The sequence below is a fragment of the Ursidibacter sp. B-7004-1 genome (assembly GCF_053654055.1).
In genome coordinates this window covers 1-98,549 of record NZ_JBSIUP010000005.1, presented here as the reverse complement: position 1 = coordinate 98,549, position 98,549 = coordinate 1, and the positions used below count along the sequence as shown (strand labels likewise).

Annotated in this window: 89 protein-coding genes, 8 tRNA genes and 2 pseudogenes; 44 read left to right on the top strand and 55 right to left on the bottom strand. The window is 38.7% G+C overall.

The window, feature by feature from the left end:
* Positions 1 to 774, bottom strand: a 774-nt coding sequence (locus ACWIW0_RS02995; RefSeq protein WP_454452146.1) for a hypothetical protein, incomplete at its 3' end; no start/stop codon positions are given.
* Positions 775 to 1,176: 402 nt separating this feature from the next.
* Between ACWIW0_RS02995 and ACWIW0_RS02990 the strand changes: the two are divergent.
* From ACWIW0_RS02990 to prmA, 5 genes and pseudogenes are all read left to right on the top strand, one after another.
* Positions 1,177 to 2,313, top strand: a pseudogene (locus ACWIW0_RS02990) (RNA-guided endonuclease InsQ/TnpB family protein).
* Between the two features lie 509 nt (positions 2,314 to 2,822).
* Positions 2,823 to 3,122: a transcriptional regulator gene (locus ACWIW0_RS02985; protein ID WP_454452145.1), complete on the top strand. Its 300-nt coding sequence runs from the start codon at positions 2,823 to 2,825 to the stop codon at positions 3,120 to 3,122.
* Positions 3,107 to 3,421, top strand: a complete 315-nt coding sequence (locus tag ACWIW0_RS02980) for a HipA N-terminal domain-containing protein (protein WP_454452144.1) — start codon at positions 3,107 to 3,109, stop codon at positions 3,419 to 3,421. The genes ACWIW0_RS02985 and ACWIW0_RS02980 overlap by 16 nt, the downstream gene beginning before the upstream one ends.
* Positions 3,418 to 4,446, top strand: coding sequence for a HipA domain-containing protein (locus ACWIW0_RS02975; protein ID WP_454452143.1), 1,029 nt, complete (start codon positions 3,418 to 3,420; stop codon positions 4,444 to 4,446). Before ACWIW0_RS02980 ends, ACWIW0_RS02975 begins: the two co-directional genes overlap by 4 nt.
* Before the next feature lie 17 nt (positions 4,447 to 4,463).
* Entirely contained in the window at positions 4,464 to 5,345 is an 882-nt protein-coding gene (prmA, locus tag ACWIW0_RS02970; protein WP_454452142.1) for a 50S ribosomal protein L11 methyltransferase, read from the top strand.
* 34 nt (positions 5,346 to 5,379) lie between these two features.
* Here the strand turns inward: prmA and ACWIW0_RS02965 are convergent, their stop codons facing one another.
* The 4 genes from ACWIW0_RS02965 to oxyR all read right to left on the bottom strand — a co-directional run bounded on the left by ACWIW0_RS02965 (position 5,380) and on the right by oxyR (position 8,101).
* The gene (locus ACWIW0_RS02965; RefSeq protein ID WP_454452141.1) at positions 5,380 to 5,928 is read right to left on the bottom strand and encodes an RBBP9/YdeN family alpha/beta hydrolase; all 549 of its coding nucleotides are present in this window, start codon (positions 5,926 to 5,928) and stop codon (positions 5,380 to 5,382) included.
* 134 nt (positions 5,929 to 6,062) lie between these two features.
* The gene (locus tag ACWIW0_RS02960) at positions 6,063 to 6,578 is read right to left on the bottom strand and encodes a protein disulfide oxidoreductase (protein WP_454452140.1); all 516 of its coding nucleotides are present in this window, start codon (positions 6,576 to 6,578) and stop codon (positions 6,063 to 6,065) included.
* A gap of 9 nt (positions 6,579 to 6,587) precedes the next feature.
* Positions 6,588 to 7,214: an HTH-type transcriptional repressor FabR gene (fabR, locus tag ACWIW0_RS02955; protein WP_454452139.1), complete on the bottom strand. Its 627-nt coding sequence runs from the start codon at positions 7,212 to 7,214 to the stop codon at positions 6,588 to 6,590.
* On the bottom strand, positions 7,211 to 8,101 hold the full coding sequence (gene oxyR, locus ACWIW0_RS02950) for a DNA-binding transcriptional regulator OxyR (RefSeq protein ID WP_454452138.1): 891 nt from the start codon (positions 8,099 to 8,101) through the stop codon (positions 7,211 to 7,213). The genes fabR and oxyR overlap by 4 nt, the downstream gene beginning before the upstream one ends.
* Positions 8,102 to 8,247: 146 nt before the next feature.
* Between oxyR and murB the strand changes: the two genes are divergently transcribed.
* The 5 genes from murB to rpoC all read left to right on the top strand — a co-directional run bounded on the left by murB (position 8,248) and on the right by rpoC (position 23,306).
* Positions 8,248 to 9,276, top strand: coding sequence for a UDP-N-acetylmuramate dehydrogenase (murB, locus tag ACWIW0_RS02945; RefSeq protein ID WP_454452137.1), 1,029 nt, complete (start codon positions 8,248 to 8,250; stop codon positions 9,274 to 9,276).
* Complete coding sequence (locus ACWIW0_RS02940; protein ID WP_454452136.1) at positions 9,273 to 10,037, top strand: biotin--[acetyl-CoA-carboxylase] ligase; 765 nt, start codon at positions 9,273 to 9,275, stop codon at positions 10,035 to 10,037. The genes murB and ACWIW0_RS02940 overlap by 4 nt, the downstream gene beginning before the upstream one ends.
* Before the next feature lie 316 nt (positions 10,038 to 10,353).
* Entirely contained in the window at positions 10,354 to 14,388 is a 4,035-nt protein-coding gene (locus tag ACWIW0_RS02935; protein WP_454452135.1) for an Ig-like domain-containing protein, read from the top strand.
* Between the two features lie 361 nt (positions 14,389 to 14,749).
* Positions 14,750 to 18,778, top strand: coding sequence for a DNA-directed RNA polymerase subunit beta (gene rpoB / locus ACWIW0_RS02930; RefSeq protein ID WP_454452134.1), 4,029 nt, complete (start codon positions 14,750 to 14,752; stop codon positions 18,776 to 18,778).
* Positions 18,779 to 19,028: 250 nt separating this feature from the next.
* Positions 19,029 to 23,306, top strand: a complete 4,278-nt coding sequence (gene rpoC, locus ACWIW0_RS02925; protein WP_454452133.1) for a DNA-directed RNA polymerase subunit beta' — start codon at positions 19,029 to 19,031, stop codon at positions 23,304 to 23,306.
* Between the two features lie 47 nt (positions 23,307 to 23,353).
* Here rpoC and ACWIW0_RS02920 read toward each other — a convergent pair whose 3' ends face one another.
* The gene (locus tag ACWIW0_RS02920; RefSeq protein ID WP_454452132.1) at positions 23,354 to 23,743 is read right to left on the bottom strand and encodes a helix-turn-helix domain-containing protein; all 390 of its coding nucleotides are present in this window, start codon (positions 23,741 to 23,743) and stop codon (positions 23,354 to 23,356) included.
* Positions 23,744 to 23,867: 124 nt separating this feature from the next.
* On the opposite strand from ACWIW0_RS02920, the gene ACWIW0_RS02915 reads away from it, so the two are divergent.
* The 4 genes and pseudogenes from ACWIW0_RS02915 to ACWIW0_RS02900 all read left to right on the top strand — a co-directional run.
* Positions 23,868 to 24,212 (top strand): hypothetical protein, encoded by a 345-nt coding sequence (locus ACWIW0_RS02915; protein ID WP_454452131.1) that lies wholly within the window; start codon positions 23,868 to 23,870, stop codon positions 24,210 to 24,212.
* 47 nt (positions 24,213 to 24,259) lie between these two features.
* Positions 24,260 to 25,012: an endonuclease/exonuclease/phosphatase family protein gene (locus tag ACWIW0_RS02910; RefSeq protein ID WP_454452130.1), complete on the top strand. Its 753-nt coding sequence runs from the start codon at positions 24,260 to 24,262 to the stop codon at positions 25,010 to 25,012.
* 1 nt (position 25,013) lies between these two features.
* Positions 25,014 to 25,595, top strand: coding sequence for a CDP-alcohol phosphatidyltransferase family protein (locus ACWIW0_RS02905; RefSeq protein ID WP_454452129.1), 582 nt, complete (start codon positions 25,014 to 25,016; stop codon positions 25,593 to 25,595).
* Positions 25,596 to 25,744: 149 nt separating this feature from the next.
* Positions 25,745 to 26,356, top strand: a pseudogene (locus tag ACWIW0_RS02900) (DNA-directed RNA polymerase subunit beta'); the annotation flags it as partial.
* 54 nt (positions 26,357 to 26,410) lie between these two features.
* On the opposite strand, the gene mutS reads toward ACWIW0_RS02900, so the two are convergent.
* Complete coding sequence (mutS, locus tag ACWIW0_RS02895; RefSeq protein WP_454452128.1) at positions 26,411 to 29,005, bottom strand: DNA mismatch repair protein MutS; 2,595 nt, start codon at positions 29,003 to 29,005, stop codon at positions 26,411 to 26,413.
* A 229-nt stretch (positions 29,006 to 29,234) separates the two neighbouring features.
* Between mutS and secE the strand changes: the two genes are divergently transcribed.
* Both secE and nusG read left to right on the top strand, forming a co-directional pair.
* A complete protein-coding gene (secE, locus tag ACWIW0_RS02890) occupies positions 29,235 to 29,648 on the top strand; it encodes a preprotein translocase subunit SecE (RefSeq protein ID WP_454446132.1) in 414 nt (137 codons plus the stop codon).
* A gap of 1 nt (position 29,649) precedes the next feature.
* A complete protein-coding gene (gene nusG, locus ACWIW0_RS02885; protein WP_157403071.1) occupies positions 29,650 to 30,222 on the top strand; it encodes a transcription termination/antitermination protein NusG in 573 nt (190 codons plus the stop codon).
* Positions 30,223 to 30,354: 132 nt separating this feature from the next.
* On the opposite strand, the gene aroQ is transcribed toward nusG, so the two are convergent.
* From aroQ to ACWIW0_RS02870, 3 genes are read right to left on the bottom strand one after another with little or no spacing between them, the layout of a single operon-like run.
* Positions 30,355 to 30,795 carry a type II 3-dehydroquinate dehydratase gene (aroQ, locus tag ACWIW0_RS02880; protein WP_454447145.1) on the bottom strand — a complete coding sequence of 147 codons (441 nt, stop codon included), beginning with the start codon at positions 30,793 to 30,795 and terminating at the stop codon, positions 30,355 to 30,357.
* 57 nt (positions 30,796 to 30,852) lie between these two features.
* Positions 30,853 to 31,197, bottom strand: a complete 345-nt coding sequence (arsC, locus tag ACWIW0_RS02875; protein ID WP_454452127.1) for an arsenate reductase (glutaredoxin) — start codon at positions 31,195 to 31,197, stop codon at positions 30,853 to 30,855.
* A complete protein-coding gene (locus tag ACWIW0_RS02870; RefSeq protein WP_454447143.1) occupies positions 31,197 to 32,498 on the bottom strand; it encodes a hemolysin family protein in 1,302 nt (433 codons plus the stop codon). The genes arsC and ACWIW0_RS02870 overlap by 1 nt, the downstream gene beginning before the upstream one ends.
* Before the next feature lie 201 nt (positions 32,499 to 32,699).
* Between ACWIW0_RS02870 and ACWIW0_RS02865 the strand changes: the two genes are divergently transcribed.
* Positions 32,700 to 33,893, top strand: coding sequence for a transferrin-binding protein-like solute binding protein (locus ACWIW0_RS02865; protein WP_454452126.1), 1,194 nt, complete (start codon positions 32,700 to 32,702; stop codon positions 33,891 to 33,893).
* Positions 33,894 to 33,962: 69 nt separating this feature from the next.
* Here the strand turns inward: ACWIW0_RS02865 and ACWIW0_RS02860 are convergent, their stop codons facing one another.
* Entirely contained in the window at positions 33,963 to 35,042 is a 1,080-nt protein-coding gene (locus ACWIW0_RS02860) for a calcium:proton antiporter (RefSeq protein WP_454446968.1), read from the bottom strand.
* Between the two features lie 22 nt (positions 35,043 to 35,064).
* Positions 35,065 to 36,363: an L-cysteine desulfidase family protein gene (locus ACWIW0_RS02855; RefSeq protein ID WP_454452125.1), complete on the bottom strand. Its 1,299-nt coding sequence runs from the start codon at positions 36,361 to 36,363 to the stop codon at positions 35,065 to 35,067.
* 267 nt (positions 36,364 to 36,630) lie between these two features.
* Between ACWIW0_RS02855 and carA the strand changes: the two genes are divergently transcribed.
* From carA to carB, 3 genes are all read left to right on the top strand, one after another.
* The gene (gene carA / locus ACWIW0_RS02850) at positions 36,631 to 37,773 is read left to right on the top strand and encodes a glutamine-hydrolyzing carbamoyl-phosphate synthase small subunit (RefSeq protein WP_454452124.1); all 1,143 of its coding nucleotides are present in this window, start codon (positions 36,631 to 36,633) and stop codon (positions 37,771 to 37,773) included.
* 30 nt (positions 37,774 to 37,803) lie between these two features.
* Positions 37,804 to 38,643, top strand: coding sequence for a PhzF family phenazine biosynthesis protein (locus ACWIW0_RS02845; RefSeq protein WP_454452123.1), 840 nt, complete (start codon positions 37,804 to 37,806; stop codon positions 38,641 to 38,643).
* 450 nt (positions 38,644 to 39,093) lie between these two features.
* Positions 39,094 to 42,303 (top strand): carbamoyl-phosphate synthase large subunit, encoded by a 3,210-nt coding sequence (gene carB / locus ACWIW0_RS02840; protein ID WP_454452122.1) that lies wholly within the window; start codon positions 39,094 to 39,096, stop codon positions 42,301 to 42,303.
* Positions 42,304 to 42,357: 54 nt separating this feature from the next.
* Here carB and ACWIW0_RS02835 read toward each other — a convergent pair whose 3' ends face one another.
* The 14 genes from ACWIW0_RS02835 to ACWIW0_RS02770 form a co-directional block, all read right to left on the bottom strand.
* Entirely contained in the window at positions 42,358 to 43,272 is a 915-nt protein-coding gene (locus ACWIW0_RS02835; RefSeq protein WP_454452121.1) for an arginase, read from the bottom strand.
* A gap of 85 nt (positions 43,273 to 43,357) precedes the next feature.
* The gene (mutM, locus tag ACWIW0_RS02830) at positions 43,358 to 44,182 is read right to left on the bottom strand and encodes a bifunctional DNA-formamidopyrimidine glycosylase/DNA-(apurinic or apyrimidinic site) lyase (RefSeq protein ID WP_454452120.1); all 825 of its coding nucleotides are present in this window, start codon (positions 44,180 to 44,182) and stop codon (positions 43,358 to 43,360) included.
* A 61-nt stretch (positions 44,183 to 44,243) separates the two neighbouring features.
* Positions 44,244 to 45,713: a 4-hydroxy-3-polyprenylbenzoate decarboxylase gene (gene ubiD / locus ACWIW0_RS02825; protein WP_454452119.1), complete on the bottom strand. Its 1,470-nt coding sequence runs from the start codon at positions 45,711 to 45,713 to the stop codon at positions 44,244 to 44,246.
* A gap of 23 nt (positions 45,714 to 45,736) precedes the next feature.
* Positions 45,737 to 47,113, bottom strand: a complete 1,377-nt coding sequence (gene trkA, locus ACWIW0_RS02820; RefSeq protein ID WP_454452118.1) for a Trk system potassium transporter TrkA — start codon at positions 47,111 to 47,113, stop codon at positions 45,737 to 45,739.
* Between the two features lies 1 nt (position 47,114).
* A complete protein-coding gene (rsmB, locus tag ACWIW0_RS02815) occupies positions 47,115 to 48,422 on the bottom strand; it encodes a 16S rRNA (cytosine(967)-C(5))-methyltransferase RsmB (RefSeq protein ID WP_454452117.1) in 1,308 nt (435 codons plus the stop codon).
* Between the two features lie 175 nt (positions 48,423 to 48,597).
* Positions 48,598 to 49,194: a cytochrome c3 family protein gene (locus ACWIW0_RS02810; protein ID WP_157394941.1), complete on the bottom strand. Its 597-nt coding sequence runs from the start codon at positions 49,192 to 49,194 to the stop codon at positions 48,598 to 48,600.
* 8 nt (positions 49,195 to 49,202) lie between these two features.
* Entirely contained in the window at positions 49,203 to 49,634 is a 432-nt protein-coding gene (locus ACWIW0_RS02805) for a nitrate reductase cytochrome c-type subunit (protein WP_157394932.1), read from the bottom strand.
* 90 nt (positions 49,635 to 49,724) lie between these two features.
* Complete coding sequence (napH, locus tag ACWIW0_RS02800) at positions 49,725 to 50,615, bottom strand: quinol dehydrogenase ferredoxin subunit NapH (protein ID WP_454452116.1); 891 nt, start codon at positions 50,613 to 50,615, stop codon at positions 49,725 to 49,727.
* Positions 50,615 to 51,373, bottom strand: a complete 759-nt coding sequence (napG, locus tag ACWIW0_RS02795) for a ferredoxin-type protein NapG (RefSeq protein ID WP_157394934.1) — start codon at positions 51,371 to 51,373, stop codon at positions 50,615 to 50,617. The genes napH and napG overlap by 1 nt, the downstream gene beginning before the upstream one ends.
* Positions 51,374 to 51,452: 79 nt before the next feature.
* Entirely contained in the window at positions 51,453 to 53,936 is a 2,484-nt protein-coding gene (napA, locus tag ACWIW0_RS02790) for a nitrate reductase catalytic subunit NapA (protein ID WP_454452115.1), read from the bottom strand.
* A gap of 33 nt (positions 53,937 to 53,969) precedes the next feature.
* Positions 53,970 to 54,257, bottom strand: coding sequence for a chaperone NapD (locus tag ACWIW0_RS02785; RefSeq protein ID WP_454446973.1), 288 nt, complete (start codon positions 54,255 to 54,257; stop codon positions 53,970 to 53,972).
* Complete coding sequence (gene napF / locus ACWIW0_RS02780) at positions 54,254 to 54,784, bottom strand: ferredoxin-type protein NapF (protein ID WP_454452114.1); 531 nt, start codon at positions 54,782 to 54,784, stop codon at positions 54,254 to 54,256. Before napF ends, ACWIW0_RS02785 begins: the two co-directional genes overlap by 4 nt.
* 178 nt (positions 54,785 to 54,962) lie before the next feature.
* Positions 54,963 to 55,088 (bottom strand): type B 50S ribosomal protein L36, encoded by a 126-nt coding sequence (gene ykgO / locus ACWIW0_RS02775; protein WP_157394938.1) that lies wholly within the window; start codon positions 55,086 to 55,088, stop codon positions 54,963 to 54,965.
* A gap of 9 nt (positions 55,089 to 55,097) precedes the next feature.
* Complete coding sequence (locus tag ACWIW0_RS02770) at positions 55,098 to 55,367, bottom strand: type B 50S ribosomal protein L31 (protein WP_157402298.1); 270 nt, start codon at positions 55,365 to 55,367, stop codon at positions 55,098 to 55,100.
* Between the two features lie 265 nt (positions 55,368 to 55,632).
* Here ACWIW0_RS02770 and rpe point away from each other — a divergent pair, with 265 nt between their 5' ends.
* Positions 55,633 to 56,307, top strand: a complete 675-nt coding sequence (rpe, locus tag ACWIW0_RS02765; RefSeq protein ID WP_454452113.1) for a ribulose-phosphate 3-epimerase — start codon at positions 55,633 to 55,635, stop codon at positions 56,305 to 56,307.
* A 42-nt stretch (positions 56,308 to 56,349) separates the two neighbouring features.
* On the opposite strand, the gene ACWIW0_RS02760 is transcribed toward rpe, so the two are convergent.
* Positions 56,350 to 56,685 (bottom strand): MazG nucleotide pyrophosphohydrolase domain-containing protein, encoded by a 336-nt coding sequence (locus ACWIW0_RS02760; RefSeq protein WP_454446970.1) that lies wholly within the window; start codon positions 56,683 to 56,685, stop codon positions 56,350 to 56,352.
* 64 nt (positions 56,686 to 56,749) lie between these two features.
* Here ACWIW0_RS02760 and ACWIW0_RS02755 point away from each other — a divergent pair, with 64 nt between their 5' ends.
* Positions 56,750 to 57,310, top strand: coding sequence for an LOG family protein (locus ACWIW0_RS02755; protein ID WP_454452112.1), 561 nt, complete (start codon positions 56,750 to 56,752; stop codon positions 57,308 to 57,310).
* A 78-nt stretch (positions 57,311 to 57,388) separates the two neighbouring features.
* Positions 57,389 to 58,747, top strand: coding sequence for a tRNA uridine-5-carboxymethylaminomethyl(34) synthesis GTPase MnmE (gene mnmE / locus ACWIW0_RS02750; protein ID WP_454452111.1), 1,359 nt, complete (start codon positions 57,389 to 57,391; stop codon positions 58,745 to 58,747).
* Between the two features lie 89 nt (positions 58,748 to 58,836).
* Here mnmE and ACWIW0_RS02745 read toward each other — a convergent pair whose 3' ends face one another.
* On the bottom strand, positions 58,837 to 59,736 hold the full coding sequence (locus tag ACWIW0_RS02745) for a LysR family transcriptional regulator (protein ID WP_454452110.1): 900 nt from the start codon (positions 59,734 to 59,736) through the stop codon (positions 58,837 to 58,839).
* 112 nt (positions 59,737 to 59,848) lie between these two features.
* Between ACWIW0_RS02745 and ACWIW0_RS02740 the strand changes: the two genes are divergently transcribed.
* The 3 genes from ACWIW0_RS02740 to ACWIW0_RS02730 all read left to right on the top strand — a co-directional run bounded on the left by ACWIW0_RS02740 (position 59,849) and on the right by ACWIW0_RS02730 (position 63,933).
* Positions 59,849 to 61,318, top strand: coding sequence for an SLC13 family permease (locus ACWIW0_RS02740; protein WP_454452109.1), 1,470 nt, complete (start codon positions 59,849 to 59,851; stop codon positions 61,316 to 61,318).
* A gap of 14 nt (positions 61,319 to 61,332) precedes the next feature.
* Positions 61,333 to 61,932 (top strand): histidine phosphatase family protein, encoded by a 600-nt coding sequence (locus ACWIW0_RS02735; protein ID WP_454452108.1) that lies wholly within the window; start codon positions 61,333 to 61,335, stop codon positions 61,930 to 61,932.
* A 123-nt stretch (positions 61,933 to 62,055) separates the two neighbouring features.
* On the top strand, positions 62,056 to 63,933 hold the full coding sequence (locus ACWIW0_RS02730) for an LTA synthase family protein (protein WP_454452107.1): 1,878 nt from the start codon (positions 62,056 to 62,058) through the stop codon (positions 63,931 to 63,933).
* 278 nt (positions 63,934 to 64,211) lie between these two features.
* Here the strand turns inward: ACWIW0_RS02730 and ACWIW0_RS02725 are convergent, their stop codons facing one another.
* Complete coding sequence (locus ACWIW0_RS02725; protein ID WP_454452106.1) at positions 64,212 to 66,077, bottom strand: SLC13 family permease; 1,866 nt, start codon at positions 66,075 to 66,077, stop codon at positions 64,212 to 64,214.
* 160 nt (positions 66,078 to 66,237) lie between these two features.
* On the opposite strand from ACWIW0_RS02725, the gene ACWIW0_RS02720 reads away from it, so the two are divergent.
* Positions 66,238 to 67,056 carry a shikimate 5-dehydrogenase gene (locus ACWIW0_RS02720; RefSeq protein ID WP_454452105.1) on the top strand — a complete coding sequence of 273 codons (819 nt, stop codon included), beginning with the start codon at positions 66,238 to 66,240 and terminating at the stop codon, positions 67,054 to 67,056.
* 135 nt (positions 67,057 to 67,191) lie between these two features.
* Here the strand turns inward: ACWIW0_RS02720 and ACWIW0_RS02715 are convergent, their stop codons facing one another.
* The 14 genes from ACWIW0_RS02715 to epmA form a co-directional block, all read right to left on the bottom strand.
* Positions 67,192 to 68,610, bottom strand: a complete 1,419-nt coding sequence (locus ACWIW0_RS02715) for a DHA2 family efflux MFS transporter permease subunit (RefSeq protein WP_454452104.1) — start codon at positions 68,608 to 68,610, stop codon at positions 67,192 to 67,194.
* A gap of 87 nt (positions 68,611 to 68,697) precedes the next feature.
* Positions 68,698 to 68,937: an FAD assembly factor SdhE gene (locus tag ACWIW0_RS02710; protein ID WP_454452103.1), complete on the bottom strand. Its 240-nt coding sequence runs from the start codon at positions 68,935 to 68,937 to the stop codon at positions 68,698 to 68,700.
* Positions 68,938 to 69,882, bottom strand: coding sequence for a 4-hydroxy-3-methylbut-2-enyl diphosphate reductase (gene ispH, locus ACWIW0_RS02705; RefSeq protein ID WP_454452102.1), 945 nt, complete (start codon positions 69,880 to 69,882; stop codon positions 68,938 to 68,940).
* Complete coding sequence (gene lspA, locus ACWIW0_RS02700) at positions 69,883 to 70,371, bottom strand: signal peptidase II (RefSeq protein WP_454452101.1); 489 nt, start codon at positions 70,369 to 70,371, stop codon at positions 69,883 to 69,885.
* 37 nt (positions 70,372 to 70,408) lie between these two features.
* Positions 70,409 to 70,990, bottom strand: a complete 582-nt coding sequence (locus ACWIW0_RS02695; RefSeq protein ID WP_454452100.1) for a flavin reductase family protein — start codon at positions 70,988 to 70,990, stop codon at positions 70,409 to 70,411.
* Between the two features lie 63 nt (positions 70,991 to 71,053).
* Positions 71,054 to 71,392: a nitrogen regulatory protein P-II gene (glnB, locus tag ACWIW0_RS02690; protein WP_454445146.1), complete on the bottom strand. Its 339-nt coding sequence runs from the start codon at positions 71,390 to 71,392 to the stop codon at positions 71,054 to 71,056.
* On the bottom strand, positions 71,389 to 72,297 hold the full coding sequence (locus tag ACWIW0_RS02685; protein WP_454452099.1) for an FkbM family methyltransferase: 909 nt from the start codon (positions 72,295 to 72,297) through the stop codon (positions 71,389 to 71,391). Before ACWIW0_RS02685 ends, glnB begins: the two co-directional genes overlap by 4 nt.
* Positions 72,298 to 72,307: 10 nt before the next feature.
* Positions 72,308 to 72,901 carry a molybdopterin adenylyltransferase gene (gene mog / locus ACWIW0_RS02680; RefSeq protein WP_454452098.1) on the bottom strand — a complete coding sequence of 198 codons (594 nt, stop codon included), beginning with the start codon at positions 72,899 to 72,901 and terminating at the stop codon, positions 72,308 to 72,310.
* Positions 72,902 to 72,954: 53 nt separating this feature from the next.
* Positions 72,955 to 73,317 (bottom strand): YbaN family protein, encoded by a 363-nt coding sequence (locus ACWIW0_RS02675; RefSeq protein WP_454452097.1) that lies wholly within the window; start codon positions 73,315 to 73,317, stop codon positions 72,955 to 72,957.
* A 78-nt stretch (positions 73,318 to 73,395) separates the two neighbouring features.
* The gene (locus tag ACWIW0_RS02670; RefSeq protein ID WP_454452096.1) at positions 73,396 to 74,187 is read right to left on the bottom strand and encodes a glycosyltransferase family A protein; all 792 of its coding nucleotides are present in this window, start codon (positions 74,185 to 74,187) and stop codon (positions 73,396 to 73,398) included.
* Positions 74,184 to 74,915 carry a UDP-2,3-diacylglucosamine diphosphatase gene (gene lpxH / locus ACWIW0_RS02665; protein WP_454452095.1) on the bottom strand — a complete coding sequence of 244 codons (732 nt, stop codon included), beginning with the start codon at positions 74,913 to 74,915 and terminating at the stop codon, positions 74,184 to 74,186. The genes ACWIW0_RS02670 and lpxH overlap by 4 nt, the downstream gene beginning before the upstream one ends.
* A gap of 38 nt (positions 74,916 to 74,953) precedes the next feature.
* Positions 74,954 to 75,481 carry a DUF1523 family protein gene (locus ACWIW0_RS02660; protein ID WP_454452094.1) on the bottom strand — a complete coding sequence of 176 codons (528 nt, stop codon included), beginning with the start codon at positions 75,479 to 75,481 and terminating at the stop codon, positions 74,954 to 74,956.
* A gap of 8 nt (positions 75,482 to 75,489) precedes the next feature.
* A complete protein-coding gene (locus tag ACWIW0_RS02655; RefSeq protein ID WP_454452093.1) occupies positions 75,490 to 76,281 on the bottom strand; it encodes a TatD family hydrolase in 792 nt (263 codons plus the stop codon).
* 55 nt (positions 76,282 to 76,336) lie between these two features.
* Positions 76,337 to 77,320 carry an elongation factor P--(R)-beta-lysine ligase gene (epmA, locus tag ACWIW0_RS02650; RefSeq protein WP_454452092.1) on the bottom strand — a complete coding sequence of 328 codons (984 nt, stop codon included), beginning with the start codon at positions 77,318 to 77,320 and terminating at the stop codon, positions 76,337 to 76,339.
* A gap of 124 nt (positions 77,321 to 77,444) precedes the next feature.
* Between epmA and ACWIW0_RS02645 the strand changes: the two genes are divergently transcribed.
* Positions 77,445 to 78,929, top strand: coding sequence for a TrkH family potassium uptake protein (locus ACWIW0_RS02645; protein ID WP_454452091.1), 1,485 nt, complete (start codon positions 77,445 to 77,447; stop codon positions 78,927 to 78,929).
* A 17-nt stretch (positions 78,930 to 78,946) separates the two neighbouring features.
* On the opposite strand, the gene ACWIW0_RS02640 is transcribed toward ACWIW0_RS02645, so the two are convergent.
* From ACWIW0_RS02640 to tpiA, 10 genes are all read right to left on the bottom strand, one after another.
* Positions 78,947 to 79,022: transfer RNA gene (locus tag ACWIW0_RS02640), tRNA-Thr, on the bottom strand.
* A 97-nt stretch (positions 79,023 to 79,119) separates the two neighbouring features.
* The gene (locus ACWIW0_RS02635; RefSeq protein ID WP_454452090.1) at positions 79,120 to 80,106 is read right to left on the bottom strand and encodes a DNA polymerase III subunit delta'; all 987 of its coding nucleotides are present in this window, start codon (positions 80,104 to 80,106) and stop codon (positions 79,120 to 79,122) included.
* 8 nt (positions 80,107 to 80,114) lie between these two features.
* The gene (locus tag ACWIW0_RS02630; protein WP_454447284.1) at positions 80,115 to 80,330 is read right to left on the bottom strand and encodes a BrnA antitoxin family protein; all 216 of its coding nucleotides are present in this window, start codon (positions 80,328 to 80,330) and stop codon (positions 80,115 to 80,117) included.
* Entirely contained in the window at positions 80,327 to 80,611 is a 285-nt protein-coding gene (locus tag ACWIW0_RS02625) for a BrnT family toxin (RefSeq protein ID WP_454447285.1), read from the bottom strand. The genes ACWIW0_RS02630 and ACWIW0_RS02625 overlap by 4 nt, the downstream gene beginning before the upstream one ends.
* A gap of 54 nt (positions 80,612 to 80,665) precedes the next feature.
* Entirely contained in the window at positions 80,666 to 81,292 is a 627-nt protein-coding gene (tmk, locus tag ACWIW0_RS02620; RefSeq protein ID WP_454452089.1) for a dTMP kinase, read from the bottom strand.
* Positions 81,292 to 82,326 carry an endolytic transglycosylase MltG gene (mltG, locus tag ACWIW0_RS02615; RefSeq protein WP_454452088.1) on the bottom strand — a complete coding sequence of 345 codons (1,035 nt, stop codon included), beginning with the start codon at positions 82,324 to 82,326 and terminating at the stop codon, positions 81,292 to 81,294. The genes tmk and mltG overlap by 1 nt, the downstream gene beginning before the upstream one ends.
* 125 nt (positions 82,327 to 82,451) lie before the next feature.
* Positions 82,452 to 82,527, bottom strand: a tRNA-Lys gene (locus tag ACWIW0_RS02610).
* A gap of 20 nt (positions 82,528 to 82,547) precedes the next feature.
* Positions 82,548 to 82,623 (bottom strand) — tRNA-Lys (locus tag ACWIW0_RS02605).
* 32 nt (positions 82,624 to 82,655) lie between these two features.
* Positions 82,656 to 82,731: transfer RNA gene (locus tag ACWIW0_RS02600), tRNA-Lys, on the bottom strand.
* Positions 82,732 to 82,914: 183 nt separating this feature from the next.
* Positions 82,915 to 83,706, bottom strand: coding sequence for a triose-phosphate isomerase (gene tpiA / locus ACWIW0_RS02595; protein ID WP_454443636.1), 792 nt, complete (start codon positions 83,704 to 83,706; stop codon positions 82,915 to 82,917).
* A gap of 363 nt (positions 83,707 to 84,069) precedes the next feature.
* On the opposite strand from tpiA, the gene ACWIW0_RS02590 reads away from it, so the two are divergent.
* The 11 genes from ACWIW0_RS02590 (at position 84,070) to ACWIW0_RS02540 (ending at position 95,728) form a co-directional block, all read left to right on the top strand.
* Complete coding sequence (locus ACWIW0_RS02590) at positions 84,070 to 88,224, top strand: S6 family peptidase (protein ID WP_454452087.1); 4,155 nt, start codon at positions 84,070 to 84,072, stop codon at positions 88,222 to 88,224.
* 62 nt (positions 88,225 to 88,286) lie between these two features.
* Positions 88,287 to 89,306, top strand: coding sequence for a tRNA pseudouridine(13) synthase TruD (truD, locus tag ACWIW0_RS02585; protein ID WP_454452086.1), 1,020 nt, complete (start codon positions 88,287 to 88,289; stop codon positions 89,304 to 89,306).
* Positions 89,307 to 89,353: 47 nt separating this feature from the next.
* Positions 89,354 to 90,118 carry a 5'/3'-nucleotidase SurE gene (surE, locus tag ACWIW0_RS02580; protein WP_454452085.1) on the top strand — a complete coding sequence of 255 codons (765 nt, stop codon included), beginning with the start codon at positions 89,354 to 89,356 and terminating at the stop codon, positions 90,116 to 90,118.
* Complete coding sequence (locus ACWIW0_RS02575) at positions 90,118 to 90,702, top strand: YqaA family protein (RefSeq protein WP_454452084.1); 585 nt, start codon at positions 90,118 to 90,120, stop codon at positions 90,700 to 90,702. The genes surE and ACWIW0_RS02575 overlap by 1 nt, the downstream gene beginning before the upstream one ends.
* Before the next feature lie 13 nt (positions 90,703 to 90,715).
* Positions 90,716 to 91,222 (top strand): LysM peptidoglycan-binding domain-containing protein, encoded by a 507-nt coding sequence (locus tag ACWIW0_RS02570; protein WP_454452083.1) that lies wholly within the window; start codon positions 90,716 to 90,718, stop codon positions 91,220 to 91,222.
* A gap of 73 nt (positions 91,223 to 91,295) precedes the next feature.
* Positions 91,296 to 92,543, top strand: coding sequence for a murein hydrolase activator NlpD (gene nlpD, locus ACWIW0_RS02565; protein ID WP_454452082.1), 1,248 nt, complete (start codon positions 91,296 to 91,298; stop codon positions 92,541 to 92,543).
* A 63-nt stretch (positions 92,544 to 92,606) separates the two neighbouring features.
* Entirely contained in the window at positions 92,607 to 93,164 is a 558-nt protein-coding gene (locus ACWIW0_RS02560) for a DNA-3-methyladenine glycosylase I (protein ID WP_454452081.1), read from the top strand.
* Between the two features lie 4 nt (positions 93,165 to 93,168).
* Positions 93,169 to 93,927, top strand: a complete 759-nt coding sequence (locus tag ACWIW0_RS02555) for a 4'-phosphopantetheinyl transferase family protein (RefSeq protein WP_454452080.1) — start codon at positions 93,169 to 93,171, stop codon at positions 93,925 to 93,927.
* Entirely contained in the window at positions 93,915 to 94,334 is a 420-nt protein-coding gene (psiE, locus tag ACWIW0_RS02550; RefSeq protein WP_454452079.1) for a phosphate-starvation-inducible protein PsiE, read from the top strand. The genes ACWIW0_RS02555 and psiE overlap by 13 nt, the downstream gene beginning before the upstream one ends.
* 8 nt (positions 94,335 to 94,342) lie before the next feature.
* Entirely contained in the window at positions 94,343 to 94,966 is a 624-nt protein-coding gene (gene nudF, locus ACWIW0_RS02545) for an ADP-ribose diphosphatase (protein ID WP_454452078.1), read from the top strand.
* Between the two features lie 174 nt (positions 94,967 to 95,140).
* The gene (locus ACWIW0_RS02540; protein WP_454452077.1) at positions 95,141 to 95,728 is read left to right on the top strand and encodes an FMN-dependent NADH-azoreductase; all 588 of its coding nucleotides are present in this window, start codon (positions 95,141 to 95,143) and stop codon (positions 95,726 to 95,728) included.
* Between the two features lie 268 nt (positions 95,729 to 95,996).
* Here ACWIW0_RS02540 and ACWIW0_RS02535 read toward each other — a convergent pair whose 3' ends face one another.
* Positions 95,997 to 96,710, bottom strand: a complete 714-nt coding sequence (locus ACWIW0_RS02535; protein ID WP_454452076.1) for a tRNA1(Val) (adenine(37)-N6)-methyltransferase — start codon at positions 96,708 to 96,710, stop codon at positions 95,997 to 95,999.
* The gene (gene coaA / locus ACWIW0_RS02530; RefSeq protein ID WP_454452075.1) at positions 96,711 to 97,661 is read right to left on the bottom strand and encodes a type I pantothenate kinase; all 951 of its coding nucleotides are present in this window, start codon (positions 97,659 to 97,661) and stop codon (positions 96,711 to 96,713) included.
* Positions 97,662 to 97,897: 236 nt separating this feature from the next.
* Here coaA and ACWIW0_RS02525 point away from each other — a divergent pair.
* From ACWIW0_RS02525 to ACWIW0_RS02505, 5 genes are all read left to right on the top strand, one after another.
* A tRNA-Thr gene (locus tag ACWIW0_RS02525) sits at positions 97,898 to 97,973 on the top strand.
* Between the two features lie 35 nt (positions 97,974 to 98,008).
* A tRNA-Tyr gene (locus tag ACWIW0_RS02520) sits at positions 98,009 to 98,093 on the top strand.
* A gap of 40 nt (positions 98,094 to 98,133) precedes the next feature.
* A tRNA-Gly gene (locus ACWIW0_RS02515) sits at positions 98,134 to 98,208 on the top strand.
* 3 nt (positions 98,209 to 98,211) lie between these two features.
* Positions 98,212 to 98,287, top strand: a tRNA-Thr gene (locus ACWIW0_RS02510).
* Between the two features lie 112 nt (positions 98,288 to 98,399).
* Positions 98,400 to 98,549, top strand: a 150-nt coding sequence (locus ACWIW0_RS02505; RefSeq protein ID WP_454452147.1) for a GTP-binding protein, incomplete at its 3' end; no start/stop codon positions are given.

The window sequence follows — 98,549 nt, the reverse complement described above, 5'->3', positions numbered from 1 at the left end:
ATCATCCACGATCGATGTGCCAATAAGATCAAATGCTCCCCCCGCCACATCACCGGTATTATTTAATGCAAAAATTTGAGAATGATTATTATCTATTACCTGAGCATCAGACCAATCTGTTCCATTATGACGCCAAATTGAAGCTCTGTTTTGATTATAACCGGCGACAATATCACCTTTATTATTAATTGCGTTAGCAGTTGATTCCTCTAGTGATAATCTTATACCAGCCCAATTATCCTCCTCTTCTGTCCAGACTGTAGCTAGATTAGTATTCCTATTTGAAGCAATGAACTCATAACCAACAGCTCGGTTGCCCAAACCATTTAGCCCTTGAACATTACCCAAAAAATTCTGATCTTCAGTTGTATGAGTTACTGATGTTGGAAGCTCAATTGGCTCAGACCATTTGCCGTTTTGCCATTTCCAAATAGTAGGCACTAGGTACTTAGTTGTCTTATTTGCATTTCCTCCAGCTACATTTCCTTGATCATTAAGGGCGTAAACAAAGGAGAATATTGATTCATCTAATTGAACTGGTTTAACAAAGTAAGGAAGATCATATTTGTCATCCTCACTTTGCCATTTTTTCCATTGCCAAGTGGAATCAATATGATAGTTAGAATTATATGTCGCAAAAATGGAACCTGTGGCATTAATTGCACGTACACCGCTATCTTGTTGATTAATAATAGGTTTAGCCGTAGCAGGTTGATAATTGTTAGAAGTGGCTTCTTGAGCAGAACTCAATTGAGAAAAAGAAAAAATTGCCAACGCAATTAAAGAATAGTTAAATTTTGCTTGCTTGCTTGCTTGCAGAATTATAAAACATAGTGTTTTCCTTATTTATATTAATAATGGGTTAAAAAGGGAACCTATTATATAAAAATAATATCAGTATCTCCACGTAAAATTATTCGGAAATGGCTATTGCTGTTATATCTATTTACCTGAATTGTGCCGAAAAGCTCCGTCCTTCAGGGCGGAGATGTAAGGCACAAACGGCATAGCCGTTTCAAATCCAACTAATCGGGTGTTTGCTGTTGCTCAATGTATTGGCGAATAATTGAATGGTGTGTCTAATTAAAAACACAATGTCTGCCGTGTCTAATTTCAGTTTCTTTTTTCATAGACCAAGTGTAGAATTTGGTAAAAATCACGTTCTAAACCTTGTCAATGCAACTACGCAAAGCTTTTAAGTTCGAGATAATGCCAAACGGCGAGCAAATCCGCAGAATTAAACAGTTCTGTGGCTGTTCTCGTTTTGTGTTCAATCGAGCATTGGCTTGGCAGAGTGAGCAGTACGAACAAGATAAAACATTTAAATTTAGCTATTCGAAACTCACTGCATTGCTTCCACAATGGAAAAAAGAACTTGTTTGGCTTAAAGAATGCCATTCTCAAGTACTTCAACAGTCGTTAAAAGATCTTGAAAGTGCGTTCAAAAACTTCTTCCAACAGCGTGCAGATTTCCCGAGATTCAAGAAAAAAGGCTTAAAAGAGAGCTTTCGCTTTCCGCAAGGTTGTAAACTTGAACAACAAAATAACCGCTTGTATATCCCGAAAATCGGCTGGGTTCGTTATCGAAATAGCCGTGATGTGGTAGGTGAGATTAAAAATGTTACCGTTAGCCAAAAGTGCGGTCGTTTTTTTGCCAGTATTCAAACCGAATTTGAATACGAAATCCCTACTCACAAAGGGGGAGAAATTGGTATTGATATGGGTGTTGCACGTTTTGCGACACTTTCAAACGGTGAGTTTTTTAAACCGTTAAACGCTTTTAAAACCGACAAAGGCAAATTAGCAAAACTGCAACGCCAACTTAAAAACAAGGTTAAATTTAGCCAAAACTGGCAGAAATTAAAGGCGAAAATCGCCAAATTGCACCATAAGATCGCCAACTGTCGCAAAGACTTCCTGCACCAAACTTCAAGCAAAATTAGCAAAAACCACGCAATGATCTACGTTGAAGATTTGCAGGTGTCGAATCTGTCAAAATCAGCCAAAGGTACGGCGGAAGCACACGGCAAAAATGTGGCTGCAAAATCAGGCTTAAACCGAGCGATATTAGATCAATCTTGGTTCGAGTTCCGCCGTCAGTTAGACTACAAAACGCAATGGTAAGGCGGTTTTTTAGTCGCTGTTCCGCCGCAAAATACCAGTCGAATTTGCCCTTGTTGCGGTATGACCTCAAAGGAAAATCGCCAAACACAAGCCGATTTTGAGTGCGTAGAATGTGGCTACAGGGAAAACGCCGATGTAGTCGGTGCGTTAAACGTATTGGTGCGTGGACGATTACTCGTCCACGTATAATAATATCAGGGCGGGACACGCCCGTAGAGCTTGTGAAGTGAACCGCACTAGCGGTCAGCAACAAGAACCCACCGAGAGTAGCCCACGTAAAGCGTGGGAGCTAGTAGGAATCTCTGCCTTTTAGAGCGGGGAGGACGTCAAATTTTCGATATTAAAGCTCCCCCTCAAAGAGTAAGGCGTAATGGAAAAATGGTGAGCTAAAGCAACCCTACTCTAAATAGCTTATTTATTGATGATGTTGTTTTTATTCGCAAATGTCATCTTTTTTTGCAAAAATCCGCTACAATCCCACCGCTTGTTAATGGATCATTTTGAGTCTTTTTATTTTAGGAGTGTCAATATTAAACCAAGTTCCACAAAGCCTGCTACTGCTTAATTAAGAAAAAGGTTTATTTATAATCTTTTGTTGAATTTTTTTTGACAAAAGGTTTTTTTATGATATTTTTACTTGAGTAAGGTTCTTTTTTGAACTTTTATGTACTTTAACTCAGTTTAAAAGGTTATATTTGATGCGTGAAAATATTATCGAGCTAATGGCTAAGCTGAAAAATCAGTTAGAAATAGAAATCTCATCGGATTCGGATAAAGAAGTGTTTGAGCCTTTGCAAGCCAATGAGATGGCTTCATTTGGCAAAATGCTGAATGAAAAACGCAAGGCATTGCAACTGGATATTCAGAGTTTAGAGTGGCAAACGGGAATTTCTAGCTCAACACTAAAACGGCTGTTTAAAGATCCGAGCCAAGTCAAATTTAGTAGTGTAGTCCTTGTAGCCCAAACTTTAGGGGTTAAATTATGTTTCGCCAAGTAACCGTCTTTTTATATGACAAGAAAATCGGTTATCTCCGTCAAGATAAACAAGGCTTTACTTTTGAATATATTGAGGGTTATCAAGGTTTGCCACTCTCTTTAAGTTTGCCTGTGGTTCAAAAATTTTTCCACTCAAAAACGTTATTTCCCTATTTTGCCTCCCTTGCACCAGAAGGTTGGCTAAAACATCGTTTTGGTGAATTACAAAAAATTGATGAACAAGATTTATTCGGCATTTTGATTCAAAATGGGGAGAATTTACTTGGCGCGGTAAAATTAGTGGCAGGAGAAGAAAAATGAGATGCCCGATTTTGCTAAAATCTTTATCTAGGTCAGAAGAAAAAATCGGTTACAGCAAAAAAGGATTGAAAGCCTTAACAGGTAGCTCAAACTTCAATCCAATGTTAAATTTTGACCGTCAAGAGTTTGAAATTTCTCGCCCTAAAAAGCAGAAAGGAATGAGTATTTCAGGCTACCAACCGAAATTACAGCTGATTATTCACAATGCTCAGTTTGATATTATTGATGCAAGTGGTGACTATATTTTAAAGCCGTCTCCCGACAATTTCCCATTTCTAGCTGAAAATGAACACGCTACAATGCAGGTAATGAAAGCGTTGAAATTTGATGTGCCTGAAAATGGCTTAGTTTATTTCAACACCGAGAATCCAGTTGAAAAAAATTTTGCGTTTGTTATCAAGCGGTATGATCGGGCTGAAAATTTGCAAATTCATCAAGAACAACTTGATGGTGCAATGGGAATTACCGAAAAATATGGCAAAATTAAGGACGATGGCGAGCAATATGTAAGCTATGAGCGAGTGGTAAAATTTATTTTAAACAATGTCACTCAAGCGAATTTAGCCTTACAGAAAACGCTGTTTTTGAGAGTAGTGTATGCCTATTTACTCGGTAATAACGATCTTCATTTACGCAACTTTTCGTTAATGATTGCCCGAAACGGTAATATTTCGCTTGCCCCTGTTTATGACTTTGTTTCCGTCAAACCTTATGCGGAAGTGTTTAATGACAGCTTGTTAGCCTTGCCACTGTTAGAAAAAGAAGAGGGTGGAAATCAGTTGGCAGATGGTTTTGAAACTCAATATGGTTGCTATTTAGGAATGGATTTTATCGAATTTGGTAAAAATATCGGTCTGAGTGAAAAATTTTGCCAAAAATTGTTAGTGGATTTGCCTAAAACAAGCGACAAAATTCACGAAATCTATCAAAATTCATTTATGCCGTTAGAGCATCAACAACAAGTGTTACAATGTTATCAACATCGGTTAGGATATTTACAGATTTTTAATGAACCAAAATTATAAAAGGAAATAAAAAAACAATGGCGTGGGTACAAATTCGTTTAAATAGTACAGATAAACAAGCTGAGCAGATCAGCGACTTTTTAGAAGAAATCGGGGCAGTATCGGTTACCTTTATGGATAGCCAAGATACCCCTATTTTTGAGCCACTCCCTGGCGAAACTCGTTTGTGGGGAAACACCGATGTGGTGGCATTATTTGATGCTGAAACGGATATGCAACTTATCGTAGAGGCGTTGATCACTAGCCAACTTGTATCAGCAGATTTTGCACATAAAATTGAGCAAATTGAAGATAAAGATTGGGAACGTGAGTGGATGGATAACTTCCACCCAATGCAATTTGGCAAACGCTTATGGATCTGCCCAAGTTGGCGTGAAATTCCTGATCCAACTGCAGTCAATGTAATGCTCGACCCAGGGCTTGCTTTTGGAACAGGTACGCACCCAACAACAGCTCTCTGTCTAGCTTGGTTAGATAGCCTTGATTTACAAGGAAAAACAGTCATTGATTTTGGTTGTGGTTCTGGAATTTTAGCGATTGCAGCACTTAAATTAGGTGCAAAACAAGCAATTGGTATTGATATTGACCCACAAGCTATTTTAGCTAGCCGTAACAATGCAGAGGCGAATGGGGTAGCGGATAAATTACAACTCTTTCTTGCAAAAGATCAGCCAAAAGATTTGCTTGCTGATGTGGTTGTGGCAAACATTCTCGCAGGCCCACTCAAAGAACTCGCCCCACAGATTATTACCTTAGTGAAATCGCAAGGCGACTTAGGCTTATCAGGTATTTTAGCGACACAAGCAGAATCAGTGTGTGAAGCCTATCAACACGCCTTTAATCTTGACCCTGTTGAAGAAAAAGAAGAGTGGTGTAGAATTACAGGGGAAAGAAAATAAAATACTTTGGCGGAAAATATATTCCGCCTTTGTTTTAATTACCGTCTAATAATTTTTGTATCAACTCTAAAACTAGCGGGAGTTCGGTTATACCCTCTCTATCAAGAAAATGTCCACCTGTAGGTAAACGTATATAATCTGCTTTTAGATGTTTTGCTAATTCGTCACTATAAGTATGTGGCACAATGCTATCGTCTAATGAAGCGATAACGTAGGACTTAAACGGCATACAAGGTGGTAAAATAGCATAAAGATTAGAAAATGGTGTAAGTTCTGGTAAAGTATTAATTGGTTGATAAAAGCCGGAAACAAAAATTGCACCTAATGGCTTCTCATAATTTTTTGCTAAGAAATTAAGTAGAGCAATACAACCTAAACTATGCCCAACAACAATCGTATTGTCATCAATTTTTATGTTGCTTTCTAAATATGTCAGCCATTTGTCACAATGGGGGTTATCTGAGTCTGGCATATTTAATCGAATACTATCTATTCCTATTTTTGTTAATTCTTTTTCTAGCCAAGGAAACCAATGTTTTTCAGATGATGCGGTATAGCCGTGTACAATATAAACTTTATTCATAAATATTCCCGATGAAATAACAAAAAGTATTAGAATTTTGGCATTTTTTACATCAAAGATGAAGAGTATTGCAGTTATATTCTATATATTTTCATTATACAAAATAGATATGGAAACTCGGCACTTATAACTACTTATTGTGCAAAATCTGCTAGCCACAGACGAACTTTCAGTCCCCAATAGCTTGTTAGCCCTGTGGTATGGTTAATAATTTTACCATCTTTAATCATCAAAATGGTTGGGGTTGCTTGAATATCCCAACTCTTTGAGAATTCACCAGTTGGATCATTTAATGTTGCAAAACGATACTTTTCTTGGGAGAGATATTGTTTAACATCATTATCTGATCCCGATTTAAGTGCCACACCTAAAACTTCATAACCCTGTTCCGCAAATTGTTGAATGGCGGGCGATGTATAATCGCAGAATTGACACCAACTTCCCCAAAAATAGAGCAACATCGGTTTGTTATGACTTAACTGTGCAATAACTTTAGGCTGTTGTTCTATATCATAAAGTACTTGTTCGGCAAACTGAGCGGGTGGGCTAGGTTTGCGATACCAGTCCATTACGATACTGAGAATAATAAATAGACTTCCAAAAAGCAGAATATTTTTAATTAAACGGCTGACGATGGTAGCTTTTTGCATTTTTTGTCCTTATTTATCATCTTTTTTTATTTGTGCGTAAAGTGCAGCACCAGAAGCAAGCATTTTTAACTGCATAATTAGGCGTCTTTTTAGTTTAGCTCGTTCTTCCGTATTCATATCCAATGCGTGAGAACCTGCTGTAAATACAAGCGTAACCAATCCTTCTGATTCTACATAGGCTAAGTCACGATGAATGTTTGGGTTTCGTGTCTGAATATATTCTGCTAATTCAGCAACAAAATGCTGAATTTCACGAGAAGCAGCGGTTCGGAATGCCTGCGAAGTACCAGAACTCTCACGCAATAATAGGCGGAACATATTGGGGCGTGCTTCTATAAACTCGAAGAATGTTTCAACAGAGGTCGCTACAACCCCACCACCATTTTCTAAACGCTTTCTTGCTCTTCGCATTAACTGACGTAGGATAAGTCCTGATTCATCTACCATTGCTAATCCTAATTCGTCCATATCCTTAAAATGGCGGTAAAATGAAGTCGGGGCAATGCCAGCTTCTCGGGAAACTTCTCGTAAACTTAAATTTGAGAAACTTTTTTCCGCAGTTAATTGATTAAATGCCGCATCAACTAAAGCTCGGCGAGTTTTCTCTTTTTGAACTGCTCGAATGCCAATACTCATTCATAACCTGCTATAATTTGTTGGATTTCTTTGGCTAAACGTTCATAACGTAAGCGTAATGGTGAACCAGGGCGGTAAACTAAACCAATACTTCTAAATGGTTCAGGATCTGCAAAGGGAATATACGTTAATGACGGAATAGATAAATTACGGGTTGCTAATTCAGGCATCAACGCAATACCAATATTAGCAGCCACCATATTACGTAAGGTTTCCAAACTATTTGCTCTAAAATGGCGGTTTTCTTTCGCTCCAATAGATAGGCAGTAATCCATTGTTTGTGTTCTTAAACAATGCCCATTGTCTAACATCAACATTTCTTTATCACGCAAGTGAGCTAAATCTAGTTTCTCTTCTTTTGCCCAGCTGTGTTGAGTTGATACAGCAAGCAACATTTTTTCGTTAAAAATTGGGACTTCAATAAAGGGTTCGGTTTCTTTTGATAAAGACAAAATACCACAATCTAGTTGCCCTGATTCAAGTTGTTCTAGTAACTCATTGGTTGGTAATTCATAAATGTAGATTTCCAATTCAGGAAATAGGGATTGTAGATTAGGTAAAATAATTGGCGATATATAAGGCCCTAAAGTTGGGATAACACCAATTAAGATTGGACCAGACATATCTTTGCCTTGATTGCTTGCCATTTCTCTGAGAATTTTTACTTCACGAAGTACTGCTTTTGCTTGTTCAACAAGGGTTAATCCTGCTTGGGTGAAGAGTACCTTACGGCTTGTACGCTCAAGTAAGACTGCACCTAATTCGTCTTCTAGTTTACGAATCTGACCGCTTAGTGTCGGCTGGCTCACATTACAGGCATCGGCTGCTTTACGGAAATGTTTAAATTCAGCTAATGCAATGAGATATTCTAAGTCTCTTATATTCATCAATTCCTCCTATCAATGTGAGAGCAAATTATGGCATATTTAAGCAGTAAAGTTGCAAAATAGTGTGAAAATAATTGTACTTTTACACAAGTAGAGAGAGAAGATGGTAAACTAAAGCGGTTTTATTTTTATAACGAGATGTTTTTATGAGCCACAGCTTAAACTCTTTTCATACCTTTCATTTAGCGGCTAAAGCAACAGCTATTATTTCTGTAACCAATAAATCAGAGCTGATTGCTGAATGGCAAAAAGCTGACCAAGCTAACCAACCTGTGCTATTACTCGGGCAAGGAAGTAATGTTCTATTTTTAGAGGATTTTGCAGGGGCAGTATTGATCAATCAATTAAAAGGTATTGAGCATCGAGAAGATGCGGATTTTCACTATTTGCATATTCAAGGTGGGGAAAATTGGCACGAGCTAGTTAAGTGGACATTAACGAAACAGATTGGAGGGTTAGAAAATTTAGCTCTTATTCCTGGTTGTGTTGGATCTGCACCAATCCAAAATATTGGGGCTTATGGAGTGGAATTTGAAAAAGTGTGTGATTTTGTAGAAGTTGTTGAATTGCGTACGGGAAAAACCTTTACCTTAACAGCTCAACAGTGTGAATTTGGTTATCGTGAAAGTGTATTTAAGCATCAATATAAAGATGACTATGCGATTGTGTCAGTAGGCTTAAAACTGGCAAAAAATTGGCAACCTGTATTAAGTTATGGCTCTTTAACTTCGTTTGAGACTAATTCGGTTACGCCACAACAAATTTTTGATGAAGTTTGTGCGGTGCGTTCAGCAAAATTACCTAACCCTGATGAATTTGGTAATGCGGGTAGTTTCTTCAAAAACCCAATTATATCATTTGCAAAATTTTCACAACTTCAGACCGCTTACCCACAGATGCCACACTATCCACAAGCGGACGGTTCCGTAAAAATTCCTGCTGGTTGGCTAATTGACCAATGCCAATTAAAAGGTTTTCAAATTGGCGGAGCTTCAGTACATACCCAGCAGGCTTTAGTGCTTATCAATAAACAAAATGCCACTGGTGCAGATGTTGTCTTGTTGGCAAAAACAGTACGCCAAAAAGTGCGTGAAAAATTTGGGGTGGAAATTCACCCAGAAGTCCGTTTTATAGGGCGTACAGGGGAAGTGGATAGTGAGGAAATTACACGATGATCCGTCTAAATCAAGCTGAAATTCAACAAGGTCTGCTTTGTGGACAAGCTCTCGTATTTGATGAAATTGACTCAACGAATGAATTTCTCTTGAAACAGATTCACACTTTACCATCTGGCTCAATTTGCCTTGCTGAAAGCCAAACAGCAGGACGTGGGCGACGTGGGCGACAGTGGTACTCACCCATAGGACAAAATTTGTACTTCTCAATGTTATGGCATTATCCGCAACAGAATGACAATCTCTCATCTTTAAGTCTTGTTGTTGCTTTGGTGATTGCTGAAACATTTCAGCAGATTGGCGTTGAGCAGATACAGATTAAATGGCCCAACGACATCTATTATCAAGGGAAAAAGATGGGGGGTATTTTAATTGAAAGTAAAATAGATCGCTCTGGTGTTTATTTAGTGATTGGTATCGGGCTAAATCTTGCGATGAATACGATTGATCCGAACATTGTTACTCAAGCGTGGGCAGATCTTTCTACTTACCATTTAGATCGTAATCAACTTGCTACACAACTCGCCTATTCACTACAAAAAACTTTAAACGAATATCCACAACATTCTTTTAGTAATTATTTAGCTCGTTGGCATCGGTTTGATTGTTTCTACCAAAAGAGTGTCAAACTAATTACCCCAACCCAAGAAATCATTGGTGTTTCTCAGGGAGTAAATGAAAAAGGCGAATTATTACTCCAACAAGGTGATAAAACTCAACCTTTTGCTATTGGTGAGATTTCGTTGAGATTTAATAAGTAATTTTTTGTAAATTAATTGTTTTATTTCTTTAAAAACCGTTAAAACTTTGAAGTTTTTTTATGTATCCCACTATTTTGCAAAGGAAAAATAAAATTGACACTATTTACTTTATTTTTAGGTTAAATGACCAAGGATTGAACAGCGTTAGACTTTAGCATAACATAACAATGCCCCATAAGGTGATTTGCCTTATGGGGCTTTTATATGGCTAGAAATGCAAGAAGAGCAATAGTTAAAAATTACAATTTATCAAGCATATCTAACCGCTTTCTGTTGGTTAATAATTTAACCATAGCTTATTTAATTATAGAAATTTATGTCAATTTATCGTTTAAAAGTTATTACTCAAACTACTGAGAAAGTAGTACAAATTCCAGCTAATCAAACAATTAAAATTCAGGCATCGGATAATACCAAATATCAACTGTTTAATGAGCAAGGTGAACTTGTTGAATTTAATGCAACTAAATTAAACCAACAAGATCTTGCTATTTCTATTGATGGAGCGAGTGAACCTAATCTTATTTTAGAAAATTACTACACTCATTATCCGATTGAAAACCCACAGTATCTATCAGATATATCTTCAAGTTTAGCGACAGCAAGTAAGGAAAGTTCACTGGTATTAGCTAGTGAAGTTACTACAATTGGTTTATCTCAAGCTGCCATTTATGGTTTAGCAACTACTGCGGTATTGGGTTCTGCTTTTACTGTTGCTCATCGTAGTCATACAGGCAAAAATCAATATACAGAAAGTGAGAAGTCCACATTACCTGAACTGGAATCCAATAAGAAGAGTATTCCTGATACTGTTGTGGATTTACAAGAAAAAGGTAGTAATGTAATTAATGTTATTCCTCAAGCTGAAAAAGATAATATACCTAGTCTTGCAAAACCTTTGATTGAAATTGATGCGATTGCAACAGATGATGTAATCAATGCAGTGGAAGCTAAAACTGAAACAATCACAGTCACTGGTAGTGTGACCAATATAGAAAATTCAGTGGCTAAAGCGGGTGATGTTATTCGTTTAGAAGTGGGTGGCTCCGTTGTTGAAGCGGTATTAACAGAACAACTGACATTTAGTGTGCCTGTCAGTACTGTCGCTTTAGTGAATCACAAAAATATTACAGCTAGCTTGCTGACAAAAGATAGTGCAAATAATAGCGTAACGGCAGAAGCCACTAGAGCTGTTACGGTTGATATCGAACTTAATCTAAGTGTAAGCATTGATAAGATTACCGATGACAACGTAATTAACCAAGCAGAATCTTCCAAGGATATTACGTTATCAGGTCGCTACACAGCTGATGCAGATTTAAAAGATGGCACTGTGGTGATCAAAGTATTGGTAAATGGCGAAGCCAAAGTTGCTGAAGTGAATGAAGCAGATAAAAGCTGGCGTTTAACCCTTCCAACGCAATCTTTGGCGAACCAACAAGGCGAAAATCAATTAACGGTACAGATTTCAGCTGAAGATAAGGTTGGTAATCAAGCAGAAATCCAACAAGAACACCTTTATCAAGTAGATACTGTGATTGGAAAACCTGTGGTAACAATTACAAGCATTGCTGATGATAATGTGATTGATGCCGAAGAAGCACAAGGATCTGTGACGATTAAAGGTCTTGTAGAGAATAGTGAGGGTAATCGCCCTGTTATTCTAAAATGTCCTTGTAGTGCTTGTGCAAGTGGTTGGAAAGAAGTTGAAGCGCCTGTTGTTGATGGTAAATTTGAGCTTACTGTTACAGTGAGTGATACCAGTTTGGCTGATGCGAGATTGAAATCTCTCGAACGCAAAATCAAAGCGAATTATACCGCAGAAGATCAAGTAGGTAATACCGCAGATGCCGATGAAGCAAGTTTAAATTATGAACTTGAGCTTTATTCTGAAATTAATATTACCAAAATTGGAGAGAATTTTACTTTTAACCCCAACCAAATGACGCGTATTTCTGGTTCTATTACGGAATTTGATAGTTGGAAAACAGCAAATAACCAAGTACGAGATTGGTATAACGAAGGGCAGAATGCTCAGAATATTCGTACTGTGAATATGGTGATTGGCGATAAAACCTATAAAGTAGGTTTTAACGGTAAAACTAAAACTTTCCAAGTGGATATTCCTAACGAAGAGTTAAAAACCTTAGCAGGTAAAGCGATCTCAATTAACTTTGAAGATGATATTATTTATAAATATGCTCGTATTTATGGCAAAACTTATAATGAAGCAACTAAGTCTTGGAGTATTGATAGCACTACAAATATAACCCCAACAGCTAAGAACTTTACACTTGAAAGTGATGCTTTGGTAAAAACAGCAGATAATCGCTATCAAGTTAAAGAACTGCCAGCAACGACAGAAATTAGCGGAGTGGTAAAAGGCAGTTTAGCAAAAGCAGGGGCAGAGATTGAGATTAAAATTGGCAATCAAACCTTTACTACGCAGGTAAAAGAAGATAAAACTTTTAGCCACGATGTTCCAACCGAGCTATTAAGAGCAAATTCCCAAAAAACAGTGACAGCAACCTTAAAAAATACAGGAAGCCAGATTGTAACGGATACGGAAGGGTATATTGTTGAAAATGGAACAGATAGTAAGTTTGTTTCTCAGCATAAAGAGATTTTACTCAATGATAGAAAAACTGATCACACGAGTAAAGACTATAATTTCTTTTACCCTATTGCGGCAACGTCACTTAAAGATAACTGGAAATATGGTTTTCTCAATGGTCGTAGTATAGGTGGTGAAGAGACACCAATGACAATAAAATACCATTTTGCGAAAGGAAGTGAATTATCGAGTTTACTTGCGACAAACTTTGAAGGAAAAGAGCTGAGTGCTAACCCTTTAAGTTTAGATGGACACGACGAGTTAAAACAGATTATGCGTGAAGCATATAATACTATAGCTCGTTATACTAATTTAAAATTTGAGGAAGTAGATAGTTATCAAGATGTTAGTGGACGTAAAGGCACATTAATAATGGTTGGGGAGCTACAAAGCTATGCGAAGGTAGCAGCTGCTATTGCATTTAGTGGAAGCAACTTGATCTGGAATATTGCTAAAGATTACCATTATAAAAATGGTGGGCTAAATTATCTTTCTTACCTAGCATTACACGAGATAACACATACTCTTAATATGGATCACGTTGATGATCATTTGGGTACCACTTATAAACCTGAGATGAGCAGTGAATTTTTTAATATGTCTTATCATACTAATCCAATGTTTGTAGAGATGCGTGATTTACGCCTATACGATTTAGCTTATTTACATTATCACTTTGGTGTAAATCGTGAACATCGTGCAGGTAATGATGTTTATACCTTTAAAAAGTATAACGCTCGTTCAGCTGATGGTGATGTATATATTTGGGATGGTAACGGTGTTGATACCTTTGATGCCTCTAATGAAAAAGAAGGGGTAACCGTTAATTTAACCCCAGGTTCGTGGAACTATGTTGGTACAGAAAAGAAAAAGCAATTCCTAGGTATAGACCCAACAACCTATTCTAAGAATGAATACTTTGATTTAGCGAGCAATGCTAATTTTGGCTCATCGTCTTTTAATGGGAAACAACAAGTTACATTTAGCAACTACCAAGAAGGTCAATCATTTATTGGTTATGGTACACAAATTGAGAACTTAATTGGCTCTGCATTTGACGATACCTTAACGGGTAATAATGCCAATAACCAAATCTTTGGGGGAACAGGAGATGATACCATCAAAGGTGGACTAGGTAATGACTTTATCAACGGCGGAGAAGGTATAGATCTGATGTTCGGTGAACAAGGTGATGATATTTATGTGGTTGATCATATCGCTGATGTTGTGACCGAAAACGTGGACGAAGGTAGCGATCATATTTATAGCTTGATTAGTTATAGCCGTAACTTAGAAGATAACGTTGAAAACCTAACCCTAATTGGCACTAAAGCGAAAGAAGGTAAAGGAAACACTTTAAATAATGTTATTCGAGGTAATGATGTCGGTAATACTTTAAGCGGTTTAGATGGCGACGATACGTTAATCGGTGGATTAGGCATTGATACGCTAACAGGTGGAGCAGGAAAAGATACTTTTGTATTTGAGAGTACTTTAAATGGTAAAGCCGATATTATTACCGATTTTGTTTCGGGTGAAGATAAAATTCAATTATCTAAAGTAATTTTCACCGCACTAAATACTGAACTGAGTAATTTAAACGAGCATTTATTCTATGACCAAGCGAGTGGTGAATTACGTTATAACGGTGAAAATACGGGAGTAGATAATGCGATCCACTTTGCAACTATTGCTGGCTTACAGCAGTTGGAAGCAACGCAGTTTACCTTAGTGTAATAGTTGAGAGAATAACGGTCTAGGATTGACAAAAAATCATCTATCGACTATAATTTTCTCCCTTAATTTTGTACGATTTTTGGCTGATGGGTTTCCATCAGCCATTTTGTGCTTTAAAAATCAAACAGATTTGTGTCGTTTTTTCTGTTTGATATAAATTTTAAGCGGTATGTTTTTTGCAAAAATTTGCAATTATCTAACCGCTTTCCGCCTAATCAAACGCCAGAGCGGTAGTGATTTTTGACCCCTGTTCCCTGATTAGAAAACGGCATCTCGTATCCTTTTTTAATGCCACTTCCTGCCTTTGTTAAGGCGGTTTGTGAACTCAATAACCAAAATAAAAATCAGAGGCTATCTAACAATGGCATACTCATATTCCGAGAAAAAGCGTATCCGTAAGAGCTTTGGTAAACGTCCACAAGTTCTGAACGTACCTTATCTATTAACTATTCAGCTTGATTCTTTTGATAAATTTATCCAAAGAGATCCTGAAGGACAGCAAGGTTTAGAAGCGGCATTCCGTTCAGTCTTTCCTATTGTAAGTAACAATGGTGCGACTGAATTACAATACGTTTCTTATGAACTTGGCGAGCCAGTATTTGATGTGCGTGAATGTCAAATTCGTGGTACAACCTATGCTGCACCATTACGCGTAAAACTTCGTCTTGTTACCTTTGATCGTGAAGCTGCGGCAGGTACGGTAAAAGATATTAAAGAACAAAGCGTGTATATGGGCGAAATCCCTTTAATGACCGATAACGGAACCTTTGTTATCAATGGTACTGAACGTGTTATCGTTTCACAATTACACCGTAGCCCAGGCGTTTTCTTTGATTCTGACAAAGGTAAAACCCACGCATCAGGTAAAGTGCTATATAACGCACGCATCATTCCTTATCGTGGTTCTTGGTTAGATTTTGAATTTGACCCGAAAGACAATTTATATGCACGTATTGACCGTCGCCGTAAATTACCAGCAACAATTATTCTGCGTGCATTAGGTTACACAACCGAAGAAATCTTAGATTTATTCTTCGATAAAATCGTCTTTGATATTGTCGATAACAAATTATTGATGACCCTTGTGCCAGAGCGTCTGCGTGGTGAAACAGCGGCATTTGATATTGAAGCTAATGGCAAAGTTTATGTAGAAAGTGGTCGTCGTATCACTGCTCGTCATATCAAAGCATTAGAAAAAGATAATATTACTCAAATCGAAGTACCAACTGAGTACATCGTAGGTCGTGTGACATCAAAAGATTATATTGATCTTTCAACAGGTGAAGTGATTTGCCCAGCAAATAGCGAAATTAGCCTTGAGATATTAGCCAAATTAGCACAAGCAGGTTATAGCCAAATTGAAGTGCTATTTACTAACGATCTTGATCACGGTGCTTATATTTCTGAAACATTACGAGTAGATCCAACTTGCGATCGTTTAAGTGCGTTAGTTGAAATCTATCGTATGATGCGTCCAGGTGAGCCACCAACGAAAGAAGCTGCTGAAGGCTTATTTGACAATATGTTCTTCTCAACTGACCGCTATGATCTTTCAGCAGTTGGTCGTATGAAGTTCAACCGCTCTTTAGATATTCCTGAAGGTGTAGGTAGTGGTATTTTAAGCAACGATGACATCATCGGTGTGATGAAAAAACTGATCGATATTCGTAATGGTCGTGGTGAAGTTGATGATATTGACCACTTAGGTAACCGTCGTATTCGTTCAGTCGGTGAAATGGCCGAAAACCAATTCCGTATCGGTTTAGTGCGTGTAGAACGTGCGGTGCGTGAGCGTCTTTCATTAGGCGATTTAGATGGCGTAACACCACAAGATTTAATTAACGCTAAACCAATTTCTGCGGCAGTGAAAGAGTTCTTCGGTTCTTCACAGCTTTCGCAATTTATGGACCAAAACAACCCGCTTTCAGAAGTTACACATAAACGCCGTATTTCTGCGTTAGGTCCAGGCGGTTTAACTCGTGAACGAGCAGGCTTTGAAGTGCGTGACGTACACGCAACTCACTATGGTCGTGTGTGTCCGATTGAAACCCCTGAAGGTCCAAACATCGGTTTGATCAACTCACTCTCTGTTTATGCTCGTACCAACGACTACGGTTTCTTAGAAACGCCATATCGTAAAGTGGTTGATGGACAAGTAACCGAAGAGATCGAATACCTTTCTGCAATTGAAGAAGGTAACTATGTTATCGCACAGGCAAACTCTAACTTAGACGAAGATTTCCGCTTTACAGATACCTATGTAACTTGTCGTGGTGAACACGGTGAGTCGGGTTTATACCGTCCAGAAGAAATTCATTATATGGACGTTTCGACACAGCAGGTGGTATCGGTTGCGGCAGCGTTAATTCCATTCCTTGAGCACGATGATGCGAACCGTGCGTTAATGGGTGCGAACATGCAACGTCAAGCAGTTCCAACATTGCGTGCGGATAAACCATTAGTCGGTACTGGTATTGAGAAAGCCGTAGCTCTTGACTCTGGTGTTGCAGTTGTCGCAAAACGTGGTGGTACAATCCAATACGTTGATGCATCACGTATCGTTGTTAAAGTTAATGAAGATGAAACTGTTGCAGGTGAAGCAGGTATTGATATTTATAACTTAATTAAATATACCCGCTCAAACCAAAATACCTGTATCAACCAAATCCCTTGTGTGAAATTAGGTGAGCCAGTTGAACGTGGTGAAATTTTAGCAGATGGTCCATCAACAGATTTAGGTGAGCTTGCATTAGGTCAAAACATTCGAGTGGCATTTATGCCTTGGAATGGTTATAACTTCGAAGACTCAATGTTAGTTTCTGAACGTGTGGTTCAAGAAGATCGTTTCACAACAATTCACATTCAAGAACTTTCTTGTGTAGCTCGTGATACCAAACTGGGTGCAGAAGAGATCACCGCAGATATTCCGAACGTAGGTGAGTCAGCACTAAGCAAACTAGATGAATCTGGTATCGTCTATATCGGTGCAGAAGTGAAAGGCGGCGACATTTTAGTGGGTAAAGTAACCCCTAAAGGTGAAACGCAATTAACACCAGAAGAAAAATTACTGCGTGCAATCTTTGGTGAAAAAGCATCAGATGTAAAAGACTCATCATTGCGTGTGCCAAATGGTACATCAGGTACAGTTATTGATGTTCAAGTCTTCACTCGTGATGGCGTAGAGAAAGATAAACGTGCCAAAGATATTGAAGAAATTCAATTACGTGAAGCGAAAAAAGATTTAACCGAAGAGTTAGAAATTTTAGAAGCGGGTTTATTCACTCGTGTGCGTAATTTACTCATCGAGGGTGGTGTTTCTGAAGCAACATTAGATAAAGTTGCTCGTGAAAAATGGTTAGAGCAAACCTTAGATGATGAAGCAAAACAAAATCAGCTTGAACAGTTAGCAGAGCAACACGAAGAATTACGCAAAGAGTTTGAACGTAAACTTGAGATCAAACGTAATAAGATCATTCAAGGGGACGATTTAGCACCTGGCGTATTAAAAGTAGTGAAAGTATATCTTGCAGTAAAACGCCAAATCCAACCAGGAGATAAAATGGCGGGTCGTCACGGTAACAAAGGGGTTATCTCAAAAATTAACCCAGTTGAAGATATGCCGTACGATGAAAATGGTCAGCCAGTTGAGATCGTATTAAACCCATTAGGTGTTCCATCTCGTATGAACATCGGTCAGATCTTAGAAACTCACTTAGGTTTAGCGGCTCGTGGTATCGGTGATCAAATCAATGCAATGATTAAACAGCAACAATCTGTGGCGAAATTGCGTGAATATATGCAAAAAGCATACGATTTAGGTCACGGTTCACAAGTGGTTGATTTAAGTAAGTTTACTGATGAAGAAGTAATGACACTTGCTCAAAACTTACGTAAAGGTTTACCGCTTGCAACACCAGTATTTGACGGTGCTCACGAAAGCGAAATCAAAGGGTTATTAGAGCTTGGTGGTTTACCTACATCAGGTCAAATTACACTTTATGATGGTCGTACAGGTGAGAAATTCGAGCGTCCAGTAACCGTAGGTTATATGTATATGCTCAAATTGAACCACTTAGTTGATGACAAAATGCACGCTCGTTCAACAGGTTCTTATAGTCTTGTTACCCAACAACCACTTGGTGGTAAAGCACAGTTCGGTGGTCAGCGTTTCGGTGAGATGGAGGTTTGGGCATTAGAAGCGTATGGTGCAGCTTACACCTTACAAGAAATGCTCACAGTTAAATCCGATGACGTGAACGGTCGTACGAAGATGTATAAAAACATCGTGGACGGTACACACTATATGGAACCAGGAATGCCAGAATCTTTCAACGTAATTACGAAAGAGATTCGTGCATTAGCGATCGATATGGAGTTGGACGAAGCGTAGATTAAAATTCTGCCCCCGTTTACGGGGGAAGTACCCTTGCGAAGCAAGGGGGTAGGGGGAAAGCCCCCCTCCCCGCCTGTGGCGGTACTCCCCCCGTAAGCGAGGGGAGAATTTGATCACAACAAGCGGTCAGATTTCGCAAAAAATTTGCAAGAAATGACCGCTTACAACCAAAGATTTTCAGTTGAAATGGCTCTCCATTTTAAGTTAGCCATATCAAGAACAAAAACCTCAAATCAGGGGCAAAAACGTGAAAGACTTAGTTAAGTTTTTAAAAGCACAATCAAAATCAAGTGATGATTTTGATGTAATTAAAATTGGTTTAGCATCACCAGATAAGATCCGTTCTTGGTCTTTCGGTGAAGTAAAAAAACCTGAAACCATCAACTACCGTACCTTTAAGCCAGAGCGTGATGGTCTTTTCTGTGCACGTATTTTCGGGCCGGTAAAAGATTACGAATGTCTTTGTGGTAAATATAAACGTTTAAAACACCGTGGTGTAATTTGTGAAAAATGTGGCGTAGAAGTTACACAAACTAAAGTTCGTCGTGACCGTATGGGACATATCGAATTAGCTTGTCCTGTTGCACACATTTGGTTCTTAAAATCATTACCGTCCCGTATCGGTTTGATTTTAGATATGCCACTGCGTGATATTGAACGTGTGCTTTATTTTGAAAGCTATGTAGTTATCGAACCGGGTATGACTGATTTAGAAAAAAATCAGTTATTAACCGAAGAACAATTCTTAGATGCTGAAGAGCGTTGGGGCGATGAATTTGATGCAAAAATGGGTGCGGAAGGTATTCAAGCCCTATTAAAAGATTTAGATTTAGAGCATCAATGTGAGTTATTACGTGAAGAATTACAAGAAACTAACTCTGAAACTAAACGCAAGAAAATCACTAAACGTTTAAAACTGTTAGAAGCATTTATTCAATCAGGCAATAAACCTGAATGGATGGTAATGACTGTATTACCTGTTCTTCCACCAGATTTACGTCCATTAGTTCCACTTGATGGTGGCCGTTTTGCAACATCAGACTTAAACGATTTATATCGTCGTGTTATTAACCGTAATAACCGTTTAAAACGTTTATTAGATTTAGTTGCACCAGATATTATCGTGCGTAACGAAAAACGTATGTTACAAGAGTCTGTTGATGCGTTATTAGATAATGGTCGTCGTGGTCGTGCAATCACTGGTTCTAACAAACGTCCATTAAAATCGCTTGCCGATATGATCAAAGGTAAACAAGGTCGTTTCCGTCAAAACTTATTAGGTAAACGTGTAGATTATTCTGGTCGTTCTGTAATTACCGTAGGTCCGTACTTACGTTTACACCAATGTGGTTTACCGAAGAAAATGGCGTTGGAATTATTCCGTCCATTTATTTATTCAAAATTAGAAAGTCGTGGTATCGCATCAACCATTAAAGCAGCGAAGAAAATGGTAGAGCGTGAAGATCCGATCGTATGGGATATTTTGGCTGAAGTTATTCGTGAACACCCAATCCTTCTTAACCGTGCACCAACGCTTCACCGTTTAGGTATTCAAGCGTTTGAGCCGTTATTGATTGAAGGTAAAGCGATCCAGTTACACCCACTCGTTTGTGCGGCGTTCAACGCGGACTTCGACGGTGACCAAATGGCGGTTCACGTACCATTAACATTAGAAGCTCAACTTGAAGCTCGTGCGTTAATGATGTCAACCAATAACGTGCTTTCACCAGCAAACGGTGATCCAATTATCGTACCATCTCAAGACGTTGTATTAGGCTTGTACTATATGACCCGTGAGAAAGTAAATGGTAAAGGTGAAGGAATGTATTTCTTAGACCCACGTGAAGCAGAAAAAGCTTATCGTACAGGGCAAGCAGAATTACATTCTCGAGTAAAAGTTCGTGTAACAGAATATGAGAAAAATGAAGCAGGAGAGTTTGTTGCTTCAACCAATTTAGTGGAAACCACCATCGGCCGTTCAATTTTATGGATGATTGCACCAAAAGGTATGCCATTCAAATTGTTCAACCAAACCTTAGGTAAAAAAGCGATTTCTAAATTGATTAACGAAAGCTACCGCCGTTTAGGTTTGAAAGAGTCGGTTATCTTTGCTGACCAAATTATGTACACAGGTTTTGCCTACGCTGCTCGTTCAGGTTCTTCTGTTGGTATTGATGATATGGTTATTCCAGAGCAAAAATACAGCATTATTTCAGCAGCAGAAGCAGAAGTTGCAGAGATCCAAGAACAATTTAACTCAGGTCTTGTAACCGCAGGTGAGCGTTATAACAAAGTAATCGATATTTGGGCAGCAGCAAACGAACGTGTTGCGAAAGCGATGATGGAAAACTTATCAACGGAAGAAGTACTTAACCGTGAAGGTAATCCAGAAAAACAAGCATCATTCAACAGCATCTTTATGATGGCGGACTCAGGAGCTCGTGGTTCTGCGGCTCAGATTCGTCAGTTAGCGGGTATGCGTGGTTTGATGGCTCGTCCAGATGGCTCAATCATCGAAACACCAATTACGGCAAACTTCCGTGAAGGTCTGAACGTTCTTCAGTACTTTATTTCAACCCACGGTGCGCGTAAAGGTTTGGCGGATACTGCGTTAAAAACAGCAAACTCTGGTTACTTAACTCGCCGTTTAGTTGATGTGGCACAAGATTTAGTTATCATTGAAGATGATTGTGGCACCCACGAAGGTATCGTAATGACCCCACTCATCGAAGGTGGTGATGTTAAAGAACCATTGCGTGAGCGTGTGTTAGGACGTGTGGCAGCAGAAGATGTGTTAAAACCAGGTACAGATGAAGTATTAATCCCACGCAACACCTTAATTGATGAAAAATGGTGTGATGTGATCGATGCAGAATCCGTTGATGTGATTAAAGTTCGCTCAGTAGTAACCTGTAACACAGACTTCGGCGTTTGTGCGAAATGTTACGGACGTGACTTAGCTCGCGGTCACTTGATTAACCAAGGTGAAGCAGTCGGTGTTATTGCAGCACAATCAATCGGTGAACCAGGTACACAGCTAACGATGCGTACGTTCCATATCGGTGGTGCGGCATCTGCGGCAGCGAAAGAGTCAAGTATTCAAGTTAAAAATGCAGGTACTTTAAAATTAACTAACGCTAAATTTGTAACCAACAAAGAAGGTAAAATTGTTTTAACTTCTCGTAATACCGAATTAACCGTTGTTGATGCCTTTGGTCGTACTAAAGAGAACTATAAAGTTCCTTATGGTGCGGTGCTTTCAAAAGGTGATGGTGCAGAAGTGAATGTTGGCGAAGTCGTTGCGAACTGGGATCCACATACGATGCCGATCATTTCTGAAGTAAGTGGTTTCATTAAATTTAGCGATGTGGTTGATGGTTTAACCGTAACACGCCAAACCGATGAATTAACTGGCTTATCATCAGTGGTAGTACAAGACGTGGGTGAACGTGCAACTGCAGGTAAAGATCTACGTCCAGCATTAAAACTGGTTGATGCACAAGGTAATGATATCTTTATCGCAGGAACAGATACGGCAGTACAGTATTTCTTACCAGGTAAAGCTATTGTAACCTTAAATGACGGTGCGGAAATTTCAGTGGGTGAAGCATTAGCTCGTATTCCACAAGAATCTACGGCAACTAAGGATATTACGGGTGGTCTTCCACGCGTTGCGGATTTATTTGAAGCTCGTAAACCAAAAGAACCAGCTATTCTTGCGGAGATCTCAGGTATCGTTTCATTTGGTAAAGAAACCAAAGGAAAACGCCGCTTAGTGATCACACCAGCAGAAGGCGAAGCATACGAAGAAATGATTCCAAAATGGCGTCAGCTCAACGTATTTGAAGGCGAAATGGTACAACGTGGTGATGTGATCTCAGATGGTCCAGAAATGCCACACGACATTTTACGTTTACGTGGTGTACACGCAGTAACCGATTATATCGTGAATGAAGTACAAGAAGTTTACCGCTTACAAGGGGTAAAAATTAACGATAAACATATCGAAGTTATTGTTCGTCAAATGTTGCGTAAGGCAGTGATTACCAATGCTTACGATTCAGAATTCTTAGAAGGTGAACAAGTTGAAGTTTCACGCATTAAGATTGTGAACCGTAAACGTGCTGAAGAAGGTAAGCCGCTTGTTGAATTTGAACGCGAATTGCTTGGTATTACCAAAGCATCTCTTGCTACAGAATCTTTCATTTCTGCAGCATCGTTCCAAGAAACAACTCGCGTATTAACCGAAGCAGCGGTTGCAGGTAAACGTGATGAATTACGTGGTTTAAAAGAGAACGTAATCGTAGGTCGTTTAATCCCTGCGGGTACAGGTTTTGCGTATCACCAAAACCGCTCGAAAAAACGTGTAAATAATGATGAAATCGTGGCACTAGAAACGGCAGCATCATCTTTTGCAACAGCAGAAGATATTGAAGCTGAAACACAAAGTTTTATTGCTGATGAAGCAACTCAAAACTTAGCCGCGTTATTAAATGCAGGTTTTGATAGCGATAACGAAGAGTAGTTATTAGATAATGAAGAGAAGCCCCGAACGAAAGTTCGGGGCTCTGTTTAAGATGCGTTTTCTAGTAGTGATATAACTTTTCTTAAAGCTAAGATTTCGTTTTCTTTTTGTTGTAATAATTGGTTTTTATACTCTAATTCTAACTTTTGGCGTTGGTTTTCTGCTACTAATGCTTCATTCATACCAAAGTAGTTTGTGTAATTTGAATGATTATCTCCAATAGAGCACAATACAGGGGTTGCATTATCATCTAAGAGTTGTGCAACATTTATATTAAATACCATTGCAATCTGTTTTAGTTTTTCCAAACTTACATTAGTTTGGCCTCTTTCTATTTTTGCATAGCCTGTCACAGACATATTCAACTTCTCAGCCATATCTTCTTGAGTCCATTGATTCATTTCTCTCATTAGTTTTACTTTTTTGTGGGATTTCATAAATTACTCCAAAAGTGCCGTTTTAGTTCTCAAAGAGTTTTAATTGGTTCTGTGAGTTAGTGGTTAGGAAATAGCTTAAAGTATAACATAAATAAAAAGGTTAACTTATATATGAGGGTATTTTATGAGTAAGAAGGCACTATTTATCGCATTCTCTTTAATGGGTATTTCATCTTTAACATTAGCTGAAAATTTCTGTAGTAAATACGATTGTGAAAGATTTGCTGATCAGATTATTGAAGATGATTCAAGAAGTTGGTTTTTTAACCGTTATGATAGAGGAAGTGCAGAGCTAGTTAGGAACTCTGTATGGGAATCTCCAAGTGGTTTAAAAACTAAATATCGAGTGAATTATACCTATAATGGTGGGATAAGAGGTTGGGCTGAATTAGAGCTTCGAGATGGTGAGTTTTATTGCATTCGCTATCACGATTTTCCAAACGATTGCCGTACTGGACCTAAACGTTAATGGTTGAGATTGGATAGCCTATTTTTATGTAGATTATTAGGAATTCTATGCAAAATACTCAGTTACGAATTATTACTTGGAATGCCAATCGTAATAATCTATTTGATAAATCTATTCTCGAACATTTATTAGATAGGAGATTTGATATTCTTTTTCTTCAAGAAATAAATGATTTGAATTTAGAGCTTATCAAAGATAAGTTTGATGGTTATCATTTTTATATAGCAAAAGAAGTTCTCTATTCATTTACAAAGAGGAAAGAGTATTATTTAGTTACATTAGTCAAAAAAGATATTATCAGTAGTCTCCTATTTCAAGAAAGTAGAAAATTAAAATCTGTTATTTCTCCATTGTATAAGATGGTTAGTCGATCTATCGACATAGAATATAGCAAGATTATTATCTTACTTCATGAAAAGCCAGTTACATTGATAAATTGTCATTTGCAGTATGCTACTTCTCCAAAGATAAGAGAACGGCAGCTGCTAGGTATTTTATCTAATATTGATACTGAGTATTTTATTTTGTCTGGGGATTTGAATACTTTCTCTAAATTCCCAATTTCAATTCTCTTTGGTGGGCTGTTTGGATATGATCATCAGGAATATAAAGTAAATGAATCAAAGCTGTTATTGAATAACTCCCATTTTAATTCTGGTAGAAATATTAATACTACTATTTATTTTACTGGAAAGTTAGATTGGGTTTTGTTTTCAAAATCAATTGAGATTCGAGAGGAATATACCCTATCTAGGTTAGGGTCTGACCACTATCCATTGGTTGTAACTTGTGAGTTTTAATATGGATTACTTTAATCAAGAAGAAAGACTTAAACAAAGAAATTTTGCTGATTTTCGAGATAGAATCTTAAGAAATATAATTGTTTTTTGTGTAAATAACCAGATTTCTAAAAACAAGGCTTCATTTATTGGAGTTATATTCCTAGTTATCGCTTGTGTAATCAATCCATTTAAATATTATTGGCTGGTTGCAATTTTTTTATTCTTTTATCTGTTTTTTGATGCGGTTGATGGTGGGATTGCTAGATATACTAATACAGCAAGTGAAAATGGGAGTGTAATAGATATTATTTGTGACCAACTTGGTGTGGTTTTATTAACAGCATCAGCTATGTATTTCTATAATGTAGATAATATAGCATCGTTATTATATGCTAGCAGCTATATTGCTTTCATTATATTGGTGGTTTATTTGAATCAACAGAATATTAGAACTTTACCATTTATTAGAGTTAAGTATATTTTCTATGCACTATATATAATATCTCCTTTTATTGGTGTGGAAACTATATATTACTTTGTTTGTTTTTTTTCAATATATTATTCAGGAATGTTTTTGTTCTTTATAAGATACTTAATTTGAATTGTGAAAATAAATTTTTGTGAATAGATTTAGTGCATTGCTATCGGATTAGATAGACTATATTTTTTTATAATTAGAAATCCGATATATTCTATATCACGATACAACAGCATATAAAGGTATAGATTTAATAGGAACTTGGATACTGTTTACGTGGTGTTCACGCCGTTACTGACTACATCGTTAATGAAGTACAAGAAGTTTACCGCTTACAAGGGGTAAAAATTAACGATAAACATATCGAAGTTATTGTTCGTCAAATGTTGCGTAAGGCAGTGATTACCAATGCTTACGATTCAGAATTCTTAGAAGGTGAACAAGTTGAAGTTTCACGCATTAAGATTGTGAACCGCAAACGTGCTGAAGAAGGTAAGCCGCTTGTTGAATTTGAACGTGAATTGCTTGGTATTACCAAAGCATCTCTTGCAACGGAGTCATTCATTTCAGCAGCATCGTTCCAAGAAACAACCCGCGTATTAACCGAAGCAGCGGTTGCAGGTAAACGTGATGAATTACGTGGCTTAAAAGAGAACGTAATCGTAGGTCGTTTAATCCCTGCGGGTACAGGTTTTGCGTATCACCAAAACCGCTCGAAAAAACGTGTAAATAATGATGAAATCGTGGCATTAGAAACGGCAGCATCATCTTTTGCAACAGCAGAAGATATTGAAGCTGAAACACAAAGTTTTATTGCTGATGAAGCAACTCAAAACTTAGCCGCGTTATTAAATGCAGGTTTTGATAGCGATAACGAAGAGTAGTTTTATGTTTACAAAGCCCTGGTTTCTGAAGAAACTAGGGCTTTTTTATGTCTGTTAAATTAACTCTTTTAACTTATACAGTACTTCCAACGCTTGTTTAGGCGTAAGCTCATTTGGGTCAATCTCTTTCAAAGCCAATTCAACTTTTGAAGGTGCTACAAGCGGTGAGATTTCCGCTGAATTTTGCAAATGAGTACCAAACAACAAATCTTGTTGGGGGGGCTCGTTGAGTTGAGCTGTTTGTTGTGATAATTGCTCAAGTTGAGCTAATTTTTGTTTCGCTAATTGAATCACCTGTTTTGGCACGCCTGCTAAAGCGGCCACAGCCAAGCCGTAACTTTTACTCGCTGCACCCTCTTGCACACTGTGCATAAAAGCAATGGTGTCATTATGCTCCAACGCATCTAAGTGGACGTTTGCAACACCTTTCAGCTGATTAGGTAAACTGGTTAATTCAAAATAGTGAGTAGCAAACAGTGTTAGTGATTGGGTTTTCTTCGCCAACCATTCCGCACAAGACCAAGCAAGCGATAAGCCATCGTAGGTTGATGTACCACGCCCAATTTCATCAACTAAGACAAGGCTATTTTCCGTTGATTGATGAAGAATGTTTGCCATTTCCGTCATTTCAACCATAAAAGTCGAACGCCCAGAAGCAAGATCATCTGATGCCCCAATTCGAGTAAAGATGCGATCAATCGGTCCAATTTCCGCACTCTCTGCGGGTACAAAACTGCCGATATACGCCATTAAAGTAATTAAGGCTATTTGACGCATATAAGTGCTTTTCCCGCCCATATTCGGCCCTGTTACAATCAATAAATGGCGTTGAGCATTAAGATAAACAGGGTTAGCAATAAACGGGGTTTTCAACACTTGCTCAACTACGGGGTGGCGACCGCCTTTAATATTGATCGTTCTCTGTGATGTAAAGGTCGGCATTACATAGTTGAGATTTTCCGCTCTTTCCGCAAGATTTGTCAGCAAATCAAGTTCAGCTAGTACTAAACTCGCAAGCTGTAATTGAGCAAGATGTGGCAAGAGCAGATCAAACAGTTCATCATAAAGTTGTTTCTCAAGTGCCAGTGATGCCCCTTTCGCTTTTAGCACCTTATCTTCATAGGTTTTTAACTCAGGGATAATATAGCGTTCCGCATTTTTGAGTGTTTGACGGCGAACATAGTGCATCGGGGCTCGATGTGCTTGCCCTTGACTAATTTGAATATAGTAACCATGTACCGCATTAAAACCGATTTTTAGCGTATCAATGCCTGTTTTTTCTCTCTCACGAGTTTCTAAATCTTCAAGATATTGGGTTGCACCTTCTGCAAGCGAACGCCATTCATCTAGCTCTGCATTATAACCTGTGGCAATCACCCCCCCATCTCGAATAAGCTGTGGTGGATTTTCAACTAAGGCTTTTTCAAGGCATTGTTGGAGAGATGTGAAATCACCTATTTGCTGTAAAGTTTGATCTAAACAAGCGGTAAGATTTTGTGAAAATTTTGCAATTTCTGGAATTTGAACCAAGGCAGTTTTCAAACGAGTTAAATCTCGTGGGCGAGCAGTACGCAACGCCACGCGAGCTAAAATCCGCTCCATATCTCCCACTTGTTGTAACAACGGTTGAAGCGGTTCGATTCGCTCGTTTTTTTGCAAAGCAAGAATAATTTGCTGACGATTAGTTAGCTTAACCACATCTCGAATAGGTTGGTGAATCCAACGTTTGAGTAAGCGACTACCCATTGGGGTAACACATTTATCAAGGACTGAAGCAAGGGTATTTTCTACACCACCTGCAAGGTTGGTCGTTAGCTCCAAATTACGTCGAGTTGCTGCATCAAGCAAAACAGTATCGCTATTTTGAGCAAGATGAATGGCATTGATATGCGGAAGTGCTGTTCGTTGTGTTTCTTGTGCGTAATGAAGTAAACAACCAGCAGCACATAAAGCAACAACCGCTTTTTCAACACCAAAGCCCGTTAGGTTTTGTGTGCCAAATTGACGATTGAGCAGTTGAATAGCCGTAACAAGTTCAAACTCCCATATAGGACGGCGGCGTAAGCCTTTGTAATGCTCAAGAATCGACATTTCAGCAAAATCTTCAGGATAAAGAATTTCTGCTGGTTGTGTTCGTTGTAATTCGGCAGATAATGTTTCTTTATTAGCTAATTCACTAATTAAAAAACGCCCTGATGTCATATCTAGGGTTGCGAGAGCAAAGGTTGTTTTTTCTTGATAAACACAGGCAACTAAGTTGTCTTGACGCTCTGGAAGTAACGCTTCATCACTGACAGTGCCAGGTGTAACAATGCGAACAACTTTACGTTCCACAGGGCCTTTACTGGTATTCGGATCCCCCACTTGTTCACAAATTGCAACGGATTCCCCTAAAGCAACTAATTTAGCCAAGTAACCTTCTACTGCGTGATAAGGCACCCCCGCCATTGGGATTGGCTCACCTGCGGATTGTCCTCTCTTGGTTAAGGATATATCCAACAATGCGGCCGCTTTTTTGGCATCATCATAAAAAAGCTCGTAAAAGTCTCCCATACGATAAAACAACAAAATATCTGGATTTTGTGCTTTGAGTTGGAGATATTGCGCCATCATTGGCGTATGTTGTTGAGAATTTTCTATATTTTTCATTGGGTTATAGTTATATAAAGCGTGTTTTTTGATAGATAAAGATATTATTTTTAGGTCATTATACTTTAACTCTATTTAGAGCAAGTACTCTTTTTCCAAACCATAGGAGCATTCAAAAGAGTAAATACAACAAATTTTATAAAAGATCGTGGCAAGTGAGCAATAAAATGCTAGAATTGCACGCTTTAAAATTTGAACGTTCTATTTTATTAACAAATCTAGGTTGTCTATGTCTAAAGAAAATCAACAAAATAACCCTAAACAGATTGAAAACAAGGGTGTGAAAAGTAAAGGCGTAAACAGTGCTTTATGGGTTTTATCTATTGCGTGTATTGCCGTAGCTGCAATCGGCAATGTCTATTTCGCAAGCCATTTTTCATTGATTGTACGCGTATTGTTATTAGTTGCTTTATTGGTTGTCGGTGTTGGATTAGCTGCAATTACTAACCAAGGTCAAAAAGCAATTGGTTTTATCAAAGATTCTCGTCAAGAATTGCGTAAAATCGTGTGGCCAACTCGCCCTGAAACAACACAAACAACATTGATTGTCGGTGCTATCTGTTTAGTTGTTGCATTAGCTTTATGGGGCATTGATTCTTTGATTGTTTCAATCATTACATTCTTAACAAATTTGAGGTTCTAAAATGAGCGAAATCGAACTAGAAACCAAAGAAGCAAAGAGAATGCGCTGGTATGTATTACAAGCCTTTTCAGGTTTTGAAGCACGAGTAGCAATGACTTTGCGTGAGTATATTAAACTTCATAATATGCAAGATCAGTTCGGCGAAGTGCTTGTCCCAACCGAAGAAGTGGTTGAAAATGTGGCTGGTCGTCGCCGTAAAACGGAACGTAAATTCTTTCCTGGTTATGTATTAGTTCAAATGGAAATGAATGATGACACTTGGCACTTAGTAAAAAGTGTTCCGCGTGTAATGGGTTTTATCGGTGGTACAGCAGATAAACCAGCACCAATCAGCCAAAAAGAAGCTGAACGTATTCTTAATCGAGTACAAGAAACAGCGGACAAGCCACGCCATAGAAAAGAATTTCAACCAGGTGAAGAAGTTCGTGTTACTGAAGGCCCATTTGCAGACTTTAATGGTACTGTGGAAGAAGTGGATTATGAAAAAGGTCGCTTGAAAGTGTCTGTGTCAATCTTCGGACGTGCAACCCCTGTTGAGCTTGAATTTAACCAAGTAGAAAAACAGAACGGTTAGTTCCTAATATTTATCTACAAATTAAAAATTGCTAGCCTAATTAAATTAGGCTAGCAATTTTTTTGGGTGAAATGGACAAAATGGTTGCTGGTTTATCCATTGCACCTATCTTTTAAATAGGAAATATGAGTACTATGCTTTATTCAGGGATTGAATTGCATAATCCAATGCATATTCATAGCCTTTTGCACCTAGTCCACAAATGACTCCTTTGGCAATATCACTTAGATAAGAGTGGTGGCGGAATGGTTCGCGAGCGTGAACATTGGAGAGATGTACTTCAACAAATGGAATTGCCACTGCTAATAAAGCATCACGCAAAGCCACACTAGTATGCGTAAATGCGGCAGGGTTAATAATAATGAAATCAACCTTTCCAAATGCTTGATGAATACGATTTATGAGCGGTTCTTCGCCGTTAGCTTGAAAATAATCAAGCTGAAAACCTTGTTGTTTAGCCAGTTGTTGTAAATGTTGTTCAATATCAGACAATGTTTGAGAACCATAAATTTGTGGCTCTCTTTTACCTAACATATTCAAGTTTGGTCCATTAAGTAGCAGAATGTTTTTCATTATTTCCCTTAGCTTGTTGCATTCAAGCGGTCTGTTTCGTTAAATATTTTGTAAATGTTAAAGCAACGATTTTACCAACTCTGGTGGTCTGCAAAATTTTGTACCTTTCTCTCCGCTTACAAAAGGGCGATTCAATAATCTTGGATATTGTGCCATTAACTGAATAATGGCATCGTCTGAAAGGTTTTTTCCAACAATATGTTGAGTATATTCATCAACATCTGTGCGTAATGCGTCTTGTAATAAAATGCCACTTTCTTGAATTAGCCTTTGAATTGTTTCTTGTGAAAGGGGCGTTTTAAGATACTCAACAATAATCGGCTCAATACCTGCTTGTTGTATAAGTGCCAAAGTTTCACGCGATTTGCTACATTTAGGATTATGATATAAAGTAATTGCCATTATTCCTCCGCTTTAATGTCTTTGCGTAGAGACACCATCAGTTGATCGATTTTAAAATTCTCGGTGTCAATAATCTCAAATTTATACTGTTCAAATAGCACAAAATCAGTCTTTTTCGGGATTTTTCGTAACATATACATCATAAATCCACTGATTGTTTCGTAATTTTCTTGATTTGGGAATGCTTCAATATTCAATGCACGCATTACATCTTCTAATGGTGTTGAGCCATCAATTAGCCACGAATCTTCATCTCGGCGAACAATCTGCTCTTCTTCATTAGAAACCAGCTCCCCCATTACAATACTCATTACGTCATTTAGAGTTACAATACCCACCACAAGTGCATATTCATTGATGATAACCGCAAAATCTTCCCCTGACGATTTGAATAACTCAAGCACTTCATAAAGCGAAAGCGTGTCTGGAATATAAAGTGCCTTGCGTAGTACTCGATTATCCGTCAGCGAAACAATATCTTGTTGCAAATAGAGCGTTAATAGCGTGTGTGATTCAACATAGCCGATAATTTTGTCAAGGCTGCCATCGGTAATCAATAATTTAGAATGCGAATTTTGCTGTAAGGTTTCTAAGGTTTGCTGACGGGTAAAGGATTTATCTAAATAGACAATATGCTCACGGGTTGTCATTGTTGATGTTACCGTTCGTTGCTGCATATCAAAAATATTTTCAATTAAATAATGTTCCTGTGTTTTTAACACCCCAGCTTCAGCTCCTGCATCGACAATCGCAATAATATCCTCTGGGGTCATACTCTCTTGGCGAATCGTTGAAATACGCAAAATACGGAATAACCCATTGGCTAAGCTGTCGAATAACAAAACTAATGGCTTGAATAAGAAAATGCTGAAAGTCATAATTCTCACCATTTTTACTGCCACTTTTTCAGGGTTTGCCATTGCCATTCGTTTTGGCATTAAATCAGCAAATACAATAAAAGACATCGTAACCAAAGCAAAGGATAGCCAAGAAGAGACACTTTCTAGCCATTCCGCTTGGCTATACTTAGACAAAAATGTATAGACATAGGGCGTAATTTGTCCCTCACCAATCATACCACCTAAAATAGCAACCATATTTAGCCCAATTTGTACAACGGTAATAAATTGTCCTGGCTGTTCTTGAAGTTCTAAGACTTTCTTAGCGCGTAAATCGCCCTCATTTGCCATCTGCTGTAACTTCAACTTTCTCGCTCCAGCGAGTGAAATCTCGCCCGATGAAATAATCGCACTGATAATAATCAGCAAAATAATGCTTAAAATTGACTCAAATAATCCCATAATTTTTATTCTGTTTAAAAAATACCAAGCGATTATAGCAAAGCCCCTAAAGGACGCAAAATTCTCATAGTAGAAAGAATATTTGGCATATTGGTTTTAAATGAAAATAAATATCATTTTTGTTGGTGTTTTGTAACATAGGTGATACAATGGTTGACATTACTTTAATTATATTTACAAAAATATCATTCTGGAGAAATTATGAAAAAATTACGTTTAAGTCTTCTTGCAACTACTTGTGTAGTTGCAATTACTGCTTGTGTATCAGATAAACCTAATAATCAAACATCTCATACCACAGCAACGTCTAATCCGGTGAATAATGCAGCCAAAGAAGCAACAAAAGCTGAAGAAACCCCTAAAGCTGAAGAAACCCCTAAAGCTGAAGAAACCCCTAAAGCTGAAGAAACCCCTAAAGCTGAAGAAACTCCTAAAGCTGAAGATACTCCACAATCTGAAGAATCTCGTATTGGAAAAAATACAATCGAAATTACTAAAGGATTTGAATCTTCTGGAACATTCCTAAGAGAGGGTACTATTAATAAAGATAATACTAATACAATAGGTGATTCAACAAGACAAGATTTCAAGAAGAACTTCAGCTATGTTAGTGGAAAATTATTTTCATATGAAAATGGTATGTTAGTTAATTATGATCTGCCAAAGGATAATATTGAACTCAATGAGATAACGATAGATGGTCATAAATTTGTATTGTATTCTCCAAATGAAATTGTCGAATATAAGAAAACATATCCAACAAACTTTGAAGTTAAAACACTTACGGGAGAAAATGATCAAAAAGTTGGAATGGTAGGAAGTTTACCTAAAGGAGGAGCATTTAGAACTGAATTTGCTCAATTACGGTATGGCTATATAACTAAAGATGGTAAAAGTTCATTGTTTGTACAAGGTCATTTAACTCCGGAAAAAGAAACCATTCAGTCTCCTTATATTCATTTGTATTATGGTCAAAATGGTGATAGACATTTACAAGGTCAAGAGCTAAAACCAATGCCAGATTCAGGTGTGTTTGAGTATTCAGGGTTTGCATTCTATGGTAAAGACAATGAGTATAACCAACTTGACTCAAAAGCTATCGCAGATTTCAGTAATAAAGAAGTTCATATTAAACTTTCAGAAGGCGAAAATACCAAATTTAGATTATTTGGACAGATTAAAGGCAACTCGTTTGATGGAAATAAAGATGACACACTAGTAAAAGGAGCGTTTTTCGGTTCTGCTGCACAAGATATTGGCGGAACATTCTATACAACTAGTGGTGAAATGAAAGATTATCATGGCGTTTTTGGATCCACAAAACTAGGGTGTAACAGAGCAGGTACTCGTTGTACACCAGCTACGGAAGAGGCAATTAAGTCAATTAAAGAATAATTATTAGATATGTAAATTATATGTAGAAGATCAGATTTTCTCTGATCTTCTACACTTCAAGTTGGCACCCTAAGGCACAATCACTGTAAAAACATATGCGGCTAGGTTTACCAATAACACGATACCGTAGAGCATATTAGAACGTCCGTGGTTGAGCGAGACCATTACCACAAAGGTAGATAATGCAAGTAGTACCATTGATTTCCAGTCTAAACCTAATACCATATTGATGTCGTACATTAGACATACAATAACAACAGACGGAATAGTTAAACCGATACTGGCTAATGCTGAACCTAAGGCTAAGTTTACGCTTGTTTGTAATCTGTTACGGCTTGCCGCAGTTAAAGCAGCTAACCCTTCTGGCATTAATACTACCGCAGCGATGATAACCCCGACTAATGCAAGTGGTGCACCTGCACTCACCACCATACTTTCAATTGTTGGCGATAATGCTTTTGCAAGTAAAACAACAATTCCTAAACAAACCACTAACAGCAACAAACTGATTAACGCTACTTTGGTTGAAGGTGGCTCGGCGTGATGCTCTGGATTATCATCATCGGCTAAGAAATAATCACGATGGCGAACTGTTTGTACCATAATAAATGCCCCGTAAAGGACTAACGATGCGATTGCAACAAAGACTAGCTGTGATGGGCTATATGTTGGGCCCTCAGTTGTTGTGGTGAAATTCGGCAAAATTAGGGTAAACGCTAAAATTGAAATGAGCGTAACTAATGCGGTACTGACAGATTTTTTACTAAAAAATTGTTCGTGGTGTTTAAGTCCACCTATCAATAAACAGCCACCTAAAATACCATTTAAGATCAGCATAATTGCTGCAAATACAGTATCTCGTGCAAGATATGCGGCATTATCACCACCTGCAATCATTAGTGATACGATAAGTGCCACTTCAATGACGGTAATCGCCAACGCTAAAATAATTGTACCGAAGGGTTCTCCAACTTTGTGAGCGACAACTTCAGCGTGGTGAACAGCAGAAAGGACACTACCAATCAATAATGCTCCGCCACCAATTTGTAGCCATAAACTATCTTTTACCCCAACAAAATAAATAACCCACGCCAAAATAGGTAAAATAACCGACCATAACGGTAAAGGAGAATGTGTGTTGTTTGCCATAAAACCTCTCTGTTATTAAAAATTAGCAATCTTGCTCTTTTGTACTCATTATTTCAATAATCTGTCTATCCATATACACCATACTTTTCGTAGCAATGGCACAAAGATTATTGATTGATTTATCTACACTATGTTCCACAATGCCTTCATTGCCTGTTACTCGGCTATTATCTAATGCCATTAGTACGGCTTTATAAGCAGATGAAACGCCCGTAGAAACTTTCATTGCACAGCTATTTGCTGCACCATCACATAACACACCGCTAATATCGCCAATCATACTGCAAATAGCCATACTAATGGCATTAAAACGCCCGCCCAGTAAGTATGCCATTCCTGCGGCACTTCCCATTGCAGCGGTTGTTACCGCACATAATGCGGAAAGTTTTGGTAATTTGCTATGGATATAAATTGCAATGGTATGTGATAAAAATAATGCTCTGATGAGTTGTTCATCATTTGCATTCACAAAGCGAGCAACAATTACCGATGGCATTGTTGCTGCAATTCCTTGATTGCCTGAACCTGAATTACTCATTGCAGGTAGTAACGCCCCTCCCATTCGGGCATCTGATGCGGCTGTCGTTTCAATTACAATCCGATTAAGTAAGTCATTTGAAAGTAACCCAAGTTCAATTTGTTTGCGTAATGTCCTACCAATATGTAAACCGTACTCTTTCTCTAAACCTTCTTTAGATAAGGCACTATTGAGCTTAGCAGCCTCAGCAATAAAAGCAATTTGTTCAAGGGGAGCTTGCATTGCAAAATCATAAATATCCTGAGCAGTAAGCTGATTGAAAAAGTGATAATCATCGACCACCTCAATAACTTCCGCTTGTTTTTGGAATAAAATCTCGCCATTTTTCTCAATCAGTACTACATTCGTGTGAGAATCTTGAATACAGACTTTAACCCACCCTTGTTCACCTAACACAAGAGACTCGGAATAAAGGGGAAAATCAACATTAGCAATATCAACACTAACTTGGTTTGCATCAAGCATTGCTTTTGCTTGTTCAACATCTTTTGGTTGAATATTTTTCAATACTTCCAGTCCCGCATCAGCATCACCTGCAATTGCCCCTACTGCGGCAGCAATTGGTAATCCCACCATACCAGTTCCAGGCACTGTTACCCCCATTCCATTCTTCATTAGGTTTGGTGAAACTTTTGCTTGAATCTGCAATAAATCTGAGCCTAAATAGGAAACCGCAATAGCCGAAGCCAAAGCGAGTGAGATTGGCTCAGTACAACCTAATGCTGGGGCTACATCACGTTTTACAATTGCGATCAACTGATCGCCAAATTCTATATTTTTCATCCAACTCTCAACTTTTGTAAAAAAACGTAACATTCTAACCGCTTGTATCTCTTGATAAAAACAAAATTTCAGATCAGTTATTTACTTGTGAATAAAAATGCAATATAAGTGAATTTAATTTCGTGTTTGTGCTTATGTTGTGACTTTTCGCAAGTTTAACTTGAATGCAATCGTTTGCTCTATTAAACTTAGTCGCCTACTTCTAGCAAAGGTTAATGGCGACTCGAAAGTACCAACCAACAGAGTTTATTATTAGGAGTAAAAATAATGTCGAAACCAGCAATTCTTGTTCTTGCAGATGGTTCAGTTTTTCACGGGAAATCCATTGGTTATGATGGCTTTACTATTGGTGAAGTGGTCTTTAATACTGCAATGACGGGTTATCAAGAAATTCTTACCGATCCTTCTTATCATCATCAAATTGTTACTTTAACTTATCCCCATATTGGTAACACAGGGGCAAATGACGAAGATACCGAATCCCGTTCCGTTTACGCCGCAGGTTTAATTATTCGTGATCTTCCACTTTTACACAGCAACTTCCGTTCTAATATTTCCCTTCAAGATTACCTTGTAAAAAATAAAACTGTTGCCATTGCTGATATTGATACTCGCCGTTTAACACGTATTTTGCGTGATAAAGGTGCTCAAGCAGGCTGTATTTATGTCGGAACAGATGAAGTGAAAGCATTGGAATTAGCAAAAAGCTTTGGTTCAATGGCAGGACAGGATCTCGCACAACGTGTAACGTGCAACGAGCTTTATCAATGGACAGAAGGTGAGTGGCATTTACCTGTTTCAAATGATGGTAAAGCTTATGAAACGCAAACTAAACCAGAATTTCACGTTGTCGCCTACGATTTTGGCGTCAAACACAATATTTTAAGAATGCTAGCCGAACGTGGTTGTCGCTTAACCGTAGTACCAGCAAAAACATCAGCAGAGGCGGTATTAGCGCTAAATCCAGATGGTATTTTCTTATCTAACGGACCTGGCGACCCAGAGCCTTGTGATTATGCAATCACCGCTATTCAAAAATTATTAGCCACGAAGAAACCGATTTTTGGTATCTGCTTAGGACATCAGTTACTTGGTTTAGCCGCTGGCGGTAAAACGAAGAAGATGGCATTTGGACATCACGGAGCCAACCACCCAGTACAAGATCTCGATAGCCAAAAAGTATTAATCACTAGCCAAAACCACGGTTTTGAAGTTGATGAAACGAGCTTACCTGCAAACGTGCGAGTAACTCATCGTTCTTTATTTGACGGCACAGTACAAGGAATTGAATTAACCGATCAATCAGCGTTTTCATTCCAAGGACACCCAGAAGCTAGCCCAGGCCCAAATGATGTTGCTTACTTATTTGACCGTTTTATCACTGAATTGAGAAAGGCGAAAACAGCTTAATAGTTGATAGACATTTGGAGCAGAACACTAATGCGAACTTACCCATTCAAATTGGTAAACGTCTTTGCCGAAAGCCATTTTGGTGGTAATCCATTGGCGGTGTTTCCCCAAGCGGACGGCTTGAGCGATGAAGAAATGCAGCAGATCGCAACACAGTTTAATTTAAGTGAAACGGTATTTGCTTTTCGTTCACAAAATGCAGTGGCAGATCTACGCATTTTTACTCCTGCTTATGAACTACCGCTTGCAGGGCATCCGACTTTAGGTTGTGCTTATGTGTTACAGCAACAGCAAAATTTACCTGAACAATTTGTGCTAAATACCCCTGCGAAAGCGGTTAGATTATGCGGAAAAAATGCAAAAATGGAGATGGCGATTACAGGCTACACCATTCAGGCAAGTAAAGCGAAAGCAATCGAACTCGCGAATGCACTGAGGTTAAGTGAAAGTGATATATCCCCAACAGCTTATTGGCTAAATAGTGGCTCACCACAACTCCTGTTACAGCTCAAAAACCATATAAGTCTTGAACGAATTAAGGTAGATTTTGCTCAGTTAGCACACATTTGCCAACAAGATAATGGACGAACAGCGATTTATGTTTGGTATGAGCAAGATGACACTATCTTTAGCCGTTTTTTCTATGGGGATAATGGCGTTATTCTTGAAGATAGTGGCACAGGATCTGCCTGTGCAAATTTAGGGGCTTATTTTCTCTCACAAAGCAAATTTCCGCTTACTCGCAAAATTCATCAAGGCGACCAAATGGGCAGACCAAACCGCCTTTCTTTAAGGCTTGATGAACAACAGACAATTTATGTTGGTGGGAATGTGATTGAAGTTGGTGAAGGGAATTTTAAGCTACCGTAACAAGCGGTGAGATGTTGAGAGAAATTTGCAAAATCTTATGAAGAAATGACCGCTTGTAGAGATGGGCAATGTATAAACTTCGTTTTTACGACTGCCAAATCTCCCCTAACCCCTCTTTGCTAAAGAGGGGAACAGATTGAAGAAACTTATTCATTCATCTGAAAATTAAAAACCGTATTGAAGAACATCGATTTTAGATTGAACTAATTCTTCTGCTAAAAGGGAACAGATTGAGGAAATTTATCATTCATCTGAAAATTAAAGAATCGTATTGAAGAACATCGATATTGAATTTTCGAACGAGCAAATTCCCCTCTTTAGCAAAGAGGGGATAGGGGAGATTTGGCAGATTATGAATACGATGAAGATGCCAAAACAAGAAAAATTACCTTTATTCAAGGTTTGATTAGTAACAGATAATTTATCAGATTAACCAAAGAGAACCACAAAATGCCAAAACGTACAGACATACAAACAATTTTAATTATTGGGGCAGGTCCGATTGTCATCGGGCAAGCGTGTGAATTTGACTATTCGGGAGCGCAGGCGTGTAAAGCATTGCGTGAAGAAGGTTATAAAGTGGTGTTAGTCAATTCTAACCCAGCCACAATTATGACCGATCCGAATATGGCGGACGTAACTTATATTGAGCCGATTGAGTGGCGAACTGTTGCGAAAATCATCGAAAAAGAGCGTCCAGATGCCATTTTGCCAACAATGGGCGGACAAACCGCATTAAACTGTGCATTAGATTTATCTCGTAATGGCGTATTGAAAAAATACAATGTAGAGCTAATCGGTGCAACAGAAGATGCGATTGATAAAGCGGAAGATCGTGGTCGCTTTAAAGATGCGATGACCAAAATCGGTTTAAATACCCCGAAATCCTTCGTTTGTCATAGCTTTGAAGAAGCACTAGCTGCACAAGAGCAAGTAGGCTATCCAACCTTAATCCGTCCTTCTTTCACAATGGGTGGTTCAGGTGGCGGTATTGCTTATAACCGCGATGAATTTATGGCAATTTGTGAACGTGGTTTTGAAGCCTCACCAACTCACGAATTACTAATTGAGCAATCTGTATTAGGTTGGAAAGAGTATGAAATGGAAGTGGTGCGTGATAAAACCGACAACTGCATTATCATCTGCTCTATTGAAAACTTTGACCCAATGGGCGTACATACAGGCGATTCTATTACCGTTGCTCCAGCTCAAACCTTAACAGATAAAGAGTACCAAATTATGCGTAATGCCAGCCTTGCGGTATTGCGTGAGATTGGGGTAGATACAGGCGGTTCTAACGTTCAATTTGCGATTAACCCTGCAAATGGTGAGATGATCGTCATTGAGATGAACCCTCGTGTAAGCCGTTCTTCAGCTCTTGCATCGAAAGCAACAGGTTTCCCGATTGCAAAAGTCGCGGCTAAATTAGCGGTAGGTTATACCTTAAATGAGTTGCGTAATGATATTACTGGTGGTTTAATTCCTGCCTCTTTCGAACCAACACTTGACTATGTTGTAACAAAAATTCCACGCTTTGCCTTTGAAAAATTTGCAAATGCCGATGATCGCTTGACTACGCAAATGAAATCGGTTGGCGAAGTAATGGCAATGGGGCGTACATTCCAAGAGAGCTTGCAAAAAGCCTTGCGTGGCTTAGAAACAGGTATCTGTGGTTTCAATTTACTTTCAGAAGAACCTGAAAGAATCCGTCGTGAATTAGCTAACCCAGGCCCAAATCGTATCCTTTATGTTGCTGATGCTTTCGGTGCTGGTTTCTCATTAGACGAAGTTCACCACTATTCTAAAATCGACCCTTGGTTCTTAATTCAAATTAAAGATCTTGTTGATGAAGAACTTGCTTTAGAGAAAAAACAGTTCAGCGATTTAGATTATGATGAATTACGTCGCTTAAAACGCAAAGGCTTCTCAGATAAACGCATCTCTCAATTAACCAAAGTGAGTGAGAAAACAGTGCGTGATTACCGCCGTAGCTTAAATATTCTACCTGTATATAAACGTGTCGATACTTGTGCCGCAGAGTTTGCCTCAGATACCGCATATCTCTACTCAACTTATGAAGAAGAGTGCGAATCTAACCCATCAGATCGCAAGAAAGTAATGATTTTAGGTGGCGGCCCGAACCGTATTGGACAGGGGATTGAGTTCGACTACTGCTGTGTTCACGCATCATTAGCATTGCGTGATGCAGGTTTTGAAACCATTATGGTGAACTGTAACCCTGAAACGGTTTCAACGGATTTCGATACATCAGACCGCTTATATTTTGAGCCATTAACCCTTGAAGATGTGCTTGAAATTGTGCGAGTAGAAAACCCTTGGGGTGTCATCGTACATTATGGTGGTCAAACACCATTAAAATTAGCGAATGCGTTACACGAAGCAGGTGTGAATATTATTGGAACATCAGCAGATAGTATTGATGCCGCAGAAGATCGTGAACGTTTCCAACGTATTTTAAATGACCTGAATTTAAAACAACCAGCAAACCGTACAGCTCGTAACGCATCAGAAGCAGTAGCATTAGCAAATGAAGTGGGTTATCCGCTTGTCGTTCGCCCTTCTTATGTATTGGGTGGACGAGCAATGCAGATCGTGTATAACGATGATGAACTCAACAAATATATGCGTGAAGCTGTATCTGTTTCAAATGATAGCCCGATCTTACTCGACCACTTCTTAAATAATGCAATTGAAGTTGATGTGGACTGTATTTGCGATGGCGAAAATGTTGTTATCGGTGGCATTATGCAACACGTTGAGCAAGCAGGTATTCACAGTGGCGACTCAGCTTGTTCATTACCACCATACTCATTAAGCGGTGAGATCCTCGACGAAATTCGCAGACAAACCAAAGAGATGGCATTTGCACTCAAAGTGCGTGGTTTAATGAATGTTCAATTTGCAGTGCAAAATGGTGTTATTTATGTGCTTGAAGTCAATCCACGAGCAAGCCGTACTGTGCCTTTCGTGAGTAAAGCGACAGGGCAACCACTCGCTAAAATTGCGGCTCGAGTAATGGCAGGGGAAACTTTAGCGGAACTCAATGCGTTAGAAGAGATTATTCCACACAAATATTTTGTGAAAGAAGCGGTATTCCCATTCATTAAATTCCCAGGAGTAGATACTATCTTAGGGCCTGAAATGCGTTCGACAGGGGAAGTAATGGGTGTTGGTGAAACCTTTGCCGAAGCGTTCTTTAAAGCTCAGCTTGGAGCTGGTGAACGTATTCCAAAAGTGGGTAAAGTCTTTATGTCTGTGATTGATCAAGATAAAGATACCTTACTGAAAATAGCCAAACGTTTCCAAGAACAAGGCTACGGCTTATGTGCTACTTTTGGCTCGGCTAAATTCTTGCGTGAAAATGGCATTGCGGTACAAACCATCAATAAAGTACGTGAAGGTCGCCCACATATTGTCGATGCGATAAAAAATGGTGAAATCGCTTTAGTTATAAACACTGTAAGTGGCGATCCAGAAGTCATTGCTGATAGTCACTCAATCCGCCGTACTGCGTTACAACAACGAGTACCAATTTACACCACGATTGCTGGTGCTGATGCGGTGTCAGTTGGTGTACATCATATCAATGAGTTTGATGTGTATTCTGTCCAAAATCTTCATAACGAGATCAAACAGTAGCTAACAAAGCGGTGAGATTAAGTAAAAAATTTACCAAATCTCACCGCTTAAATTCTAACGTCTTCCAATATGTTTTAATGCTTGCACGAATAAGCGATAAATCATCTCATACTGAGCCTTATCATCTGACAGAGTCGGGTTAAATTCCGTTATCTCAAATACGCTAAGGTTTGGCAAGGTTAAGAGTTGTTCTAGTAGTGTTGCTATTTCTATTTCTGTAAAACCTTCAGAAACAGGTGTTCCTGTTGCACTAATTAATCCTGCATCAAGGGCATCAACATCAAAACTGACATAGAGTAAATCAACATCAGCAAATTGCTGTTTAACTTGGGTGAGAACCTTTTCAAATCCAAGTTCTCGCATTTTCTGGGTTGAGTAATAAGGAATACTTAGCTCTTCAATAAGAGCTTGCTCTTGTGGTTCAAAGTCTCTCAAACCTAAGAAGCAAATATCTTTCGGTAAAATTCCCCGAGAAGTTGGTGCAAGCTGTTTTAAATGTTGCCAATAGCTCTCTACTTCAGGTGTAAGAGTATGAATTTGTTGTGATAAATTATCTTGACGTAGCAGGGCTGCAAGGCTCATTCCGTGTATATTGCCAGATGGCGTGGTATATGGAGTGTGTAAATCAGCGTGAGCATCAATCCAAATTATACCAATTCGCTTATTGGGGTAGGCATTACATAATGCGGATAGCGTCCCTACTGCATTGGAATGATCACCTGTCATTATTACAGGAAATTCAGGCTGTTGGTAATATTGCGTTAAAGTGGGAATAAATTGTTGGAAAAAAGCGGTAAGATTATCAATATATTTTGCAGGTGGAGTAAGATGTTTACTATCCGAATGGTTTTCAAACATAGCGACTGGCTGAATAGAATGTCGTTCACATAACCATTTTACACCTTCGTGGCTACCTCGTTTGCCTGCACCAATATCAGATAAAATTTGAATGATGTTGATTGTTTGCATACTGTTTCTCCATAATATTGCGTGAATACTATCGAAGTTACATAAACAATCAATAGCTTTTAACAAAAAATTAACATTAAAAGAGTTATTTTGGTAATTTTTGGCATTTAGGACAGTAAAAACTGTTTCTTTGCCCGATAATTTGGGCTTCGATCAAACTACCGCAGTCATTACATTCTTGCCCTTTTCGCCCATAAACTTGCAACACCTGTGCAAAATAGCCAGGTTTGCCATCAGGTTGAATAAAGTCCTTGAGCGTTGTACCACCTTGTAATATTGCTTTAGAAAGCACCTCTTTAATAACGGCAACCAATCGCTCACACTGTTTTAGGCTTAAATTTTGTGTAGCAAGGTTTGGGTGAATACCCGCTTGGAAAAGCGATTCACAAGCGTAAATATTTCCAACCCCTACAACCACCGCATTATTCATAATGAAGTTTTTTACGGCAACGGTTTTATTACGACTTTGTTGATAAAGATAGCTGCCTGTAAATTGCTCTGAAAGTGGTTCAGGGCCTAGTTTGGCTAATAGCTCTGCATTTTCAGCATTTTCAACCCAAAGCCACGCTCCAAATTTACGCGGATCGTTATAGCGTAAAATAGTACCGTCTGTAGTAACTAAATCAATATGATCGTGTTTACCAAGCTCTTTTTCAGTCTGTTTAGTTAGAATCCCCAGTGAACCAGACATTCCAAGATGAATTAAAATATCACCTTGATTAGTATGAATAATAAGATATTTTGCTCGGCGATAAATCGCTAGAATTTTTGCACCAGCCATTTGATGTAATTTATCACTGACAAGCCAGCGTAGTTGCTTTTGACGAATAATAATTTGCTCAATAGTTTTTCCAACTAAGTAAGGGGAAACACCACGCACGCTTGTTTCAACTTCGGGTAACTCAGGCATTTTTTCTCCACATAAGCGGTAAAATCTTCACATTTTTTTGCAAAATAGATATGTTGTTAGGCTATTCCTCGATTCCTAACTCATTCCAAATTTCATCAATACGCTTAACCACATTTGGGTCTTTTTCAATTGGTGTACCCCATTCTCTTTGGGTTTCTCCCGTCCATTTATTTGTCGCATCTATCCCCATTTTTGAGCCTAGTCCTGCAATAGGGGAGGCAAAGTCCAGATAATCAATCGGGGTGTTTTCGATAAGCGTTGTATCACGAGCAGGGTCGCAACGAGTTGTAATAGCCCAAATGACATCTTTCCAATCTCGTGCATTAACATCATCATCGCAGACGATTACAAATTTTGTGTACATAAATTGGCGTAAGAACGACCAAACCCCCATCATTACTCGTTTAGCGTGTCCTGCATATTGCTTTTTAATCGTTACCACCGCTAAACGATATGAACAGCCTTCAGGCGGTAAATAGAAGTCCACAATTTCTGGGAACTGTTTTTGCAAAATAGGAATAAACACTTCATTTAATGCTTCACCCAGTACCGCTGGCTCATCAGGTGGGCGACCTGTGTAGGTGGAATGATAGATTGCATCACGTCGCATTGTAATGTGGGTTACGGTAAATACTGGGAAATACTCTTGTTCATTATAGTAGCCAGTATGATCACCATAAGGGCCTTCTAAAGCAGTTTCTTGTAAGTCAATATAGCCTTCCAACACAATTTCCGCACTGGCTGGTACTTCCAAATCATTGCTGATAGATTTCACTACTTCGGTTTTATGTCCACGCAATAGCCCTGCAAATGCGTATTCAGAAAGGGTATCTGGAATAGGCGTAACTGCTGCCAAAATAGTCGCAGGATCTGCCCCTAATGCCACAGATACGGGGAACGGTTTATCAGGATTAGCCTCTTTCCATTCTTGAAAATCTAATGCTCCACCACGATGAGACAGCCAACGCATAATCAATTTATTCTTCGCAATTAACTGTTGGCGGTAAATACCTAAGTTAAGGCGTTTTTTATAAGGCCCTTGAGTAATCGTTAGCCCCCAAGTAACTAGAGGTGCAACATCGCCTTTCCAACAGTGCATAATCGGCAGTTTGTAGAGATCAACATCTTCTCCCGATAGCACAACCTGTTGGCAATCAGCTTTACTTAATACCTTACTTGGCATATTAAGTACTTGTTTCCATTGTGGAATTTGCCCGATTAAATCTTTAAATCCTTTTGGTGGCTCTGGTTCTTTCAAAAAGGCTAATAACTTACCTAGCTCTCGCAAAGCAACGGTGCTTTCTTGTCCCATTCCCATTGCAACACGATCTGCCGTACCAAATAAATTGCACAGAACGGGCATATCAAAGCCCTTCGGATTTTCAAATAGCAGTGCTGGTCCACCTTTACGCAAAGTGCGATCGGCTATTTCCGTCATTTCTAAATAAGGGTCAATTTCTTGAGTAATGCGTTTTAGCTCGCCTTTTTGCTCAAGTAATGACAAAAATTCACGCAGATTTTTATATTTCACCGTTTTATCCCTTTTATTATGCACTACAGGAAAAATGTGCTGATCTGAAAGAGTTTCTCGATATCATTCACTTGCTTTTTATCGTTAATTAATAAAATAACACGATCATTTTCTTCAATCATTGTTGATTTATGAGCAATAATAACTAAGCCGTTGCGGACGATTGCACCAATAATGGCTCCTTGTGGTAATTTTATTTCCCCGACTGTCCGCCCCACGACTTTTGATGTCGAATAATCGCCGTGAGCAATCACTTCAATTCCTTCAACAAGTCCTTGTTTAAAAGAAGCAACTTTAACAATATCGCTTTTACGAACGTGGCTTGATAATGCAGAGATGGTTGCTTGCTGTGGCGATAAAGCAATATCAATAGTCCCACCCTGAATGAGGTGTAAATATGCCATTTTTTGCACCAAAACAATTGCTTTCTTAGCCCCTAAACGTTTTGCCAATAATGATGACATTATATTGGCTTCATCATCGCTAGTCAGGGCAAGAAAAAGATCTACATTCTCAATATGTTCTTCAAATAATAATTCTTGATCTGAAGCATCACCACAAAGTACTAGTGTTTTCGCTAATTTTTCGGCTAATTTGGTCGCTTTTTCAGAATCTCGTTCAATAAGCTTAACGCTACATTTATCTTCTAAACTTTTTGCTAGTGCAGTCCCGATATTTCCCCCACCAATAATCATCACACGCTTATGTGGGCGTTCAAGGCGTTGTAATTCAGCCATTACCGCCTTAATGTGTGGTGTCGCACAAATAAAAAAGACTTCATCGCCCGCTTCAATAATGGTCGAACCTTGAGGCACAAAGGCTTTTTCTTGTCGAAAAATAGAGACAATACGCGTTTCAATATGGGGAAGATGATCTGTCAGTGCAGATATAGGATAGCCGACTAAAGGCCCACCGTAATAAGCTTTCACACTAACAAGGCTGACCAAATCATTTGCAAAATGTGCAATTTGTAATGCACCAGGGTAATCAATTAGACGCAAGATTTCTTGGGTAACGAGTAACTCAGGGGCAATAATATGATCTATCGGCAATACATCATTGTTAAAGAGAACATCTCGCTCACGCACATAGTCAGGATTACGAATACGAGCAATTTTAGTTGGAATATTGAACAGTGTATAAGCAATCTGACACGCAATCATATTACTTTCATCACTATTAGTTACCGCAACGAGTAGATCTGCATCGCTCGCTCCAGCTTCTCTCAATACTCTTGGTGAGGCTGCATTACCTTTTAGCACCTGTAAATCGTGCTTATCTTGTAATTTGCCAAGACGAGAGTGATCGTCATCAATGATGGTTATATCGTTATCGTCATTAACCAGATTTTCTGCAAGGGTTGCTCCAACTTGTCCAGCACCTAAAATTATGATCTTCATTCTAGTTCACTTTTTTAACTAATTTTGCATAAAAGAAGCCATCGCCCCCTTTTTCACTTGGGAAGAATTGTTTTTCAAACACTTTCTCACCACCTAAATCCATTTCAACAAGCATTGCATCTTGAGTTTGCTCTACAAAGCGTTGAATTTGTAAGCTATTTTCTTCAGGTAAGATAGAACACGTTGCGTATAGCAATACACCATTTGGTTTTAGACGTTGCCAAAGGGCTGTAAGTATTTTGGCTTGGAGATGTACAAGCTCATCAATATCGCTCTCTTTGCGTAACCATTTAATATCTGGGTGTCGGCGAATAACCCCAGTTGCTGAACAAGGTGCATCTAATAAGATACGATCAAACATCACACCATCTTCAAGCCACTGCTCTGGTTGGCTCGCATCACCACAAATAATTTCAGCGGTTTGTCCTAGTCTAGCTAAATTTTCTGCCACTCTTTTTAAACGAGCTTGCTCAATATCTAAGGCAATTACATCAGCTTTTGGAGCAAGTTCAAGAATATGAGTCGTTTTTCCACCGGGAGCGGCACAAGCATCTAATACTTTATCGCCATTACATACATCTAACAATAATGCCGCCCATTGTGCGTGAGCATCTTGTACAGTTGCCCAGCCTTTTGCAAAATTCGGTAAAGAACTCACCGCTTGTGGTTGGTTTAAATACAAGGCACAAGGCGGAATTTGCGGAGAATGAAGATATTCTGCCACACCATCTAACGCGAGAGCATAATTTTCTACACTAGAAAATTGTGAGTTCACTCGAATCCACATAGGAGGACGCTGGTTATTCGCATCAATAATTTCACGCCAATGAGGATAGGATTTTTTCAGCTTATTCACTAACCATTCAGGGTGTAAAGTTTGCCAATGCTTATCCACTTTTGCCAAAATATCTGCTTGCTCACGTAAAAAACGGCGCAATACGCCATTCACCAACGCACGAAAACTATCTAATTTTAATACCTTTGTCGCATTAACGACTTCATCAACCGCTGCGTGAGAAGGTACTCTCATATAAAGTAGTTGGTAAAGTCCAACCAATAATAAACAATGAACTAAACGAGTTTTACCTTTTAACGGTTTTTCCACTAATAACTTAATAATTGATTCTAAACGTGGCAATACTCGGCAGATACCAAATGTCATTTCTTGGATCAACGGTTGATCCTTACTACTTATCTGAGAATGTACTTCGGGTAGCAAGGCAGAAAGTGATTTACCTTGATCGAGAACCTGTAAAATGACCTGTGCAGCCACTGCACGAGAAGAGAGTTTCGTCACGTTATTTTGCATAATAAAGGGAAATTAGATGAATTTTGAATGATTTAAAAATGCTATGGATCCTAGCATAAAAGGGGAGATAAGTTAATCTAACAGGTGAAAGTATCGCATCGTAGGAGATAAGGGCAGATCAATTTATACTGCCCAAATATGATAAAAATGTATTTTTTACGTTAAATCCGACCGCTTACTTCTGCTCTGTTTGTGATTTGGGTTTAAAACCAGACTCTACATTTTTCATATGCGGTAGGTTGTGAGCGATACCTTTATGACAGTCAATACAGGTTTTCCCTTCTTTTTCCGCCATTGCGTGCATTTTTGCCGCAACATTTTTCTGTTGGGTGAAATCCATATCCGCAAAATTATGGCAGTTTCGGCACTCTTGTGAATTATTGGCTTTTAATCTTGCCCATTCACGTTCTGCCATTGCTAAGCGGTGGGTTTCAAACTTTTCTTTGGTATCTACTTTGCCTGTGTAATGAGCAAAAACTTCTTTTGCTGCTTCAATTTTTCTTGCCCATTTTGGAATAAATTCGTGTGGAACGTGGCAATCAGAACAGATGGCTTTTACACCGCTACGGTTTGAGTAGTGAGCAGATGCACGATATTCAGGCACAACATCATTCATATGGCAACTTGAGCAAAACTCTTCGGTATTGGTATGCTCAAGAGCCACATTAAATCCGCCCCAAAATAGAATTCCGCCTAAGGCTGAGACTAAAATAAGAAAGCCGATCCCAATTTTACTTGGCGAGCGAAACCACTGCCAAAAACGTTTAATCAATCCGATCATTATTTACCCCCAAAGGCTTTGGTTGGCTCAAATTGGTTTTCAATAATTGGATCGACATCTGCTTGCGGAACGTGGCATTGTAAGCAGAAATAACGACGTGGCGAAGTATCACCTGTTACATTTCCATCACGATCCATAAAGTGCGTTGGGCTGATACGAGGTGCTCCTGTTACTCGATAATTTTCCACACCGTGACAATTTAAACATTGGTTGGTATTTTTAGTTACTTGGTAGCCACGAATACTATGTGGGATCATCGGTGGTTGATTCACATAATTTAATCCAATTTTACCGTTATCTTTCGGCATATTATGAAATTCTGGGGCTATCGCTTCTACGCCTTTTTCGGCACTTGAAGGCACTTTTTCTACGTTATTTGCGAGAGCAAAACTCGACACCGCAATAAAAAATAAAGCGAGATATTTTTTCATTTTTCACTCCAATTAAGGCTTTTAATAAATCTTCCCGAATGCACTGTTTATATTCAGGGCATTGCGAAGTTTGGTTAAACCGCTAAAAACTTAAATAATTCGTTCACCTTGTTTCTCAAAACGAGAAGTGAAGGTAAATACATTTTCAGCACAGACATCAATGCAACGTCCGCAACTAATACAATCTTTCGATAACACAATTTGGCTATCTTCTGGTTTACCGTTTAGGGGTAAACGTAATACTTGTGGCTCTGGGCAGATGTGGAAACAATCCATACAGCGATCGCAACGTTTTCGATCAATAACCGCAACTCGTACGATACTTTTTGCACCTATAACGCCATAAGTTGCTCCAATCGGGCAGAGATGCCCACACCAACCGTGTTCCACAATCAATAAATCAAATAGAAAAACCGCTAATACGAGCCATAAGGTTGCACCTAGCCCATAAACAAAGACTCGCCCTAGTGCTGCAACAGGGTTGATCCATTCCCACAATAGCGTGCCAGAAATGGCACTACCGACTAAGATCATCACCAAAATACCGTAGCGTAGTTCTCTTGGTAATTTTGCTGACTGTCGAATACCTAATTTTCGCCGTAACCAAGCTGCACTGTCTGTAACTATATTAAGTGGGCAGACCCAAGCACAAAAAGCTTTACTAGCAAGTAGTGCGTAAACTGCAATAACAATCACTGCACCAAGTAGGGTTTTCCATTCAGGCAAATATCCTGTTACTAGGCTTTCTGCGGTAATGAGTGGATCGGTTAAAGGAATAAGGTCAAATAATAAACTTGAACTATAATTACCTTTTAAAATCCATACATTCCACATCGGCCCACTTAAAAACATTAAGATGATGCTTATTTGTGAAAGACGGCGAAGTAGTAAAAACCGATACGCTCGCCACCAGCCTAATTTTTCTCTTGCTTCTCGCCCTGCGTGTTTAGGGCTATTTGTTTTTACTGAAGGTTGAGCCATTATTTCACTCCTTCAGGTAAACGGGTTGGCAGAGTTAAAATCCCTTCAGGGTTGCTTTCATCTAATAATGAATGTCCTGCTTTTTCTTTCTCTTCCCAACCCAATCGATAATGTTTGCCTAACATTCCTTTGGCTAACGACATAGGCAGAATTTTGATTGCAGCTTCTTCTAATACGCAAGCCTCTTCACACTTACCACAGCCTGTACAAGCATCGGAATGTACCGTTGGGATAAATTTTGCGTGTTTTCCTGAACGATCATTACGTTGAACTTCAAGAGTAATCGCTTTATCAATCAATGGGCAAACTCGATAACAAACATCACAACGTAGCCCTTGCCAGTTCAAACAGGTTTCCTGATCAAGCAATACGGATAATCCCATTCTGGCATCATCAATATTAGTCAAATTCGGATCTAACGCCCCACTTGGACACGCTTTAACACAAGGAATATCAGGACACATTTCACAAGGTTTTTCTCGTGCGATAAAATAGGGTGTGCCTGCTTCCATTGGCGAAAGTAGTGATGCAAGGTGCAACATTTCATAAGGACAAGCCTGTACACATTGCCCACATCTTACACACGCTGCAGTAAAGTCTTTATCATCGGCTAGTGCACCGGGTGGACGCAATGCAACACCTTGTCTTGCAAGGCTTTGATTTTGTTGTAAGGCGAGAATAATCCCTACACCACACACACCACCTGCCGTCCGAGTTGCATTTTTTAAAAACTGACGCCGACTTGGATCAAGTTTCATCTTCCTGAGCCTTTCTTAACAAGCGGTTAGATTTGCAAAACTTTTTGCCAATCCCACCGCTTGTAAACCTATTTGACGACTATGCTTTTTCTACTTTAACCGCACATTTTTTGAAGTCGGTTTCTTTAGAAATTGGATCGGTCGCATCAAGGGTCAGTTTATTTGCTAGCTGACCTGCATCAAAGAAGGTTGTGTAAATGACACCTTCTGGCATTTTGTTACGTCCACGAGTATCTAAATGCGAAATCATTTCACCACGACGAGAAATAACTTTCACTTTGTCGCCGTGACGTAAACCTCGTTTTTGTGCATCAGTCGGGTGCATCCAAACTAAGTTGTTCGGGAATGAACGGTGTAACTCTGGCACTCGGCGTGTCATTGAGCCTGTGTGCCAATGTTCAAGTACACGTCCAGTCGTGAGCCATAAATCGTATTCTGCATCAGGTGCTTCTGCTGGTGGCTCATAAGGGACAGCAAGAATGATTGCTCTCTTATCTGGATAACCATAAAATGCCACACCTTCGCCTTGTTTGACGTATGGGTCATAGCCTTCACGATAACGCCATAAAGTTTCTTTACCATCAACCACAGGCCAACGTAAACCACGAGCTTGGTGATAGGTTTCAAAGGCAGCAAGATCGTGTCCGTGTCCACGCCCGAAAGAGGCATACTCTTCAAACAAACCTTTTTGTAAGTAGAAACCGAAGTGATCGGCTTCATCATTCATATAGCCAGCTTTATCTTGTGGCACTTGGAATTTATCTACTTGTCCGTTGCGATAAAGCACATCAAATAATGTTTTGCCCTTATATTCAGGGTTTGCCGCTAGTACGTCTGCTGGCCACATCTCATCTGTTGTGAAATATTTTGAAAATTCCACTAATTGCCATAAGTCAGATTTAGCTTGACCTGGTGCTTTAACTTGCTGATACCAGAATTGTGTGCGGCGTTCTGCATTACCATATCCGCCTTCTTTTTCTACCCACATTGCAGTTGGTAAAATTAAGTCTGCTGAAAGTGCTGAAACTGTTGGGTATGGATCAGAGACAACAACAAAGTTGCGTTCATCACGCCAGCCTGGCATTCGCTCTTGGTTAATATTCGGACCTGCTTGCATATTGTTATTGCACATTACCCAATAAGCATTTAACTTACCGTCTTTTAATGCTCGGTCTTGAGCAACTGCGTGTAAACCAATTTGTGTTTGCACAACACCATTTGGTAACTTCCATAATTTTTCCGTAGTTTTAACGTGTTCTGGATTGGTAACAACAAGGTCTGCTGGTAAACGGTGAATGAATGTTCCCACTTCACGAGCAGTACCACAAGCAGATGGCTGACCTGTTAATGAGAATGGTCCACAACCTGGTTTTGAAATTTTACCTGTCAGTAAGTGAATGTTATAGATTAGATGGTTTGCCCATACACCACGAACGTGTTGGTTAAAGCCCATTGTCCAATAAGAAACGATGTTCAGTTTTGGATCTGCATACATTTTGGCAAGGCTTTCTAACTGATCTTTCGGTACACCAGATAATTCGTGAGCTTTTTCTAGTGTGTATGGCTCAACAAGTTTCTTAAACTCTTCAAAACTACTGTCGTGCATTTTACCCGCAGTTTTGACATTTTTAGCGGCTTGTTCAAGTGGGTGATTTGGACGTAAACCATAGCCAATATCAGTTTCACCACGTTTGAACTTAGTATGTTTTTCGATGAAATCCGTATCAATCGCATTATTTTGAACGAGGTAATTTGCGATGTAATTTAAAATCGCTAAATCCCCTTGTGGCTTAAACACAATGCCTAAGTCGGCTAATTCAAAAGAACGATGTTCAAAAGTAGAAAGAACCGCTACACGAGCATCTTTATGCGATAAACGGCGATCAGAAATACGCGACCATAAAATTGGGTGCATTTCTGCCATATTTGAACCCCAAAGTACAAAAGCATCCGCTTTTTCGATGTCATCATAACAGCCCATTGGTTCATCCATACCGAAGGTACGCATAAATGCAACCGCAGCAGATGCCATACAGTGACGAGCATTTGGGTCAATATTGTTAGAACGTAAGCCTGCTTTAAAGAGTTTAGATTTTGCTACCCCTTCAAAAATAGTCGATTGACCAGAAGTAAACATTCCCACACCATTTGGGCCTTGCTCTTTAATCGCTTTCTTAAATTTTTCCGCCATAATGGTGAACGCTTGATCCCAAGAAACAGGGGTAAATTCCCCGTTTTTATCAAACTTACCATCTTTCATACGTAACATTGGCGATGTTAAGCGGTCCTTTCCGTACATAATTTTGGGTAGGAAATAGCCTTTGATACAGTTTAAGCCACGATTTACTTCTGCATCAGGATCGCCTTGTGATGCCACAACACGTCCGTTTTGCGTCCCGACAAGTACGCTACACCCTGTTCCACAAAAACGGCAAGGTGCTTTTTCCCATTTGATTTTGTTGTCATCGGCATAGACATTCTTGACAGGAATAGCAATTCCAGCAGCAACAGCTGCCGCAGCTGCTGCATTTGCCTTCATAAAATCTCTACGATTGAGTTCCATAATGTTCCCCACTAATAATAGGTAATCAAAAAATTAAAAATTTTCATCTTGATGGCTATAAATTAACGATACAACAATTACGCCATCAATCTCTTTGATCTGTTCCATCTGTTCAACCAATATCGGCTGAAAATCGGCTTCAATCACAACGACTAATTTGCCTTCTTCTACTTTTTCACCGTAAATTTCCGTATAAGGCATTGTTAATAAAGTATTTTTTACCGCAGTTAATTTTTCAGGACGAGCCTGAACAACTAAACTACAAACGTACCAGTTTCCGTCTGTATGGGTATGATTAAGTTTATCGGATACGTTTCTCATAAATACATAATCTGAATAGATTGTGTAGGGCAAGCAGAGAGACAAGCCCCACAACCACTACAACTTTCAAGGTTTACTGTTGGTGTCGCCACTCGCCCTAATTCCCGTTTAAAACGGATTGCTCGCATTTCGCAGTTATCTTCACAACTTCGGCATTCCACAGAAAGCTGTGTTAAACAACTGCTCTGAATTTCTACTTTATGTTGCCAAGCCATTTCAGTTATTGGGCGAAATAAATCGACTTCGCACACATTCACACAGGCTTGACAAAAACTACACTCCTTCCGCCCTAAAGAAAAATTCACTTCAGGGTAACCATCCGCCCCTTTTTGCAAAATCCCCATTTCGCAAGCGACAACGCATTGGCTACAAGCGGTACATTTCTCCGAAAATGTTGCAAGATCGACCCAAGGGGGACGAATTGCATTATGCCCTTGCTGTTTTACTTGATCTGTTTTTAACGCATTTAAAAAATGCCCGCGTAAAAAGCTACGGCGTGGTAAAGAAGTTTCGGTAAAATTCGTCAAAATAGTTGAGTAAATGAGTAAGATATTTCAGGTTTCATTCTAGCATTTTTGAAATGTTGTGAAATTGTGGACAAGGTGTTACTTACATTAACCTTGATTACAATCAAGAAAAATAGCGATAAAAACTGTAATTTTTTATCGCTATATATTTGATTTTATAAAGACTTTCCAAAATTAATTAACGTTGGCGTGCTTTAAAACGCGGATTCGTTTTGCAGATAACATAAAGTTTACCCTTACGGCGAACAACTTGGCAATCTGGATGACGAGATTTAGCTGTTTTCAGTGAATTTAAAATTTTCATTGTGTCCTCTTATTTTTTACTCGTTAAGCTCGAAATACCCTTAAAACGCTCATTAAATTTACTTGCACGCCCTTCGGTATTCGCTTCACGACGTTTGCCCGTATAAACAGGGTGTGATGCTGAAGAAGTATCTAATGGATAAAGTGGATACTCTTTGCCATCTTCCCAAACCATTGTTTTACTGGTACTCGCACAAGAACGAATAACCCAGCCTTGTTGTACACTACTGTCGTAAAACAGCACTTCACGATAATTTTCAGGGTGAATCCCTTTTTTCATATAAACTCCAATAAAACCATAAATAAAAAGTGGATTTATTTTGCCTGATATTTTTTAAAATAGCTATAATTTTTTTATGGTTTTTGTGATTTTGGGGTGAGAGTGATAATTTTGCAAATTTTTAAGAAAAAATAACCGCTTATTTATCCGCTCTAAACTGATAAAATCTACTAAATATGCGATAAAGATCGAAGTTTCTTGAGCTAAAATATGCTAGGCTAACTTTCGTTATTACACTGTTATTTGTCAATTAAGGGGATCTACAATGGCTCAACAACCATTTCTTATTGCACCTTCTATTCTTTCTGCGGATTTAGCTCGCCTAGGCGATGATGTGAATGATGTGCTGAACGCTGGTGCTGACTTAATTCATTTTGATGTAATGGATAACCATTATGTGCCGAATTTAACTTTTGGGCCTGCAATCTGCAAAGCTTTGCGTGATTACGGTATTCAATGCCCAATTGACGTACATTTAATGGTAAAACCTGTCGATAGACTGATCCCTGATTTTGCTAAAGCGGGAGCTAACATTATTACTTTCCACCCTGAAGCCAGTGAACATATCGACCGTTCATTACAGCTTATTCGAGATAATGGCTGCCAATCTGGCTTAGTGTTTAACCCTGCAACACCGCTACATTATTTAGACTATGTAATGGATAAGATTGATGTGATTTTGTTAATGTCCGTAAACCCTGGATTTGGTGGACAAGCCTTTATTCCTTCCACATTAGATAAATTACGTGAAGTTCGCCGCCGTATTGATGCAAGTGGACGTAATATTCGCCTTGAAGTTGATGGTGGAGTAAAAATCAATAATATTGCAGAAATTGCACAAGCAGGTGCAGATATGTTTGTTGCAGGTTCAGCCATTTTTGATCAGCCTGACTACAAAACAGTTATTGAACAGATGCGAAAAGAATTAAGTAAAATTTAGCTCACTTATCCCTTCATTACATAGATAATGAAGGGATATTACTTATTCTCTTGGCTTAACGTCATCAATATAACGCTTAATAAATTTTGCTTGATGTTTTTGCATTACTTCTTCGATCGAAATATCGTATTTATCCGCTAAAATAAATAGGTTATCGAACACATCGCCTAGTTCTTCAATTAGATTTTCACGCTTTTGATCTTGGTCTTGTTCAACTTGATCGGGACGTTCACGTCCAATTTCAATGGCTCGTACCGCACAAGCTACTTCCCCGACTTCTTCAGCCAAATAAGCCAAGCGTCTAAAAACATCGTGACGATACCAATTTTGTTGTTGATAGAACTCACTAACCCATTGTTGATACTCTGAAAACTGCATTTGGTTTACCTTAAAAGTTTGTTATGATTTCGGCACACTTTACTGAAAATAGGAATAAAAAGAAATGAATATTACCGTTTATTGTGGTGCAAGCCTAGGTAATAACCCAAAACATCAACAAGCTACCGTCCAATTAGGGCAATGGATTGCTCAGCAAGGGCATACTCTCATCTATGGCGGTGGAAATGCAGGGCTAATGGGGCTAGTTGCTAACACTGTCTTAGAAAATGGCGGTAAAGTGATCGGTATTATGCCGACTTTTTTACAAGAACGAGAGCTTGCTCATACAGGCTTAACGGAAATGATCAGCGTTAATTCAATGTCGGAACGAAAACAGAAAATGATTGAATTGGGCGATGTGTATATTGCTCTTGCAGGTGGACCGGGAACACTAGAAGAAATCAGCGAAGTCATTTCATGGGCAAGAATTGGGCAAAATAATAACCCTTGTATTCTATTTAACAGCGACAATTACTACCAACCGCTCCGACAATTTTTTGATAAGATGGTCGAACAAGGCTTTTTAACAAAAACGGATCGGCAAAAAACACTGTTTTCCGATGATCTGAACGAAATCACCCATTTTATTGCCCACTATACGCCCCCTGAAGTAAGACGCTACTAATTTGCAAAAAATTTGCCGTAACTTACCGCTTGTCAGGTACAATAAGCTTATTTTCAAATCCAAATAGAGAACATATAGATGAAAGAAACCATTGTGGCACAAGCTACGCCAATTGGTCGTGGGGGGATCGGTATTTTACGCGTGTCTGGCCCACAAGCTGCCGAAGTAGCTCAAGCGGTATTGGGTAAATGTCCAAAGCCGAGAATGGCTGACTATCTTCCTTTTAAAGATGAAGATGGCACAATTTTAGACCAAGGAATCGCTCTCTTTTTTAAAGCACCAAATTCATTTACAGGGGAAGATGTCCTTGAATTACAAGGGCACGGTGGGCAAGTTATTTTAGATATTTTGCTTAACCGCATTCTCAAAGTTAAAGGTATTCGTATTGCACGAGCTGGGGAATTTTCGGAGCAAGCCTTTTTAAACGACAAACTTGATCTTGCTCAAGCAGAAGCGATTGCTGATTTAATCGATGCGACATCAGAACAAGCCGCTCGCTCCGCATTAAAATCACTGCAAGGTGAATTTTCTAATAAAATCAATCAACTAGTAGATTCTGTAATCTATCTTCGCACCTATGTTGAGGCTGCGATTGATTTCCCTGATGAAGAGATTGATTTTTTAGCAGACGGTAAAATCGAAACAAAATTAAACGAAATTATTGCCCAATTAGCGAATGTTCGCCAAGAAGCCAAGCAAGGCACTATTTTGCGAGAAGGAATGAAAGTGGTTATCGCAGGTAAGCCGAATGCAGGCAAATCCAGCCTACTCAACGCATTGGCTGGGCGAGAAGCCGCCATTGTAACCAATATTGCAGGTACAACTCGTGATGTGTTGCGTGAACATATTCATATTGACGGAATGCCACTACACATCATTGATACAGCTGGTTTGAGAGAAGCCAGTGATGAAGTAGAGAAAATCGGGATCAAACGAGCTTGGGACGAGATTGCTCAAGCCGATCACGTTTTATTGATGATTGATAGCACCGAATCACAGAGCGAAAATTTCCAACAAGAATGGGCAGATTTTTTAAGTAAATTGCCGACAAATATTCCCGTTACCGTTATTCGCAACAAAGTTGATTTGACTGGCGAAAGTGAGAGCTTAGTGAAGGTGGATAACTTTACGCTTATTCGTCTCTCTGCACAGACTAAAGTAGGCGTAGATTTACTGCGTGAGCATCTCAAAAAATCAATGGGTTATCAAAGCTCTACGGAAGGTGGATTTATCGCTCGCCGCCGCCATTTAGTTGCATTGGAAACGGCATCAGAGCATTTACAGCGTGGACACATTCAATTAACGCAATTCCACGCAGGTGAGCTACTCGCCGAAGAGTTACGTCTTGTTCAAAACGCATTAAGCGAAATCACTGGGCAATTTACTTCAGACGATCTACTGGGCAACATTTTCAGCTCTTTCTGTATTGGGAAGTAGCTGAATTTCAAAGAAGCTAAGCGGTCACTTCCCCATAATTTTTTGTAAAAGTTTATGGGGAGCTGACCGCTTGTTTAATGTTTAAATTACTAACTTTCTATATTTGATAGCTGATCTAAAAGTGTCATAAATCGACTCATTGCAGGGGAAATATATTTATCTTGCTGGAAAATATAATTAATCCCACGTTTGAATTGAAATTCCTGCAAAGGAATCTCTACAAGTAAATTTGTGCGTAGTTCATTAACAACAGATAATTTAGAAACAATTGAAATACCTAAATTATGCATTACACAATGTTTAATTCCCTCTAAACTATTTATTTCCATTATATTAAGTTCATTAATTTGTGCCTGTGTGAAATGTTGAAAAAGAAATTTTCGTGTTTCCGATAGATTTGGCTTGATAATCAATTGTTCTCTTTTCAATTTGTCAAAACCACAATGTTTGAGGCTAGCAAGTGGATTTAATGGAGATGCAATAAGAATAAGTTCGTCTTCGAAAAAAGTATGCGAGAGATATCGTTGTGGATCAAAATAAACTTGATCTGACATAATTAAAAAATCAATTCTGTGATTATCTAAGCCCTGAATTAACTGTTGTGAGGATAATATTTCTATTTTTAATTCAACATTAGGGGATTGTTTTTTATATTGAGCAATGACTTTGGGTAATAAATAAACACCAACAAAATGGCTAGCTCCCACAATAATTTTTCCATAATTAGGATCGTCATATTGGTGAATATGTTCAACAGAGGTTTCTAAGGTATTCAATACTTTTTTAATGTATGTTCTAAAAATTTTCCCTTGTTCAGTTAAATAGAGGCGATTATTGATTCGCTCAAATAATACCGTATTTAATGATTCCTCTAATTTACGAATTTTTATACTCACTGATGGTTGAGTACAAAAAAGTTTCTCCGCAGTTTCTGTTACATTTAAACATTCTGAGAGTACCATAAATGTTTTAAGTTGATTTAAGTTCATACAAAACCATAAATATTCTTTATAATTTATATATAATAATACAATTATTTAAAGGGAAATCAAGCGACTATAATTTGCCCAGTTAATTGGTTATAAATTGGAGTCTTTGATTATGAATACGACAACATCAACAACCACAAATCTTAATCCCCCTAAAGAGCAGTGGTTAAAAAAACTCGGTATTCCATTAGCCTTATTGGTACTATTTGTGCTGATGTTTATGCCAACCCCTGAAGGCTTAACCGTTGAAGGACAAAAAGCGATCGCTATTTTCTGTAGTGCTTTAACCCTTTGGGTATGCGGTTCTATCCCTATTTATCTGACCTCATTACTTGTCATTATTTTATTACCACTTACTCAAACAGTTGCTAAAGAAAAAGTTGTTTTTGCAACGCTCGGTTATGATGTTATTTGGTTAATGGTTTCTGCATTCGTACTGACATCTGCAATGATTAAATCCAATATCGCTCGCCGATTTGCGTTGTGGATGATCACCCATTTTGGGCAAACGCCACGCAAAGCGATGTTTGTTTTAGTATTAATTAATTTTATATTAGTCTTTTTTGTGCCATCTACAACGGCAAGAGCCTCATTAATGGTGCCGATTTGCTTAATCTTGCTAGAGATTTATAGAGCAGTTCCTGGTGAAAGTAACTTTGGTAAATTGATGATGCTACAAGGTGTGCAAGCCGATGCGATTGCCACCTCTGGTGTGATGACAGGAACTGCAGCAAACATTATTGCGGTGGGCTTTATCAATAAACAAGCTGGTGGAGATATTGGTTACATTGATTGGTTAATTGCCTCTTTCCCTATCGCATTTATTGCAATGATGATCTCATTTATGATTGGGTTTAAATTATTCTCAATGAAAAAAGAGACTCATTTTTCTGAAGCTCTTGGACGTTTACAAGCGGAGTATCAGAAATTAGGTAAACTTACCCTTGATGAGAAAAAAGCAATGGCAATTTTCTTGCTTACCGTAATACTTTGGGCAACAGAAGATTATCAAAAAGGCTGGTTTGGGTTTGAAATTAGTGTCTATATGACCGCTGTTATTGCTGCTGTATTATGTTTAATGCCTAAAATTGGTTTATTGACGTGGTCTGAAGCCAAAATTAAATGGGATCTAATGCTATTTGCTGCAGGTGCTTATGCCGCAGGGAATACCTTAGAGTCCACAAAAGGTGCTCAATGGATTATGGATAAAGTAGTGCAAGGCTTAGGTTTGGAAACAATGAGTCATACGGCAGTTTATATCGTGGTTATTTTCGTTTGTATGTATAGCCATCTTATTTTTACCAGTAAAACAGTTAGAACAACCATTTTAATTCCATCAATTATTGCATTGGCACAATCATTGGGAATGAACCCCGTAACACTTGCTTTAGCTGCTTCATTTACTCTGACTTATACAATTACATTACCGCCACATTCCAAAGTCAATACAATCTATTTTGCAACAGGTTACTTTAGTGTGTTAGATCAAATGAAATATGGCTTAATCACTTGTTTTATTAGTGCATCCGTCATCAGCTTGGCTGTGTTCACTTGGTTCCAACTACTTGGTTATAGTCTATAAGGAAGGAAAATAAAATGCGGTTAATTTTATTACGACACGGCGAAACCCTTTGGAATAAGGAACATCGTTTACAAGGACATCAAAATTCTCCCCTATCAGAGCGGGGAATCAGCCAAGCAAAAGCGATAAAACCAATTATTGATAAACTTTCTCCACAATATGTGATTAGCTCCGATCTCGGACGAGCATTACAAACAGCAGAAATTATTGGTTATCCCAATGCAATCACAGACAAAAATCTTCGAGAGCTTGCAATGGGCGAGTGGGAAGGTCGAAGAAAAGAAGAGATCATTTCAGAAAATCCAACGCTATATCAAGCGTGGCGTGATGGTGAATATACCCCAGAAGGAGCTGAAACTTGGCGAGATTTTTGTCAGAGAATTTCAACAGCTCTCTTTAATTGGGCAAAAAGAAATGACGGTGATACCTTAGCGATTGTACATAGTGGCGTAGTTCGTGCGGCTTGTGAAAGCCTTGTTTCTCTCTCCACAAAGCACTTATTACCCGTTACACAAGGTACACTAACAATTTTTGAAATTACACCTTCCAACCCAATTAAATTGGAGGCCTATAATTTAGGTGGATTTATTCCAGATCTCAATGTAGCGGACTAATCTAAAGCGGTTACTTTCCCATAATCTTTTACAAATTTTTATGGAAAAGCAATCGCTTACTTTTCTATTTAGCAAAATTAGCTTACTATTTCACAACATTTAGTTATCTTGTCAGGTTGCACTATGCACTTCGCCATTCTACCGATTCGGATCATTCTCTTTGCATTATTTGCCTTTGGATTATGCCGTATTGGTTTATATTTTGTTCATTATGATTATTTCTCACCATTAACACTTTCTGAAGTTGCCAAAGGGTTGGTCAAAGGCATTCAATTTGATAGTGCCACCACAATGCTTTTTTGTTCGCCAATGTTGGTGCTGTTAAGTTTACCTTTCAAAGCCATTCAACAAACGAAATGCCGTACATTGTTAGTTTGGCTGTGTGCTTTAATGATTTTTGTAATGTGTGCTTACAGTTTAGGCGATCTCACTTATTTTGGCGAAGTACAGCACCATATCGGTGCGGAAATTCTCAATTTGAGTGCCGATCAAGGTGCGTTAATTGAAATTGCACTCAGTTCTCGCTTAACTTATACCTTAGGCAGTTTAGTTGGTTTAGTGTTGTTGGGCGTTTTGTGGTACTACGCCATTCAACGTCCACTTACAAAGCAGGCAATTCTTCCGCAAAATAAATGGCTACGTTTAGCTATTTGGCTGTTACTTGCAGGGATCTATTTCATTTTATTTAGAGGGATTATTCTTTCTAGTCGCCCAATCAATTTAAGTGATGCTTTTACAGGAAGTAAATTACAACAAGCTAATCTTGCCTTAAACCCTGTTTATACCACTTATCGAGAAAGCCGTAATCGTTTAAAAGAGCAACCACTCAATTATGTTTCTTCAACGGAATTGCAAAATTTTGCAACCAAGCAACCGCTTATTTTTAAATGGCAACACCCTGAAAATAAGCCAACGAATAAAAATGTGGTACTCGTGTTATTAGAAAGTTGGAGCTACAAATATATTGATGCGTTAGCAGGTGGAAGCTATAAAGTTACTCCATTTATGGATAGCCTAGTGGCGAAATCTCAAGTGTGGGATAACTACTACGCAGCGGGGCAACGTAGCATTGTTGGTATTCAAGCAGTTCTATCTTCAACGCCTTCGCTACAAAGTCAATCCACCCTTGGTTTTGGCTTAGAATTAAAAGAGATGAGCCGTATTGCTCAGATTGCCAATCAGCACAATTACCGTACTGTAATGATGCAATCTTCTGCACGCCGTTCGTTCCATATGGATAGTATTGCTAACGCACTGGGTTTCCAAGAATATTATGGCAAAGAAGATGTTCCGCTCTTACGAGAATATCCACAAGAGCAACCCCGTTTTGGTTGGGATTATGATGCGTTGCAAGCCTTTAACCAAAAGTTAAGTGAACCAGCAAAAAAACAGCCATTCTTTGCGTTTATGTTTACAGGAACAACACACGAGCCATTTCCTAAAATTGGTAGTGAATTCGAGTTATACCCACACGATGACCAAGGCGAAAATGGTTTCCTAAATACACTAAAATATAGTGATTGGGCGTTACAGCAGTTTATGCAATCAGCCGAAAAACAGCCTTGGTATCAAAATACTGTCTTTATTTTTACGGCTGACCATACGCTAAATGCAGAAAGTGATGATAATTTGCCACAGCGTTTCCATATTCCGTTGGTCATATTTAGTCCTGATGGTTCGTTACCGCCAGCACGTCATAGCGAATTGGCATCGCAGTACGATGTATTCCCTTCCATTATGGATCTATTAGGTTTTAATCAACCAATTTATACCTTTGGGAAATCGCTGTTTGCGAATGAGAAAAGTGAAAGCGTAATGCTTAATCAAGGTGATACGGTTGGAATGATTACACCAACAACGTGGGTAGGTTTTACTCCTGAAAGTATTCAAGAGAAGGCTAAGAATTACTCCACTAAAGATGATCAGGTTCTGCAAAACCTAAAACTAAAAATGCAATATGCCGATCAGCTTTTACGAGAGAATCGTTGGGTTGCAGATTAAATAAAAAACTGCTCTATAAATGAAAGCAGTCGAATTATTATGTAAGGTGGGCTAAGGCCCACCTCAGACTGATGACAAACTTCAAAAGAACGTAAAATCTGTAGGGTGGGCTTTAGCCCACCATCTTTAAAATCAATAAGTTACAAAATGGTGGGCTTAAGCCCACCCTACACGAAATAAGTTCGTCAATAATCTGAGGTGGGCTAAAGCCCACCTTATAAATTCTATATTTCTGACGTTCGTCAGCAGTAATAATAACTGGTTGCTAAAATGAGTTTCTAGTTTAATGGAAATAATAATGGCACTAAGAACACCGACAATAGCATTACTAAAATTGTGAATGGTACACCAACTTTAATAAAATCCATAAATTTGTAATTACCAGGTGCTAGCACCATTGTATTAACTGGCGAAGACACTGGCGTAATAAAAGATGCTGAAGCTGAAATTGCAACAATCATCGCAAATGGTGCCGCGGAATAATTGAGCTGTTGAGCAATTGCAATCGCAATCGGCATCACTAAAATAGCGGTTGCAGTATTGGAAATAAAAGCACTTACAATAGAAGTAAAGACAAAGAGCACAATTAGGATAAAATGGATATCCATTCCCTGCATAATCTCTAATAACATACCGACGATTAGATCAATTCCCCCTGTTTTTTGTAACGCAATAGAAAATGGCATCATTCCCACAATCAAGATTAGGCTTGGCCAATGGATTGATTCATAAGCACTTTTCATATCAATACAACGGAATTTTCCTAACATTAAACAGGCAATGAGAGCAGCAATAACATTTGGCACAATGCCTGTGATCATCAATACAACCATTGTAAATACTGAAAACAGTGCGTGTGGTGCTTGGCTTAATGCTGGGGCGGCTTTTTTACTCTCTTCAGGTGTATTGAGTAAAAAGAAATCACGACTGGTTTTATCCATTTCTAGAATTTGCTGCCAAACGCCCATTACCAATAAGACATCACCAAATTTTAATGGTGTATGAACAATGTTATCTTGCAGAATCTCACCATCACGTTTTATACCCACTACGGTTAATCCATAAGTAGAACGAAAACGTAACTCGTTAATGCTTTTACCGATACTGCCTGTTTCTGGCAAAATGGAAAGCTCTGCCATTCCGACCGATTGAGCGTGATCAGAAAGATATTCTCCTTTTAATTCAATATTTTTTAAGCCAAATTGTTCACAATGATGTGCAAAGGTTTCACTATCCACTTCAACATCAAGCAGTAAAATATCTTTATCTTGCAAAGTAACGGTGCCATAAGCACTTAATGTAATTCGGCGGAAACGTTTGACTCGTTGAATAGCAACAATATTTAAGCCATATTCATCGCGTAGATTGAGTTCATTGATGGTTTTGCCAATCAAAAGAGAATTTGCAGTAATGACGACCATTTTGGCTCGTCCTGCAAGCTGATATTCATCAATAAATTGATGCATTGACGAACGCGTATTACGCTCAGTACTTAAATTTTCACCATTATCTAACCAACGGCGAGCAACTAACATATAGCCAACACCCAAAACTAAGACTGAAACACCAATAGGTGTAAAACTGAAAAATCCAAATCCATCAAAGCCTGCTTTGATCAGCTCTGAATGTGCAACGAGATTGGGTGGTGTGGCAATTAGCGTCATCATTCCACTGATTAAACCCGCAACACTTAATGGCATCATCAATCTTTTGGGGGAAATCCCCATTCCAGAGCAAATGGCGAGAACCACAGGAATAAAAATAGCCACAATTCCCGTTGAACTCATAAATGATCCAAGCCCTGCAATAGATAGCATCAGTAGTATTAGCACACGAGTTTCACTTGCTCCAGCCATTTTCATTAACCATTCACTAACTTGATAAGCAATCCCCGTTCTGACTAAACTTTCTCCCACAATAAAGAGTAGAGCAATAAGTATCACATTGGGATCACTTAGCCCTGCAAATACTTCTTTTGTGGTTAAAATACCGCTCAAGCTGAAGAAGGTAATGACCAATAAAGCCACAATATCCATTCGGAGCTTATTACTCATAAATTGCCAAATGGAAAAAACGAGTAATGCAAGAACCCAGAATAGCGAATGTTGTAAAAACTCAGGAAAATAATGAGAAAATGCGTGCATAACAAACTCCGATAACAAAAACTACCAAATTATAACCAGTTTAATCTGTAAGCGGTTGGTTTCAATCTATTTTTTACAAAATTTCTATTTATTCATCAGCAACGAGTTTATAGTAAGATATTAGCCTTTTACTTCATTACCCTATCCATAAGGACGAACTATGTTCATCAATAAAGATACCCAGCTTTGTATGTCGCTTTCAGGCAGACCGGGTAACTTCGGCACACGTTTTCATAACTACCTATATCAAAAACTAGGCTTAAATTTTATCTACAAAGCATTTACGACCAAGGATATTGAACACGCAGTAAAAGGGGTGCGAGCATTAGGTATTCGTGGCTGTGCTGTTTCAATGCCTTTTAAAGAGAGCTGTATGCCGTTTTTAGATGAAATTTCGCCATCGGCTGCAGCTATTCAATCGGTAAATACTATTGTGAATAGTAACGGTTACCTAAAAGCCTATAACACCGACTATATTGCGATAGCCAAACTTATTGCAAAAAATCAGCTTGATCCTACCGCTTCTGTTATCATTCAAGGCAGTGGCGGAATGGCAAAAGCAGTGGTAGCAGCCTTTCGTGATACAGGGTTTGACAATGTGAAAGTGGTTGCTCGCAACGCTCAAACAGGAAAATATTTGGCAGATTTATATGGCTTCGATTATTTCCCAACACTTGAAAATCTAACTGCTGATATTCTTGTGAATGTTACTCCAATCGGAATGGCGGGAGCGAAAGAAGCGAATGGTATGGCTTTCCCAACATCACTTATTGATCAGGCGAAAGCCGCCTTTGATGTCGTTGCACAGCCAGCAAATACCCCCTTTATTACTTATGCGACCAAACAAGGTAAACAAGTGATCTCTGGTGCGGAAGTGATTGTGCTACAAGCTGTTGAACAATTTGAGCTTTATACAGGACAATGCCCCGATGATGCACTTATCGCCGAAGCTGCGGAATATGCTAGGGTGAGTACTTAGAGATAGATAAAAAAGATAGCACCAACATCATACGCTGGTGCTATTTAATGTTTCTACAAGCGGTCAGTTTTTGCGGATTTGTTGCAAATCCTACTGTTGTTTTTGGTACGAGTGAAGTACTCGTACCAGATCTTTCTACCTCCTAGTATGTGCAACAAATTTTAAGGATAGGTAGAGAGCAAATAAGCTCATTATAATAGCTATTCCAAACGCGAGTTGAACGCCGTAAAGGGTGGCAAGACGTGAGGCGTTGGTATCGGCAATATAATAAGTACGTTCACCAATATGGGTTACGCCCACGAAGAATGCCGCACCAACTGCCCCAGCAATGGGGTTAATTGTGCTAATAATCGCTGTGCCGTGTGGATACATCTCTTTGGGTAAATCATTTAGTCCGTGTGTTTCTGATACCATTATCATTGAAACAGCGATAGGTAATAATGTGAAGATCGCTGTTAGTAGCCATTGAGAGCTATCAATTTTAAAGTAGCACAACATCAAAACAAATGTCATCAACATCAATATAGCACCGGGCAATACCACCGCTCTTGCACCTCGTTTATCTAATTGATTGCCCATTATCGGCGATAGAAAGGCTTGAATAACACTACCAGGGAGTAAAATTAACCCCGTTATGGTGCCTGAGAATAACACCACTTGTTGTAAATACATTGGTATAATCAATTCTGTACCAATAAAGACAAACATTAAAGTCGCTAAGATCAACATAGCATAACGATATTGTTTAAAGCGAAAGATACTTAAATTGATCAATGGCACTTCTAGCAAAAACTGGCGTTTAACAAACCAAATCACCAAGAGTAACGCAACGCTAAACAGTAACAGGAAAAGAGGTAATCCAAGTATGGTAAAGTTGCTTGTAGCATAGACAATCCCCCCTAAGCCGAAGACTGAAAGCAAAACAGACAGGCAATCAATTTTTGGCTTGTTGATCGGTTGTAAATTCATTTTCAAAAAACATATAGCCAGTCCAATCGACAGCAGAATGAAAGGCACAGTGAGTAAAAAGAGATAACGCCAACCGAAGTAATCCACAATAATACCCGATAAGGTTGGACCAATCGCTGGTGCGACCATAAACATCATTGTGATAAAGCCGATGATTGTCCCTCTTCGATGTGGTGGGTAAATCAATAAAATGGTGTTAAATAAAATCGGGACGGTAAATGCCGCAGAGATTGCTTGAATGATACGTCCACTCAATAAAATTGGAAATGTAGTGGCAAAAGCACAGATCAGCGATCCAGCCAAAAAGGTGATCAAAGTCACTAACAGCATTGTGCGAGTGGTAAACCATTGAATAATGTTTGCCGTCAGCGGTGTAAAGGCTCCCATTACTAATAGAAACCCTGTTGCCATCCATTGAACGGTGGTTTTATCAATGTGAAATTCGTGCATTAAATGAGTTAGTGCCACATTCAGCAAAGTTTCATTCAGATAACCAAAAAATGCTCCTATCAGCATTGTAAAAGTAATCAATTTGGTTGGAAATTTAGGATCTTCCCCAAAAAATTCGTAATTTGTTTGTGTCATTTTCATCTTCTTATAAAGAATAAGCGGTCAGTTTCCGCAGATTTTTTGCAAAAAATCGCACGAAACTGACCGCTTGTTACAGGAAATCTAGTAGCTTAGTTTAGAACGAATGAGTTCCACCATTGCTTGTAATTCTGCGGTGGGAGCTGGCAGTTGGTTCATAAACCAGCGGAAAAGTTCAGGATCACTATAACCCAGCATTTCGACAAAAGTTTGCTGTTCTGCGGGGCTAAGTTCATCAAAATATTGTTGATAGAATGGCATAATCATTTTGTCTAATTCACGCATTCCACGGCGACATTCCCACTCAATTTTAAAACGGTTCATTTATTGTACCTCTGTAATACGTAATTCGCGTGGCACTTCAAAGACGGTATTTTCTTCACAGCCTTCTAATTCACTTACTTCCGTTACCCCTAAGGTTTTTAGATGCTCGACTACCGATTGAACTAGCACTTCTGGGGCAGATGCACCAGCGGTAATCCCAATCGTATTTACTCCACTTAACCACGTTGGGTCAATATCTTGTGGTCCATCAATCAACTTTGATGGCGTGCCAATGCGAGAGGCTAATTCGGCTAAACGGTTAGAATTCGATGAATTTTTAGATCCAACAACAAGCACTAATTGAGCTAATTTAGCCAACTCTCTGACAGCTTGTTGGCGGTTGGTTGTGGCATAACAAATATCGTTTTTACGAGGCCCTTGGATTGCAGGATATTTCTGTTTCAAGGCTTCAATTACATCACTAGTGTCATCAATAGAGAGCGTAGTTTGGGTCATAAACGTTAAATTCTGATCGTCTTTTAACCCTAATTTAGCAATATCTTCCACATCTTCGACTAAGAAAATCCCCCCTTCAGGGTTGTCATATTGCCCCATTGTTCCCACAACTTCAGGGTGTCCTTCGTGCCCAATCAAAATGGCTTGTGTCCCTTTTTTACTGGCTCGAGCCACTTGCATATGGACTTTGGTTACAAGCGGGCAGGTTGCATCAAAAACTTTCAATTCTCGGCGTTTAGCTTCGTGTCGCACCGCTTGAGAAACGCCGTGAGCGGAGAAGATCACAATCGCACCGTCTGGCACTTCATCTAACTCTTCGACAAAAATCGCCCCTTTGGCTTTTAAACCATCAACCACAAAGCGGTTATGTACAACTTCGTGGCGGACATAAATCGGTGCACCGTGAATTTCAAGGGCAAGTTCTACAATTGAAATTGCACGATCAACTCCCGCACAAAATCCCCTAGGATTCGCTAAAATAATATTCATTTAATCACTCTTTTTCGTTTTTCGATGCTCTAAAATAGACTCTAAAATCAACAAGCCTGCACCGACCACAATGCCAATATCGGCAATATTAAACACAGGATAATGATAAATATCCCAATAAAAATGTAAAAAATCAACGACATAGCCGTTATACGCTCGGTCAATAGCATTACCAATCGCCCCACCAATAATTAACGCATAGGCACAATTTTGTAGCTTGAGTTCTGCTTTGTTTTTGTAAAGCATTACTACTAATGCGATAGAGATCACAACTGCTAAGCCTAAAAAGAAATATTTTTGCCAACCCGAATGATCCGCTAAAAAGCTAAAAGCTGCACCATAATTACGGACATAAGTAAGATTAAATACGGGTAAAATATTGATACTTTCGTGTAGTTCGAAATTTTGTACTACAATATATTTTGTCCATAAATCGACTATAAGGGTGACTAAACTTACCCATAGCCACGCTAGACCTGTTTTTTTCATTGAATTTCCTTTGGTTTTTAATATCAGGATAACAAAGTTAAGCTCTAAAGTTTTTACCTAAACACTCTGTTAAACCTTGATAGTGTCTAAAATTATAAATAAGTGGTTTCCATTTTTCAGGATTGATTTTATTTTCTTGGAAAACCAAATCAGATTGAGCATAAACTTGCACAATTTTGAGCTCAATAATCGCATACCCTTCTCTTTCAGTGATAGCTGAAATTTGAGTTTCTGCTTGAATAGGGCATTCCAAAATACGAGCAGGTTTTATTTTTTGTGACGCTTGAGAAGTAAAATTTCCTTTCGTAAATTTATCATCACAAAAACTATATATCCCTTTTTTGAAGTCGGGTATTTCCATTTTAGCAGTAACATCAGCGATGGCTTCTACTTTTTTCCATAGTTGTTCATCAGGAATATTTAATACAGCTTCTGGGCAAATTAATAAATTTTCATAGGCTTTCCCTTGAGTGCTTAAACCAATTACTACATTGTTACCTAAACACCAGCTAGATGAAATTGGAGTAATGTTCGTTTTTCCTGCTGCATCGCAAGTTGTCAGCAAAATAACAGGGAAGCCGTAATAAAACATCTGTGGGTTAATTTCAATATGCATCATTTTTCTCCTTATCTTTAATAAGACCAAGTTACAAATTTCGTACTTCATTTAACCACTTGTTGATTAAATCGCCTCTTCGTTTTCTTCGCCTGTGCGGATACGGATCACACGCTCAACATCATAAACGAAAATTTTACCATCACCGATTTTACCTGTTTGTGCGGTATCAATAATAGTCTCAATACACTCATCAACTTGCTCATCGCTAACGATAATCTCTAATTTGACTTTCGGTAGAAAATCAATCGCATATTCCGCTCCACGATAAAGCTCCGTATGCCCTTTTTGACGTCCAAATCCTTTCACTTCAGTTACTGTCATTCCGGTAATGCCGACATCGGTTAATGCTTCACGTACATCATCTAATTTGAATGGCTTAATAATGGCTTCAATTTTTTTCATTTTTCTTCCTTTAATAACAATGGTACTTCACCGTTAATTAATTGTTCTAGTGAAATTGCTTTGACCAATAATTGTTTTAATGTAAATATCTTGTGCTGTGCTGTGCTGTGCTGTGCTGTGCTGTGCTGTGCTGTGCTGTGCTGTGCATTAGCATCATTATTTGGAAAGCAAAGTAAATTGAGATCATATCCATCATCTAACTTTTCTGCGTTATAAAAATTATTTTGTTGATAACGTTGTGATGCAACCCAATAGGCTTCATAGTTTAGTTGATGAATAATCGCTAGTGTTTTTTCAACAGAGTAAGAATGTACCTCAATAAAAATGGCTGGTTTTAGTCGTTCAATTAGTTTTGTAGCACCTTTTAATACGGGAATATCAAAACCTTCTGCATCAATTTTTAGCAAACTTAGCTGTTCTAAGCGTTGGGCAGGAGCAAAATCATCTAAACGTACTGTGTCAATTTCTTCTTGTGTAAATGACCCATTAAATTGTGCTTCAGTACTAAACCCTTTATCTAGTGAAAAACTGCCATAATTCCAAGGTTGGCTATAATCACAACTTTCAATCCAACGTTTTTCGGAAACGTCACAAACGCCCATTCGATAGGTTTCTACGTTCGTTAGGTTATTTAACGAAAGATTACAGCAGAGCTGTTGAAAAATAATCCGTTGTGGTTCAAAACAGAGTAATTTCCCTTGTGGGATCGCTTTGGCAATAGGCACTGCGTGCATACCTATATTTGAGCCAACTTCAATTACATTAGCATTCGGAGTTAATAGAGAATGGAAAATTGCGACTTCAACATCAGACCATTCGCCATAATGGGCAGAGATATTGCTAATCATATCGCCTTGGATAAGGTTAAATTTACCCCAGCGTAAATCTTTTAAGTAGGTTTGCATAAATTATTCCTTAACGCCTTGCTGATTTTGGTCTAAAACTTTCACAAATTTCAGGGCGTGTTTCAATATAAATTTCGCTTAGTAGTTGTAAGCAGTAAGGGATTGCACTGAAAATACCACGAACGATAACAGAACCATCAGTACCTTTAACACCCTCTAAGGTTTCCTGAATGGCTTTGGGTTGCCCTGGTAAATTTAAAATAAGTGAACTATGGCGAATAACGCCCACTTGACGTGAGAGAATGGCTGTCGGTACAAAATGTAAACTCACTTGACGCATCTGTTCGCCAAAGCCGGGCATTTCACGATGAGCAATAGCGAGTGTTGCATCTGGAGTAACATCACGTTTGGCGGGGCCTGTTCCGCCAGTGGTTAGCACCAAATGGCAAGCTTGCTGATCGACTAATTCAATGAGTGTTTGCTCAATGACATCTTGCTCATCAGCAATAAGGCGAGTTTCTACTTCAAATGGCTCACAAAGTGCGGTTTCTAACCATTTCTGTAGGGCTGGAATACCTTGATCGACATATACACCTTGAGATGCTCGGTCGGATACAGAAACCAAACCGATTTTTAGGGTATCTTTACTTAAACAAGCGGTCATTTCTTCTCACTTTTTTACAAAATTAAACTGCCTGTTATTCTAACCTTGCAAGGCTACTTTTCCAACGTTTTAATTTTAAAGAAGAAATAATAATACTGAACGATGACTGTGATCACCAACGCCAATTTTCCCCAAAAGTTCGGCAGGGTAAAAAAGGCAAAAATACAGAAAGGGGCAGAAAAGGCGAGAATAGAGATTTTTTGTTTCATCGTCATTGCACGTTTTTGGTCGTATTCTTTAAGATATTTATGGTAGATTTTTGTCCCCATAAACCATTGTTTTAAGCGTTCAGAGCTTTTGCCAAAACAGTAAAGGGCTAATAAGAGAAACGGTGTCGTTGGTAAACCGGGTACAACAACGCCGACCAAACCTAACGCAATGCTGATAAAACCTAAAATAATATAAATCGCTTTCATAAACTAAGTGAGAATAAATCGCAAGTAAAGATAATATGCTGATTTGAGTTATTTTTCAATGTTCGAGCGAGAAGTAATTTATTCCCATTCCAAATTCATCGGGTGAATACCCGTTTTATCGCTATTTAAACATTGTTGTAGCTGCATAACTTGTTCACAGATTTTTTCTGTAACCGCATTCGCTTGTGCCATTTCTTGTTCACCAACATTTTTTCGGTGTTTTTGGAATAATACCGCATCAAGTAAATATTCGGCGTGCATTCCTTCTCGGCAAAAGTGCAAGACCCCAGCATCATTAAAGGCAGTTGCCACATTGGCTATTTTTGTTGTAGCGATGCCCAAAGCACCATCTTCGCCCCCCAATGTTCTAAATAACGCTTGTTGGGGAAAACCGCCACAGGCAAGGAAAAATGATCGGCGGAAAACAACATTGCCACCACAAGTCATTTGCATATATTGCCAAGCGTGAGCAAATTGTGGGTGGGTTGCATAACGTTCTGCTAAATCCACAGGTTTCAAGCGTAAACGGACGAGTGCGGTTTCAGGTCGGAATTGAAAAATCGCTTGAGCCACTTGCAAGGCTTGTGGTTCATAAGCATCATCGGCGTCTAAAAATGCAATAAATTCAGCGTCACTTTGCAATGCTCCCCAATTTCTTGCTTTTGCCACACCACTATTTTGTGGCATTTTTTCTACGCGAATTTTATTAGGAACTTGGTTTGCAAAATGATGTGCGAGTGTGAATGTGTTATCTGTTGAACCGTCATCAATAAGCCATAATGTGCCTAACTCCGTTTGATCTAACACACTTTGCACTGCTCGTTGTAAGGTCTTTTCTGCGTTATAGCAGGGGATAATGACATCAATCATTTTCGCTCCAAATTAAACTGAAAGCCTTGCTTATCTACGGCTAAGATAGATGCTGTTTTGCCCCAATCGCCAAGCACAATGCGGGTAAATAAGCGGTCAGATGTTGCAAATTTTTGGCAAGAATGCACCGCTTGTTTATGGGTATGTCCGTGAATAAGCCACTCAATTTGATATTGTTCTGCTATTTGAGCAGTAAATTGTGGGTTTACGTCCATAATTTCAGCAGGTTTTGTGCGTTTATCTTGTCGGCTTTTGGCTCGGATTTTTTGAGCGATATGTAAACGTAAACGGAGTGGCAGTAAAAGAAAAAGTGCTTGTCGCCATTTTTGGTGGACTTTTTGGCGGAAGCGTTGATATTTCACATCATCAGTACAGAGTGTATCTCCGTGGCAAAGTAACGTTGAATGTCCGTAGAGATCGATTTTGTGATAATCAGGCAACAAAATTAGCCCCGTTTCTTTGGCAAAACGTTTGCCGAGTAGGAAATCGCGATTACCGCAGATAAAATAGCAAGGAATATCTTGTTGCGAGATATGGCGAATGGCTTGTTTAACTTGTTCAATTAAGGGGGAGTTTTCGTCATCGCCAATCCAAAAATCGAAAAGATCGCCTAAGATATAAACTGCCTCCGCAAGCGGTGCTTTTTCTGACATAAATTGCAAAAATAAGTCAGTGATATCAGGTTGATGCTCGTTAAGGTGTAAGTCAGCAATAAAATATGTGGTCATAATAGATTAAAGGGCGTGCTAGACGCCCTGAATTGTGATTATTTAGAACTATCAAACCAACCGCGTACAAGTTGTACCGAAAGGAAGAAAGTTAATGCAAAGAATGCGTAGAAAATATAGCTAAACCAAGGGGTTGAGTTAGTTTCGCCTTCCGTAAGTGGTTTAATTGAAACAATATTTCTAAATTCATTTAGCCAGTTAATTCGCCAGCCGTAATATTTTATTTCTACTTGCTGTTTTTCGTTAGCATAGGCTTGTGCTTTGGCTTGGATATCAGCAGATCCAAATTTAAAATAAGGTGGTAATCCCCAGCCAGTATCTTCATTACGATAAACCATTACTTTTTTACTTTCAGGCTGTTCTGTGAATAAGAAATAAACATCACGCACTTCGCCATCAGGTGGGTTGGCTTTACTAATTACGCCATCTTTATCCATTCTGCGAACTTCCATTCCTGTTACCACTGTGGTTTCATAAGATGGCATTGCATAATTTACTGCACCAACTAGTACAATATGTAGCGATAACATCACTAAAATGAGAAAGTATTTTAAGATTGCTTTCATAACAGCTCCTATAAGTTCAAATTAAATAAACGTTGTACGTTTTGAGTGGTGATTTCTGCCATTTGTTCCACTGAAACACCTTTTAACGTGGCTAAATATTCACAAACTTCTCGCACATAGGCAGGTTGGTTCGGTTTACCACGATATGGAATAGGGGCAAGGTAAGGCGAATCGGTTTCAACCAATAAGCGATCAAGCGGGACTTTTCGAGCAACATCTCGCAATTCTTCTGCATTACGGAAAGTGATAATCCCCGAAATCGAGATATAAAACCCAATATCTAAGGCTCTTTTTGCCATATCCCAATCTTCGGTAAAGCAATGTAACACGCCACCGCACTCTTGTGCATTACCTGTTTCAAGAAAGTGCATTGTATCTTCTCTGGCTGATCGCGTGTGGATCACTAAAGGCTTTTTGACCTGCTTTGCAATCTCAATTTGCTGTTCAAAGAGTGATTGTTGTAAAACTTTGGTTTCAGGTGTGTAGTGATAGTCTAACCCTGTTTCGCCCACCGCAACCACTCGAGGATCTCGCACATAAGCCAGTAATTTTTCGTAGTCGAAGGGTTCATCTTCGACATTAAGTGGATGAACGCCACAAGAAAGCGAAACTTCTGAACGATGTGCCGTAAGCTGTTTCATTGCTTCAAAGCGACCAACAGTTGTACAAATTGAAATAAGATGTTGTACACCACGACTTTTCGCATTCTCAATCACTTCATCGACATCTTTATGACGAGTTTCGTAATCTAGGCTGTCTAAGTGGCAGTGCGAATCAATAATAAATAAGTTATTTGACATAATTTCCTAAAATAGCAATAAATAAGAACTCTTTTTTGTAAAAAGTTTTGCAATTCTAAGCTCTTTCAACCCCGAAAGCCATTACTTCATCAATACGCTCTGCATTCATTGCAATCATCAGCAAGCGATCAACACCTAACGCAACCCCAGAACAATTTGGAATACCAGCTTTGAGTGCATTTAAAAAACGGTAATCGAGTTGCTGTGGTGGCAAGCCCATTTCATTGCGTTGTAAGTTATCCAACTCAAAACGGCGGATTTGTTCTTTCGCATCACTTAACTCGTGAAAACCATTAGCTAATTCTAATCCTTTATAGTAGAACTCAAAGCGTTCTGCTACACGATGATCTTCTGTGCTAATTTGAGCCAATGCTGCTTGCGTTGCAGGGAAATGATAAACAGCGGTTGGACGATCTTTGCCGATATTGGCTTCAACTACTTCACTAAATAAAAATTGCAACAAAGTATCTCGTTGCTCATTTTCATCGCATTGCAATCCGTATTCCTTCGCCTTAGCAACAAGTTGTGCTTTGCTTGCAGAAAGGGGGTCTAAACCCACATAAGTTTGGAATACGAATTGATAACTAAATGACTCCGCAGGTTCACAATCTAAAATTTGTTGGAGTAGATCATCAACTTCATTGATTAAGCGATACATATCAAAATGCGGGCGATACCATTCCAACATTGTAAATTCAGGGTTGTGTCGCTTACCTGACTCTTCATTGCGAAATACGCGACAAATTTGGAAAATCGCACCACTGCCACTCGCTAGCAAGCGTTTCATATGGTATTCAGGGCTAGTGATTAAATGCAAGGTTTTCGCTTGGCTGGCAAAGGGCGATAAAAATTGAGTGTTAAAGGTAGAAAGATGAACATCGGTGACTGAAAATTCACTCATCGCAGGTGTTTCCACTTCAAGCACGCCACGCTCTGTAAAGAACTGGCGAATTTCCCCCATAATTTTGGCTCGTTTCAGTAGGTTTTGAATAGGCGCTGAAGGTTTCCAGTCTATCTGTTCATTTTGCAAATTTTCCATAAAATCTTACCGCTTGTCGTTGTAAAAGTAGCACATTATAGCAGATAGCCGTGTGAGAGAAAAAATTTGACTGTACACAAAAGCGGAGTACCATTTACCGACTATTGAATTTTAAGGATTTAACGTGCAATTTTTCTCGATTATTCGCATTGTGGGCATTTTGGTAATGTGTTTTTCGTTCACAATGTTAGTGCCTGCATTTGTAGCGTTGCTCTATGGTGATGGTGGCGGACGAGCCTTTTTAGAAGCCTTTGTACTGAACTTTAGTGTTGGAACACTATTGTGGTGGTTTTGTCGTCATCATAAATATGAATTGCGTTCACGAGAAGGCTTTCTGATTGTAGTGCTGTTTTGGGTGGTGTTAGGCACACTTGGGGCTGTACCTTTTATTTTACTTGAACAGCCCGATTTGAATTTTTCCGAGTCGATTTTTGAATCATTTTCTGGGCTAACCACAACGGGTGCAACTGTTATTACAGGGCTAGATAGCTTACCGAAAGCGATCTTATTTTATCGCCAATTTTTACAATGGCTTGGTGGAATGGGGATTATCGTGCTTGCGGTGGCAATTATTCCACTCTTAGGAATTGGTGGAATGCAACTCTATCGAGCTGAAATGCCCGGCCCGTTAAAAGAGCAGAAAATGCGTCCACGCATTGCGGAAACTGCTAAAGCATTATGGCTGATCTATCTTTCACTAACCATTTTGTGTGCATTAGCTTATTGGCTAGCGGGAATGAGTGGTTTTGATGCCATTTCACACAGTTTTGCTACTGTGGCGATTGGCGGATTTTCAACTCACGATGCCAGTATCGGCTATTTCAATAGCGATATCATTAATTATATTACCGTCTTTTTCTTACTGATTTCTTCTTGCAATTTCGCCTTGCATTTCGCTTTTTTTGACCAATTTCACGGCAGATATAAAGGGCAAGCTCGCAACCGTTTCTTACGTTTATATTGGCGAGATTATGAATTTCGTTTCTTTATTTTGATACAAATCTCTCTCTTTTTAATCTGTTTTTTCGTGCTATGGGCGTACAGCTATTTTGACAACGACCAAACGACGCTATCACAGGCGTTGTTTCAGTCTGTATCTGTATCAACCACAGCAGGTTTTACTACCAATGATTTCAGTAGCTGGCCTTCATTTCTACCTTTATTGCTTGTGCTTGCTTCTTTTATTGGTGGTTGTGCTGGCTCAACGGGGGGCGGTTTAAAAATGTTTCGTGTGCTATTGCTCTATTTGCAAGGAAAACGAGAAATTCACCGCTTTATTCACCCGAATGTTATCCAGCCGATTAAACTCGGTAAGTATGTGCTTTCTGAACGCATTGTTGAAGGTGTTTGGGCTTTCTTCTCTGCTTATTTCTTCGTGTTTGTCGTCTGTTGGTTGATGACGATTGCTTGCGGAATGGAAACTTTTGATGCACTCAATGCGGTTATTGCAAGTATGAACAATCTAGGGCCTGCACTCGGTTCTGTCAGCAGTAACTTCACACAAGTACCAGATAGTGCGAAATGGGTGCTTACTTTTGCAATGGTCTGCGGACGTTTAGAAGTCTTTACCCTGTTGGTTATATTCAGCCCAACGTTTTGGCGAGATTAGTAAGTATTTTTGAGAGATGGTGCCGACTACCGGAATCGAACTGGTGACCTACTGATTACAAGTCAGTTGCTCTACCTACTGAGCTAAGTCGGCATTGATAAGACTTTAAAAGAGATGCGAATTCTAGTTAATTTTAATATTTTTGCAAGTCCTGCCTTAAATAAAATCCTGAAAAATAGACAATTATTATCTAATTGAACACTTCTACTGCTAATTTAGTTAAACAATTAACCAACATTAATTCTGTATTTACTGCATTAACTTCTACTAAATCACGTTGCGTTTGTTGGATAATATAATGTCCTTTCAATAATTTCTGTGCCGATAATCCTTGGCTGAAAGGGATAATTCCTGCCTGTAAATCAGGGTTTACCCAACCTGTTGCAATATCTAATTTGGCTTTGAGAGCATCGGTAAAGAATGAATCTAGCCATTCCAACTGTTCAAGTTGTCTTTCTATTTCACTAGAAAATGCCTGAAATAATAGCCAAACATCTCCACTTTTATAAAACTTCCAAAATGTCTGTAAGAATGTTTTACGCTCTTTCAAGCGGTCTGATTCTAAGAACTTTTTGCAAATTAACGGGCGATTATGGCAAATGCGTAAAGCTGTTTCCAACTCTGCAACTTGGTATTCAGGGAATTGTGGTCGTAACCATTGATATGCTTGTTCAACATCTGGGGTATGAACTAACCACGTTTGGCAACGGCTTTGGATTGTCGCTAACATTGCCGATTGCAATGGTGCTTCAAGCAGAAAATAGATTTTTTCATTCGGCTCTTCCAGCGTTTTAAGTAACGCATTTGATGCAGCTTCTGTTAAACGATTTGCTCCTGCAATATAAATCACAGAATTACCGCCTTGCTGAGAAAATTGTTGTAACTTTGTGGTTAATTCTCGAATTTGATCAACGCCAATATCTTTACCATCTATTGGCTCAATTAAATGATAATCAGGGTGGTTGCCACTTTGCCATAAAGCACAGGTTTTGCATTGACCACAAGGTTCGGTCAGTTGTTTTTCTTGGCAAAATAGCCAATGAGCAAATTGATGAATAAGTAGCTCTGTACCCAGCCCAGCTTCTGTTTTAAACAACAAGGCGTGATGCCCACGCCCATTAAGAAAAGAATGAGTGAGTTGCTGATAAATCTGAGAATGCCAAGGATAAAGGTTCATTGTTGATATTACCAACTAATATGGGGTTTACGCTGCTGTTCTACGCAATCTTTTAAATATAGGTTAATCAATGTTTGATAAGGTAAATTAACTTCATTGGAAAGTTTTTTAAAGTAATCAATCGTTTCATCTTCAATACGAATAGTTACAACTTTCTTTGCTTTTAATACTGTTGAGTAAGGATTTTTTACACCTTTGGAAAAATCATATTCTTCTTTCATCATTGCCCCCTATATTGTGCTGCTTCTTTTTTGGTAGCTCTTCTTGCCGAAATTATACGAATGTTATTATCTCTTTCACAATGAACAACTACCAGTATATTGCTGAATTTACTGCGTCCAAGTAATAAAAATCGTTGTTCTTGAAAAGAGTGTTCAGGATCAGGAATAAGCAATGCATCGTCATCATAAAATACACTCATTGCTTCGTTAAAAGTAATATTATGCTTCTTTTCATTAAGATCTGCTTTGTGACTATCCCACTCAAAGCCTTCTATGGAGAACATTTTATCACCATTCTGTAAATATTAAATATGTACAAAATGTAACATATTGCTTTATTATTTTGCAAATTTTAAGAAGTTTTCGACCGCTTGTTGAATATCACTAGATACTTTTTCGATAGACTGTTCAGCATTGATAACCACAGCTTTAGGATTATTTTGGGTTAAAGCTAAGTAACGTTCACGAGTACGGTGGAAAAAGTCGATATGTTGTTGTTCAATACGGTCTAAAGCACCACGCCCTTTTGCTCGTTCTAGCCCGATAGCAGGGGCAAGATCTAAGTAAATCGTTAAATCAGGCTCAAACTCACCTAAAACAACTTCTCCAATTTTATCCACCAATTCAGCAAGATTGCGTCCGCCACCTTGATAAGCCTGACTCGACATATTATGACGATCACCAATCACCCATTTTCCTTGTGCTAACGCAGGTTGAATAACCGTTTCAACTAATTGTGTCCGAGCGGCAAAAATCATCAAGGCTTCGGCTTTATCTGTTGTAACTTCGCCATTTAAGCCTTGTTTCCATAAATCACGCAAGGCTTCTGCTATTGGCGTTCCACCTGGTTCACGAGTATGAATAACAGGAATCTGATGAGTGGCTAAAACATCTGCAACAACTCGTACCGCATTACTTTTTCCAGCACCTTCTAAACCTTCAATAACAATAAATTTTCCGCTCATTATTTCTTCTCACTTTTCTGCTTTTTTTCGATTTGAATCCATTCCCGCACCGCTCTATTATGTTCCTCTAAGGTTCGGCTGAATTTATGCCCACCCGTTCCGTCTGCAACAAAATAAAAATAAGGTGTATTATCTGGCTGTGAAACCGCTTTTAGCGAAGCCATACTGGGCATTGCAATCGGCGTAGGGGGCAAGCCGTCAATCACATAAGTATTATAAGCTGTTGGTTCAGTTAAATCTTTTTTGCGAATATTACCATCATAACGCTCACCCATTCCATAAATGACTGTTGGATCTGTCTGTAATTTCCAACCATTGCGTAACCGATTGATAAAGACGGAAGCAACTTGCGGTCTCTCTTTGGCAATGCCAGTTTCTTTTTCGACAATAGATGCCAGAATTAACATTTCATAAGGTGTTTTAAGCGGTAAGTTTTCTGCTCTATTTTGCCAAGCCTGCTCTAAATCTTTTCGTTGCTTTTGATAAGCACGTTTTAGCACATCAAGATCATCTGAATAAGGCACATAGCGATAAGTATCAGGTGATAACCAACCTTCTAATTTTTTGTGTTCAATTCCTAACAAGGCTACAATTTCTGTTTCAGATTTATTCACTAGCGTTTGATTTAGAAATTTCGCTTTTAATAGCTGCTCACGCCATACCTTAAAAGTTTTTCCTTCAATAAACTGTAAAGAGAGCTGGACTTCCTTACCACTATTAAAATGTGCTAATAGCTCCCCAAGATTTTGAATATTGTCAATCGCATAAACCCCCGCTTTAAAACGGCTAAATTCAGGGTGTAATCGCACAATATAAGGCAATAACGTGGCTTCATTCTCACTAATTATTCCTAAAGAATGGAGCTGTTGAGCAAGTTTTTGGCTTGATGTGCCTTTTTCGATCACAATAAATTGCTCCGCCTTTGAATTTATCGGCTTTTCAATTAGCTGATTAAGTTGAGAATACCCATAAAAACCGCCACCTAGCACAATGAGTAATATAAATCCGAGAAAATAGAGAAATTTTTTTAGCATTTTTAATTCAATAAAACCAAAACAAAAGAGATGTAAACCTTACTATAAGCCTAACAAAAAGACCATAGCAAATAATATAGCGAAAAGTTATTTAGAAAAAATTTAATAAGAAAATCTGAATTAAATGGTGGGTCGTGAAGGATTCGAACCTTCGACCAACGGATTAAAAGTCCGCTGCTCTACCGACTGAGCTAACGACCCAAAAGATTGGGATTCTAAAGTGGTGGGTCGTGAAGGATTCGAACCTTCGACCAACGGATTAAAAGTCCGCTGCTCTACCGACTGAGCTAACGACCCTTTAGAAAATGAATAGGTTATACAATGTTAAATGGTGGGTCGTGAAGGATTCGAACCTTCGACCAACGGATTAAAAGTCCGCTGCTCTACCGACTGAGCTAACGACCCTTAACTTGCGTAACGGAGGCGTATCATACGGATTTTCAGACCGAGATCAACCATTTTTTACTTTTTTTGATTTATTTGCGTGGTTTACACACAATTTGAGACTAACAAGCGGTCAGATTATCCAAAACTTTTGCAAATTTCTTACTCAAACCGACCGCTTTCACAACAATAGAAATCTAAAGATTATGCTTTTGCTTTCTCTGCTGCTTTTACGATAACTGCAAATGCAGGTGCTTTAAGAGATGCACCGCCTACCAATGCACCATCAATATCAGGCTGAGTAAATAATTCTGCTGCGTTCGCATCATTTACCGAACCACCGTATTGAATGATTACTTGCTCTGCAACAGCTTGAGAATGTTTAGCAATGTGTCCGCGAATAAATGCGTGTACTGCTTGTGCTTGAGCAGGAGTTGCTGATTTACCTGTACCAATCGCCCAAACTGGCTCATAGGCAATAACTGCACCATTGAAAGCTTCTGCACCAAGGGTATTTAATACTGCATCTAACTGTCTAGCACATACTGCTTCTGTTTGACCTGCTTCATTTTCAGCTTCAGTTTCACCGATACATAACACTGGCACTAAACCAGCATCTTTTAATGCTGCAAATTTTTTTGCGATAAATTCATCACTCTCTTTATGGTAAGTACGGCGTTCTGAATGACCGATAATGATATATTTCGCACCAAAATCTTTTAACATTGCAGTTGAAATATCACCTGTAAATGCACCACTTACATTCACATCCACATTTTGAGCCCCTAAAGCGATCACTTTTTTGGTTGTGCAATCACAGCCACAGCTTGCTAATGCAGCTTCTGCTTCTGCCAAATACATTACTGGCGGCGCAATTGCAACATCACAACCTGTTACACCATCAAGTTCACGTTTTAAACCTTCGATAAGCTCTTTTGTAAATGCTTTGCTCCCGTTTAACTTCCAGTTACCCATAACTAAAGGACGACGTGCCATTTTGTTTCTCCTAAATGATTAATTAAAAACAGGCGGATTATAACAGTATTATATGAGGTTTCGTGAGATTTTTATTTGGCGTTGAATAGGAAATGTAAATTTCAGTAAATTTATTAGATGGGAAAACTTGACGCAACAATTTAGCAGTCGTATTATTGAAAACCAATATTTGACATTGTTGTTAATCAAAACAATTTGTGATAGTACCTTGAGCTTACACTTAATATGAAGTTTTAGCTAGCCGATCTATAGAGTGGCAACTGGGATATTCACAGCAAATTTGAGTTTGGTTGTTTAGTCCAACTTTTGGGGTGTAGATCACTTCTTACTCCTGTTCTTTCTTTTCTGTTATAAATAAATATCATGATAAACAAACCACTTTTTAAACTTCATATCCTGTCATTATCTATTACACTTATCACCATGCAGATGGCTGCTGCTGGCGTGGTACGAGATGATGTAGATTATCAGCTGTTTCGTGATTTTGCTGAGAATAAGGGCAGATTCACTGTTGGTGCAATCAATTTGCCAATTTATGATTTAAAAGGTAATTATTTAGGTACAGCACTCAGAGAAGGCATACCTATGCCTGATCTTAGTTCAGCAGATGCCAACTCAGGAATTTTGGCGGCTCTTCATGCTCAATATGTGGTCAGTGTGCAACACAACGATGAACACCACGATGCACATTTTGGTGGCTCAAATAGACATCCTGACGGTCATCGTTTTACTTATTACATCACAGGGCGAAATAACTATCCTATAGGCTTAAACGGACTAAACAAAGACTATCATTTTCCTCGTTTACACAAGCTGATCACAGAAATTGTTCCCTCAAAAGAAGTAGATGAAGAACAAAATACAAAAAACTATATGAATTCAGAACGCTACGCTTCATTTGTAAGACTTGGCTCAGGAACCCAGCAAAAACGTAACCAAGAAAGTGATAAAGATACAGATGTACATGGGGCGTATGTTTATTTAACCGGTGGTACACCTGTTGAAATTCAAGGTACAAACAGGGGAAACGATTGGTTTGATGCCAATAGTAATGTTTTTGGCAATAAATACAGCCCTTTGGTAGTTTATGGTATTCCGGGCGATAGTGGTTCATCAATTTGGACATTTGATAGGCAAAACAATGAATGGAGACACTTTGGTGTCTTAAATTTTAATAATAGCAATAGACGTGCCAATACAGGCACTATCTCTAGACCACAGTGGCATAAATCTGTCATTGCGGAAGATAATGTCATTTTTACCAATAGTCATAGTGCAATAATTTATTGGACTATAGGAAACCAAGAAAATACCAGTACTCTCTCTAATGAGGAACAGTCCGTTACGGTCAATTTATTTGATAAGAATTTAAAAGATGGCAACGATAGTACTGGTTATAACTATCAAAGACCAACCTACGACCATGGTAAAACTGTCCGTTTTACAGGTCAAGCTGGTAAACTCAACCTTCGCCAAAATATCAATCAAGGGGCTGGAGCCTTGTATTTTGATACGGATTTTACAGTAATAAGTGCAAATGATAGTGTTACTTGGCAAGGGGCTGGGATATCTGTCGCTAAAGATAAAACTGTGCATTGGAAAGTTAAGAATCCAAAAAATGATCGACTTTCCAAAATCGGTGAAGGTACTTTAATCGTAGATGGCAATGGTTCCAACCAAGGTGAAATCAGTGTAGGCGATGGAGAGGTGATTTTAGCACAAACCAATGGGTACGCCTTTAATCAGCTAGGTATCGTTAGCGGTCGCCCAACTGTTCGATTAGATGCCGACAACCAAATCAACCCTAACAATATTTACTTTGGTTTTCGAGGTGGGCGATTGGATGTCAATGGGCATAATTTGAACTTTCAGCGTATTCAAAATACCGATGATGGTGCAAGAATTGTCAATCATAACCCAAACACTGCCTCTACCATTATTATCACAGGTACACCGCTCGCCACAGTAGATAATCTACGTATCGCAGACCGTGTTGTTCCGAACCAAGATTTGTATCATTGGAAAAAAACAACAAACTTGAGCAATGGCAGACAATACGACTACTTTCTTCCTACAAATGGACGTACATCTAATCACCCAGAATACACCACTAATCAAACCAGTAATGCTCATTGGGAGTACTTAGGGGATGACCCAGAGGTAGCTAAACGCATTGCAGCAGAACGCAAAAACCAACGCCCAGACCTAATTGCTTATGACGGCTATTTGGGTGAATCTGATACGAGCAAGCATAATGGTGAACTCAACGTTACGTTTAATCCAGACAATCCAAAATCCCAATTATTGCTCTCAGGCGGTACGCAGCTAAACGGCAATTTAACCTCTAACGGTGGTACATTATTGCTCTCAGGCAGACCAACTCCTCACGCTTATGACTTTTTGAAAAAATCTGACGTAATCTATGAAGATGATTGGCTAAATCGCACCTTTAATGCCACAAATATTATTGTGAATAACAATGCTACGCTAACAGTGGGGCGTAATGTGTCAGCGGTCAATGCCAATTTGACCGCTAATAATAATGCAACATTCAACTTAGGGTTAATAAACAACTCCACGACTGAATGTATTCGTTCGGATTACACCGGCGTGGTCAAATGCGAAAACAAAACGTTGAGCGACAAAGCATTGGCATCAAGTCCTGAATTACAAATCACAGGTAATGCCACACTCAATAATGACAGCTCACTCAACCTTGGTAAGGCTCACTTAACAGGTCGCATTCAAGGCACAGGCAACGTCAGCTTACAAGCGGACAGTCGCTGGACAATGACCGATGACAGCACGGTGAAAAACTTAACCGCTGTTCAAGGTTCGCAGATCCATCTGAATGGCACCGATGCCAAACATCATACGCTAAACATCAACGGCGATTTGTCTGGTGCTGGGTCGTTTTATTTAAACAGCGACATCACCAATAACCGCACCGACAAAATCATCGTAGATGGCACCGCTTCAGGCACGCACACTTTATACGTCAATAATACAGGGTTAGAGCCTAAACCACACGAGTTAGAGCTGCTCAAAGTCGGCAACAAAGGCGAGCAATTAAGCGTATCACTGGGCAATGACAATGGGCGTGTGGATTTAGGAACTTATCGCTATCAGCTGTTTGAAAAAGAAAATAGCTATGTGTTGGGTGTGGCTCATCGCAATGCTTTGAGCAACCTTATCAATGAAGATGCTCCCACCACCGAATTACCTACTCAAAAAGGCTCATCGGTAACCACTGAGGAGCCGCCAAGCATTGAATTTAGAAATGGAGCAGGCGTAACCGCTGAAGATGCCCCTGTCGCCCGTTTTAAAAATGGAACTGGCGTAACCACTGAAGATGCCCCTGTCGTTCATTTTAAAAATGGAACTGGCGTAACCACTGAAGATGCCCCGGTCGCTCATTTTAAAAATGGAGCAGGTGTAACCGCCGAAGATGCCTCTGTCGTTCATTTTAAAAATGGAGCAGGTGTAACTGCCGAAGATGCCCCTGTCGCCCATTTTAAAAATGGAGCAGGTGTAACCGCCGAAGATGCCTTTGTCGTTCATTTTAAAAATGGAGCAGGCGTAACCACTGAAGATGCCCCTGTCGTTCATTTTAAAAATGGAGCTGGTGTAACTACCGAAGATTCTCCACAGCAGAGCTATATTAGTCGCTATTCTAATACGGGATTATCTGAACTATCTGCTCAAGTAAATTCGTTGTTACATATCAATCAAAATATTGATCGAGAAATCATCAATCGTAATCAACAAGACTCTAGTGTTTGGGTGCAATTTAGTAAACAAAAGAGTAAACAAGAATCTGATTTGTATCGTCCTTATCAGCAATCTATTAATCTAACGCAATTCGGCATAGAGCAAAGGGTTGGTAATGATATTACAGTTGGCTCAGTACTTTCTCATTCATCAGATCATAGCCAGTTTGATGATGGTATTGCAGGTAAACAGAACCTAAAACAGATTGATTTATATACTAAAAAAATGTGGGATAACGGTATTTTCACCGCTATTGATGGGAGCTATACCTCTTCACGAACTAAGTTAAACAATCAACTCACATTCAAACGCCATATCTTCTCATTAGGCTCTATATTAGGTAAAGAGTGGGTATTGAATAACGTTATTTTTAAACCGTCTATTGGCGTACGTTATTACCATTTAAGTAAATCCAATTATTCTGTTAATAATGCCAACATTGAGATTGAACCGATAAATATGATTTCTTATCAAGCAGGTTTCTCATTAAGTAAGATCATTCAACTTGGAGAATTCAAATTTAAGCCTGAAATAAGCAGTTATTTTGTTGATGCGAGCTTAAAAAAATTACGTGTTAATGTAAATCAAAATGCCTTACAACAGCAGTTCGGGCGTTATATGAAAAATGAAATTACCTCAACATTACAAAACCACAATTGGAATATTTCAATCAGTTTGGGATTTACAAAAGGTAACGAAATTAAAAATCAACGTTTTGCTACATTAAAATTAGGGTATAATTGGTAAATAATTAGCAATTAAGATAATAGCGAAAGGCACTTGAACAGTGCCTTTTTTAATGAAATACAATGAAAACACTCACTTATTTATTTGGTAAACCGCAACAAGCGGGTAGATTGAAAGCACAATTTGCAGATTTCATCGTCAAAGAAGAACTTGGCTATGATTTAACTGGAGAAGGGGAATTCGTGGCGGTTAAGATCCGCAAAACCGATGCCAACACCCTTTTTGTCGGCGAAAAACTCGCAGAGTTTGTAGGTATTTCAGCGAAAAATATGAGCTATGCAGGGTTAAAAGATCGCCACGCAATTACAGAGCAGTGGTTTTGTTTGCACTTAGCGGGTAAAGAAACACCCGACTTTTCACAGTTTCAACTTGAAGGTATTGAGATCCTAGAGATTACTCGCCATAACCGTAAAATTCGAGTAGGGAGCTTAGCAGGAAATTACTTTGAATTGCTGTTAAGAGATGTTCAAAAAAAACCAGAACTCATTCATCGTTTAAACCAAATACAAGCGGTTGGATTTCCCAATTATTTTACCGAACAGCGTTTTGGGCGAGATGGACATAACCTAACTCAAGCTCAACGTTGGGCAAACGGTGAGATTAAGGTCAAAGATCGCAAAAAACGCAGTTTTTATCTTTCCGCTGCTCGCAGTGAAATTTTCAATCTTGTTGTTGCTGATAGAATTGTTTCAGGTACATTTAAACAAGTTGTTGAAAATGATATTGTTCAGCTCGCTGGTTCAAATAGTTGGTTTGTTGCTCAAGCTGATGAATTAGCCAGCGTAAACCAACGATTAGTACAGGGCGATGTCTTGCTGACTGCTCCATTAGTTGGTGAAAATTCACTACAACAAACAGTTTCTGAGCGAGAAAAAAGAATTGTTTCCGAACAGCAACTTTTATTGAATTTAATGGCACAAGAGCGGACTAATGCGGCACGTCGCCCGATGTTTTGTGTACCCTCGGAATTTGAGTGGCATTTTGAGCCTGAAGGTTTACGCTTACAATTTTTCTTACCTGCTGGCAGCTACGCTACTGCGTTAGTTAGAGAGTTAATTTCTCTTGATGAAGAAAGCGAATAAGCATAAGCGGTCAGATTTCTCGGATTTTTTACAAATTTAAGGACAATATGAATATTTTATTAAGTAATGATGATGGCATTAATGCCGTAGGTATCCAAACTCTTGCGAAAATCCTACGTAATGCAGGGCATAACGTAACCGTTGTTGCACCTGATCGTAACCGCAGTGCTGCATCAAGTTGTTTAACTTTAGTTGATCCATTACGAGTGCATCGTTTTGAAAATGGTGATTATTCTGTGATTGCAGGCACACCTGCTGACTGCGTACATCTTGCATTAAATGGTCTGCTTGATACACCTTTTGACCTAGTCGTATCGGGCATCAATCACGGTGCAAATTTAGGCGATGATGTTGTCTATTCTGGCACTGTTGCTGCGGCATTAGAAGGTCGCCATTTACCTTTAGCCTCAATCGCTGTCTCGTTAGTCGGACATAAAGACACCAATTATTTAATAGGAAACTGCCATTTTGAAACCGCTGCTCAAGTTGTATTAGATTTATTACCTAAAATTAAGCAAGATAATATTCCAACAAACCAAGTTTTAAACGTGAATGTTCCTAATGTTCCTTATGCAGAATTAAAAGGAATGTTAGCCACTCGCTTAGGGGATCGCTCTTCTGCCGCTGAAATTATTAAGCAACAAGATCCACGAGGTGCAAACATTTACTGGATTGGTGCAAGTGGTAAGCCAATTGACGAGAGCGAGGGTACGGATTTTTATGCGATCAAAAATGGCTATGTGTCCATTACACCAATTCAAGCCGATATGACTGCTCATCAATCAATCCAAACATTAAAAGGATTACTATAATGAAACTCTTCGGTGCAATTTATGATAAAACAATGGTGTGGTCGCAACACAAATTTGCGGCTACTTGGCTAAGTTTTGTGAGCTTTATTGAAGCAATATTCTTCCCTATTCCACCAGACGTAATGCTTATTCCAATGTCGATGAGTAAACCGCATATGGCAACACGCTATGCGATATACACCACTATTGCTTCTGTATTAGGTGGGATTATCGGTTATTTCATTGGTTTATATGCTTTTGATTGGGTAAAAGGTATTATTGTCGATTGGGGAATGCAAGCAAACTTTGATAAAGCAATGAATTGGTTTGAAACTTGGGGCGTGGCAATTGTTTTCTTAGCAGGGTTCTCGCCAATTCCCTTTAAAGTGTTTACAATTTGTGCTGGAGTAATGCAAATGGCATTCTTGCCTTTTGTAGCTACTGCTGCAATTTCTCGTTTTGCTCGTTTCATTCTTGTGGCAAAATTATCAGCGTGGGGTGGTGAAAAATATGCAGATAAAATCCGCCGTTCCATTGAGTTAATCGGTTGGGGAACGGTTGTTATTGCCGTTATTGCCTACGCCATTTATACCTTTGTTAAATAATAAGGAAGACAATATGAAAAAATCATTCTTTTTATTACCCGTTTTTGCATTAGCTTTAACAGCGTGTTCAAATTCTTCAACTGAATCTACTGGTGCAGAAGTAACGTCTGTTGGTGCCCCCGCTTGGCAAACCGAAGTTCAAACTGCGGAAATGCCGAGTTCAATGACTCAGCCAACGTATCAGCCACAGCCGAGCTCTCAACCTCAACCTAGTTACCAACCTCAGCCAAGCTATCAACCTCAACCAGTACAAGCAATGCCGCAACCTGTAACACAAGCTAGCTATGGTCAAAGTGAGATAGTAGGAAACTGTAATGTGGTGCGTGATGGTAATAATACGCCAGTTTATGCTCAAATTCAGAAAGGTTGCTATACTGATAGCTCATATACCGTTGGTAAGCACGATACCGTATTTTTAATTGCTTATTTGTCGGGTAAATCTGTCAGTCAAATTGCGACTTTAAATAATCTTTCGCAACCTTATCAAGTAAACCCAGGTCAAGTTCTCCGTCTAAGATAATTACTGGTAATATTATAAATAATCAGCAGCAACTAATTACTGCTGTTATTTGGCTTTTACTCAAGGATCAATAATGAAAAAATCATTTTTACTTTTGCCACTTGCTGCAGTAATTTTAACTGCTTGTAGTTCTAACCAACCAGCCCCTGTTGTCAATGCTGACGGTTCAGAACTAAGCCCTGGCGTAATGCAACCTGTGGCTGGAACAGGGGCTATGGACGGTAGCTACGGCTGGCAAACCGATGTGCAAGCAACACAAATGCCAAGCACAATGAATACACCAAGCTATACTCCGCCACAGCCTGTTTATCAAGCACCAGCTCCACAACCTGTACCAGTCGCAGTGCCACAGTACCAAGCAGAGCCAACACCAAAACCAGCTCCACAGCCAGTTGCAAAACCAAAAACGCAACCAGCCAAAAAAACAGTATCACAAGATTTTACTATCCCGCGTGATGAAAAAAATGCACCTATTTATAGCCAAATAGATAAAGGGTTCTATAACGGCGATAGCTATACTGTGCGTAAAGGCGACACAATGTTCTTAATTGCTTATATTGCGGGCAAAGATGTCAAAGAAATTGCTGCTTTAAACAATATGAAAGAACCCTATCAACTTAATGTAGGGCAAACCTTAAAATTGGGTAATCCTACGTCAGCAGCGAAAGAAACAGCACAAGTAGCACCGACACCTGCTCCACAACCAGTTAAACCTATTGAACCAGAAGTAACCTATACTCAAGCACCAAATGGTACGGCTTACGGTTCTGATGGTACGGTGACGGGGCCAGTTAAAGCTAGTGCAGGAAACGGAGCTGTTCCACCTGTACGCCCGACAGTAACTGCAACAACAGGATCAATTCCGACAGTTACCGCTACACCCCCGACAATCCAAGCAACAACACCTTCAGACAATACCATAAGTTATGAACAAGCACCTGCGGCTTCATCGCTAAAATGGCAATGGCCAACCGAGGGGCGTGTTATCGCTGGTTTCTCCTCTGCGGAAGGAGGGAATAAAGGGATTGATATTGCAGGTGCAAAGGGTCAACCAGTTAAGGCTGCAGCCGCAGGTAAAGTTGTGTATGCAGGTAATGCATTGCAAGGTTATGGAAACTTAATTATTATCAAACATAATGATAACTTCCTAAGTGCTTATGCCCATAATGATACAATTAAAGTCGATGAACAGGATAATGTTCGTGCAGGTCAAACTATTGCGACATTAGGTAGTACTGGTACAAATGGCAATAAGCTTCACTTTGAAATCCGCTATTTAGGTAAATCGGTGGATCCAGCTCGTTATTTACCAAGACGATAAGCGTAACATCTCATTCTGACCGCTTACCTCCACAAGCGGTCATTTTTTATAAGGAATTTACAAATGGTGCGTTGTAGCTGGGCTGGAGATAGCCAAATTTATATTGACTATCACGATCACGAATGGGGAAAACCTGAATTTAATAGTCAAAAGTTGTTTGAAAAGATCTGCTTAGAAGGGCAACAAGCAGGGCTCTCTTGGATTACAGTGTTGAAAAAGCGAGAGCATTATCGAACTGCATTTTATCAGTTCGATCCCCAAAAGATCGCTCAAATGAGTGAGAATGATCTTGATCGTTTAATGGAAAATCAAGGATTAATCCGCCATCGTGCAAAATTAGCGGCAATTATTCGTAATGCTAAGGCTTATCTTGCAATGCAAGCGGAAGGGGAAGATTTTAGCCAATTTATTTGGTCGTTTGTAAATGGTAAACCACAAGTCAATAATATTACTGATTTAAGTGATGTACCTGCTAAAACAGATATTTCTAAAGCAATGTCTAAAGCCTTGAAGAAAAAAGGGTTTGTCTTTGTTGGGGAAACCACTTGCTATGCTTTTATGCAATCAATGGGATTAGTTGATGACCACCTAAACCACTGTTTTTGTAAAACGAAATTGTAAAAAAATGCACAAAACTGACCGCTTCTCTATTTTATTTGCACATAATCAGGAATTTATTTCTAATCAATTTGTTAATAGTGAAAAATGGCAAGAAAATAATATTTCTCATTTCTCGGAACGACTTTTGAATAAATGGCAAAGTCGTAAAATGGCCGATTTTCTATTATATAAGGCATTTCAAAAACATAATCTTGATTTAACATTATTAAATAATATTCAGAAAACAGATAGTGGTCGCCCATATATTCCTAATAGTGAAGTAGATTTTAATATTTCTCATTCAGGGGAGTGGGTTGCGATTATTCTATCGAATAATACGAGAAAGCGAGTCGTTGGGATTGATATTGAACACCCACAAAAAACACGCCGTTATAATGAATTATTGCAATACTATGCCAGTGAGCAAGAGATTACTGAAATTCAGAATACGCAAATTTTACCGCAAATCCAACCGCTTATTTCTCGTTTTTATTTAAGTTGGTGCTTGCGAGAAGCTGTTTTAAAATCACAAGGCGTAGGAATTATTAAACTTTCTGAAGTGCAACATTCATTAAGTAAGCAAAGGATTAGGTCAGCTTATTGTCCGAAAGGTCAGCTATGCTTTTATGATCAGTTACCTTTTTATCTTGCTTATTTCTTTGAGCAACCTGAATTTATGCTATCATTACCGCCTATTTACCAATGGAAAAATGGACAACTTCATTTAATTAGAAATTTAAACCCTATTATTTATCAAGTTAATCATTCGCTATGCCAAAAATAATTTTTGAAGGACAACACTCACGTTTTGGAAAATTAGTTTCAGAGGGATTTCAGTGGTTATTAAATATTTCACTATTAGCTGCTGGCCTTATTCTTTCTTATGCTTTATTTTCTGAAGCTTATTCACTAATTGATTTATTATTACACCATAGCGAGAAATTCCAAGTCGTTGAGAAAATTGTTATCTTTTTTCTCTATTTTGAATTTCTTGCACTGATAGTTCAGTATTTTAAATATAATTACCATTTCCCATTACGTTATTTTCTATATATTGGAATTACCGCAATGGTAAGGTTAATTATTGTTGATCACTCTAATGCAATACACACATTATTATTTGCTCTTGCGATATTAGTAATGGTCATTGCATTATATTTTGTGCATTCTGATCGCTTACGTAAAAGTTAAGGAAAAATATGAGCCAAATTCACCAATTTTCACAACAAGATTTACAGATCGTTCGAGAAGAAACGGTTTATAAAGGGCATTTTGAACTTAAAAAAATGTTCTTCCGACATAAATTATTTTCAGGCGGAATGAGTGGAGAAGTTGTTCGTGAATTATTGATTAAAGGGGCTGCATCAGCAGTGATTGCTTACGATCCTGTGCGTGATCGTGTTGTACTGGTTGAACAAGTGCGGATCGGAGCTTACGATCCAAATAGCTCACAATCGCCTTGGCTGGTCGAACTTATCGCAGGAATGGTTGATACTGACGAATCGCCTGAAGAAGTAGCTATTCGAGAAAGCCAAGAAGAAGCGGGTCTGACAGTAAGTAATTTACAACACGCAGTCAGTGTATGGGATAGCCCAGGCGGAACGGTAGAACGTTTACATATTTTCTTAGGCTTAGTTGATAGCTCACAGGTTGGTGGTGTATATGGGCTAGAAGAAGAAAATGAAGATATTCTTGTTCACGTTGTTAGCCGAGAGCAAGCCTATCAATGGGTCGAGCAAGGTAAAATAGATAATGTCATCGCTGTTGTTGGCTTACAGTGGTTACAGTTGAATTATCATAAATATATTCAAAAAGCGGTATAGACCTAATTGTCCCAAAATCTAAATACCTATTTTATCATTAGTTAGTATGAATCTGATTAAGTCTTATTATTTATCCTGGGTAAATACTCTTTTCACATTTGCCCTATTTATTGAGTAAAAGATACATAATAGACTATCTCTCTATTTTGCTATTCCCTATTTGAAGAGGTTTATATGAAAAAAGTATTAGTTTTAAAATCAAGTATTCTTGCAGATTATTCACAATCAAACTTATTAAGTGACTACTTCACGCAACAATTAAACGCAGAAATTACTACTCGTGATTTAGTTCAGCAACCATTACCTTATTTTACAGGCGATGCAGCCGCTGCAACTCGTGGTGAACCAACAACAGAAGAACAGAAAAAATTATTAGCACTATCGAATGAGTTAGTGGCTGAAATTAAAAATACTGATGTTGTTGTGATCAATGCCCCAATGTACAACTTCAGCGTACCAGCACAATTAAAAAGCTACTTTGATTATATTGCTCGTGCGGGTGTTACTTTCCAATATACTGCAGAAGGCCCTGAAGGTTTAGTAAAAGGTAAAAAAGCCATTGTGATTTTAACTACAGGTGGTTTGCATAAAGACAAACCAACTGACTTAGTAAAAGCTTATGTTCAAACGTTCCTAGGCTTTATTGGTATTACTGATGTTGAATTTGTTTATGCAGAAGCTCTCGGTTTTGGTCCAGAAGCGGTTGAAAAAGCACAACAATCTGCAAAAGCAGAATTAGATCGCTTGGCAAAAGGATTATAAACTCTAATTTATTATTTTATATAAAAGAGTGGTAGCTTTACTTTCTGTATAATACATACAAGTGGTTGCTAATAACAGTATAAAATAATTCGGCATTATATAGCAGCTGTACACATATCTAATTTCTTTTGCAACGACTGTATCCCTGCCCATAAATGAATACGACATTAGGGCAGGGGTAAACTTTCTCTACGCAAATTTTCTTAAAGCTGGGTTTTGTGTAACTACTACATAATATCGAAATAATTATTTGTAACCATTTTATCCATTACACCCATTTTACATAAAAATCTTTAGTCAAATCCTTAAATGTTTGCGTATATTCATTATTAGATTGATAAACAATTAATTCTTTTTCAATATACGCAGTCATCTGTTGGGAAAAAATCGTAATACTTCTTTTCGGTTTTTTCCCTTCTTTAGTAATGATATTCCATTTCTCAACACAGTGTAAATTTAGGTATTTAGCTTGCTGAATTAACTTCTCACTTGTTTCTGTGGGGAGAATAAATGCAATACGCCCAGTTTCTTTTAGCCATTTTTTCGCTTGCTCTAACCAAGTAAAATGGCTTTGGGTAGTATTTCGTGCAAGATCTCGTTCGCTACTTCTAGTGGCAAGGCTATGTTCAAAGTAGGGTGGATTAGAGACAATCAAGTCAAATTTATCCGTTAATGTTAATTGTAAAATATCTGCTTGTAGTGGTGTAATTCTATCTGCCCAAGGGCTATGGTGAATATTCTCTGTGGCTTGTATAAAGGCATTCTGTTCCAGTTCTACGGCAGTAATTTGGCAATCGTAAGCGGTACGTTGTGCCAACATTATTGCAAGTAATCCTGAGCCTGTTCCGAGATCAAGTATCTGTTTGCATTGTGCAGTATTGACGAGAGAGCCGAGAATAATGCTATCTGTATTAACTTTCATTGCACATTTGTCGTGTGCAATGAAAAATTGTTTAAATTGGAAACCAGTAGATTTTGCCATTTATTTTCTTAGCTTTACAGTTTGAATAGCGTGATCATCGCCTTTTACTAGAATTAAATTGGCTCTTTCTCTGCTTGGTAGAATATTTTGGTGTAGATTTAGTCCATTTATTTCATTCCAAATCATTGATGCAGTAGAAATTGCTTCTTGCTCCGATAATTTGGAAAAGTGATGGAAATAAGAGTTAGGATCGGAAAATGCACTACGGCGGAATTTTAAGAAACGGTTGATATACCACTTCTTGAGTAGCTCTTCATCAGCATCTACATAGATTGAAAAATCAACAAAATCTGAGACAAATACATTATGGGGGCTAGCAGGGTAGTTCATTCCTGTTTGTAGTACATTAAGCCCTTCTAAAATAAGAATATCTGGTTGATCTACTTCATTAAATTGATCGGGAATAATATCGTAGGTTAGATGCGAATAAATTGGTGCTTTAACCCGTCTTTTACCTGATTTAATATCCGAAACAAAGCGAATAAGCGAGTGAATATCGTAAGATTCTGGGAAACCTTTTCGTTTGAGTAAATTTTTTTCTTCTAGCGTAGCAAGAGGGTAAAGAAAGCCATCAGTAGTAATAAGAGAAACTTTCCTTTCTTCAGGCCATTGTGATAATAATGCTTGTAAAATACGAGCAGAGGTGCTTTTGCCAACAGAGACACTTCCCGCAATACTAATAATGTAGGGGACTTTGGGTGATGCAACATCAAGGAATTTATGTAATACCTGTTGGCGTTTAAGATTTTCATCAATGTAGTAGTTAATCAAGCGAGCCAAAGGAAGATAGATAGTACTGACTTCATCTAGTGATAAGTCTTCATTAAAACCAAGTAGCGGTTTGAGATCTTGTTCCGTTAATTTTAGAGGGACAGATTTACGTAATTCTGCCCATTGATGCCGTTCAAACGTCAGAAATGGTGTAATTTTTGTATCATTTTGCAAATTCATTGCCAAAATCTCTTAAAATATGATGAGTTGTCCTAGATTTTATTGGGCGAAATATACAATATAAATGACTTATTAGGGGAATTCTAGTGATAAAAAAGGTAAAAAAGATTTAAAAAATCATCACTTTGCATATTTAACAATCGAAAGAGTGCTTTTTTAATATTTTTTCAAAAAAAAGACTTGCAAGGTTTTTCTAAAGCCCTATAATGCGCACCACTTGCTTACGACAACGCAATGCCGACTTAGCTCAGTAGGTAGAGCAACTGACTTGTAATCAGTAGGTCACCAGTTCGATTCCGGTAGTCGGCACCATTTAACGCGTAACGAAACAAGTATTCAATTAATGTGGAGGGATTCCCGAGCGGCCAAAGGGGGCAGACTGTAAATCTGTTGGCTCAGCCTTCGAAGGTTCGAATCCTTCTCCCTCCACCATCTCTTAATTGAATCCTATGGGACAGACGAATTTAGAACAGCGGGCATCGTATAATGGCTATTACCTTAGCCTTCCAAGCTAATGATGCGGGTTCGATTCCCGCTGCCCGCTCCAAGCGCTGATATAGCTCAGTTGGTAGAGCGCACCCTTGGTAAGGGTGAGGTCGGCGGTTCAAATCCGCCTATCAGCACCACTAAGTCTTCTATCTTCATCTTTTCCTTAGTAATAAACAGTATTAATTTCTACATTAGGTTAATGTGGTAACGTACCATCGTAACCGTGTTTGTTTAGAGGGACTTTTAAAAATGTCTAAAGAAAAATTTGAACGTACAAAACCGCACGTTAACGTGGGTACAATCGGCCACGTTGACCATGGTAAAACAACTTTAACAGCAGCAATCACAACTGTATTAGCGAAACACTTCGGTGGTGCAGCTCGTGCATTCGACCAAATC

Bases quoted from the DNA above. Each gene is read 5' to 3' on its own strand.
- ACWIW0_RS02985 (WP_454452145.1), top strand. From the start codon at position 2,823: ATGCGTGAAAATATTATCGAGCTAATGGCTAAGCTGAAAAATCAGTTA.
- ACWIW0_RS02980 (WP_454452144.1), top strand. From the start codon at position 3,107: ATGTTTCGCCAAGTAACCGTCTTTTTATATGACAAGAAAATCGGTTAT.
- ACWIW0_RS02975 (WP_454452143.1), top strand. From the start codon at position 3,418: ATGAGATGCCCGATTTTGCTAAAATCTTTATCTAGGTCAGAAGAAAAA.
- prmA (WP_454452142.1), top strand. From the start codon at position 4,464: ATGGCGTGGGTACAAATTCGTTTAAATAGTACAGATAAACAAGCTGAG.
- ACWIW0_RS02965 (WP_454452141.1), bottom strand. From the start codon at position 5,928: ATGAATAAAGTTTATATTGTACACGGCTATACCGCATCATCTGAAAAA.
- ACWIW0_RS02960 (WP_454452140.1), bottom strand. From the start codon at position 6,578: ATGCAAAAAGCTACCATCGTCAGCCGTTTAATTAAAAATATTCTGCTT.
- fabR (WP_454452139.1), bottom strand. From the start codon at position 7,214: ATGAGTATTGGCATTCGAGCAGTTCAAAAAGAGAAAACTCGCCGAGCT.
- oxyR (WP_454452138.1), bottom strand. From the start codon at position 8,101: ATGAATATAAGAGACTTAGAATATCTCATTGCATTAGCTGAATTTAAA.
- murB (WP_454452137.1), top strand. From the start codon at position 8,248: ATGAGCCACAGCTTAAACTCTTTTCATACCTTTCATTTAGCGGCTAAA.
- ACWIW0_RS02940 (WP_454452136.1), top strand. From the start codon at position 9,273: ATGATCCGTCTAAATCAAGCTGAAATTCAACAAGGTCTGCTTTGTGGA.
- ACWIW0_RS02935 (WP_454452135.1), top strand. From the start codon at position 10,354: ATGTCAATTTATCGTTTAAAAGTTATTACTCAAACTACTGAGAAAGTA.
- rpoB (WP_454452134.1), top strand. From the start codon at position 14,750: ATGGCATACTCATATTCCGAGAAAAAGCGTATCCGTAAGAGCTTTGGT.
- ACWIW0_RS02920 (WP_454452132.1), bottom strand. From the start codon at position 23,743: ATGAAATCCCACAAAAAAGTAAAACTAATGAGAGAAATGAATCAATGG.
- ACWIW0_RS02915 (WP_454452131.1), top strand. From the start codon at position 23,868: ATGAGTAAGAAGGCACTATTTATCGCATTCTCTTTAATGGGTATTTCA.
- ACWIW0_RS02910 (WP_454452130.1), top strand. From the start codon at position 24,260: ATGCAAAATACTCAGTTACGAATTATTACTTGGAATGCCAATCGTAAT.
- ACWIW0_RS02905 (WP_454452129.1), top strand. From the start codon at position 25,014: ATGGATTACTTTAATCAAGAAGAAAGACTTAAACAAAGAAATTTTGCT.
- mutS (WP_454452128.1), bottom strand. From the start codon at position 29,005: ATGAAAAATATAGAAAATTCTCAACAACATACGCCAATGATGGCGCAA.
- secE (WP_454446132.1), top strand. From the start codon at position 29,235: ATGTCTAAAGAAAATCAACAAAATAACCCTAAACAGATTGAAAACAAG.
- nusG (WP_157403071.1), top strand. From the start codon at position 29,650: ATGAGCGAAATCGAACTAGAAACCAAAGAAGCAAAGAGAATGCGCTGG.
- aroQ (WP_454447145.1), bottom strand. From the start codon at position 30,795: ATGAAAAACATTCTGCTACTTAATGGACCAAACTTGAATATGTTAGGT.
- arsC (WP_454452127.1), bottom strand. From the start codon at position 31,197: ATGGCAATTACTTTATATCATAATCCTAAATGTAGCAAATCGCGTGAA.
- ACWIW0_RS02870 (WP_454447143.1), bottom strand. From the start codon at position 32,498: ATGGGATTATTTGAGTCAATTTTAAGCATTATTTTGCTGATTATTATC.
- ACWIW0_RS02865 (WP_454452126.1), top strand. From the start codon at position 32,700: ATGAAAAAATTACGTTTAAGTCTTCTTGCAACTACTTGTGTAGTTGCA.
- ACWIW0_RS02860 (WP_454446968.1), bottom strand. From the start codon at position 35,042: ATGGCAAACAACACACATTCTCCTTTACCGTTATGGTCGGTTATTTTA.
- ACWIW0_RS02855 (WP_454452125.1), bottom strand. From the start codon at position 36,363: ATGAAAAATATAGAATTTGGCGATCAGTTGATCGCAATTGTAAAACGT.
- carA (WP_454452124.1), top strand. From the start codon at position 36,631: ATGTCGAAACCAGCAATTCTTGTTCTTGCAGATGGTTCAGTTTTTCAC.
- ACWIW0_RS02845 (WP_454452123.1), top strand. From the start codon at position 37,804: ATGCGAACTTACCCATTCAAATTGGTAAACGTCTTTGCCGAAAGCCAT.
- carB (WP_454452122.1), top strand. From the start codon at position 39,094: ATGCCAAAACGTACAGACATACAAACAATTTTAATTATTGGGGCAGGT.
- ACWIW0_RS02835 (WP_454452121.1), bottom strand. From the start codon at position 43,272: ATGCAAACAATCAACATCATTCAAATTTTATCTGATATTGGTGCAGGC.
- mutM (WP_454452120.1), bottom strand. From the start codon at position 44,182: ATGCCTGAGTTACCCGAAGTTGAAACAAGCGTGCGTGGTGTTTCCCCT.
- trkA (WP_454452118.1), bottom strand. From the start codon at position 47,113: ATGAAGATCATAATTTTAGGTGCTGGACAAGTTGGAGCAACCCTTGCA.
- rsmB (WP_454452117.1), bottom strand. From the start codon at position 48,422: ATGCAAAATAACGTGACGAAACTCTCTTCTCGTGCAGTGGCTGCACAG.
- ACWIW0_RS02805 (WP_157394932.1), bottom strand. From the start codon at position 49,634: ATGAAAAAATATCTCGCTTTATTTTTTATTGCGGTGTCGAGTTTTGCT.
- napH (WP_454452116.1), bottom strand. From the start codon at position 50,615: ATGGCTCAACCTTCAGTAAAAACAAATAGCCCTAAACACGCAGGGCGA.
- napG (WP_157394934.1), bottom strand. From the start codon at position 51,373: ATGAAACTTGATCCAAGTCGGCGTCAGTTTTTAAAAAATGCAACTCGG.
- napA (WP_454452115.1), bottom strand. From the start codon at position 53,936: ATGGAACTCAATCGTAGAGATTTTATGAAGGCAAATGCAGCAGCTGCG.
- ACWIW0_RS02785 (WP_454446973.1), bottom strand. From the start codon at position 54,257: ATGAGAAACGTATCCGATAAACTTAATCATACCCATACAGACGGAAAC.
- ykgO (WP_157394938.1), bottom strand. From the start codon at position 55,088: ATGAAAATTTTAAATTCACTGAAAACAGCTAAATCTCGTCATCCAGAT.
- ACWIW0_RS02770 (WP_157402298.1), bottom strand. From the start codon at position 55,367: ATGAAAAAAGGGATTCACCCTGAAAATTATCGTGAAGTGCTGTTTTAC.
- rpe (WP_454452113.1), top strand. From the start codon at position 55,633: ATGGCTCAACAACCATTTCTTATTGCACCTTCTATTCTTTCTGCGGAT.
- ACWIW0_RS02760 (WP_454446970.1), bottom strand. From the start codon at position 56,685: ATGCAGTTTTCAGAGTATCAACAATGGGTTAGTGAGTTCTATCAACAA.
- ACWIW0_RS02755 (WP_454452112.1), top strand. From the start codon at position 56,750: ATGAATATTACCGTTTATTGTGGTGCAAGCCTAGGTAATAACCCAAAA.
- mnmE (WP_454452111.1), top strand. From the start codon at position 57,389: ATGAAAGAAACCATTGTGGCACAAGCTACGCCAATTGGTCGTGGGGGG.
- ACWIW0_RS02745 (WP_454452110.1), bottom strand. From the start codon at position 59,736: ATGAACTTAAATCAACTTAAAACATTTATGGTACTCTCAGAATGTTTA.
- ACWIW0_RS02740 (WP_454452109.1), top strand. From the start codon at position 59,849: ATGAATACGACAACATCAACAACCACAAATCTTAATCCCCCTAAAGAG.
- ACWIW0_RS02735 (WP_454452108.1), top strand. From the start codon at position 61,333: ATGCGGTTAATTTTATTACGACACGGCGAAACCCTTTGGAATAAGGAA.
- ACWIW0_RS02730 (WP_454452107.1), top strand. From the start codon at position 62,056: ATGCACTTCGCCATTCTACCGATTCGGATCATTCTCTTTGCATTATTT.
- ACWIW0_RS02725 (WP_454452106.1), bottom strand. From the start codon at position 66,077: ATGCACGCATTTTCTCATTATTTTCCTGAGTTTTTACAACATTCGCTA.
- ACWIW0_RS02720 (WP_454452105.1), top strand. From the start codon at position 66,238: ATGTTCATCAATAAAGATACCCAGCTTTGTATGTCGCTTTCAGGCAGA.
- ACWIW0_RS02715 (WP_454452104.1), bottom strand. From the start codon at position 68,610: ATGACACAAACAAATTACGAATTTTTTGGGGAAGATCCTAAATTTCCA.
- ACWIW0_RS02710 (WP_454452103.1), bottom strand. From the start codon at position 68,937: ATGAACCGTTTTAAAATTGAGTGGGAATGTCGCCGTGGAATGCGTGAA.
- ispH (WP_454452102.1), bottom strand. From the start codon at position 69,882: ATGAATATTATTTTAGCGAATCCTAGGGGATTTTGTGCGGGAGTTGAT.
- lspA (WP_454452101.1), bottom strand. From the start codon at position 70,371: ATGAAAAAAACAGGTCTAGCGTGGCTATGGGTAAGTTTAGTCACCCTT.
- ACWIW0_RS02695 (WP_454452100.1), bottom strand. From the start codon at position 70,990: ATGATGCATATTGAAATTAACCCACAGATGTTTTATTACGGCTTCCCT.
- glnB (WP_454445146.1), bottom strand. From the start codon at position 71,392: ATGAAAAAAATTGAAGCCATTATTAAGCCATTCAAATTAGATGATGTA.
- ACWIW0_RS02685 (WP_454452099.1), bottom strand. From the start codon at position 72,297: ATGCAAACCTACTTAAAAGATTTACGCTGGGGTAAATTTAACCTTATC.
- mog (WP_454452098.1), bottom strand. From the start codon at position 72,901: ATGACCGCTTGTTTAAGTAAAGATACCCTAAAAATCGGTTTGGTTTCT.
- ACWIW0_RS02675 (WP_454452097.1), bottom strand. From the start codon at position 73,317: ATGAAAGCGATTTATATTATTTTAGGTTTTATCAGCATTGCGTTAGGT.
- ACWIW0_RS02670 (WP_454452096.1), bottom strand. From the start codon at position 74,187: ATGATTGATGTCATTATCCCCTGCTATAACGCAGAAAAGACCTTACAA.
- lpxH (WP_454452095.1), bottom strand. From the start codon at position 74,915: ATGACCACATATTTTATTGCTGACTTACACCTTAACGAGCATCAACCT.
- ACWIW0_RS02660 (WP_454452094.1), bottom strand. From the start codon at position 75,481: ATGAAAGCAATCTTAAAATACTTTCTCATTTTAGTGATGTTATCGCTA.
- ACWIW0_RS02655 (WP_454452093.1), bottom strand. From the start codon at position 76,281: ATGTCAAATAACTTATTTATTATTGATTCGCACTGCCACTTAGACAGC.
- epmA (WP_454452092.1), bottom strand. From the start codon at position 77,320: ATGGAAAATTTGCAAAATGAACAGATAGACTGGAAACCTTCAGCGCCT.
- ACWIW0_RS02635 (WP_454452090.1), bottom strand. From the start codon at position 80,106: ATGAACCTTTATCCTTGGCATTCTCAGATTTATCAGCAACTCACTCAT.
- ACWIW0_RS02630 (WP_454447284.1), bottom strand. From the start codon at position 80,330: ATGATGAAAGAAGAATATGATTTTTCCAAAGGTGTAAAAAATCCTTAC.
- ACWIW0_RS02625 (WP_454447285.1), bottom strand. From the start codon at position 80,611: ATGTTCTCCATAGAAGGCTTTGAGTGGGATAGTCACAAAGCAGATCTT.
- tmk (WP_454452089.1), bottom strand. From the start codon at position 81,292: ATGAGCGGAAAATTTATTGTTATTGAAGGTTTAGAAGGTGCTGGAAAA.
- mltG (WP_454452088.1), bottom strand. From the start codon at position 82,326: ATGCTAAAAAAATTTCTCTATTTTCTCGGATTTATATTACTCATTGTG.
- tpiA (WP_454443636.1), bottom strand. From the start codon at position 83,706: ATGGCACGTCGTCCTTTAGTTATGGGTAACTGGAAGTTAAACGGGAGC.
- ACWIW0_RS02590 (WP_454452087.1), top strand. From the start codon at position 84,070: ATGATAAACAAACCACTTTTTAAACTTCATATCCTGTCATTATCTATT.
- truD (WP_454452086.1), top strand. From the start codon at position 88,287: ATGAAAACACTCACTTATTTATTTGGTAAACCGCAACAAGCGGGTAGA.
- surE (WP_454452085.1), top strand. From the start codon at position 89,354: ATGAATATTTTATTAAGTAATGATGATGGCATTAATGCCGTAGGTATC.
- ACWIW0_RS02575 (WP_454452084.1), top strand. From the start codon at position 90,118: ATGAAACTCTTCGGTGCAATTTATGATAAAACAATGGTGTGGTCGCAA.
- ACWIW0_RS02570 (WP_454452083.1), top strand. From the start codon at position 90,716: ATGAAAAAATCATTCTTTTTATTACCCGTTTTTGCATTAGCTTTAACA.
- nlpD (WP_454452082.1), top strand. From the start codon at position 91,296: ATGAAAAAATCATTTTTACTTTTGCCACTTGCTGCAGTAATTTTAACT.
- ACWIW0_RS02560 (WP_454452081.1), top strand. From the start codon at position 92,607: ATGGTGCGTTGTAGCTGGGCTGGAGATAGCCAAATTTATATTGACTAT.
- ACWIW0_RS02555 (WP_454452080.1), top strand. From the start codon at position 93,169: ATGCACAAAACTGACCGCTTCTCTATTTTATTTGCACATAATCAGGAA.
- psiE (WP_454452079.1), top strand. From the start codon at position 93,915: ATGCCAAAAATAATTTTTGAAGGACAACACTCACGTTTTGGAAAATTA.
- nudF (WP_454452078.1), top strand. From the start codon at position 94,343: ATGAGCCAAATTCACCAATTTTCACAACAAGATTTACAGATCGTTCGA.
- ACWIW0_RS02540 (WP_454452077.1), top strand. From the start codon at position 95,141: ATGAAAAAAGTATTAGTTTTAAAATCAAGTATTCTTGCAGATTATTCA.
- ACWIW0_RS02535 (WP_454452076.1), bottom strand. From the start codon at position 96,710: ATGGCAAAATCTACTGGTTTCCAATTTAAACAATTTTTCATTGCACAC.
- coaA (WP_454452075.1), bottom strand. From the start codon at position 97,661: ATGAATTTGCAAAATGATACAAAAATTACACCATTTCTGACGTTTGAA.